Origin of the sequence: Streptomyces sp. NPDC091416, assembly GCF_044756845.1 — a bacterium.
Lineage (GTDB): Bacteria > Actinomycetota > Actinomycetes > Streptomycetales > Streptomycetaceae > Streptomyces.
The window spans coordinates 1,227,728-1,338,358 of record NZ_JBIVTU010000001.1; the positions used below are offsets into that span (position 1 = coordinate 1,227,728).

At 71.9% G+C, this 110,631-nt stretch carries 104 protein-coding genes and 2 pseudogenes (2 of these 106 only partly in view); 54 read left to right on the plus strand and 52 right to left on the minus strand.

Annotated features, from left to right (window positions below):
- Positions 1-3,963 carry the 3' portion of a CHAT domain-containing protein gene (locus ACIQMX_RS05485; RefSeq protein WP_402475126.1) on the plus strand. The gene continues 810 nt to the left of window position 1, outside the view, so the window shows 3,963 of its 4,773 coding nt (coding positions 811-4,773); the start codon falls outside the window, past its left edge; its stop codon occupies positions 3,961-3,963.
- A gap of 15 nt (positions 3,964-3,978) precedes the next feature.
- Here the strand turns inward: ACIQMX_RS05485 and ACIQMX_RS05490 are convergent, their stop codons facing one another.
- The 3 genes from ACIQMX_RS05490 to ACIQMX_RS05500 all read right to left on the minus strand — a co-directional run bounded on the left by ACIQMX_RS05490 (position 3,979) and on the right by ACIQMX_RS05500 (position 5,920).
- A complete protein-coding gene (locus tag ACIQMX_RS05490) occupies positions 3,979-4,146 on the minus strand; it encodes a hypothetical protein (RefSeq protein WP_363071063.1) in 168 nt (55 codons plus the stop codon).
- Complete coding sequence (locus ACIQMX_RS05495) at positions 4,121-4,783, minus strand: DUF6338 family protein (protein ID WP_402475128.1); 663 nt, start codon at positions 4,781-4,783, stop codon at positions 4,121-4,123. Before ACIQMX_RS05495 ends, ACIQMX_RS05490 begins: the two co-directional genes overlap by 26 nt.
- Before the next feature lie 135 nt (positions 4,784-4,918).
- On the minus strand, positions 4,919-5,920 hold the full coding sequence (locus ACIQMX_RS05500) for a WD40 repeat domain-containing protein (RefSeq protein ID WP_363071067.1): 1,002 nt from the start codon (positions 5,918-5,920) through the stop codon (positions 4,919-4,921).
- 58 nt (positions 5,921-5,978) lie between these two features.
- Between ACIQMX_RS05500 and ACIQMX_RS05505 the strand changes: the two genes are divergently transcribed.
- Positions 5,979-6,734, plus strand: a complete 756-nt coding sequence (locus ACIQMX_RS05505) for a GDSL-type esterase/lipase family protein (RefSeq protein ID WP_402475129.1) — start codon at positions 5,979-5,981, stop codon at positions 6,732-6,734.
- On the opposite strand, the gene ACIQMX_RS05510 is transcribed toward ACIQMX_RS05505, so the two are convergent.
- The 4 genes from ACIQMX_RS05510 to ACIQMX_RS05525 form a co-directional block, all read right to left on the minus strand.
- Positions 6,670-7,263: a helix-turn-helix domain-containing protein gene (locus ACIQMX_RS05510; RefSeq protein ID WP_148016838.1), complete on the minus strand. Its 594-nt coding sequence runs from the start codon at positions 7,261-7,263 to the stop codon at positions 6,670-6,672. The genes ACIQMX_RS05505 and ACIQMX_RS05510 overlap by 65 nt on opposite strands.
- Before the next feature lie 68 nt (positions 7,264-7,331).
- Positions 7,332-7,994, minus strand: coding sequence for a TetR/AcrR family transcriptional regulator (locus ACIQMX_RS05515; protein WP_363071071.1), 663 nt, complete (start codon positions 7,992-7,994; stop codon positions 7,332-7,334).
- A 96-nt stretch (positions 7,995-8,090) separates the two neighbouring features.
- Positions 8,091-9,185, minus strand: a complete 1,095-nt coding sequence (locus tag ACIQMX_RS05520) for a hypothetical protein (RefSeq protein ID WP_402475131.1) — start codon at positions 9,183-9,185, stop codon at positions 8,091-8,093.
- 110 nt (positions 9,186-9,295) lie between these two features.
- Positions 9,296-9,721, minus strand: a complete 426-nt coding sequence (locus ACIQMX_RS05525) for a hypothetical protein (protein ID WP_363071075.1) — start codon at positions 9,719-9,721, stop codon at positions 9,296-9,298.
- Between the two features lie 81 nt (positions 9,722-9,802).
- Between ACIQMX_RS05525 and ACIQMX_RS05530 the strand changes: the two genes are divergently transcribed.
- From ACIQMX_RS05530 to ACIQMX_RS05545, 4 genes are all read left to right on the plus strand, one after another.
- Entirely contained in the window at positions 9,803-10,615 is an 813-nt protein-coding gene (locus ACIQMX_RS05530) for a Scr1 family TA system antitoxin-like transcriptional regulator (protein WP_402475133.1), read from the plus strand.
- Complete coding sequence (locus ACIQMX_RS05535; protein ID WP_402475135.1) at positions 10,612-10,791, plus strand: DUF397 domain-containing protein; 180 nt, start codon at positions 10,612-10,614, stop codon at positions 10,789-10,791. Before ACIQMX_RS05530 ends, ACIQMX_RS05535 begins: the two co-directional genes overlap by 4 nt.
- A gap of 4 nt (positions 10,792-10,795) precedes the next feature.
- Positions 10,796-11,410: a hypothetical protein gene (locus ACIQMX_RS05540; protein ID WP_363071079.1), complete on the plus strand. Its 615-nt coding sequence runs from the start codon at positions 10,796-10,798 to the stop codon at positions 11,408-11,410.
- Positions 11,411-11,571: 161 nt separating this feature from the next.
- Positions 11,572-12,837, plus strand: coding sequence for a DUF6357 family protein (locus tag ACIQMX_RS05545; RefSeq protein ID WP_363071081.1), 1,266 nt, complete (start codon positions 11,572-11,574; stop codon positions 12,835-12,837).
- A gap of 167 nt (positions 12,838-13,004) precedes the next feature.
- Here the strand turns inward: ACIQMX_RS05545 and ACIQMX_RS05550 are convergent, their stop codons facing one another.
- Positions 13,005-13,745, minus strand: coding sequence for a class I SAM-dependent methyltransferase (locus ACIQMX_RS05550; RefSeq protein ID WP_402475137.1), 741 nt, complete (start codon positions 13,743-13,745; stop codon positions 13,005-13,007).
- Positions 13,746-13,865: 120 nt separating this feature from the next.
- On the opposite strand from ACIQMX_RS05550, the gene ACIQMX_RS05555 reads away from it, so the two are divergent.
- The 4 genes from ACIQMX_RS05555 (at position 13,866) to ACIQMX_RS05570 (ending at position 17,989) form a co-directional block, all read left to right on the plus strand.
- Positions 13,866-14,369 carry a DinB family protein gene (locus tag ACIQMX_RS05555; RefSeq protein ID WP_363071085.1) on the plus strand — a complete coding sequence of 168 codons (504 nt, stop codon included), beginning with the start codon at positions 13,866-13,868 and terminating at the stop codon, positions 14,367-14,369.
- 595 nt (positions 14,370-14,964) lie between these two features.
- Positions 14,965-16,758 (plus strand): FG-GAP repeat domain-containing protein, encoded by a 1,794-nt coding sequence (locus ACIQMX_RS05560; protein WP_402475140.1) that lies wholly within the window; start codon positions 14,965-14,967, stop codon positions 16,756-16,758.
- Positions 16,759-17,014: 256 nt separating this feature from the next.
- A complete protein-coding gene (locus ACIQMX_RS05565) occupies positions 17,015-17,227 on the plus strand; it encodes a hypothetical protein (RefSeq protein WP_363071089.1) in 213 nt (70 codons plus the stop codon).
- Positions 17,228-17,440: 213 nt separating this feature from the next.
- Positions 17,441-17,989: a DUF1062 domain-containing protein gene (locus ACIQMX_RS05570; RefSeq protein ID WP_402475144.1), complete on the plus strand. Its 549-nt coding sequence runs from the start codon at positions 17,441-17,443 to the stop codon at positions 17,987-17,989.
- A 107-nt stretch (positions 17,990-18,096) separates the two neighbouring features.
- Here ACIQMX_RS05570 and ACIQMX_RS05575 read toward each other — a convergent pair whose 3' ends face one another.
- Complete coding sequence (locus ACIQMX_RS05575) at positions 18,097-18,480, minus strand: hypothetical protein (protein ID WP_363071093.1); 384 nt, start codon at positions 18,478-18,480, stop codon at positions 18,097-18,099.
- Between the two features lie 102 nt (positions 18,481-18,582).
- Here ACIQMX_RS05575 and sigJ point away from each other — a divergent pair, with 102 nt between their 5' ends.
- Entirely contained in the window at positions 18,583-19,524 is a 942-nt protein-coding gene (sigJ, locus tag ACIQMX_RS05580) for an RNA polymerase sigma factor SigJ (RefSeq protein ID WP_402475147.1), read from the plus strand.
- Positions 19,525-19,531: 7 nt separating this feature from the next.
- Here the strand turns inward: sigJ and ACIQMX_RS05585 are convergent, their stop codons facing one another.
- The 4 genes from ACIQMX_RS05585 to ACIQMX_RS05600 all read right to left on the minus strand — a co-directional run bounded on the left by ACIQMX_RS05585 (position 19,532) and on the right by ACIQMX_RS05600 (position 22,367).
- Positions 19,532-20,029: a hypothetical protein gene (locus tag ACIQMX_RS05585; RefSeq protein ID WP_363071097.1), complete on the minus strand. Its 498-nt coding sequence runs from the start codon at positions 20,027-20,029 to the stop codon at positions 19,532-19,534.
- Positions 20,030-20,100: 71 nt separating this feature from the next.
- Entirely contained in the window at positions 20,101-20,688 is a 588-nt protein-coding gene (locus tag ACIQMX_RS05590) for a hypothetical protein (protein ID WP_363071099.1), read from the minus strand.
- 50 nt (positions 20,689-20,738) lie between these two features.
- Complete coding sequence (locus tag ACIQMX_RS05595) at positions 20,739-21,317, minus strand: dihydrofolate reductase family protein (protein WP_402475151.1); 579 nt, start codon at positions 21,315-21,317, stop codon at positions 20,739-20,741.
- Between the two features lie 426 nt (positions 21,318-21,743).
- Positions 21,744-22,367 (minus strand): TetR/AcrR family transcriptional regulator C-terminal ligand-binding domain-containing protein, encoded by a 624-nt coding sequence (locus ACIQMX_RS05600; RefSeq protein ID WP_363071103.1) that lies wholly within the window; start codon positions 22,365-22,367, stop codon positions 21,744-21,746.
- A 93-nt stretch (positions 22,368-22,460) separates the two neighbouring features.
- On the opposite strand from ACIQMX_RS05600, the gene ACIQMX_RS05605 reads away from it, so the two are divergent.
- Both ACIQMX_RS05605 and ACIQMX_RS05610 read left to right on the plus strand, forming a co-directional pair.
- Positions 22,461-23,225, plus strand: a complete 765-nt coding sequence (locus tag ACIQMX_RS05605; protein WP_363071105.1) for an SDR family oxidoreductase — start codon at positions 22,461-22,463, stop codon at positions 23,223-23,225.
- 112 nt (positions 23,226-23,337) lie between these two features.
- Positions 23,338-24,030 (plus strand): GNAT family N-acetyltransferase, encoded by a 693-nt coding sequence (locus ACIQMX_RS05610; protein ID WP_402475155.1) that lies wholly within the window; start codon positions 23,338-23,340, stop codon positions 24,028-24,030.
- A gap of 8 nt (positions 24,031-24,038) precedes the next feature.
- Here the strand turns inward: ACIQMX_RS05610 and ACIQMX_RS05615 are convergent, their stop codons facing one another.
- The 4 genes from ACIQMX_RS05615 to ACIQMX_RS05630 all read right to left on the minus strand — a co-directional run bounded on the left by ACIQMX_RS05615 (position 24,039) and on the right by ACIQMX_RS05630 (position 27,255).
- Positions 24,039-25,040 carry an endonuclease/exonuclease/phosphatase family protein gene (locus tag ACIQMX_RS05615; RefSeq protein ID WP_402475158.1) on the minus strand — a complete coding sequence of 334 codons (1,002 nt, stop codon included), beginning with the start codon at positions 25,038-25,040 and terminating at the stop codon, positions 24,039-24,041.
- 198 nt (positions 25,041-25,238) lie between these two features.
- Positions 25,239-25,871, minus strand: a complete 633-nt coding sequence (locus ACIQMX_RS05620; protein WP_402475160.1) for a TetR family transcriptional regulator — start codon at positions 25,869-25,871, stop codon at positions 25,239-25,241.
- On the minus strand, positions 25,868-26,548 hold the full coding sequence (locus ACIQMX_RS05625; protein ID WP_402475162.1) for a DUF4166 domain-containing protein: 681 nt from the start codon (positions 26,546-26,548) through the stop codon (positions 25,868-25,870). Before ACIQMX_RS05625 ends, ACIQMX_RS05620 begins: the two co-directional genes overlap by 4 nt.
- Entirely contained in the window at positions 26,545-27,255 is a 711-nt protein-coding gene (locus tag ACIQMX_RS05630) for a hypothetical protein (protein ID WP_402475165.1), read from the minus strand. The genes ACIQMX_RS05625 and ACIQMX_RS05630 overlap by 4 nt, the downstream gene beginning before the upstream one ends.
- Positions 27,256-27,569: 314 nt before the next feature.
- On the opposite strand from ACIQMX_RS05630, the gene ACIQMX_RS05635 reads away from it, so the two are divergent.
- Positions 27,570-29,543, plus strand: coding sequence for a protein kinase (locus tag ACIQMX_RS05635; protein WP_402475168.1), 1,974 nt, complete (start codon positions 27,570-27,572; stop codon positions 29,541-29,543).
- 121 nt (positions 29,544-29,664) lie between these two features.
- Entirely contained in the window at positions 29,665-31,071 is a 1,407-nt protein-coding gene (locus ACIQMX_RS05640; RefSeq protein WP_402475171.1) for a collagen-binding domain-containing protein, read from the plus strand.
- Between the two features lie 12 nt (positions 31,072-31,083).
- Here the strand turns inward: ACIQMX_RS05640 and ACIQMX_RS05645 are convergent, their stop codons facing one another.
- Positions 31,084-31,584, minus strand: coding sequence for a hypothetical protein (locus ACIQMX_RS05645; protein ID WP_363071117.1), 501 nt, complete (start codon positions 31,582-31,584; stop codon positions 31,084-31,086).
- Positions 31,585-31,763: 179 nt separating this feature from the next.
- On the opposite strand from ACIQMX_RS05645, the gene pip reads away from it, so the two are divergent.
- Positions 31,764-32,738: a prolyl aminopeptidase gene (gene pip, locus ACIQMX_RS05650; protein WP_402475172.1), complete on the plus strand. Its 975-nt coding sequence runs from the start codon at positions 31,764-31,766 to the stop codon at positions 32,736-32,738.
- A gap of 145 nt (positions 32,739-32,883) precedes the next feature.
- A complete protein-coding gene (locus tag ACIQMX_RS05655; RefSeq protein WP_402475174.1) occupies positions 32,884-34,545 on the plus strand; it encodes a protein kinase in 1,662 nt (553 codons plus the stop codon).
- A gap of 37 nt (positions 34,546-34,582) precedes the next feature.
- Here the strand turns inward: ACIQMX_RS05655 and ACIQMX_RS05660 are convergent, their stop codons facing one another.
- Positions 34,583-35,578: an aldo/keto reductase gene (locus ACIQMX_RS05660; RefSeq protein WP_402475178.1), complete on the minus strand. Its 996-nt coding sequence runs from the start codon at positions 35,576-35,578 to the stop codon at positions 34,583-34,585.
- Between the two features lie 66 nt (positions 35,579-35,644).
- A complete protein-coding gene (locus tag ACIQMX_RS05665) occupies positions 35,645-36,169 on the minus strand; it encodes a PadR family transcriptional regulator (protein WP_402475611.1) in 525 nt (174 codons plus the stop codon).
- A gap of 97 nt (positions 36,170-36,266) precedes the next feature.
- Between ACIQMX_RS05665 and ACIQMX_RS05670 the strand changes: the two genes are divergently transcribed.
- Positions 36,267-37,043 carry an alpha/beta fold hydrolase gene (locus ACIQMX_RS05670; RefSeq protein ID WP_402475180.1) on the plus strand — a complete coding sequence of 259 codons (777 nt, stop codon included), beginning with the start codon at positions 36,267-36,269 and terminating at the stop codon, positions 37,041-37,043.
- A 121-nt stretch (positions 37,044-37,164) separates the two neighbouring features.
- On the opposite strand, the gene thpR is transcribed toward ACIQMX_RS05670, so the two are convergent.
- From thpR to ACIQMX_RS05685, 3 genes are all read right to left on the minus strand, one after another.
- Positions 37,165-37,728 (minus strand): RNA 2',3'-cyclic phosphodiesterase, encoded by a 564-nt coding sequence (thpR, locus tag ACIQMX_RS05675; RefSeq protein WP_402475182.1) that lies wholly within the window; start codon positions 37,726-37,728, stop codon positions 37,165-37,167.
- 94 nt (positions 37,729-37,822) lie between these two features.
- The gene (locus ACIQMX_RS05680) at positions 37,823-39,157 is read right to left on the minus strand and encodes an MFS transporter (protein ID WP_363071129.1); all 1,335 of its coding nucleotides are present in this window, start codon (positions 39,155-39,157) and stop codon (positions 37,823-37,825) included.
- Between the two features lie 94 nt (positions 39,158-39,251).
- Positions 39,252-39,692 carry a MarR family winged helix-turn-helix transcriptional regulator gene (locus ACIQMX_RS05685; RefSeq protein WP_219573152.1) on the minus strand — a complete coding sequence of 147 codons (441 nt, stop codon included), beginning with the start codon at positions 39,690-39,692 and terminating at the stop codon, positions 39,252-39,254.
- Positions 39,693-39,836: 144 nt separating this feature from the next.
- Between ACIQMX_RS05685 and ACIQMX_RS05690 the strand changes: the two genes are divergently transcribed.
- The gene (locus ACIQMX_RS05690; protein ID WP_326737854.1) at positions 39,837-40,043 is read left to right on the plus strand and encodes a ribbon-helix-helix protein, CopG family; all 207 of its coding nucleotides are present in this window, start codon (positions 39,837-39,839) and stop codon (positions 40,041-40,043) included.
- A 45-nt stretch (positions 40,044-40,088) separates the two neighbouring features.
- Here the strand turns inward: ACIQMX_RS05690 and ACIQMX_RS05695 are convergent, their stop codons facing one another.
- The gene (locus ACIQMX_RS05695; RefSeq protein ID WP_402475186.1) at positions 40,089-41,543 is read right to left on the minus strand and encodes an NCS2 family permease; all 1,455 of its coding nucleotides are present in this window, start codon (positions 41,541-41,543) and stop codon (positions 40,089-40,091) included.
- A 187-nt stretch (positions 41,544-41,730) separates the two neighbouring features.
- On the opposite strand from ACIQMX_RS05695, the gene ACIQMX_RS05700 reads away from it, so the two are divergent.
- Together ACIQMX_RS05700 and ACIQMX_RS05705 are read left to right on the plus strand one after the other, a co-directional pair.
- On the plus strand, positions 41,731-42,015 hold the full coding sequence (locus tag ACIQMX_RS05700; RefSeq protein ID WP_363071133.1) for a DUF2530 domain-containing protein: 285 nt from the start codon (positions 41,731-41,733) through the stop codon (positions 42,013-42,015).
- Positions 42,016-42,130: 115 nt separating this feature from the next.
- The gene (locus tag ACIQMX_RS05705; RefSeq protein ID WP_363071135.1) at positions 42,131-44,662 is read left to right on the plus strand and encodes an HAD-IC family P-type ATPase; all 2,532 of its coding nucleotides are present in this window, start codon (positions 42,131-42,133) and stop codon (positions 44,660-44,662) included.
- Between the two features lie 75 nt (positions 44,663-44,737).
- Here ACIQMX_RS05705 and ACIQMX_RS05710 read toward each other — a convergent pair whose 3' ends face one another.
- Positions 44,738-47,944 (minus strand): sacsin N-terminal ATP-binding-like domain-containing protein, encoded by a 3,207-nt coding sequence (locus ACIQMX_RS05710; protein WP_363071215.1) that lies wholly within the window; start codon positions 47,942-47,944, stop codon positions 44,738-44,740.
- Positions 47,945-48,382: 438 nt separating this feature from the next.
- Positions 48,383-49,318, minus strand: a complete 936-nt coding sequence (locus tag ACIQMX_RS05715; RefSeq protein ID WP_363071137.1) for a DUF3027 domain-containing protein — start codon at positions 49,316-49,318, stop codon at positions 48,383-48,385.
- A 420-nt stretch (positions 49,319-49,738) separates the two neighbouring features.
- Between ACIQMX_RS05715 and ACIQMX_RS05720 the strand changes: the two genes are divergently transcribed.
- The 4 genes from ACIQMX_RS05720 to ACIQMX_RS05735 are packed head-to-tail and all read left to right on the plus strand — an operon-like array spanning position 49,739 to position 53,254.
- On the plus strand, positions 49,739-51,175 hold the full coding sequence (locus tag ACIQMX_RS05720; protein WP_402475189.1) for an MFS transporter: 1,437 nt from the start codon (positions 49,739-49,741) through the stop codon (positions 51,173-51,175).
- 27 nt (positions 51,176-51,202) lie between these two features.
- Positions 51,203-51,682 carry a DUF2771 domain-containing protein gene (locus ACIQMX_RS05725; protein WP_363071141.1) on the plus strand — a complete coding sequence of 160 codons (480 nt, stop codon included), beginning with the start codon at positions 51,203-51,205 and terminating at the stop codon, positions 51,680-51,682.
- Between the two features lie 29 nt (positions 51,683-51,711).
- On the plus strand, positions 51,712-52,416 hold the full coding sequence (locus ACIQMX_RS05730) for a futalosine hydrolase (RefSeq protein WP_402475192.1): 705 nt from the start codon (positions 51,712-51,714) through the stop codon (positions 52,414-52,416).
- Positions 52,397-53,254: a 1,4-dihydroxy-6-naphthoate synthase gene (locus tag ACIQMX_RS05735; RefSeq protein WP_363071145.1), complete on the plus strand. Its 858-nt coding sequence runs from the start codon at positions 52,397-52,399 to the stop codon at positions 53,252-53,254. The genes ACIQMX_RS05730 and ACIQMX_RS05735 overlap by 20 nt, the downstream gene beginning before the upstream one ends.
- A gap of 27 nt (positions 53,255-53,281) precedes the next feature.
- On the opposite strand, the gene ACIQMX_RS05740 is transcribed toward ACIQMX_RS05735, so the two are convergent.
- Positions 53,282-53,665: a cold-shock protein gene (locus ACIQMX_RS05740; protein ID WP_136328972.1), complete on the minus strand. Its 384-nt coding sequence runs from the start codon at positions 53,663-53,665 to the stop codon at positions 53,282-53,284.
- 200 nt (positions 53,666-53,865) lie between these two features.
- Between ACIQMX_RS05740 and ACIQMX_RS05745 the strand changes: the two genes are divergently transcribed.
- A complete protein-coding gene (locus tag ACIQMX_RS05745; RefSeq protein WP_363071147.1) occupies positions 53,866-54,090 on the plus strand; it encodes a hypothetical protein in 225 nt (74 codons plus the stop codon).
- A 53-nt stretch (positions 54,091-54,143) separates the two neighbouring features.
- Here ACIQMX_RS05745 and ACIQMX_RS05750 read toward each other — a convergent pair whose 3' ends face one another.
- Entirely contained in the window at positions 54,144-54,758 is a 615-nt protein-coding gene (locus tag ACIQMX_RS05750; RefSeq protein ID WP_402475196.1) for an HAD family hydrolase, read from the minus strand.
- Between the two features lie 132 nt (positions 54,759-54,890).
- Between ACIQMX_RS05750 and ACIQMX_RS05755 the strand changes: the two genes are divergently transcribed.
- From ACIQMX_RS05755 to ACIQMX_RS05770, 4 genes are read left to right on the plus strand one after another with little or no spacing between them, the layout of a single operon-like run.
- Positions 54,891-55,901: an iron ABC transporter permease gene (locus ACIQMX_RS05755; protein WP_148019352.1), complete on the plus strand. Its 1,011-nt coding sequence runs from the start codon at positions 54,891-54,893 to the stop codon at positions 55,899-55,901.
- Positions 55,898-56,968 carry a FecCD family ABC transporter permease gene (locus ACIQMX_RS05760; protein WP_402475199.1) on the plus strand — a complete coding sequence of 357 codons (1,071 nt, stop codon included), beginning with the start codon at positions 55,898-55,900 and terminating at the stop codon, positions 56,966-56,968. Before ACIQMX_RS05755 ends, ACIQMX_RS05760 begins: the two co-directional genes overlap by 4 nt.
- Positions 56,965-57,810 carry an ABC transporter ATP-binding protein gene (locus tag ACIQMX_RS05765; RefSeq protein WP_363071155.1) on the plus strand — a complete coding sequence of 282 codons (846 nt, stop codon included), beginning with the start codon at positions 56,965-56,967 and terminating at the stop codon, positions 57,808-57,810. Before ACIQMX_RS05760 ends, ACIQMX_RS05765 begins: the two co-directional genes overlap by 4 nt.
- 29 nt (positions 57,811-57,839) lie before the next feature.
- Positions 57,840-58,811: an iron-siderophore ABC transporter substrate-binding protein gene (locus ACIQMX_RS05770; RefSeq protein ID WP_363071157.1), complete on the plus strand. Its 972-nt coding sequence runs from the start codon at positions 57,840-57,842 to the stop codon at positions 58,809-58,811.
- Positions 58,812-59,387: 576 nt separating this feature from the next.
- On the opposite strand, the gene ACIQMX_RS05775 is transcribed toward ACIQMX_RS05770, so the two are convergent.
- Positions 59,388-60,482 (minus strand): hypothetical protein, encoded by a 1,095-nt coding sequence (locus tag ACIQMX_RS05775; protein ID WP_402475202.1) that lies wholly within the window; start codon positions 60,480-60,482, stop codon positions 59,388-59,390.
- 76 nt (positions 60,483-60,558) lie between these two features.
- Here ACIQMX_RS05775 and ACIQMX_RS05780 point away from each other — a divergent pair, with 76 nt between their 5' ends.
- Together ACIQMX_RS05780 and ACIQMX_RS05785 are read left to right on the plus strand one after the other, a co-directional pair.
- Entirely contained in the window at positions 60,559-63,018 is a 2,460-nt protein-coding gene (locus tag ACIQMX_RS05780) for a helicase C-terminal domain-containing protein (RefSeq protein ID WP_402475204.1), read from the plus strand.
- Positions 63,019-63,199: 181 nt separating this feature from the next.
- Positions 63,200-64,843 (plus strand): DNA repair helicase XPB, encoded by a 1,644-nt coding sequence (locus ACIQMX_RS05785; RefSeq protein ID WP_363071163.1) that lies wholly within the window; start codon positions 63,200-63,202, stop codon positions 64,841-64,843.
- A gap of 172 nt (positions 64,844-65,015) precedes the next feature.
- Here ACIQMX_RS05785 and ACIQMX_RS05790 read toward each other — a convergent pair whose 3' ends face one another.
- Positions 65,016-65,204 (minus strand): hypothetical protein, encoded by a 189-nt coding sequence (locus tag ACIQMX_RS05790; protein ID WP_402475207.1) that lies wholly within the window; start codon positions 65,202-65,204, stop codon positions 65,016-65,018.
- A gap of 348 nt (positions 65,205-65,552) precedes the next feature.
- Here ACIQMX_RS05790 and ACIQMX_RS05795 point away from each other — a divergent pair, with 348 nt between their 5' ends.
- Positions 65,553-67,631, plus strand: coding sequence for a HelD family protein (locus ACIQMX_RS05795; protein ID WP_402475209.1), 2,079 nt, complete (start codon positions 65,553-65,555; stop codon positions 67,629-67,631).
- A 45-nt stretch (positions 67,632-67,676) separates the two neighbouring features.
- Here the strand turns inward: ACIQMX_RS05795 and ACIQMX_RS05800 are convergent, their stop codons facing one another.
- Positions 67,677-70,328: a glycoside hydrolase family 9 protein gene (locus ACIQMX_RS05800; protein WP_402475212.1), complete on the minus strand. Its 2,652-nt coding sequence runs from the start codon at positions 70,326-70,328 to the stop codon at positions 67,677-67,679.
- Between the two features lie 345 nt (positions 70,329-70,673).
- Positions 70,674-71,363, minus strand: coding sequence for a copper homeostasis protein CutC (locus tag ACIQMX_RS05805; RefSeq protein ID WP_363071171.1), 690 nt, complete (start codon positions 71,361-71,363; stop codon positions 70,674-70,676).
- Between the two features lie 222 nt (positions 71,364-71,585).
- On the opposite strand from ACIQMX_RS05805, the gene ACIQMX_RS05810 reads away from it, so the two are divergent.
- Positions 71,586-73,913: a heavy metal translocating P-type ATPase gene (locus tag ACIQMX_RS05810; RefSeq protein WP_402475215.1), complete on the plus strand. Its 2,328-nt coding sequence runs from the start codon at positions 71,586-71,588 to the stop codon at positions 73,911-73,913.
- A gap of 111 nt (positions 73,914-74,024) precedes the next feature.
- On the opposite strand, the gene ACIQMX_RS05815 is transcribed toward ACIQMX_RS05810, so the two are convergent.
- A complete protein-coding gene (locus ACIQMX_RS05815; RefSeq protein WP_402475218.1) occupies positions 74,025-74,651 on the minus strand; it encodes a GNAT family N-acetyltransferase in 627 nt (208 codons plus the stop codon).
- Positions 74,652-74,800: 149 nt separating this feature from the next.
- Here ACIQMX_RS05815 and ACIQMX_RS05820 point away from each other — a divergent pair, with 149 nt between their 5' ends.
- Positions 74,801-75,952, plus strand: a complete 1,152-nt coding sequence (locus ACIQMX_RS05820; RefSeq protein WP_402475221.1) for a hypothetical protein — start codon at positions 74,801-74,803, stop codon at positions 75,950-75,952.
- Positions 75,953-75,962: 10 nt separating this feature from the next.
- Here the strand turns inward: ACIQMX_RS05820 and ACIQMX_RS05825 are convergent, their stop codons facing one another.
- From ACIQMX_RS05825 to ACIQMX_RS05840, 4 genes are all read right to left on the minus strand, one after another.
- Positions 75,963-76,844: a biotin-dependent carboxyltransferase family protein gene (locus tag ACIQMX_RS05825; protein WP_402475223.1), complete on the minus strand. Its 882-nt coding sequence runs from the start codon at positions 76,842-76,844 to the stop codon at positions 75,963-75,965.
- Positions 76,841-77,497 (minus strand): allophanate hydrolase subunit 1, encoded by a 657-nt coding sequence (locus tag ACIQMX_RS05830; protein ID WP_402475225.1) that lies wholly within the window; start codon positions 77,495-77,497, stop codon positions 76,841-76,843. The genes ACIQMX_RS05825 and ACIQMX_RS05830 overlap by 4 nt, the downstream gene beginning before the upstream one ends.
- Positions 77,494-78,243 (minus strand): LamB/YcsF family protein, encoded by a 750-nt coding sequence (locus tag ACIQMX_RS05835; protein WP_402475613.1) that lies wholly within the window; start codon positions 78,241-78,243, stop codon positions 77,494-77,496. The genes ACIQMX_RS05830 and ACIQMX_RS05835 overlap by 4 nt, the downstream gene beginning before the upstream one ends.
- A gap of 160 nt (positions 78,244-78,403) precedes the next feature.
- Positions 78,404-79,060, minus strand: a complete 657-nt coding sequence (locus ACIQMX_RS05840; protein WP_402475228.1) for a maleylpyruvate isomerase family mycothiol-dependent enzyme — start codon at positions 79,058-79,060, stop codon at positions 78,404-78,406.
- Between the two features lie 116 nt (positions 79,061-79,176).
- On the opposite strand from ACIQMX_RS05840, the gene ACIQMX_RS05845 reads away from it, so the two are divergent.
- From ACIQMX_RS05845 to ACIQMX_RS05865, 5 genes are all read left to right on the plus strand, one after another.
- Positions 79,177-79,614 (plus strand): hypothetical protein, encoded by a 438-nt coding sequence (locus ACIQMX_RS05845; RefSeq protein ID WP_402475230.1) that lies wholly within the window; start codon positions 79,177-79,179, stop codon positions 79,612-79,614.
- The gene (locus tag ACIQMX_RS05850; RefSeq protein WP_402475233.1) at positions 79,611-80,390 is read left to right on the plus strand and encodes a hypothetical protein; all 780 of its coding nucleotides are present in this window, start codon (positions 79,611-79,613) and stop codon (positions 80,388-80,390) included. Before ACIQMX_RS05845 ends, ACIQMX_RS05850 begins: the two co-directional genes overlap by 4 nt.
- 29 nt (positions 80,391-80,419) lie before the next feature.
- On the plus strand, positions 80,420-81,313 hold the full coding sequence (locus ACIQMX_RS05855) for a transporter substrate-binding domain-containing protein (protein WP_363071185.1): 894 nt from the start codon (positions 80,420-80,422) through the stop codon (positions 81,311-81,313).
- A gap of 37 nt (positions 81,314-81,350) precedes the next feature.
- Positions 81,351-81,998, plus strand: coding sequence for a hypothetical protein (locus tag ACIQMX_RS05860; RefSeq protein ID WP_402475238.1), 648 nt, complete (start codon positions 81,351-81,353; stop codon positions 81,996-81,998).
- A gap of 270 nt (positions 81,999-82,268) precedes the next feature.
- A complete protein-coding gene (locus ACIQMX_RS05865; RefSeq protein ID WP_363071223.1) occupies positions 82,269-83,513 on the plus strand; it encodes a Cmx/CmrA family chloramphenicol efflux MFS transporter in 1,245 nt (414 codons plus the stop codon).
- A gap of 22 nt (positions 83,514-83,535) precedes the next feature.
- On the opposite strand, the gene ACIQMX_RS05870 is transcribed toward ACIQMX_RS05865, so the two are convergent.
- Both ACIQMX_RS05870 and ACIQMX_RS05875 read right to left on the minus strand, forming a co-directional pair.
- On the minus strand, positions 83,536-83,808 hold the full coding sequence (locus ACIQMX_RS05870; RefSeq protein WP_363071189.1) for a DUF4031 domain-containing protein: 273 nt from the start codon (positions 83,806-83,808) through the stop codon (positions 83,536-83,538).
- A complete protein-coding gene (locus tag ACIQMX_RS05875) occupies positions 83,805-84,173 on the minus strand; it encodes a hypothetical protein (protein WP_148016619.1) in 369 nt (122 codons plus the stop codon). Before ACIQMX_RS05875 ends, ACIQMX_RS05870 begins: the two co-directional genes overlap by 4 nt.
- Before the next feature lie 93 nt (positions 84,174-84,266).
- On the opposite strand from ACIQMX_RS05875, the gene ACIQMX_RS05880 reads away from it, so the two are divergent.
- The 3 genes from ACIQMX_RS05880 to ACIQMX_RS05890 all read left to right on the plus strand — a co-directional run bounded on the left by ACIQMX_RS05880 (position 84,267) and on the right by ACIQMX_RS05890 (position 87,787).
- Positions 84,267-85,184, plus strand: a complete 918-nt coding sequence (locus tag ACIQMX_RS05880; protein WP_363071191.1) for a MurR/RpiR family transcriptional regulator — start codon at positions 84,267-84,269, stop codon at positions 85,182-85,184.
- A gap of 61 nt (positions 85,185-85,245) precedes the next feature.
- Positions 85,246-86,208 carry an N-acetylmuramic acid 6-phosphate etherase gene (gene murQ, locus ACIQMX_RS05885; RefSeq protein WP_363071193.1) on the plus strand — a complete coding sequence of 321 codons (963 nt, stop codon included), beginning with the start codon at positions 85,246-85,248 and terminating at the stop codon, positions 86,206-86,208.
- Positions 86,209-86,257: 49 nt separating this feature from the next.
- On the plus strand, positions 86,258-87,787 hold the full coding sequence (locus tag ACIQMX_RS05890; protein ID WP_363071195.1) for a PTS transporter subunit EIIC: 1,530 nt from the start codon (positions 86,258-86,260) through the stop codon (positions 87,785-87,787).
- A 69-nt stretch (positions 87,788-87,856) separates the two neighbouring features.
- On the opposite strand, the gene ACIQMX_RS05895 is transcribed toward ACIQMX_RS05890, so the two are convergent.
- The 3 genes and pseudogenes from ACIQMX_RS05895 to ACIQMX_RS05905 form a co-directional block, all read right to left on the minus strand.
- Complete coding sequence (locus tag ACIQMX_RS05895; protein WP_363078932.1) at positions 87,857-88,462, minus strand: Uma2 family endonuclease; 606 nt, start codon at positions 88,460-88,462, stop codon at positions 87,857-87,859.
- A 119-nt stretch (positions 88,463-88,581) separates the two neighbouring features.
- Positions 88,582-89,463 carry an EamA family transporter gene (locus ACIQMX_RS05900; RefSeq protein WP_402475244.1) on the minus strand — a complete coding sequence of 294 codons (882 nt, stop codon included), beginning with the start codon at positions 89,461-89,463 and terminating at the stop codon, positions 88,582-88,584.
- 35 nt (positions 89,464-89,498) lie between these two features.
- Positions 89,499-90,305: pseudogene (locus ACIQMX_RS05905) on the minus strand (inositol monophosphatase family protein).
- A gap of 100 nt (positions 90,306-90,405) precedes the next feature.
- Between ACIQMX_RS05905 and ACIQMX_RS05910 the strand changes: the two are divergent.
- Both ACIQMX_RS05910 and ACIQMX_RS05915 read left to right on the plus strand, forming a co-directional pair.
- Positions 90,406-90,702 (plus strand): type II toxin-antitoxin system RelE/ParE family toxin, encoded by a 297-nt coding sequence (locus ACIQMX_RS05910; RefSeq protein WP_402475247.1) that lies wholly within the window; start codon positions 90,406-90,408, stop codon positions 90,700-90,702.
- Complete coding sequence (locus ACIQMX_RS05915; RefSeq protein WP_363078928.1) at positions 90,699-91,034, plus strand: helix-turn-helix domain-containing protein; 336 nt, start codon at positions 90,699-90,701, stop codon at positions 91,032-91,034. The genes ACIQMX_RS05910 and ACIQMX_RS05915 overlap by 4 nt, the downstream gene beginning before the upstream one ends.
- A 54-nt stretch (positions 91,035-91,088) precedes the next feature.
- On the opposite strand, the gene ACIQMX_RS05920 is transcribed toward ACIQMX_RS05915, so the two are convergent.
- A complete protein-coding gene (locus ACIQMX_RS05920; RefSeq protein ID WP_363078933.1) occupies positions 91,089-91,331 on the minus strand; it encodes a hypothetical protein in 243 nt (80 codons plus the stop codon).
- A 275-nt stretch (positions 91,332-91,606) separates the two neighbouring features.
- Positions 91,607-93,862 (minus strand): LPXTG cell wall anchor domain-containing protein, encoded by a 2,256-nt coding sequence (locus ACIQMX_RS05925; protein ID WP_402475249.1) that lies wholly within the window; start codon positions 93,860-93,862, stop codon positions 91,607-91,609.
- 234 nt (positions 93,863-94,096) lie between these two features.
- Here ACIQMX_RS05925 and ACIQMX_RS05930 point away from each other — a divergent pair, with 234 nt between their 5' ends.
- Complete coding sequence (locus ACIQMX_RS05930) at positions 94,097-94,825, plus strand: DUF6333 family protein (protein ID WP_402475250.1); 729 nt, start codon at positions 94,097-94,099, stop codon at positions 94,823-94,825.
- 150 nt (positions 94,826-94,975) lie between these two features.
- Here ACIQMX_RS05930 and ACIQMX_RS05935 read toward each other — a convergent pair whose 3' ends face one another.
- From ACIQMX_RS05935 to ACIQMX_RS05945, 3 genes are all read right to left on the minus strand, one after another.
- Positions 94,976-97,369, minus strand: coding sequence for an ATP-binding cassette domain-containing protein (locus ACIQMX_RS05935; protein ID WP_402475252.1), 2,394 nt, complete (start codon positions 97,367-97,369; stop codon positions 94,976-94,978).
- A 79-nt stretch (positions 97,370-97,448) separates the two neighbouring features.
- Positions 97,449-97,859, minus strand: coding sequence for a VOC family protein (locus ACIQMX_RS05940; protein WP_363076976.1), 411 nt, complete (start codon positions 97,857-97,859; stop codon positions 97,449-97,451).
- Between the two features lie 10 nt (positions 97,860-97,869).
- The gene (locus tag ACIQMX_RS05945) at positions 97,870-98,313 is read right to left on the minus strand and encodes a helix-turn-helix transcriptional regulator (RefSeq protein WP_363076978.1); all 444 of its coding nucleotides are present in this window, start codon (positions 98,311-98,313) and stop codon (positions 97,870-97,872) included.
- 75 nt (positions 98,314-98,388) lie between these two features.
- Between ACIQMX_RS05945 and ACIQMX_RS05950 the strand changes: the two are divergent.
- Positions 98,389-98,601: pseudogene (locus ACIQMX_RS05950) on the plus strand (VapC toxin family PIN domain ribonuclease); the annotation flags it as partial.
- A 65-nt stretch (positions 98,602-98,666) separates the two neighbouring features.
- Here the strand turns inward: ACIQMX_RS05950 and ACIQMX_RS05955 are convergent.
- The 3 genes from ACIQMX_RS05955 to ACIQMX_RS05965 form a co-directional block, all read right to left on the minus strand.
- Positions 98,667-100,727 carry a glycosyl hydrolase family 28-related protein gene (locus ACIQMX_RS05955; RefSeq protein ID WP_402475256.1) on the minus strand — a complete coding sequence of 687 codons (2,061 nt, stop codon included), beginning with the start codon at positions 100,725-100,727 and terminating at the stop codon, positions 98,667-98,669.
- A gap of 193 nt (positions 100,728-100,920) precedes the next feature.
- Positions 100,921-101,163 (minus strand): hypothetical protein, encoded by a 243-nt coding sequence (locus tag ACIQMX_RS05960; protein ID WP_402475259.1) that lies wholly within the window; start codon positions 101,161-101,163, stop codon positions 100,921-100,923.
- Entirely contained in the window at positions 101,153-101,395 is a 243-nt protein-coding gene (locus ACIQMX_RS05965) for a hypothetical protein (RefSeq protein ID WP_402475262.1), read from the minus strand. Before ACIQMX_RS05965 ends, ACIQMX_RS05960 begins: the two co-directional genes overlap by 11 nt.
- Before the next feature lie 113 nt (positions 101,396-101,508).
- Between ACIQMX_RS05965 and ACIQMX_RS05970 the strand changes: the two genes are divergently transcribed.
- From ACIQMX_RS05970 to ACIQMX_RS05985, 4 genes are all read left to right on the plus strand, one after another.
- Positions 101,509-102,351 carry a Scr1 family TA system antitoxin-like transcriptional regulator gene (locus tag ACIQMX_RS05970; RefSeq protein WP_402475265.1) on the plus strand — a complete coding sequence of 281 codons (843 nt, stop codon included), beginning with the start codon at positions 101,509-101,511 and terminating at the stop codon, positions 102,349-102,351.
- The gene (locus ACIQMX_RS05975; RefSeq protein ID WP_402475268.1) at positions 102,332-102,598 is read left to right on the plus strand and encodes a DUF397 domain-containing protein; all 267 of its coding nucleotides are present in this window, start codon (positions 102,332-102,334) and stop codon (positions 102,596-102,598) included. Before ACIQMX_RS05970 ends, ACIQMX_RS05975 begins: the two co-directional genes overlap by 20 nt.
- 763 nt (positions 102,599-103,361) lie before the next feature.
- Positions 103,362-103,940 carry an RNA polymerase sigma factor gene (locus ACIQMX_RS05980; protein WP_363076988.1) on the plus strand — a complete coding sequence of 193 codons (579 nt, stop codon included), beginning with the start codon at positions 103,362-103,364 and terminating at the stop codon, positions 103,938-103,940.
- On the plus strand, positions 103,937-104,998 hold the full coding sequence (locus ACIQMX_RS05985; RefSeq protein WP_402475271.1) for a CU044_5270 family protein: 1,062 nt from the start codon (positions 103,937-103,939) through the stop codon (positions 104,996-104,998). Before ACIQMX_RS05980 ends, ACIQMX_RS05985 begins: the two co-directional genes overlap by 4 nt.
- Before the next feature lie 101 nt (positions 104,999-105,099).
- On the opposite strand, the gene ACIQMX_RS05990 is transcribed toward ACIQMX_RS05985, so the two are convergent.
- Positions 105,100-106,074, minus strand: coding sequence for a hypothetical protein (locus ACIQMX_RS05990; RefSeq protein WP_402475274.1), 975 nt, complete (start codon positions 106,072-106,074; stop codon positions 105,100-105,102).
- Between the two features lie 59 nt (positions 106,075-106,133).
- On the opposite strand from ACIQMX_RS05990, the gene ACIQMX_RS05995 reads away from it, so the two are divergent.
- Complete coding sequence (locus tag ACIQMX_RS05995) at positions 106,134-106,643, plus strand: hypothetical protein (RefSeq protein WP_402475277.1); 510 nt, start codon at positions 106,134-106,136, stop codon at positions 106,641-106,643.
- 26 nt (positions 106,644-106,669) lie between these two features.
- Here the strand turns inward: ACIQMX_RS05995 and ACIQMX_RS06000 are convergent, their stop codons facing one another.
- Complete coding sequence (locus ACIQMX_RS06000; protein WP_402475281.1) at positions 106,670-107,935, minus strand: HEAT repeat domain-containing protein; 1,266 nt, start codon at positions 107,933-107,935, stop codon at positions 106,670-106,672.
- A gap of 793 nt (positions 107,936-108,728) precedes the next feature.
- Here ACIQMX_RS06000 and ACIQMX_RS06005 point away from each other — a divergent pair.
- The gene (locus ACIQMX_RS06005) at positions 108,729-109,772 is read left to right on the plus strand and encodes an SGNH/GDSL hydrolase family protein (RefSeq protein ID WP_402475284.1); all 1,044 of its coding nucleotides are present in this window, start codon (positions 108,729-108,731) and stop codon (positions 109,770-109,772) included.
- Positions 109,773-110,117: 345 nt separating this feature from the next.
- Positions 110,118-110,631, plus strand: the 5' portion of a protein-coding gene (locus tag ACIQMX_RS06010; RefSeq protein WP_402475287.1) for a hypothetical protein. Its footprint extends 302 nt past the window's final position; 514 of the gene's 816 nt are visible here — the first part of the coding sequence; its start codon is at positions 110,118-110,120; its stop codon lies beyond the right edge, outside the window.

The following is a 110,631-nucleotide window of genomic DNA, read 5'->3' on the forward strand; positions in this document are numbered from 1 at the left end:
GATCCCGCGCTGCGCGCCGAGGGCATCGCCCTGCTGCGCGACGCCCTTGCGGAGCCGGACGCCGCACTGACCAGCCGGGCCGCGTTCCTCTCCGACCTGGGTGTCGCGCTCGTCCTGGGGTCCCTGGAGGACGGAGGCGGCGCGCAGCCGTACACGGAGGGCATCGCCCTGTGCCGCGAGGCAGCCGACACGGCCCCCAACGCGGTCGAGCGGACCGTGTACCTCACCAACCTCGGCCTGCTGCTGGCCGGTCATGCCTCGGAGAGCGACGACCGCGGCGCCCTGGACGACGCCCATCAGGTCGCCCGGGACGCCCTCGACGGCGCACCGGCCGGGCATCCGGTGTACGCCCAGACGCACTGGACGCTCTCGAAGGTGCTGAACGCCCGGCACATGAAGGGAGGCAGGCCGGAAGACCTGGAGGAGGCCCTGGTCCACGCCCGGCGGGGAACGGAGTGCGTCCTGGCCGACGACCTCACCCGACGGGTTCTCCACGCCACCGGATGGGCCGACCTGCTGGTCAAGCGCGCCACCCTGCGCGGTGGGGCCACCGGGTCCGGGGAGCTCCACGACGCGACCGGCGTGCTCCGGGTCCTCGCCGGAGACCTTCCGGCCCGCTCGGCCGGGCGCGGGCGGGTCCTGCTGGCGCTCGGGCGCTGCCTCCTCGTGTCGGGCGACGACGACAGCGACGACGAGGCCGTCGACACGTTCCGCAAATGCCTCGCCCTGCCTTCCCCGGCCGACGGCTTCGAGGCCACCGCACGCTTCGCCCTCGGGGCGGCGCTGGCCGGCCGTGCCGGTGCGGACGCCGACGCCTGGCAGCAGGGCGCCGAGGAGATGCGCCGGGCGCTCGGCCTCTTCCCGGCCGGTGATCCCGGGTACTGGGAATGCCACGCGGAGTACGCGAAGGCCCTCCTGGAACGGGGCGACGCGACGAGCGGCGTCGAGCTGTACGAGGAAGCGGTCCGCCTCATGCGCGAGGAGGTGGAGAGCGCCCCGTTCTCGCGCACCCAACGCGCCTTGTCCTGGTCGAACATCGGCCTCGGGCTGAGGGGCATCGCCCTGCACACCGGCCGCTCCGAGCTCTTCACCGACGTGGTGGCGGCCCATCGCGAAGCCGTCGCCCTTTCACCGGCGGAGGACTTCCTCCATGTGCACGTACTCATGTGCCTGGGTGAAGCCCTGCTGTCCCTCGCCGAGTTCCGCTCGGACTCCGAGGCCATGGGCGAGGGCATCGAGGTGCTGCGCGCGGCCGTGGCCGCCTCGGACGAGGACACCTACGACGGGGCCTCCTGCCGGTCGGCCCTCGGAGAAGCCCTGCGCAACCTCGCCCGTCTCGCCTCCGACCCCCTCCCGCTGGAGGAGTCCGTCCGGTGGCACCGGGAGGCACTCGTGATGACGCCGGGACCCCCCGCGGCCATGGGGCTGCTCGGGCTCGCGAACAGCCTGGCGGCCCTCTACCGCTACACCCGCGACGAACGGCACAGCGCCGAAGCGATCCATCACTTCCGTGCCGCCCTGACCGCCTCGCCGCCCGCAACCGCCGAGGTACGGGCCGGCATCCTCACCAGCCTGGGCCACATCCAGTGGAGCGTGGCCCGCAACACCGGCGACGAACCTCTCATGGACACCGCCGTCGACACGCTGCGCACGGCCGTTTCCCAAGCCTCCCGGACGCGCGTCAGCATGGCGCTCACCAACCTGGGCAGCGCGCTCATGGACCGCAGCCGGCGCACCGGCAACCGGTCCTGGATGGCCGAGGCCGTGACCGTGCTGCGCCGCGCGGTCCAGGACAGCCTGCCGTCGGCCATGGACCGTCCCCTGCACCTGAACAACCTCGCCGAAGCGCTCCGCCACTCGGCCGCGCTCATCGGCGACACATCGGCCACCGACGAGGCGATCGCGCTCCTGCGGGCGGCGATGGCCGGCGGCCACGGCGACGTCGTGGGCGCCGAACTGGCCGCGATCAACCTGGGAGACCTGCTGCTCGACCGCGCACGGGCCAACGAGGACCGCCACATGGCCGATGAGGCCCGGCGCATCCTCGAGGAGGCGGTGGGCCGGCTCGGGAAGGAGCACCCCACGCGCCCCTTCGCCCTGCAGAAGCTGACGCTGGCCTGTCACCTGGTCTCCCACCTGGCCGAGGAGACCTCGGTGGAGACGTCCCGGCAGGCCCTGCACCGCGCGGCTGCCACCGCCCGGGAATCCCTCGCCTGCACGCCCGCAGGGGACCCCGATTACGCGACGTCCCAACTCATGCTGGCCGCGGCACAGCTGGACCGGGCGGCCCTGGGAGACGAGGTCGACCTGGCGGAAGTGGTCCGCCTCGCCCGCGGCTGCGCACGGAGTCCGGCCGGCCACAGTACGTCCCGGCTCCAGGCCTCCCGCGTCTGGGGGCTGGCGTCGATGAAGGCGGGTGACCGCGCGGAGGCCCTGGAAGGGTACGCGTACGGCGTCGGCCTGCTGCCCGGGATCGCCCCGCGCGGCCTGGGCCGGGCCGACCAGGAAGCGCGGCTGAGCGGCAGCGACGGCATGGCGAGCGACGCCGCCGCCCTGGCCCTCGAAGCGGGTGACGCGGACCGCGCCCTCGCCCTCCTCGAACAGGGGCGGGGCGTGCTGCTGGGCCAGGGCCTGGAGAACCGGGCCGACGTGTCGCGGCTGCGTGACCTCGACCCCGCCCGCGCGGCCGAGTTCGAGCGGATCCGCGACGAGCTGAGCGCGCCGCCCCCGCTCTCCCGCGCCCACGACGCCGCACAGGACGCGAGCCTGCTCGCCGAGACCCGGCACGCCCTGGCCCTCCGCTGGGACGGCCTCATCGCGGAGGTACGGGAGCTGCCCGGCCTGGAGAACTTCCTGCGCCCGCCCTCCGTACCGGAACTGGTCGCAGCCGCCGCGGAGGGACCCGTCGTGGTCGTCAACGTCAGCCTCTACCGCTGCGACGCCCTGGTCGTGACGGCCGGCGCCGGGATCGCCGTGGTCCCGCTGCCCGGCCTCACCCTGGACGCGACCGTGACGCGGGCGGCGGAGTTCGTCAACGGCATGGAGACGGCGTACGGCGGGAACGGAGTCGACGAGGCCGTCGCCATGATGCGCACGCTGTCCGGAACCCTCGGCTGGCTCTGGGACACGATCGCCGCGCCGGTCCTCGGCCACCTCGGACTGGACACCGAACCGGGTGACGGGGAGCCCTGGCCCCGGCTGTGGTGGTGCCCGACCGGCTGGCTGTCCTTCCTGCCGCTGCACGCGGCCGGGCGCGGCACGCCGGACTCCGGCACCTGGGTCATGGACCGGGCCGTCTCCTCGTACACCCCGACCCTGCGCGCCCTGGTCCGGGCCCGCGCCGGCCTCCTCACGGCCGCCCCCGCCGCCCCGCCGGCGCCCCTGGTCGTCGCGCTCGCCGACACGCCGGGGGCTGCGCCCCTGCCCGGCGTCGCCCGGGAGGCGAAGCTGCTCGCGGAACTGTTCCCCGGGGCGCGGCTGATGGCCGGGCCCGACGCCACGGTGGACGCGGTCGGCGGCGTACTCGACGCCCACCCGTGGGTCCACTTCAGCTGCCACGGCGTCAGCGAGCTGCTCGACCCGTCGCAGAGCGGCCTCGTCCTGTACGACGGCCGGCTCACCGTGTCCGACGTCGCCACCCGGCGCCCGCGGAACCCGGAACTCGCCATGCTGTCCGCCTGCTCCGCGTCCCAGGGCGGCGCCGAGCTGTCGGACGAGGCGGTCCAGCTGTCCTCGTCCTTCCAACTGGCCGGATACCCGCATGTGATCGGGACCCTGTGGCCCATCGCCGACAAGCTGGCGACGCACCTCACCGAGGAGTTCTACACCGCGCTCGCCGAGGACATCGCCCGGGGCGGCCGCATCGATCCGGCCGCCGCCCTGCACCGCCCGGTCAGGGCCCTGCGCGACCGCTACACCCAGGCCCCGCACCTGTGGGCGGCGCACATCCACACGGGCCCGTGAGACGGTCCGGACCGCTCAGGGCGCCTCCGGCTCCGCGCTCTCCCCCATCGCCGTGCCGGACGGCCCCTGCGGCAGCTCGTCCGGTTCGGCCATGCCATCGGCGGGCCGATAGGTCCTGCGTGAGGAGAACTCCTCCACCAGGGCCGCCAGTCCGGCCTCACTGTCCTTCTCCTGATCGCCCATCACCCTCCGTCCTCCGGGCCGCCGCCCCCGCGGACGGCGGCAGCAGCACCTCCAGCACTTCTATGTCGCCCGCCCGCACGTACACACCCGCGGTGCCGGGCACCCTCCCGAGGAAACTGCCGTCGGGACCCACCCGGTACTGGGCCTGCAGATAGAGATCGCCGCTCTGCGGATACGCCGAGACGGCCGACGCCGACCCCAGCCAACCGCCCACCCACAGACCGCTCTTGAGGCGTACGCGGACGAAACAGGACGCCCGCCCCCGGAAGAGCGCGTCCCACGCGGTGGGCATCGGCTCGTACCGCGCCCGCGCGTGCCGCCGTCGCCACACCGCCTCCGCCCAGGCCAGCGCGGACGGCACGGCGACGATCAGGAGCAGCGCGGCAAGTCCGGCCCCGCGCGGATCCCGCAGCACCCCGGCGAACGGCCCGTCCCCGTCACCGGCCAGCAGCCCCACCAGCCACGGCCCCGCGACCACCGCGTACACGGCGTCCAGCAGGGCCCCGGCGGCGATGGCGCGCACGAGGCGGTTCTGCGGCTCCTGCTCGGTGGCGAGAGGCCCGCGCAGCCGTTCCCGCACGGCCTGGTAGAAGACGCCGGGCAGCACGAGGATCAGCAGGATCGTCAGCTGCTGCACTGTCCCCGGAACCATCGTGGTGCCGCACCCCCGTGCTCTGCTCCGTGCGTCCGCCCTGCCCCTGCCGCCTCAGGATGACGCAGCGGAAGGCCCCGCGTCCCGGCCTGTGGAAAACCCGCCCGCCCGGACGGACCCTCACCCCTGCCGGCGCCGCCTCCCCAGGAACAGCAGCAGCCCGATCCCGGCCAGCACGGCGATCCCGGTCAGCGTCGTGCCCTTGACGGGCACCCCGGCCCCGTCCGCCGTGCTGCCCGCCCCGGCGGACGACGGCGACGTGCCGCCGGCCCGGGCGGGCCCGTCGCCCCCGCCGCTCTTCAGGTCCACCCGCACCACATCGCTCCGCTCGCCCTCGGAGCCGTACATCAGCGCCGATCCGTCCGCCGTGTACGTCACCGACTCCGACTGCCCGAGCAGCGGGGACTCGACCGGGTAGTCCTTGCCGAGCCGGCCGTTCGCGAAGGCGTAACCGCGCGCGCTGAAGTACGAGCGCAGCACCAGTTCCCTGCCGTCCGGCGAGAACGCCCCGTCCGTCACCCACGGCACCTCCCCGACCCGCCGGAACACGTTGTCCCCGCCGGTCGTGAGCTTCGCGGGCCCTTCGTACAGCCCGCCGCCGTCCTCGTTCTTCGACGCGATGTAGACCCGGCCCGTCTTCGGGTGGACCATCAGCGCCTCGGCGTTGCGCGCGCCGTCGGCGTACTTCACGTCGAACTGCGTGGCCCTGACCACCTGGTCCCGGAGCTCCTTCGGCTCGGGGAAGCGGTAGATCCAGACGTGGTCCCAGCTGCCGTTCAGGTTGTCGCCGATGTCACCGACGTACAGGTTCCCGTCGGGACCCAGCGAGATCGCCTCCACGTCCCGGGGCGCGCCCACGCCCTTCATGGTGATCCGGGCGACGGTCCTGCCGGTGCGGGAGTCGACGGCGAAGACGTACGGCCCGTCGTCGCTGTCGTTGTGCGTCCAGTAGATCCCCGGGTGGGCGCGGCTGGCGGCCAGGCCGCTGGACTCGGTGATCCGCGGGTCCTCGATCGTGAAGCTCCGGTCGGCATCCCCGTCCTCGGCCACGGCAGGAGCCGTCGCGGCGAGGCACAACAGCGCGGCGGCGGCAGCGGAAACGGTCAGTCGGTACGAACGCATGGCACAAGTGTCCATCGTCACGTCGCAGGCCGGAGTCATGATCGGCCATGATGGCGCCATGCGTTTCATGTGTGTCGGCGATTCCATGACCATCGGGCGCGCCGGTGACTTCACATGGCGCTACCGCATGTGGCAGCACCTCGAAGCGGCTTTCGACGGCCCGTACGCGCTCGTCGGCCCGCGCACCGAGCTGTACGACACCGACGCGGGCACGGCCGCCTCGACCGCGTACGCCGTCCCCGGCTTCCCCGCCGACGCCCGCCGCCACCTGGCCGGCTGGGGCGAGGGCTGGCTGCACATGGCCCCGGTGATCGCGGACGCGGTCGCCGAGCACCGGGTGGACGTCCTGCTCGTCTCGCTCGGCCTGATAGACCTCGGCTTCTACACGGACAGCGACCAGACCGCGCTGAACGCCCGCGCCTTCCTCACCGCCGCCCGCACGGCGAACCCGCACATCAAGTGCGTACTGCTCCCCGTCATACCGAACATCCGGGCGGAGTCCGACGCGCCCTTCGCCGCCGAGTGCGCCCGCTTCAACGAGCTCCTCGCCAAGGCGGTGGCCGACCTCGACACCGCGGCGTCCCCGCTCCTGCTGGCCTCGCGCCCGCCCGGCTACGACATCCACACGGACACGTACGACGGCACCCATCCCGGCCCGTCCGGCGAACACAGACTCGCGGCGGCCTACGCCGACGCGATGCACCAGGCGTGGGGACTGGGCGGGCCGTACCGCGCCGCGAGCGAGCCCCTCATCCCTTCCCCGTCGGCTTCGCCCGTACGTGCATCCGCTCCCCTTGCGGTCCGAACAGGCTGAGGAACTCCACCGGCTCCGGCCCTGCCGCGCCCCACCAGTGCGGAGTGTGGGTGTCGAACTCGGCCACCTCCCCCGCCGTGAGCACCAGGTCGTGATCCCCCAGCACGAGCCGCAGCCGCCCCGAGAGCACGTACAGCCACTCGTATCCCTCGTGCACCCGCTGCTCGACCGGGCCCTCGTTCCCCGTCGCGCCGGGCATGACCTGCTTGTACGCGTTCACGCCGCTGAGGTGCCGGGTCAGCGGCACGAACGTCATGCCGTGCCGCTTGAACGGGCGGAAGGTGACCCGCGGGTCCCCCGTCTCGGGAGCCCCGACCAGCTCGTCCAGCTGCACCCCGTACGCCTTCGCCAGCGGGAGCAGCAGCTCCAGCGTGGGCTTGCGGCCGCCGGACTCCAGCCGGGACAGCGTGCTGAGCGAGATCCCGGTCGTCTCGCTCAGCTGCGCCAGCGTCGTCCCGCGCTCGGTGCGCAGGGCGCGCAGCCGCGGCCCGACGCCGGTCAGGACGGACGACAGCTCGTCGTCGCCCATCGTGCCGCCCTCTGCTCCAGCCCTGTTCTCTGCCATGCTTCCATTTGCCGACCCGGCAAGCGGTGTTGTCAACCGGAGGATTCCACGGGCCCGACCCCCGCCGGTCCGATCATGGCCATGGACAGCCGGGTGAACTCACTGGTCAGCCACGCAGGCGGCACCTGGCGCGGTCGGCGGCCGTGGTGCGCGAGAAGCTCGTCGACGGACCGCGTCAGCACCTTCACCACCACGGCGAGGTCGCCGTCGACCCCGTGACCGCGCCGCCGCGCCCGCTCGGACTCCTGAGTCAGGAACTCCACCCACACCGAGCGCCACATCGTGAGGTGCTCCTCCATCGCCCTGCTCACCCCGAGCACCTCGACGAACGCCACCCTCGCCTCCCGCGGGTCCCGCGTGACGGCCCGCACATAGGCGTCGAAGAGGCGGTTGACCCGCTCCTCGGTCGGGCAGGTCTCCATGCCCTCGGCGGACAGCTCCGCCTCGGCCGCCCGCATGCCCCGCCCCGCCACCTCGTCGTACAGATCGACGAGCAGCGCCTCGCGCGACTCGAACTCGCGGTAGAAGTCGCGCTCTTCCACATGGGCGGCGGCGCACAGATCCGCGACGCCGGTATGGGCGTAGCCGTACATGGCGAACAAGGTCCGCCCGGCCTCCATCAGTTGCCCGCGCACCCACGCGGGTTCCCTCGCCGCCCGCGCTCCGCTCCACATCTCCATCACGGCATCCGTCATCGGTCCTCCTCGGTCCGCCGTCCAGGCCCCCGGGCCCACTGTCCTCGCTCCACCGTGCGGACGGCATCACCGCCACACGGCGAACAGCCGTACGCCTCACTCCGTGGCGGCCGCCTCCGTCGCCTGGATAGCGGCGATCCGCTCCCGCCAGGGCAGCGGCTCGGGCTCCTCCCAGTCGTCACCCTGGGGCCGTCGGCCCCACTTGAACGTGTGCGCCTCCCAGGCCGCTTCCTGCCTGCACGGCCGGCACACGGTCTCCTCCCCTCCCGGCCGGAACACATGGCCGTCGCCCTCCCGCTGCGCCTCGCACGCGATGATCGGCCTGAGAGCGGGAGGCGCAGGCACAGCGGGCTCCACGGGCAGGGGCTCCGGCATCAGGACTTCCAGCCGCTTCCCCAGGAACCCGGGTGCGTACCGGACCCCCTCCTCGGGCAGCTCCCTGCTGAGCGCGAGCCGCAGCTCCGCCGCGTTGACCCCGCGCCGCAGCCACTCGGCGGCCGTCCCGGCCAGACTGCGGGCCTCACGGACACCGAGACGCAGTTGGAGGTCGGCAGACCGGAGGGAGAGCAGCACGCGCTCGGCCTGGATGACGTGCGGGTCCGTGGGGTCAGCCGCGGGCTCGGACTCGGGCTCGGACTCGGGTCCGGACTCGGGTCCGGACTCGGGTCCGGACTCGGGTCCGGACTCGGGTCCGGCCTGGGCCTTCGTGGATTCGTCCGCGAACTCGGGCGCTTCGGTGGGTGGGTGGGAGGAGTTCTTCTCCCGTTCTTCACCTTCAGGTAGGTGACCACCGACCGACCGAGTCCTCGGTTGACCGACCGTCGGATAGTGATCACTCGGTCCCACCTGCGACGATGCGGCACTTTTGTCATGGATGCGCCGAGCCTCGCGGTCCGTGAGCGGCACATTGGACATGAGCTGATCGGTCACCCAGAGCCCGCCGCCGTCCTGGCGCCGCCACTCGTGGACGTACCCGTTCTCCTTGAGCAGCCCTTTCGCCTTCTGGTAAGCGCGGCCCTTCATGCCCAGCCGCTTGGCGTGCTCGCCGAGAGGCTTGTCGGCCCACTTCTCGGGGAGGCCCTGCACATAGGCGATCAGGATCTTCGCGTCGCTGTTGAGCTTCGGATGGCGGACGACGTCGTGCGACGCCTTCACGTAGCCGCGGGGCGGCGAGATAGCATGGCAGAGCATTCTCGGTGGACCTCAGATCCATCGTGGGGTGAAGGCCCTCGGCATACGGTGCTGGTAACACCGCCGGGGGCCGCCCCATGCGCGGATGCGCACGGAGCGTAATAACGCGATCACCGTACAGCACGAATCTCGTCGTCGACCACCTCCCGCAGGAGCTCGAACAGCAGTTCCGCGTCCACGAACGGGACTTGAGCGCTCGGCAGCGAACGCCAGTCCAGCGGGTACGTCAGCCCGTGCACGGCGGGCACCCCGACGAAGGCCGCACCCTCCCGTACCAACGCCTCGGCCCCGACGGGCCATTGGTAGGCGCGGGCACTGCCGGGCGGCAGCAGGAAGTACATGCTGCGCTCGCCGATGCTCGACCGGACGATGGGCCCGGCCTCGAAGTCCGTGAACTGCATGACCTCGTACGCCACTTGCTCACCCAGGACGCCGATGATCCGTACGGCGTCGAAGTGGATCCCGGCGTGGCGGAGGGCGTGGCCCGTCGCGGGGATCCAGGAGGGCATCAGGTCCGGTGAATTTTTCGGTTCCATGCGGAAAGCTTCGGTACCCGCACGTACCGTGACCAGGGACACAAGGCGTCTGTGCACTGTTGTGCACGTGGGGGGTGGGCTGTGCACACCAGTAATCACGGGGGCGGCAACGCCGAGATGTTCGGGGCGTTGTTGCGGCACTACCGCGAACGGGCCGGGCTCTCCCAGGAGGGGTTAGGGCTGAAGATCGGTTTCTCCAAGTCGCAGGTGGCGATGGTGGAGCGGGGGGACCGCCCCCCGAAGGGGGTCTTCACCCCACAGGCTGATGCCGCGCTCGGCGCCGGCGGTGCTCTGATCGCCGCAGCTGAGAAGTTGACGTCCAGCCGCGTGGCTTCCTGGTTCGGCCCGTTCGCCGAGGAGGAAGCCACAGCCAGGGCACGGTACGAGTACGAGTCCCACGTCGTGCCCGGGTTGCTGCAAACCGAGGCGCACGCACGTGCCCAGTTCAGCGGCGCCTGCCCGCCCCTTGATGACGACGAGATCGAGGGACTGGTCTTGGGCCGTCTCGCACGCCAGCACATGCTGACCCGCAAACCGTTGCCGGACATCAGCTTCGTCCTGGAGCTCAGCCCACTCACTCGCCCGATCGGCGGGCGGGACGTACACCGAGCGCAGCTCCACCACATTCTTGAGGTCAGTCGACTGCGGCACGTGCACATTCAGGTCATGTCACCTCAGCGGGAGACACACGGCGGACTGAGCGGGCCCTTCGTCCTACTGGAGACCGACGACCGACGACGGTTGGCCTACCTGGAGGTCCACACCCAGAGCATTCTTACCAGCGAACAGCAAACGCTGGGACGCCTGTTCGCCAGATATGGCACTCTGCGAACCCAGGCTCTCGGGCCAGAAGAGTCACGGAAGATGATTGAACAGGTAGCAGAAGGACTATGAGCACTGACCTCCGGTGGATGAAGAGCAGCCACAGCACCCCAGAGGGCGGCAACTGCGTAGAGGTGGCAACCCAGCCCCACGCCATCCACGTCCGCGACTCCAAAGACCTCACCGTCCCCTCCCTCACCCTGTCCCCCGCCGCCTGGGCGGCCTTCCTCAAGCACACGGTGGTATAGCTCGATGACGACCTGGTTCGACGAACTGCCCGAGGTCCTGACCAGGGCCGATTTCGGAGCCCTGGTGGGACGCCCGCCGCGCAGCATCGAGCTGATGGGGTACCGGGGCCTGGTCGCCGATCCCGCGTTCCGCAATCGCAACAAGCTCGTGTGGAACGAGGAGGCCGCGCTCGGCTGGTTCCGCTCGCTGCACAACCACGCGGTGATCGTGCCGGCGACCGAGCAGGCCCTGCTGGACCTCGCCGCGCACCGCGCGTACATCTGCCCGCTCGACAGCAAGCACGTGGCCCTGGCCCGTCCCCGGATGCTCGTGATGTACGAACGGGGCGGGAGCGGGACGGTGTTCGGGGTCGACGCGGTGGAGACCGTCAACCAGGAGATCGACGGAACCCGCAGCGCCGGCGCGCAGACGCGGCAGATCCTGCGTGACGGGCAGCCCCTGGACACGTACGCGCACCGCTGGACCGTGTTCCACCTCAGTGAGGCCGGCACGGTCGGCAGGATCACGCCCGCGATCCAGCAGGGGCGCTACCTGAGGGTGGATGACGTCCTGGACGCGATGACGTCCGACCATCTTTCGGTCCCCACGCTCGACGAGGCCTTTCCTTCCAGGAAATAGGTCCGGTCGGAGCGCAGGTCGGCGTCCGGACATCACGATCGCCGCGCCCGCCGTATCAGCACCGTTGCGCGATCACGGCCCTCACACACGGCTGCCGCACGCAGGCCGGAACGGTACGAGGCCGTGGTCGCCGGTCCGGTCCGATGGGGAAGACTGAGGCCATGAGCGACGTCGTTTTCACGCGCAGGAGCGGCTGGATCCCGAACGTGATCCGCGAGGGCGGTGAGCTGAAGCTGATGCTCGGCGCCGGGGCCGACGCCAACCATGAACCGCGCACGTTCACGTTCCCGATCGGGGAAGCCCATCGTGCGGTGATCGAGGAGGACCTGGCCCGACACCTGCTGCTGTGGAGCGCGGTCCTTCCGCTGTGCGACGCCGCCGGAACCCGGGGCTCGTTCGACGAGAACGCCGCCGTCGCGCTCCTGGACCCGGTCCTCCTTGCTTCGCCCTCGGACGTCGACGCGTTCTTCCGCCGGATCCCGTGGGCCAGGGGGCAGCTCATCGCCCATGGAGCCGACATCGGTCTGCTGGAGCGCGGCCAGGTCTGCGCGGCGATGCGCACGGCGACCGTGACGGCCGACGGGAAGCGGGCCCAGGAGCACCACGCGAACCGCCGCCGGGCCGAGCGCGGGCAGGTACTCGGCCCACTCGACGCCGCGATCCTGAAGTACACGGGCCAGTACCTGCACGGCGCGACGATTCCGAGGCGCACGCCCGACGCCGTCGATCCCGCGCTGCTGCCCGAGGTCATGCGCGTGATCGCCACCGCGGAGCAGGCGAGCGCCGGTATGCGGATCGGCCGCGACCCGCGCCGCGGAAAGCGCGGCACGGACAAACGCGACTGGGAGCGGATGGAGACGGCGGTCGGCGCGGCCGTGCGCCGCGCGCACCCCGGGCTCGTCGACGACGCGGTACGTACCGTGAGCTTCCTGATGTGCTCCGAGGCCGCCGCCCGCACCAGGAACACGCCCATCGACGATGACGACGATGCTGCCGCAGACCGCGCCGGCTCCGACGAGAGCGCGAGCAAGACGAGCCTGTCGTTCACCGACGACAAGGACACCGAGAAGAAGTGGCTCCGGAGCCATCCCCGCACGGCCACCGCCGAGTTCTGGGAGTTCGTCGGCGATCGCTATGCCGGGGACAACGAGGTGTTCACCATCGAGGACGAGGCGATGGGCGAGGGCATCCAGCTCCACTTCTACGCGGACTCCATGGCCCGGATCACGACCGCGCGCAAGGGCGTGGGCGGGGCGGAACCGGAGTACCGGGTCGAGTACAGCCTGGTCGACGGGATGGGCGGGTACCGGAAGCTGGTGAGCGCCTTCGTCCGGGGCGGCTGCGCGGCGCTCGACGGGCACGGCTCCTGGATGTCGGATGCCGCCGATCTCGAACGTGCGCGACGGCGGCGCGACGCCGCGAAGTAGACCCGGGTCCCGGCAGGACGGGCACGGGTCGTCCCCGCGCCGCAGCGCTCAGCAGATCGGGCCCGGCCCGGCCGCCGCGGCCCGCAACACCATGCCCCGGGCGTGGGCGACCCGAGCTCCACCGGTCCGGCTCGCACGCCCACGTCCGACTCCCGTTGCGGCGGTGCTCACGGTTTGTGGGTGACCCAGAGCATTTCCGCCGGCCAGCGGTGTGCCCAGTCGGGCGGGTCGGTCTGGTTGTAGCCGTTGGCTGTTCCGGGCTCGGGCCGTGGCTCGATGAGGTCGTCGATGACGAGACCGGCACCGCGCAGGACCTTGATCCAGCCGCCGTAGGTGAGCTGGTAGCTGACCGCGCCCTGGCCTTCGGCGATGGCGTCCAGCCCGAAGTAGTCCTGGTGCAGCGTCGTGGTCGCGCGGCCGGCCTCTTCGTCGTAGCAGGCCTCGAACCATGGGCTGGCGACGTTGAACACCAGCCGCCCACCGCGGCGCAGGATGCGTGCGGCCTGCGGGACGGCCAGTTGCGGCGGCGCCCAGCTGAGCCCGCCGTAGTCACAGAACACCAGGTCGAAGCTGTCGGAGGCGAACGGGAGCTGCTCGGCGGCGCCTTGCACCAGCGGGTAGCGGGCCGTTCCCATCGCGCGGGCTGCCGCGGCGAGCTGGGCCTCGGACAGGTCGATGCCGACGACGTCGGCGCCCTCGGCGGCGAGCGCCCTGGACCACTGGCCGGCACCGCAGCCGAGTTCGAGGACGCGCTTGCCGGTGACGTCGCCCAGGGCGTGCAGCTGCGCGTCGGGGATCGCGTACGTGCCCCACAGCCGGGGCGATGCGCCGATCTGCGGGTCGTGCTTGTCCTGGTAGGCGCTGCTGAACTGGTTCCAGAACCGCCGGTTGGCAGAAGTGCTGTCCACGCGCCGACTCAAGCACTGCCTTCCGGGGCGGTCAACACGATGGGGGCGGCGACCGGGAGGACCGGCGGACGACCGGCCCCTCCTCGGCGACGGCCCGGACCGACCAACTACGTTTTCGGCATGACGACTTCGACGCCACGCCCCGATCTTCGGCCACCCAGCCTGAACACCGACGAGAAGACCACCCTGCTGACCTTCCTGGACTACCTGCGTGAGTCCGTCCTCGCGAAGGCGGACGGCGTCCCGGAGCCGGCGGTGCGCACGGCCGGTGTGCCTTCCGGGACCAGCCTCCTCCAGCTGCTCAAGCACTTGACGGCCACCGAGCTCAACTGGCTGGTCTGGGCCTACACCGGCGCCGGGCACGAGCCCTGGAACGACGAGGGTGTGGTGTCCGCCGATGACACCGTGTCGGACGTGGCGGATGCCTATCGCGCGGCGATCGCCCGGGCCAACGAGGCCGTCCTCGCCTGCACCGACCTGGACCGCCCCGGGGCCCGCTCGCTCCGCGAGACCCCGCCGCCGTCGATGCGCTGGATCCTGGTCCACATGATCGAGGAGACCGCCCGGCACGCCGGACACGCGGACATCCTGCGCGAGCAGATCGACGGCTCGGTCGGGCGATGACGCCCGCGCGGTGAAGGCCTGGCGAGGCGCCTGTTCACCGAGTCGGAGCGGGCGCTCCATGGCATCAGCCCGCCGGATGCTCGCCCTGGCGCTGCGCGGCCCGGGCGGGTTCACCGGCGTCAGGAGTCGTGGTGACAGGGCCCGTTCGCCGGCCCGCCCGAGGGACCGGCGGATCACCCCGTGCCGGCGACCGCGTCCGCCGACTCCTCGCGTGCGACCCGCGCCCGGCACTCCGCCGTGGCCCCGAGGTCCGGCGGGCGGGCGGCCGGATCAGTCAGCTTCTCCACGCCGCCGTCCTGCCCCGCCGATGGACACCGGACCGTGCGCGTCGGGGCGCGTGGGTCGGACCGGCATTGCCCCGGACACGGCCCTCCCACCCGGTGTCCCCCGCGATTCCGTTCATAGGGAAGGCAGTTAGACTCACGGCGTTCGAATCGGACGTACGAGCGACTCGGGCCGGTCGGACCTGCGCGGTTCGAGCCGATCCTGCCGGGGCGCACCTGTACAGACAGGCCGCCGGTCCCGTCGCCGCCGTCGTCGGCTCGGCACCCGGTCGCCGCGTCCCATCGCGGCAGTCGCACCCATGGGGGGTCGCATGTCTTCCACCTTGAAGAGCACGCACAGCCACCGTCGCACCCGCCTGCTGACGGTCTGCACCTTCACCGCTCTGTCCATGAGCGCGTTCGTCCTCGGCCCTGCCGCCCTGGCGCAGGCCGACAGCGGCGTGCCTCATCGCAACCTTTCCATCCAGCAGCTCGACCCCGAGCAGCCCTCGGTGCCCACGCCACCGCAGTCCGCCGGGAAGCCCGCCGCCGGAAAGCTCTCCGGCGCCGCGAGGGCCGCCGCGGCGGCGGGCCCCGACTCACCGCTCTACGACGCCGACGGCGACGGCAACGCCGATGTCCTCATGCAGAGCCCGACCGGGAAGATCATGGAGTGGTCCAGCAACTACGCCATCCCGTCGAGCAAGGACAACTCCACCGAATACCTCGACGTCCTCACGCCCGGCGAGGAGAACACCTCCGCCTCCGGCCCCGAGGTACTGTCCCTCACGGCCTCGGGCCGGCTGTCGCTCTGGGGCAACGAGTCGTTCCCGCAAGGCAGCCCGCTCTGGAGCGGCAGCGGCTGGCAGACGTACAACAAGGTCGTCGCCGTGGGCGACGTCACCGGCGACGGCCTGGGCGACCTGCTCGCCCGTACGCACACCGGTGACCTGTACTTCTACCGGGGCACCGGCAGCTCCGCCGAGCCCTTCACCGCCCGCGTCAAGGTCGGCACGGGCTTCCAGATCTTCGACCAGATGACCGGTGCCGGCGACATCGCCGGCACCGGCCACGGCTCGCTCGTCGCCCGCGACCTCGACGGCAGGCTCTGGTACTACGCGCTCGACGGCAACGCCGCCACGCCGGTGGCCAAGCGGGTCCAGATCGGCACGGGCTGGAACGCCTACAACCAGATCATCGGCTTCCCCGGCGCCCACCCGGGCGCACACGGCGGCCTCCTCGGCCGGACCACGGCCGGTGGCGCGTACTACTACGAGGGTGACCCCAAGGGCTCCGGCCTCACCCAGCTCGGCGCCCGCCAGGACACCACCGGGACGGCCCTGCCTCCCGGCTACTGGCTCGATCACTACCTGGTGGCGGGCATGGGCGGCAACCCGGCCTGGGGCAAGGGAAATCTCCTGGGGCTGACGTCGGCGGGCGATCTGTACGCCTACTTCTCGAACGCCGACGGCACCCTGTCCGACCGCAGCTCGATCGGAAGCGACTTGCAGGGCGCCAGGATCGTCAACTCCGTGTCCCTGGAGGACTCGGGCGATCCGGTCGTGATGGAGATCTACAACGGAACCCTCTACGACGACACCGTGGCCGGCGGCGCCAACGCGCTGGCCACCGGGTTCGGCGACTACAACCTGGTGCTCGGCCCCGGCGACCTGAGCGGCGACGGACGCAGCGACCTGCTCGCCCGCGACAGCGCCGGAGTGCTGTGGCTGTACCCCGGCAAGGGCGACGGCACGTTCAACGCCCGGGTGAAGGTGGGCGGAGGCTGGAGTCAGTTCAACCAGCTCGTCGGGGCCGGCGACTTCTCCGGCGACGGATACGCCGATGTCGTCGCCCGCGACAGCAGCGGCACCCTGTACCTCTACCAGGGCACCGGAACCGCCTCCGCCCCCTTCAAGGCCAAGGCGGCGATCGGCCCCGGCTGGAACACGTACAACAAGCTCGCCGCCCCCGGTGACCTCGACGGTGACGGCAAGGCGGACCTCGTCGGCGTCAACACCGCCGGAGAGCTCTACCGCTACAGCGCCACCGGGAGCGCGGGGACCACCTTCAAGGCACCGGCGAAGATCGGCAACGGCGGCTGGAACGCGTACTCCTGGCTGCAGTGACCCTGCTCCAACCTGGCGGGCGATCACGCCCACTGAGCTGACGGCACGGAGAAGCCTCTGGCAGACGGGATATCGACAAGAGAACCCGTCTGCCAGAGGCTTCCCGTGCTGGTCCGCGGCTCCGGCACCGACCTGTCCGGCTCCACCTGGCGGTTCGGGTTCCTGGCCGGCCGGCTGCACGTCCGCCGGCGGCGGCGGGCCGGGCCGGGTGAACCGTTCATGCTCTCTACGGCGTGTTCCGCCTCATCGACACGGCGTGTTCCGCCTCATCGACGGCCCTGCGCGGAGCCCGGCACCCGCCTTCGTCGCCTGCCTCCTCATCGCCGTGAACCTTGATCTGATCCCGGTCGCCGGCCTCGCCCGCAGGGCCGGCCTCGCTCTCACGGCCACCTTCGCCCTCACGACCGGCCTCGCGCCTCTGGTCCGTACGAGCACCGGCAGCCCGCGCGCATCCGCGAGCGCTTCCTGACCGGTCCGGCGGGCGAGGACGCGGAGCGCGAAAACCGGTGGAACACCGTTGCCGCGCTCGCCTACCGTGCTGCCGAGCCACCACACCGTCTAGGCAAGGGCGTTCCGTTGTACACCGCGTGAGACCTCCCCACTGCTGAATCTGTCGCGCGTCGCGCCTGTGCGCCGCGCTGTCTTCTGCTGCGGACTTCTCACCCGAAACCGGTGTACCCCTGTGCTCAACAACTGGTTCGTCATGCCCACGTGCCTGCCTCTCGTCATCCGTCGCTGCCATTCGTGCGCGTCCGAACGCTTCCGGCCGAACGGAAAGTTCCGCGTCAACGCGAACCACAAGCTGCTCGACGCGTGGCTCCTCGCTCTCTGTGCCGCATGTGGCGCGACCACCAAGCTCACAGTCTTCGAACGGTCGCATGTGCGCTCCGTACGACCCCAGCTGCTGGACCGCATGCACGCCAACGACCCGCTGCTGGCGGCGGAGTTGCTTCAGGACGCCGCCGTGCGTCATCGCAATCACGTCGCCCTCGACTGGCGCGGCGCCTGGCGTCTCGACACCGGCGGAACGGATCATCTGGACCGCGAGGTCATCGATGTCGCGGTCCGCTTCGGAGCCCGGATCCCGGTCAGTCCGGCAGCGCTGATCGCTGAAGGATGCGGGCTTTCGCGGGGCGAGGCCGAGAGACTGATCGCGGCGGGGAAGATCGTGTCGGCAGCCCGGCTGAGCGGCAAGCTCTCCGGTGACTTCACGTTCACGCTGAAACGCTGAGGCTCTGGGACGCTGAGGCGCTGAAGCGCTGACCCGTCTCCGGGCCCAGGGCCTGTCCGGCACGATCCGCCGGACAGGCCCGCCCACCCGGACCCCCGTACCGGGCGTCAGCGCCGTACCAGCGCCAGCAGGCTCAGTCCGAACATCAGCACACCCAGGGGCAGATGGACCGACGGCACGTGCGCGATGCCCAGCACGACCTGGACCGAGGCGAGGACCAGGAAGCCCGAGGCGTACCAGATGGGCCGGGCCGGGCCGCCGCCCGGCTTCCAGGCCAGGACCGCCGCGAGTACGTACAGCATCGAGGCCCCGTACATGACGCGTGCGCCGGCGCTGTGCAGCGTCTCTCCGTAGGACGAGGTCAGGAGCAGTCCGGCCGAGATCGCCTGGAGGAAGATGGTCAGGGTCTGCAGCGCGATCGCGACCTGCAGGAACGAGAGGTGCCGCCGTGCCGCCGTCGTCGCCGGACCTGCGTCTGCGTGGGTGGTCATGGTGCGGTCCCCTTTTCCGCCCGGTGGGCAGTAGATCGATAGGGTCTTCACCAGCCCGACGACGCGGGCCGGCGAAAGGTAAGGCGAGGGGGCGTTCGGAACGTGGGGACAGCGGGAACGGCCATCGACGGCATAGCCGGTGAGCGGCGCCAACTGCTCAATGTCGCCTATCGTTTGCTCGGCTCATTGGCCGAGGCGGAGGACGCCGTGCAGGAGGCGTACGCGCGCTGGTACGCGCTGCCACGAGCCCGGCGGGAGGACATCGTCTCGCCCGGTGCCTGGCTGTCGACGGTGACCGCTCGTATCTGCCTGGACGTCCTCGGCTCGGCGCGGGCACGACGCGAACGGTACGTCGGCGCGTGGCTGCCCGAGCCGTTGCCGGACCGCACCGAGTGGGACCGCGGCCGGGGCGCCGACCACACCGATCCCGCCGACCGGATGGTCCTGGACGAATCGGTGACCATGGCCTTCCTCGTCGTCCTGGAGTCGATGACGCCCGCCGAGCGGGTCGCGTTCGTCCTGCACGACGTCTTCCGTTACCCCTTCGCCGAGATCGCCGACGTCCTGGGCCGGACCTCCGCCGCCTGCAAGCAGCTCGCCGCCTCCGCCCGGCGGCGGGTACGCGCCGCCGGGGCTCCGGTGGCGGGGACGGGGCAGGCGGAGGCGGTGCGGCACGTCAAGGAGGCGTGGGAGACCAAGAACGTCGCGGCGCTCGTCGGCCTTCTGGACCCGGCCGCCGTGATGACCGCCGACGGCGGCGGCCTGGTCGGCGCCGCGTTGCGCCCGATCGAGGGCGGTGCGCTCATCGCCCAGTACATGGTCGCCATCGCGGACAGGGCCCCGGGCCTCGAACTCCTGGAACGGTCGGTCAACGGCACGCCGGGACTGGTGGCCCGGCGGGACGGCACGGTCATGACCGTGGCCTCGTTCGAGATCGCCGACGGCCGCGTCACCCGGATCTGGGTGGTCCGCAATCCGGAAAAGCTGCGGCCGTGGCTGGGGGACGATGACGCGCGGGACGATGACGCGCCGACGTTCGGGTGAGCGCGGTTCAGCGCCCCGCAGTCGGTGCGGAACAGTCGTGCCCGTCGCCCGGCAGACCCACGCCGTGCAGCACAGGTTCCCCACCTTCGGGGATCCCGAAGGTGAGACTCGCTCCCGTCGACGTCACCACGAGCGTGCGCTGGTCGCCGAAGGTGAGTGACGGACAGGGCTCCCAGTCACAGCCGGCCCGGTCCAAGGCGGAAACCACGTCCGCGTACGTGAGCCCGGAGGGGAAGGTGTCCGTCCCCGCGGCAACGGACGGCGGGAGTTCCACCACGTCACGCCAGGTCTGGACGCAGATGATGGACACCTTGCGGCAGCGGCAGACGCTCAGCTCAAGATCCCCGTACCCGAAGAGCCGCGGCCACTTTCGCCTTCGGCTCGTTGTTCCGATCTCCCATGGCTCGCCGAAGGCCTCGGTCACCTCGTGCCAGTCGGCTCCGGCGAATGCCGGTCCCAGTCGGCCCGTCTTCGCCATGGTGGCCAGAACATCGAGAATCTCCACCAACAGAGCCTGACACGCGTCCTGACCAGCAGTCCAACGAATATGGGGGACGCCGCCCCGGTCGGCTCGGCTCAGCAGTAGGCGATCGGGCAGCCCCGCCGCACCGAGTGCTCGGCGGCGCGCAGGAACAGTGCGACGTAGAACGCCGCATCCAGGTCGGCGCTCCACGGCCCCGGTCGGGCAGCGGCCAGTTCCTTCGCCGCTCCTTCCCGGAACCACATGGTCAGCTCGAGGTTGTCGCACATGGCCGGGGTCTCGTCCGGCAACTCAATTGCCTTCGCCAGCCGTTGGGCGATCGCCAGGACCTGGGGAGCACCGGCGACCATGGTCGACGACTCGCTGTAGGCGGAGCCGATCGGCAGCCGGATCTCCTCGTCGAGCGAGAACGGCACCAGCACCGACCAGTTGGAAAGGGTCTCGGTCTCCTCCTGCGAGAGGTGCGCCTCACACAGGGCGTCGAACCCGTTCATCGAGGAGCTCAGCTTCTCCTCGAAGGCCTGCCCGGAGCCGCTGACGAAGTCCGGCTCCTGCGGCACCGACTCGTAGGGCGGCAGGCCCCGTTGCCGCAGGTCGTCGTTGAGTGCCGCAGCGATCTCGCCCCACCCTTCCTGCTCACCGAACCACTCCTCCGCGCCGACACTGACCAGGTATACGCCCATGACCGCAACGTACGTCCCGCCACTGACAACGCCGGCCCGGTCGGCCCGTCTCAGGCGTGCAGGGTGGGCCGGTAGGTGAGTTCCTGGATGTCGCCGTCGAGCGTCCGGTGCTCGATCAGCTCCAGGTCGAAGTCGGCCGCGCCCTTGAAGACCGGGTCCCGCCCGGTCCGGCCTGTGATCACCGGGAACAGTGTCACCTGGACGCGGTCCACCAGGCCGGCCGCCATCAGCGCCCGGTTCATCGACAGGCTGCCGTGCGAGCGCAACGGGACGTCGGACTCCTTCTTGAGGCGCGCGACGACGTCGACGGCGTCGCCGTGGGCGACGGTGGCGTCCGGCCAGTCCAGGGGGCCTTCGAGCGTGGTCGACACCACCGTCGTCGGCAGGGCCCTCATGCGCGTCACCCAGGGGTCGCGCACGTCGGAGTTCTCGGTGCTTTCCGCCAGCATCTGCGCGAACAGCCGGTACGTGTGAGCCCCGAAGACCATCCGCTGCTCGTCCCGGTACAGGCCGAGGCGGTGGTCGAGGAGTTCAGGGCCCTGTTTGCCCCAGTAGCCGGTCCAGTCGCCTCCGGCGCCGCCGAATCCGTCGAGGCTGGAGAAGACGTCGAATGTGTAGGTGGCGGTCATGGTGAGCTCCTCACGTGCGAGAGGCAGCGGATTGTTGCCGCTGCCCTTACTGACTGGCGTCGACGGCGATACTCATCGCCCGCGGGCTGCCGGAATCGCCCGCCATGCCCGCAGGCGTGCCGACGGCCTCGCACCCGCACCCGCCGAAAGGCCGTCCGATCGGCGATTCCGCGGGCACCCGGTCCTTCTGATGGGTGCCACGTTTCCGGCGGTCAGCCATGCATCCGTTGGAGTGGCGTACGGAATCGGCCTCCGGAGCGGAAATATCCGGCGCCCTGGTGTGCGGGGACACCGCACACCTTCCGGATCGTTCCACCGCCGATTTCGGCGGCCAAGGAGCTGCATCGCCCGGTGACCGAACCGGGGTTCACAATCAACTGCGAAATGGCACGGTGGTCGGGAACCGGCCCGCCGGTGACGTCCTCATCAGGAGCCGGCGCGCACCCCGATGCCGCGCAGAAGGTTGTCGACCAGCGCGTCCGCGAAGGCGGAGTCGAGCGGCTCGTCCGGCATCATGAGCCGGTGGTAGCAGGCGCCCCAGAGCTGGTCCACGACCACCTGGGGATCCACCTCGGCACGGATCTGACCCGCACGCTGCGCGCGGGTGAGCCGCTCGGCCGCGAGCCGGCGGCGCGGGTGGATGTAGTGCTTCGCGAGGGCACCGGCGAGAGCGGGGTCGGTCTGCGCCGCGCCGACGAACTGGGCGATCACCGGCCCGGCGGGCCGTCCGGTGAGCAGGCCGACGAAGGAGTGGAGCTGGGCTCTGAGGTCGCGCTCGATGTCGCCGGTGTCCGCGAACGCGAGCGTGTCCTCGACGGCCGTGAAGTACGCCTCGAAGGCGAGCGCGCCCGGCGACGGCCACCACTTGTACAGCGTCATCTTGCTCGCCCCGGCGCGATGGGCCACCTTCTCGAAGGTGATCCCGGGCAGTCCCGCCTCGAACAGCATCGCACCGGCGCTCTCCAGCACCGACTGCCGCACTTCCGCCGCGGGGCGGCGGCCGCGGCCGCGTCTCTCCGGACCCTGCGGCGGCTCGTGCGGCTCGTCCACGTCTCGTCACCCTTTCGGGGCTTGCCGTATATGGACGATCAGTCTACATTTAATTTATGGACGGATCGTCCATAAATTCGAGGGAGGCGCCACATGAACCCCGTGAACCCCGTGAACCCCACCGCAGCATCCGTACCCCGCGTGGCGATCGTCACCGGCGCCTCCGGCGGCATCGGCCGCGCCGTCGCCGAGCGCCTGGGCTCCGACGGCCTCGCCGTCGTCGTGCACTACGGCAGGGACAAGGCCCGCGCCGACGAGGTCGTGGCCGCCGTCACCGCAGCCGGCGGGGTCGCGACCGCGGTGGGTGGCGATGTGGCCGACGAGGACGCGATGGCCACGCTCTTCGCGACGGCCGAGCAGCTGTACGGCGGTGTCGACGTGGTCGTCAACACCGCCGGAATCATGCTCCTGTCACCGATCGCCGAGCTCGACCTCGCCGACTTCGACCGCATGCACCGCACCAACGTCCGCGGCACGTTCGTCGTCTCGCAGCTCGCCGCCCGTACGCTCAGAACCGGCGGCGCGCTGATCAACTTCTCGACCTCGGTGACCCGGCTCCAGCAGCCGACGTACGGGGCCTATGCCGCCACGAAGGGCGCCGTCGAAGCCATGACGCTGATCCTCGCCCGCGAGCTGCAGGGCCGCGACGTGACCGTGAACGCCGTCGCCCCCGGCCCGACGGCCACACCGCTCTTCCTGGACGGAAAGCCGAAGGAAGTCATCGACGCGATCGCCTCCCGCACCCCGCTCGACCGCCTCGGCACGCCGGACGACATCGCCGAGGCCGTCGCGTTCCTCGCGGGCCCCGGACGCTGGGTGAACGGACAGGTCCTGTACGCGAACGGCGGGATCGCCTGACCCGGCGACGGGGACCGGCAGGAGGCGGTGGCGTGCGGCGTCGAGTGTGAGAGAGATTGGGGGCGGCACGGGGCGACCGCCTCGCCCGCCCGCCCTCCCCCGAAAGGCGCCCGTGAACGACCGACCGCAGCCGACCGCAGAGTTCGGGATTCGCGCCGCCCGCACGGACGACCCGGCGGAGACCGACCGGCTCTACGACATCTGCCTGCGCACCGCCGCATCGGGCAAGGACGCGACGGATTCCTACGAGGACCCGCGCCTTCCCGGCGACATCTTCCTCGCTCCCTACCTCCGGTACGCCCCCGATCTCGCCTGGGCCCTCGACCGCCCCGACCGGCCCGACCTGCCCGCCTCCGGGTACGTCCTCGGAGTCGCCGACACCGCCTCGTTCGAGCAGACGCTGGAGCGGGAGTGGTGGCCCGCGCTCCGCGCCCGGCGCGAGGGTGTGCCGTTCCGTGAGGGTTCCGCCGACGCCTTCGCCCGGAAGTGGATCGACCATCCCCCCACCGCTCGGGCCGAAGTGACTGCGGCGTACCCCGCCCATCTGCACATCGACCTCCTGCCGGAGGCGCAGGGCGGCGGGAACGGGTCCCGTCTGATCCACACCCTGCTCGGGGCGTTGCGCAGCCGCGGCGTCCGTGGCGTCCACCTCGGTGTGGGCAAGGCGAACGCCGGTGCGGTCGGCTTCTACCGGTACCTCGGGTTCGAGGTGCTCGTGGAGGAACCGAGCTCGTTCGTCCTGGGCATGGAGCTCCGGCGGACCGGCCGTGCCTCATCACACGGCCGGGATGAGGCCGGCTGTTGACCGATCCCTCAGCGCAGCGTGACCCGGGCGGTTATCGGCAGATGGTCGCTGCCGGTCGCGGGCAGGGTGCGGATACGGCCGACCGTCGCCGAGCGGGCCAGGACCTGGTCGATCCGGGCCAGCGGGAAGGAGGCGGGGAAGCTGAAGGCGAAGCCGCGTTCCGATGCGTTCAGCTGCGAGGTGAGCGGGGACAGGCCACGGTCGTCGACCGTGCTGTTCAGGTCGCCCAGCACGATCACCTTGCTCACCGTCTCGGCGGCGACGGCCCGGCCCAGCAGATGGGCGCTCTCGTCCCGCCATGCGGAGGCGAATCCGCTCGCTCCGACGCGGATCGACGGCAAGTGGGCCACGTAGGCGGCGACTTCGCCCTGGGGGGTGTGGACCACGGTACGCAACCCGCGGCTCCAGCCCGCTTCGACCTCCTTCGGCTTGATGTCCACCACGCGGGTGTCGGTGAGCGGGTGCTTCGACCAGATCCCGACCGTCCCCCGGACCTCGTGGAACCGGAAGTCCGGGGCAAGGGCCTTCTCGTACGCGGGCAGGGCGGCCGGGACCAGTTCCTCCAGCGCGATCAGATCGGGTCCGGCCTCGGCGAGGGTACGGGCCGTGCCCGCCGGGTCCGTGTTCACATCGCTCACGTTGTGCTGCACCACGACGAGGTCGCGTTCACCGGGCTCCGGTGCGGCGAGGAACAGGCCGCCGAACGCGTAGGCCCAGGCCGCCACCGGCAGGAGCAGGGACAGGAGCGCCGTGACCGAGCGGCGCAGCAGGGCGCAGACCAGCAGGGCGACGATCACGAGGCCGAGCCAGGGCAGGAACGCCTCCAGCAGGCTTCCCAGGTGGCCGGGCCGATTGGGCAGCACGCCGGGGAACGCGAGCAGGAGTGCCGTCAGGAAGGCGAGTCCTGCGATCACCCGGCCCCGCGTCCACCGTCCCGGACGCTCCCACGCCCACCGGGAGACGCCGGCCCTCGCCGCCGGAGCCGCATCGCTGTCCGTCCGTTCCACCATGATGTGCCGCTTGCCCCGTCCGCCTGCTGACCTGTTGTCGACCTTGCTTTCCAGGACGGTCTGCCGGGCCGGACAGTTCCCCGGGAGGGGCGGGCCGGACCCCTCCCGGTGTTCCGGGCCGGACAGTTCCCGGGGATACGGGGCCGGACTCGGGGGCTGTCCGGCCACGGACCCGGCGCGGCCTGTCGGCCGCCCGGGTCAGGCGGTGGCCGAGCGGCGCAGCCGGGAGCGTACGGCGCGCTGCGCGACCGGGCCGAGGCCCTCCAGCGCGGCGACCAGACCGGCGAGCTGGTCCAGTGCGGCCAGGGCCTGCTCGGCGCCGGACGCGTCGACGCCTTCGTACAGCTCCAGGCCGACGAACGCGGCGGAGGCCGCCTTGGCCAGCCCGGCGACGTCCACGAACTCGGCGAGCGGCGTGCCGGCCAGGACCCGGCCCAGGACCTGCTCGATCTCCTCGGTCCACAACGCGAGTCCGGCGGCGGTGGCGGCGGCGAGCCGTGGCTGGGTCTGTGCTCCTGCCAGCAGTTGGCCCAGCACGACGACCTGGCCTCCGGCGCGTTCGGTGGCGTGCAACTCGCGTGCTGCCTGAAGCAGTTCGGAGAGCGTACGGACCTGGTCGAGGCGTTCGCGGTGGTGGGCGACCCGCTGTTCGGCGGCGTGCCGGCAGGCTGCCGCGAGCAGTTCGTCGACGGTGCCGAAGTGGTAGAAGACCAGCGCCTGGTTGACTCCGGCCGCCGCCGCGACGGCGCGTGCAGAGGTCTTGGCGATGCCCTGCTCGGTGAGGGTGGTCAGGGCGCCCGCGAGCAGCTTCGTGCGCGTGTCCTCGCTCATGCGCGTGCCTCCTCGCGGACCGGACGCAGGTCCGCACGTACGCCGTGAGCGGGCGCGTCGGCGTACGAGGCGGTGAAGGAGCCTTCGTACCCGAAGAGCGGTCCGAAGCGCCGGTTGGTGACGGAGACCTGGATGCGGAAGCGCCCCGCCTCCTCGTCGAACGACTCCCGCACATGGGCGTCGCCGCCGATCAGGTCCGGCACCCGGGCGTCCACCGGCCCCTCGCGGAAGCGGTGTTCGCCGGAGCGGATGACGAGGGCGCCGGTCCGGTCGACGGAGAGGTCCAGGTCGGTGGCGAGGTGCTGATGGGTGCCCAGGTAGTCGACGACACAGTCGCGTTCGGGGCTGAACACCATCGTGGCATCGAACCGGCGGGGCCCGTCCGGGAAGGCGAACGTCCTGACGAAGGTGACGGTCTCGCGGCCGAAGGAGTCCGTGAAGGGGACGTTCTCGATGGTGAACGGTATGTCGCGGCCGGTCCGCGGCACGAGGATGTGGCGGGTGCCGCCCAGCGCGAGGAACGGACGCACCCAGCCGCCGCCGTGCCAGACCCGGTCCATGACGCCGCGGCCCGTGCACGCCTCACCGCTGTCGAGGCCGACGGAGAAGCGGCGCTGGATACGGGGGTGGAGCCGCTCGAAGTCGGCGCCGAGGGCACGTTGGAAGATCGAGGTCACGGACGCTCCAGTCGGTCGAGGAGGGCGGGCGGGGTGGCGGCTGCGCGCCCGGGCGGGCGGCGCAGGCAGCGCCGGGCCGCCGGGGTGCCGGGAAGCGGCGGCAGGAGGACGGCGGCCAGGGCCACCGGCAGGGCGGCGAGCGGTGACATCACGAAGACCGCCGCGACGACGGCCGGACGGACCGCCGCTTCGGCGAGGGCGTGCAGGAGCGAGCGTGCGGGGGTGATGCCGCGCTCGCACCACAGGCGCAGCCGGTCGAACGACCAGGCGGTGGCCCAGCCCATGAGCGGGCGGAAGGCGTAGCGGTCCAGGAACCGGCCGGGCCGGCCCCAGCGCGGCTCGTAGTCGTAGCCGGTGAGGAAGCGGATGCCGGCCTCGCCGTTCCCGTCCGGTACGTAACGCCAGTACCCCCGGCCCCGCGCGATGGGCGAGAGCGGATGCGCGGAGGCGAAGCGCAGCGCCGAGGTCCTGGTTCCGTCCGGCCGGTGCCGTTCACCGGCGGCGGTGCCCGTGCCCGAGACGAGGAGTCCCGGCAGCACCCGCACCCCGTACGTGAAGCGCTGCGGCTGCCCCTCGACGGCCGGCAGGTAGTCGATCCGGGTGAACCGCAGGTCCCAGCGGCTGTGCTGCGCCGGATCCTGGGTGCGCTCCCAGAGGACGTCCAGGCCGGTCCGTATCCGCGCCTCGATGTACAGGCCCCCGCCCATGCGCGCCCCTCCCCGCTTCCCGTGTGGGCTCACGACCGTCTTGAGCGGTCGCTCAAATCGGAGAGTAGAGCAGTTTGAGCGATCGCTCAAGATGAGGCGTCCTCGCAGCGGAGGCCGATGAGCCCCGCAGCCCGGGGCGGACGGGCGGGGCACATCCCTCGGACCGGGTCCGACTCACCGTCGCCGGGGCGCCCGACGGACCGTGGGCGCCGGCACTGCGCGCCTCCAACGCCGGACGATGCGTCAGAAGACCGGCCCGCACACGCGTTTGGGGGGCAGCCCGGCCCCGCGCGTGCCTCCGCTAGCCTGTGGCCATGCACGGGGGAACTGAAGACGAATCCGGTCTGAGCGGCAGCGGAGCCAGGCCGCTGGAGGAGCGGGATCCACGGCGTATCGGCTCGTTCCGGCTGCTCGGGGTGCTCGGCTCCGGAGGCATGGGCCGGGTCTATCTCGGCGTCACGCCGGAGGACTCGAAGGGGGCGGAGCGGGGTGCGGGGCACTACGCCGCCGTGAAGCAGGTGCTCCCCGCACTGGCCGAGGACACCGCCTTCCTGGGCCACTTCGGACACGAACTCGACAACCTCGGCAAGCTGCCCGACGGTACGAGTGCGCGGCTGCTGGCGAGCGACCGGACCCACCGGCCGCCGTGGTTCGCCACCGCCTACATCCCCGGCATCACGCTCAGCGACGCCATGCGGCTGCACAACGACCCGCTGCCCGCCGACTCCCTGTGGCGGCTGCTGCGCGACGCCGCGGCCGGGCTGCGCGCGGTGCATGCCGCCGGCATCGTGCACCGCGACCTCAAGCCGTCCAACGTCATGCTGACGCTCGACGGCGTCACCCTGATCGACTTCGGCGTGGCACGGGCCGCCGACCAGAGCCGGCTCACCAAGACCGGCATGGTCGTCGGCACCCCCGCCTACATGGCGCCCGAACAGGCCATCGCCAACCAGAAACTGACCGGCGCCGCCGACGTCTTCGCGCTCGGCAGCCTGCTGCTGTACGCGGCCAACGGGCGGCCGCCGTTCGGGGACGGTTCCGGACTCGACCTGCTCTACCGCATCGTCCACGAGGAGCCCGACTTCGGACGGCTGCCGGAGAGCGATCCGGAGCTGGCCGGCATCCTGCGGTCCTGCCTGGCCAAGGAGGCCGCGGACCGGCCCACGACCGACGAGCTCTTCGCCCTGGCCGCCGGGCGCGTCCCCGCCGCGGCCTCCTCGCCGTGGCCGCCGGCCGTCACGGACCGGATCACCGAGCGCGAGGCGTTCGCCGCGAAGCCGCCCCCGCCCGGGGTGCCCGAGGCCGACGCGCCCGGCCGCGCCGGCGACGCGGGAAGTACGGCAGGCGCCGGTACGGACGCGGAACCGTCCCCCGTACGGATCGTGAAGCCGGGCACCGGACCGGACGGGAAGCCGGGCAGGGATCCGGACGGCGCACCGCGCGAGCGGCCCGCCCGTCGGCGGCGGGTGCTGCTGATCGCGCTGCCCGTCGTCGTGGTGGTGGGCGGCGGCCTGACGTTCAAGCTCGCCCCCTTCGAGATCCTCGACGCGGACGCGCGCCCCGGGGCGTCGGCCCCGCGTACCCCCGGCGCACCGTCCGCGGGCTCGTCCGCGTCGGCAACGGGCGGTGGGGCGTCGAAGTCCGCGAAGCCGTCGGCCGAGCCCTCGGCCTCCGGAAAGGCGCCGAGCGCCGCGGCCTCCAAGGAGGCGGAGGGCGGCGCCGCCGCTGGCGGAGCGGTCGGTGAGGACGCGGCCGGAAGCGGCGGTTCGGGCGGTGCCGCCGCTCCGGCGGGGACGGCCGGCGGGGCGGGCGGCTCCGGCGCGGCGGGCGGCTCCGACGGGGGCGCGCAGACGCCCGCGAAGCCCGCGCCCTCCGGGACGTACTGGATCGAGAACGCGGGCAACGGGCGGTGCCTGACCGCGTCCATCAACCCGTACTCGGGCGGCGCGAGCGTGACGACCGCACCGTGCGGCAACGTGCCGAGCAACGGAACCACGATGGACTTCGCGTGGACGTACGCGTCCGGGTCGGGCGGCACGTTCGCGCTCCGCAACAAGAAGACCGGGAAGTGCCTGGAGCCACAGCAGTTCCAGGGGTACGCGATCAAGGACTGCACCGGGTCCTCCAACCAGACGTGGAAGATCGGCGCCACGTCCGGCAAGGGCCGCACCTTCACCAACCTCCGCCTGGGCGCGTGCCTGTCCGTGACCCCCTACAGCGCCCTGACGACCGTCACCTGCAACGCGCAGGACAGCTCCCAGCTCTGGTCCGACATCGCTCCGTCCTGAACCCCGGCGGTCACTGCCTCGCGCGGACCGGCCGCCAGTCGTGGGAGTGCGGCGAGCATGCGGGTGACCATGCGGCCTCGTCGATCCGTCCGGTCCGGCCCGGAGACCTACGGTCCCCGGCATGAAACGCACCAAGATCGCCACGGCGGCAGCCGCCACCACAGCCACCGTCACCACGGTCTGCGCCCTGTGTCTGAGCTCCGCCTCACCCGCCGCGGCCGACTACTCGGGCAATCCGCTGGCCGGGGACAACGGCTTCGGCGTACTCGTCCAGGACGACGCCACCCTGGGCAGCACGGAGACCGAGGGCTCGGTGGCCATCGGCGGGAACCTCACGTACGGCCCCGGCTACAACGTGGCGCTGCACACCCCCGGCACCTTCACCGCACCCGGTGACGCCAACCCGACGGCCCTGCTCGTGGGCGGCCGGGCCGATCACGCGAGCAGCTCCCCCCAGGGCGTACTGCAGGTCCTCAGCGACGGCTACGTGAAGATCGGGGACGCGACGGGATCGTCCGTCCTGAACACGGACGCCAACAACGCCGAGGTCAACACCCAGGTCGTCGCGGCCGGCGCCGCGTACAACTCCACGCCGCGGATCCAGACGACCGTCCGCCAGCCCGTCGGCTCGGTCACCGACACCACGGGGCTGCCCGACCTCGACGCGCTCTTCTCGACCTACCGCGACCGCTCCGACGCGATCGACACCTGCGACACGAACGTCGTCCTGCGCGACGCCGCCGGAGACCCGCTGCCCGACCAGACCGGGTTCCCGGCCGGGACGAACGCCTACGTCACCCTCACCGAGGGCGAGACGAACGTGCTCCGGCTGACCGGCGAGCAGCTGAACAACCTCTCCCAGATCACCTTCAACACACCCCCGACGGCGACGACCCCGTTCGTCGTCGACGTCGACACCACCGGGACGGGCGGCACGTATGTCTGGCACATGCCGAACCTCGCCGGGGTCTCCGGCGAACAGGCCCCGTACATGCTGTGGAACTTCCCCGACGCCACCGACATCACCATGGCGGACGGGGACTCGCTGGAAGGCACCGTCTTCGCACCCCGCGCCCACCTCACGGACCTCGACGCGTCCAACATCGAGGGCACGGTCGTGGTGCGGGAACTGACGGCCGGGCCGCTGACGGAGGACGGCTCCTCGTCCGTCGACGCGGGCGAGATCCACCAGTTCCCGTTCGCAGCCGAGATCGACTGCGCCGGAGACGAGTCCCCGTCCCCGTCCCCGTCGCCGACCGGCGTGACACCGTCCCCGTCACCCACCGAGCCGACCCCGACCCCCACCCCGACCCCGACCGAGCCGACCCCCACCGAACCGACGCCGACCCCCACGCGCACGCACGGACGGCCGACCTTGCCGCCGGACCACGGCGGCCACCCCCACAAGCCGGGCGGCGGGCTCGCCGACACCGGGGCGTCCACGACCCTCTTCGCGGCGAGCGGAAGCCTCCTCCTCGTCGCCGCCGGCATCTTCCTCCTGGGACGCCGCCGTCGGCCGCGGCACTGACCCGGCCCCGGGTCAGCGGCCCGGGAAGCGTTCCCCGCACTCGCCGCAGAACTTCGGTGCGGACTCCTGCGACATGCGGCCGCACTCGGGGCAGACCCGGTCCAGGGCACAGGGCGCCTCGCCTCCCTCGTACGTCACCGCGGGAGCCGGGGCGCTCTTGATCGCGAGGCCCGGGCGGCGGCGGTGCACCGTGAGGTAGGCGAGGCCGTCCGGGCCCGCGGTCAGGGAGCGGCGGGAGGTACGCGGGAGCCACATGACCGTGGTGGGGCCGAGAGCGAGGGGCTCGCCGCCGTCGCCCGGGGTGAGACGGCCGTGGCCCTCGACGACCACGAGCAGCACGTCAAGGACGTCCTCCTGATGCTCCCCCACCTCGGCGCCCGCCGGCAGACGGATCAGGTTGGCATCCAACTCCCGTCCCTGCCGGTCGAGTTGCCAGAGCGCACCACGGTCGTCGGGATCTGCGGCGGCCAGCAGGCCGCCGAGTACGGTCAGTACCTCGGGAGTGGCGTTCACGGCTCCCAGGCTACGCCGCGGGCCGGAACGCGGCGATCTTCGCGGCGACCGCGACACCCAGCGCCTCCGGGTCCCCGCGCCGCTCCGCCCCCGGCCGCCCGCCTCCCGGCTCGCCCCTCGCCGTAGGGTGGTGCGCTTCCGCGTCCCCGTCGCGGCCAGGAGACAAGGAGAGCCGGCGCATGGAACGTCAGCCCGACGACAAGTACCCGCCGATCGAACCGTACGAGCACGGCCTGCTCGATGTGGGCGACGGCAACCACGTGTACTGGGAGGCGTGCGGCAACCCGGCCGGCAAGCCCGCCCTGGTCGTGCACGGGGGCCCCGGGTCCGGCTGCAAGCAGTGGCCCCGCCGGTACTTCGACCCGGACCGCTACCGCGTCATCCTCTTCGACCAGCGCAACTGCGGCCGCTCCACCCCGCACGCGAGCGACCCCGCCACCGACCTGCGGCACAACACGACGGACCACCTGATCGCCGACATGGAGCGCCTGCGCGTCCACCTCGGCGTCGACAGCTGGCTGCTGCACGGCTGGTCCTGGGGCTCGACCCTGGCCCTGGCCTACGCCGAGCGGTACCCGGAGCGGGTCGCCGCGATGGTGATCGACGCGGTCACCACGACCCGCCGCTCCGAGATCGACTGGCTGTACCGCGGGGCGAGCCAGTTCTTCCCCGACGCGTGGGACGCCTTCCGGGCCGGTGTGCCGGAGGCCGCGAGCGACGCGACCTTGGACGTGCTGGCCGCGTACGCCCGGCGGACGGAGAGTCCCGATCCGGAGGTACGGGCCCGGGCCACGGCCGACTGGTGCGCCTGGGAGGACGCGGTGCTGTCCCTGGAGACGTACACCGGGCCGCCCCCGTTCAGCGGCCGCCCGGACCGGGCGCAGCAGGCGCTGGTCCGGATCTGCGCGCGCTACTTCTCCCACGGCGCCTGGCTGGAGGACGGTCAGCTGATCCGGGACGCGGGGCGGCTGGCGGGCATCCCGGGCGTGCTGGTGCACGGACGCCTCGACATGGGCGGCCCGCTGACCACCGCGTGGGAGCTGGCCAAGGCGTGGCCGGAGGCGGAACTGACGGTGATCGAGGACGCGGGGCATCTGGGCGGGGCGGCGACGGCCCGGGCGGTCCTGGCGGCGCTGGACCGGTTCGCGGAGTAGGGAGCCCGCCTCGGCCGGAACGGACCGGTGAACCCGGGAAACGGGCCGCGGCCCCCGGGTTCGATACCCGCATGTGCTGGGCCTCGCCTTACCTGCCGGGCCATCATGTAGGGGGCAGGCAGGGCGAGATGGGCGGGGGCGACCGATGCGTGGCGAGATTCTCGACGGACGGTACCGACTGACGGAGCCGATGGGTTCGGGCGGTATGGGCCGGGTCTGGGTGGCCGAGGACGAACGCATCGGGCGCAAGGTCGCGGTCAAGGTCCTCTCCCGCATCGACGAGGACACCTCGGCCACCCGCTTCGCCCGTGAGGCCCGCGTCGTCGGCGGGCTGTCGAGCCCGCACATCGTCACGCTGCACGACTTCGGCGAGGCGCAGATGGCGGGGGAACGCGTGCTGTACCTGGTCATGGAGCATCTCCGGGGCCGGGACCTCGGGGCCGTGCTGGAGAGCCGGAAGCCACGACTCCCCACGCCCGAAGAGGTGTTGGGGTGGGGCGTCGAGATCTGCGCGGGGCTGGAGACGGCTCACCGGGCGGGCATCGTGCACCGCGACATCAAACCGGCCAACATTCTGCTCACCGCGGACGGCACCATCAAGATCCTCGACTTCGGGATCGCGCGCATGCTGTCGACGGCCGCCGCGATGACCCGCACCGACCTGACCGCCGTCGGTTTCGTCATCGGCACCCCGCTGTACATGTCTCCCGAGCAGATACGGGCGCCCGACGTCCTGGACAGCCGCAGCGACCTGTACTCCCTCGGCTGCCTGCTCCACACGCTGCTCACCGGCGGGCCGCCGTTCACCGGAGCCGGTACGGCCGTCCTGGCGCAGCACCTCGGCGACGTGCCCGAGCCGCCGAGCGCCCGCCGTGCGGACCTTGCGGGGTTCGGCGCACTCGACGCGATCGTGCTGCGATTACTCGCCAAGGATCCGGACGAACGGCCCGCGGACGCGGCGGAGACGGCCGCACTGCTGCGGGCCGCGATCGCTTCGGGCCCAGGTGAGGCACCCGCCCCATCCACCTCACCCGCCCCGGCCGAGAACGCCCCGGCCGTCCTTGGATCGGTCCCGCACACCGCGGCTCCCGCCGCCCCGGTCCCGCATCCGCCGGTCCCGCCCACGCTCCCCTTCCAGCCGTCGGCGCCCGCCTACCCGTTCCCGCTCCCGGGCGGCCCGCCGCCGACCGCGCCCCAGCGGCTGCGCATCGCCGGGCGGGCGTCGCGCGACGGAGTGGTCTCCACCCGGACCGTGGCGGCCGCCTGGCTCGCCGGTGCCGGTACGGCGCTGGTCGCGGCGCTCCTGGTGCAGTTCTGCTTGCCGACCGGAACGGAGGGGGTGATCGCCGGCGCCGTACTCGGCTGGCTGCTGGGCATGTCCGGCGCCCGGGGGTTCGCCAACGTGTTCGACCCGCAGGACAAGTCGCTCTTCACCCGGCTCGTCTCCGCACTCCTGCTCGCCGTGCCCCTCGGCGTGGGCGGTATGGCCATCGACTACACGGCGACGGACACGCTCTCCTGGCGCTACTTCGTGATCGCGTTCGCGGTCTGTGTCGCCGCGCTGACGGTGGGGGTACTGATCGCGGACCAGCTCATCGCCCGCCTCCGCCTGTCGCCGCGCGCGGCGCTGATCCTCGCCATGAGCGGCTGGATCAACGGCGTCGGCGCCTGGGCGGTACTCGCCCACCGCTCCCCGCTCGAAACCGTCGGAGCGGTGCCGGTCGCCTGCGGCATATGGCTCGTCACCGCCGCGCTGCTGGGCTGGATCCTGGCCCCGTCCGCGCACCGGAGCGGCCGGACGGCCTGAGCGCGCGAAGCGCCCCGGGCCGTCCGACCGGCCGGATCTACCAGGCGAAGGCCTCCGGCGACGGGCCCGGGCCCGGGAAGATCTCGTCGAGGCCGGCCAGCACCTCGTCCGAGAGTTCCAGTTCGACCGCGCGGACCGCGGACTCCAACTGCTCCAGCGTGCGCGGGCCGCTGATCGGACCCGTGACACCGGGACGGGTCAGCAGCCAGGCCAGGCCCACCTCGCCCGGCTCCAGGCCGTGCTTGTCGAGCAGGTCCTCGTACGCCTGGATCTGCGCCCGCGCCGCGGGGTCGGCGAGCACCTCGGCGGACCGGCCGGTGGTCGAGCGGGCGGAGCCGCCCGCGCTCTCCTTGCGGATCGCGCCGCCGAGCAGTCCGCCGTGCAGCGGCGACCACGGGATGACACCGAGGCCGTACTCCTGCGCGGCCGGGATGACCTCCATCTCCGCGCGGCGCTCCACGAGGTTGTAGAGGCACTGCTCGCTGACCAGGCCGTACGAACCGCGCCGACGGGCCGTCTCGTTGGTCTGGGCGATCTTCCAGCCGGCGAAGTTGGACGAGCCCGCGTAGAGGATCTTGCCCTGCTGGATCAGGACGTCGACGGCCTGCCAGATCTCGTCGACCGGGGTGTCCCGGTCGATGTGGTGGAACTGGTACAGGTCGATGTGGTCCGTCTGCAGCCGCTTGAGGCTGGCGTCGACGGCACGCCGGATGTTCAGCGCGGAGAGCTTGTGGTGGTTGGGCCAGGCGTCGCCCTCGGCGGCCATGTTCCCGTACACCTTCGTCGCCAGGACGACCTTGTCCCGGCGCGCGCCGCCCTGGGCGAACCAGGTACCGAGGATCTCCTCGGTACGGCCCTTGTTCTCGCCCCAGCCGTAGACGTTCGCGGTGTCGAAGAAGTTGACGCCCGCGTCGAGTGCGGCGTCCATGATGGTGTGGCTGTCGGACTCATTGGTCTGCGGACCGAAGTTCATCGTGCCCAGTACGAGGCGGCTGACTTCGAGTCCCGTGCGTCCCAGATGTGTGTACTTCATGGGTCCCAAGCCAACGCCTTCGAGTCCGCTCGAAGCAAGCATCCGTCCGGATCCGTACGCGGAGTGTCAGTCCTCCAGTGCGGCCAGGGTCTCGGCCAGCCAGCCCAGTTCCGCCTCACTGGTCGCGCGGGCGATCCTCAGCAGGCCCCGGCGGAAGGGGTCGTCGAACGCCTCGGCGCCGAGCGGCCGCTCCCCCTCGTAGAAGAAACTGCTGGGCTCCTCCAGGAACGTCAGCCGCCTGCGCAGTACGGCAGCCTGCTCGGCCGGGTCCGTGAGGTGGCGCAGGAAGGCGAGGACGGTGAACCAGCGGTTCTCGTCGCTGATGTCCAGGTCACGGGCCTCACGCAGTCGGCGGAGCAGTTCGCCGCGGCCCCCGTCGGTGAGGGTGAGGGTGTGCCGGGGCGCGGCTCTGGTGCCGGGTTCGGTGCGGCGGTCGAGCAGGCCGGCGCGCTCCAGCCGCTTGATCGCGGGGTAGAGGGTGCCGTCGGCGATCGGGCGCACATGGCCGGTGAGGTGGGCGACCCGGCGCTTCAGTTCGTACCCGTGCAGCGGCTGCTCGTACAGAAATCCCAGGATGGCCAGTTCCAGCATTCCCGTATCTTCCCCCATGCCGTTATACCTAGACATCGATATATAGTCCCACCGATACTCGTGGGGACAGCGGGACAGCGGGATCCGAGGAGGAGACATGCAGGACGCTCAGGTGACGGCCGGCGGCGCGCGTATCCGGTGGGTGGAGATCACGGGCCAGGACGCCGCCGCACCGCCACGGCTCTATCTGCACGGACTCGGCGCCTCCAGCAGCCCCTACTTCACGGCGAGCGCCACCCACCCGCTGCTCGCCGGCGGCCGCGCCCTGCTGATGGACCTGCTCGGCTTCGGCATCAGCGACCGGCCCACCGACTTCGGCTACACCCTGGAGGAGCACGCGGACGCCGTCGCGGACGCACTGGAGACGGCCGGGGTCCGGGACGCGGAGGTCGTCGCGCACAGCATGGGCGGCGCGGTCGCGATCGTCCTCGCGGCCCGCCACCCGCACCTGGTGGCACGGCTGGTGCTGGTGGACGCGAATCTCGACCCGGTCGTCCCGTCGCCGGTGCCGCCGGCGGGCAGCAGCGGCATCGCCGCGTACACGGAGGAGGAGTTCCTGGCCCACGGCCGGGATGAGGTCCGCGAGCGGGTGGGCGCGCACTGGTGGTCGACCATGCGGCTCGCCGGGCCCGAGGCCCTGCACCGCAGCGCGGTCCACCTGGCGCGCGGGACGACACCGACGATGCGCGCACTCCTGCTGGAACTGCCGATCCCGGTGACGTACCTGCGCCCGGAGAAGGACGGACCGCTGCCCGGCGAGGAGGCGCTCGGGGCGGGCGGGGTCCGCGTGGTCGCGGTCCCGGACTGCGGGCACAACATCATGCTCGACAACCCCGGGGCGTTCGCACAGGAGACGGCGCGGGGGTTCAGCTGAGGCGGGCCGTCATCAGCCGACCGCGGCCGCCACGGCGACGACGGCGAACATCAGCACGAGCACGGCGGCCATGATGCGGTTTCTGGTCTTCGGATCCACCCGACGAGCGTAACCGCCCGCCTCACCGTCCCAGGCCCCAGGCCCTCACCACCTCGTACCTCGGCTGCTCCCCCGGCACCCCGTCCACCGGCAGACGACTGCGTACGAGACTGAGTTCGTCCGCCTCCCAGTGCAGTCCCTCGAAACCTTCCAGCGCCGCCGTGAACGGGGTCAGGTCCGCCGGGACCCGGCTGCGGGCGAGCGTCAGGTGCGGGGTGTAGCGGCGGTGCGCCTCCATCGGCACCCCGGCCCGGCGTGCGGCGGCGTGGGCGCGCTCGGCCAGCAGCCGCAGCGTGTCGAGTCCGCCCGCGGCGCCCGCCCACAGCGCCCGCCCGTCGAACCGGCCGGCCCCGTGGACCCGCAGCGGGAACGCCTCGGTCCGGTGCGCGGCCCGCTCCAGCCGGCTGTACAGGTCCGGCAGCAGCTCCTCGTCGACCTCCCCGAGGAAGGCCAGCGTGTAGTGCCAGCCCGGGGTCCCGGTCCAGCGCAGGGTGGCCGCGCCGGGCAGCGAGCGCAGCGGGACCACGGCCCGCCGCAGCTCCTCGACCGCGGGGGCCGGCGGCAGGACGGCGGCGAAGAGTCTCATGCGGCGAGTCTGGCAGCCCCGGCGCGCCGTCCTGCACGTACGGCCCCGCCCGATTCCCCGGGCGGGGCCGTATCGCATCCGTGCCGACGGGCTCTCAGGCCGCCGTCGCCAGCTGCTCGCGCGGGACGAACCGCACGTGCGGGCGGCCCGGGCGCAGGTCGACCTTGAGGCGCAGGCCTCCGACCCGGGCCAGCATGAAGCCGACGCCGAGCGCGGCCACCAGGGAGAACACCCCGCCGACCGCCATGCCGGTGCGGACGCCGTACGCGTCGCTGATCCAGCCGACGATCGGGGCGCCCACCGGCGTACCGCCGGCGAAGACCATCATGTAGAGGCTCATCACCCGGCCGCGCATGGCCGGGTCGGACGCCATCTGGACGCTGGTGTTCGCGCTGATGTTGGTCGTCAGGCCGATCATGCCGATCGGGACGAGCAGGATCGCGAAGAACCAGACGGACGGCGCCATGGCGGCGACGATCTCCAGCACACCGAACGCCGTACCGGCGGCGACCAGCATCCGCAGCCGCGAGGAGCGGCGGCGGGCGGCGAGGAGCGCGCCGGCCAGGGAGCCGGCCGCCATCAGGATGTTGAAGAACGAGTACATCCCGGCGCCGCCGTGGAAGATCTCGTCCGCGAAGGCCGTCAGCCAGATCGGGAAGTTGAATCCGAACGTGCCGACGAAGCCGACGAGGACGATCGGCCAGATCAGCTCGGGACGCCCGGAGACGTAACGGAGCCCTTCGCGGAGCTGCCCCTTGGCGCGCGGGATGACGACGGCCTTGTGCAGTTCGCTCGTACGCATCATCAGCAGGCCGACGAGGGGCGCGAGGAACGACAGGCCGTTGAACATGAAGGCCCAGCCGCTGCCGACCGAGGTGATCAGCACACCCGCGACGGCGGGACCGATGAGCCGGGCGGACTGGAAGTTCGCCGAGTTCAGACTGACCGCGTTCCGCAGCTGGGCGGGGCCGACCATCTCGGAGACGAACGCCTGGCGGGCAGGGTTGTCCACGACCGTGACCATGCCGAGCAGGAAGGCGATCAGGTAGACGTGCCACACCTGGACCACGCCGGAGAGCGTGAGGACGGCGAGCGCGATCCCGCACAGGCCGAGTGCCGCCTGGCTGACGAGGAGGAGCTTGCGCTTCGGGAGCCGGTCGGCGATGACGCCGCCGTACAGACCGAAGAGCAGCATGGGAAGGAACTGGAGTGCCGTGGTGATACCGACGGCGGTGGCGGACCCGGTGAGGCTCAGGACGAGCCAGTCCTGCGTGATGCGGGACATCCAGGTACCGGTGTTGGAGATCACGGCGCCGGTTGCGAACAGGCGGTAGTTGCGGATCTTCAGCGACGAGAAGGTCCCGCCGGGCTTGCTCTCGTGGGTGGAAGTCGGTGCGGGGGCGGAGTCTGCTCCGGATCCCGTACTCAAAAGGGTTCGCCTCCTCGGGCGTGGACATTGCGCTGACTGACGGGGATGCGGCGGTGGGGCGGTGCGCCGGTTCCGTCCGGCGCGGCCCGCTCCGCTACAGGTGGGCGAGCTTCTCCAGCACGGGCGCCGCGTTGCGCAGCGTCTCCCACTCGTCCTCGTCCAGGCCTTCGGCGAGGGTGGTCAGCCAGGCGTTCCGCTTGGAGCGGCTCTCGGCGAGCATGGCTTCGGCCTGCTCGGTCTGGCTGACCATCTTCTGACGACGGTCATCGGGGTGCGGTTCCAGTCTGACCAGTCCCTTGGCTTCGAGCAGCGCGACGATGCGGGTCATCGACGGCGGCTGCACATGCTCCTTGCGGGCCAGCTCACCGGGGGTGGCCGAGCCGCAGCGCGCGAGTGTGCCGAGCACCGACATCTCGGTGGGGCTCAGCGACTCGTCGACGCGCTGGTGCTTGAGGCGCCGTCCGAGCAGCATGACGGCGGAACGAAGGGAGCTCACGGCGGCGGCACTGTCGCTGTCGTGGATCAGGTCAGGCATGTTCGTTAGCGTAACTCATTACCCAACCTAAAGACACTCGGTGGTACACGCGCGAGGCCCACATCACCAATCGATCACCCAAACGAGTGACTCGATTCCGGAAAGTCACGCGTGTCGGGCCCGCAGGACGTAACCCTGCTTGCCATGGGATCGACAGTGCTCAGCCTGCGGATAGACGGTGAGCTGCTCGACCGGCTCAAGCAGCACGCCGCAAAACGCGGAATGAGCGTCCAGGACTATGTGGTCCGGACGCTCATTCGCGACGATTTCGACGAGCGCTTCCAGGCGGCCGTCGACGAGACGGAGAAGTTCTACGGAGCGGAGGGGGTCGCGGCCGAGGAGGTCACCTGACGGAGACCCCCGGGCCGTGAGCCCGCGCCCGTGACCCTCCGGGGATCACGTGAGGCCGAGCGCCGGCATCGCGTAGTAGAAGACGAAGACCGCCGACACCGCATACATGGCCACCGGCACCTCACGCCCCCGTCCGACGGCCAGCCGCAGCACGCAGAACGTGATGAAGCCGATCCCGATGCCATTGGTGATCGAGTACGTGAACGGCATCATGACCATGGCCAGGAAGGCCGGGATGGCGAGCGTGTAGTCGCTCCAGTCGATGTCCCGCACCGATCCGGCGATGATCAGGAAGCCCACCGCCAGCAGGGCCGGAGTGGCCGCCTGCGAGGGGACCATGGTCGCCAGCGGTGTGAGGAACAGCGACGCCGTGAACAGCAGACCCGTGACGATGCTCGCGAAACCGGTGCGGGCTCCCTCGCCGACGCCCGCCGTGGACTCCACGAAACAGGTACCGGCAGAGGCGGAGCTCGCGCCACCCGCGGCGACCGCGATGCCGTCGACGAACAGCACCTTGTTGATGCCCGGGAAGTTGCCGTCCTTGTCGGTCAGCCTGGCCTCGTCGCCGACGCCGAGGATGGTGCCCATCGCGTCGAAGAAGCAGGACAGCAGCACGGTGAAGACGAACAGGATGCCGGTGAGGACACCGACCTTGTCGAAGCCGCCGAACAGGCTGACGTCACCGATCAGCCCGAAGTCGGGCGAGGCGACCGGGTTGCCCGGCCACTCCGGCACGGTCAGACCCCAGGCCTCGCCCGGCAGGTCGGCGACCGCGTCGATGATCAGCGCGACGACGGTCATCGTCACGATGGAGATCAGGATCGCGCCCGGCACCTTGCGGACGATCAGCGCGAGGGTGAGCAGCGCGCCGAGGATGAAGACCAGGACCGGCCAGCCGTTGAGGTGACCGTCATTGCCCAGCTGGAGCGGCACGGTGGTGTGCGCGATGTCGGGGATGCGGGAGACGAAGCCCGAGTCGACCAGGCCGATCAGCAGGATGAAGAGGCCGATACCGATCGCGATGCCCTTGCGGAGCGACTTCGGTACGGCGTTCATCACGCGTTCCCGCAGGCCGGTCGCGACGAGCAGCATGACCACGATGCCCGCGAGGACGACCATGCCCATCGCGTCGGGCCAGCTCATCCGGGGGGCGAGCTGGAGGGCGACGACGGTGTTGACACCGAGGCCGGCGGCCAGCGCGATCGGCACGTTGCCGATGACGCCCATGAGCAGGGTGGAGAACGCCGCGGTCAGCACCGTCGCGGTGACCAGCTGGCCACCGTCGAGCTGGTGACCGTACATGTCCTTCGCGCTGCCGAGGATGATCGGGTTCAGCACGATGATGTACGCCATCGCGAAGAACGTGGCGAAGCCACCGCGAATCTCACGCGCGACCGAAGACCCCCGCTCGGAGATCTTGAAGAAGCCGTCCAGGCCGCCGGTGGGACCGGACGACGGAGGCGGAGTGGGGTCGACCGGAGCGGTGGCCGAGGGGGACATGTAGGACCTCAGTCGTGCGTAGAGGGGGGTTAAATCTGGTCAGCTTTGGACTTTCGTACGAACAATTCACGACAGTCGTAAGCAGATTCAGTATGAATACATAAGGCAAAGATCGCTATCTCCGCGCGTAGACCCTTGCGCCGACTGGGCTGACGAGCTCGGCGCACGCCGCGCATACACTGGCCGCATGGCGAAGTGGACACCGAAGCACGAGGCACCCGAGCCCCTGGAGGGCCCGGTCGTCGCGACCATCACCGGCGGCACGATCCTCTGGTTCGTCCTCTTCCTGGTCCAGCTCCCGTTCTACGGCTGGTTCGACGACCACGGGCACCTGTGGTGGGTGTGGACCTGCCTGGCCGGCGCCGGCCTCGGGCTGATCGGCATCTGGTACGTACGCGGCCGCGACGCGGCACTCAAGCGGGCCGCGGCGGCGGCGGACGATCAGAGGGACTCTCCGGGCGCCACCGCCTGAGGCGGGCCGCCGGCACCGCACCCGTACGACCACGGGACCATTCCCCTCCTCCCCCGGTCTGATCTTCCGACTGCTCGGTGGGTGAACCGGACGTTCCGCCCGTACCGTCGGAACCATGACTCAGCGGGCACTCGATCCCTCCGGGGAGCAGCCGACCGGTTCCTCCGGACCTCCAGGCTCCGGATCTCCCGGCTCAGGCCCCCCGGGCTCCGGCCCGCCGGGCTCCGGCCGGCCGGTGAAGATCGACGCCGGGTCCGAGCTCGACCCGGTCCACCCGGTGGACCCGCCCGTCCCGGCCACCGCCGTCGGCGGACTGACCGCGGCCGAGGTCGCCGAGCGGATCGCCCGCGGCGAGGTCAACGACGTGCCGGTGCGCTCCTCCCGGTCCGTGACCGAGATCGTCCGCGCCAACGTCCTCACCCGGTTCAACCTGATCATCGGCGTGCTCTGGGTGATCATGCTGTTCGTCGCGCCGATCCAGGACAGCCTCTTCGGCTTCGTGATCATCGCCAACACCGGCATCGGCATCGTCCAGGAGTGGCGGGCCAAGAAGACCCTGGACAGCCTCGCCGTCATCGGCGAGGCGAAACCCACGGTGCGACGGGACGGGGTCGCCGCCGAGGTCTCCGTCTCCGAGATCGTCCTCGGCGATCTCGTCGAGCTCGGCCCCGGCGACAAGGTCATCGTGGACGGCACGGTCACCGAGGCCGACAGCCTGGAGATCGACGAGTCACTGCTCACCGGCGAGGCCGACCCGGTGCTGAAACGGGCCGGGGACCCCGTCATGTCCGGCAGCTTCGTCGTCGCCGGCGGCGGCGCCTTCACCGCGACCAAGGTCGGCCGCGAGGCCTACGCCGCGCAGCTCGCCGAGGAGGCCTCCCGCTTCACGCTCGTCCAGTCGGAGCTGCGCAGCGGCATCTCCACCATCCTCAAGTACGTCACCTGGATGATGATCCCGACCGCGATCGGCCTGATCATCAGCCAGCTCGTCGTCAAGGACAACAACTTCAAGGACTCGGTCGCCCGGACCGTCGGCGGCATCGTCCCGATGATCCCCGAGGGCCTGGTCCTGCTGACCTCGGTCGCCTTCGCGATCGGCGTCGTGCGGCTGGGCCGCAGACAGTGCCTGGTCCAGGAACTGCCCGCCATCGAGGGTCTGGCCCGGGTCGACGTCGTCTGCCTGGACAAGACCGGCACCCTCACCGAGGGCGGCATGGACGTCACCGAGGTCCGCGCACTGAACGGGACGGACGACCCGTACCTGCGCCGCGTCCTCGGAGCCTTCGGCGCCTCCGATCCGCACCCCAACGCCAGCCTCCAGGCGATCATCGACACCTACCCGGTCCCCGAGGACCCGGCGTGGACCGTCACCCGGGCGCTGCCGTTCTCCTCGGCCCGCAAGTACAGCGGCGCCGCGTTCGACGAGGGCGAGGGCCGGGCGTCGTCCTGGCTGCTCGGCGCCCCCGACGTGCTGCTGCCCGACGCGGACCCGGCGCTCGCCGAGATCGAGCAGCTCAACGAGCAGGGCCTGCGGGTGCTGCTGCTGGCCCGGGCGCGGGGCGATCTGGACGCCCCGGACCTCGCCGGCGGGGCCGTACCGAGCGCACTGGTCGTCCTGGAACAGCGGTTGCGGCCCGACGCCGGGGAGACCCTCGCCTACTTCGCCGAACAGCGGGTCGCCACGAAGGTGATCTCCGGGGACAACGCCGTCTCGGTCGGCGCGGTCGCCGCCAAGCTCGGGCTGCCGGGCGCCGAGCACACCCTGGACGCGCGCAAACTGCCGGCCGACCCCGACGCGATGGCCACCGCCATGGAGGAGAACGCGGTCTTCGGCCGGGTCACCCCGCAGCAGAAGCGCGACATGGTCGCCGCCCTCCAGTCCCGCGGCCACACCGTCGCGATGACGGGCGACGGCGTCAACGACGTCCTCGCCCTCAAGGACGCCGACATCGGCGTCTCGATGGGCTCGGGCTCGGAGGCGACCCGGGCGGTCGCCCAGATCGTGCTGCTGAACAACAGCTTCGCGACGCTGCCGTCCGTCGTCGCCGAGGGCCGCCGGGTCATCGGCAACATCACCCGTGTCGCCACGCTGTTCCTGACGAAGACCGTCTACTCCGTGCTGCTGGCCGTCCTGGTCGTCTGCTTCCAGGTCGAGTACCCGTTCCTGCCCCGCCATCTGACCCTGCTGTCGACGCTGACGATCGGCGTCCCGGCGTTCTTCCTGGCCCTGGCGCCGAACAAGGAGCGCGCCCATCCGCACTTCGTGCGCCGCGTCATGCGGTACGCGATCCCGTCGGGCACCATCGCGGCCGCCGCCACCTTCGCGATGTACCTGATCGCCCGGAACCACTACTCCGGCACGGGCGCCCTGGACGCGGAGACGAGCGCCGCCACGCTCACGCTGTTCCTGGTCTCGATGTGGGTCCTGGCGATCATCGCCCGCCCCTACACCTGGTGGCGGATCTGCCTGGTGGCGGCGATGGGCCTGGCCTTCGTGATCGTGCTCGCGGTGCCGTGGCTCCAGGACTTCTTCGCCCTGAAGCTGGTGGGCACGACGATGCCGTGGACGGCGGTGGGCATCGCCGTGGTGGCCTCGGTCGCCCTGGAGTACGCCTGGCGCCTGGTCGGCCGCCGCTTTCCGGCATAGCGGCGCCCCGGGGGCCCTCGTGCGGATCAGGCCGGGCACCGCGTGGCCCGGCCTGCTCCGCACGAGGACCCCGGCTCAGTCGAACCAGCGGTCCCGGGCCAGCTCGTCCGTGCGGGACGGGTCCTCCAGCAGGGCCGCGACCTCGAAGCGGCGCGGCCACTGGCCCGCCGCCCAGGCCAGGCCCGCCGCGACGCCCTCCAGGGTCGCGGCGTGGACGACTCCGTCCGGGGTCCGGCGCCAGTCCAGTTCGGTGCCGCCCGCCCGCAGCTCGCCGTGCTCGACGTACGTGTCCGGAGTGCCGGCGCCGAGCAGGATCCGGACCGGGTCCGGGACCCGGTGTTCCTCGCCCTCGGACGTCACCTCGGCCTCGACGCTCTCGCCGAGCCTCCGGACCTGGAACAGCTCGGCCAGCTCCGCCGCGCTCGACGGAGCGACGGGCAGCAGCGCCACGCCGCCGGTCAGCGGCAGCAGGTCCGGGGCGTCCGCGATCATGGCGTCCGCCGCGTCGACGACCCGCACCTCGCCGTCGACGACCGCCCGCAGCTCGTCCGGCAGCGTGACCTGCTCCGGGTCGAGTTCGGCGAGCGCCGTGTACAGGGAGTGCAGCTGTACGGTGCCGACCGGGCGGTCCTCGTCCGCGAGCCGGCCGAGGAGTTCGGCCGCACCGCCGGGCTCGTCCAGCAAGGCGGCGACCGAGGTCCGCACGCCGAGGGCGCGCAGCACCTGGGCGTCGTCGAAGCCGGTCGCGTCGGCGGAGTCGTACAGGCCCGCGAGCCGCGGATCCCCGCCGTGGGCGCGCAGACCGGCCGGGCGGCGGCCGTCCAGCACCGGGTGGTCGCGCAGCCACCAGGCGGTGTACGGGCGTACGGACTGCGTCGTGCCGTCCGGGAGCAGCACACGCACCGGCTGGGTCAGCGCGTCCCGCAGCGGAGGCCTGGCGAGCAGGGCGAGCGCCTGGGGCCAGGCGTCGTCGTCGACGAGGTCGAGGTCGCGGACGGCGACGATCTCGGTGGCGACCGGCGGAACGGGGGTGTCGGGGAACTGGTCGAGGATGTCCTCGCACCACACGTCGACGGCGTCCAGCAGCCCGGCGTCGTCGGGTTCCGCGTAGTCGCCGTCGCGGGGCTCCAGTTCGTCCGGGTCCAGGACCACGTCGGTGGCCCGGACGAGCGCGAACGTGGCCAGGACCCCGCAGGCGGTGAGCGGCTGCTCGCCCCAGCGGCCGGCCAGTTCCTCGTCGCACAGGGCGATTTCGCCCTCGCGCATGATCGCGGCGAACGGGCTGCCCGGCAGCACCAGTTCACCGGCCGGTGCGAGCTCGCCGTCCTCGTCGGGCAGGGCGAGCGCACCGAGCCAGGGCTCGTCGCCGGGTGCCAGATCGGCGTCCCGGACCAGGGTGAGGACGGTCTCCACGAGCTCCTCGCCGTCCAGCGCGTCCTCGTCCCAGATCTCGCCCGCGTCCAGCGAACCGGCGACGGCGGCCCGCACCTGCGGGGTCGTCAGCACGGCGCGCGGCGTGGCGGGAAGGGCGCCCAGCTTCTCCAGGAGCGGGTGCGCGGCGTCCGGGTGCGCGACCTTGAGCCCGAGCCGGCCGAGCCGCTCCAGCACGGTACCGGTCAGCGCGTCGGGCAGCGGGAGCAGGATCTGCCGCGGCCCGATCGTCGTGCGCGGGACGGCCGGGGCGTCGGGGTCCGGCCCCTGGGACTCCGTACCGGCGAGCGGCACCGGAAGGCCGGAGAGCCGGTCCGGCTCGACACCGGCCAGGCTGTCGTACAGCCGCCGCCACCAGCCCGGTTCGCGCTCCAGGCCCGCGAGCCGGTCGATCGCCTCGGTCAGCGGCACCCGGGCGACGCCGAGGGTCCGCAGTTCGACACGGCGCTCGAGTCCCGCGGGCAGCAGGCACGGCAGCACCTCGGCCAGCACGGCGACGGTCTCGGCTCCGACGCCCTCCAGCACCTCGGCCTCGATGGGCCGCAGGGCGGTGGTGGCCTTGCGGGCGCTCTCGGCCCCCGCGTCCCAGCTGTCCCACCGGTCGGGTTCGGCGGCGGGGTCGCGCGGGGCGGCCGGTTCCAGGAACGCGACCCGCGGCAGCCGCTCCAGCACGGCTCCGCGCAGCGCGCCGTCCAGTTCGCCCTTGCCGAGCGGTCCGGGCACGAGCCCGATCGTCGCGACGGTCACCGGCTGCCAGTCGGCGAGCAGTTCCGCGTACGCGTCGGCCGCGCGCTGCACCAGGAAGTCGGTGAGCGGACCGGGCGCGGGGTGCCGGCGGGTGGTGTCCAGCGGCAGCGAGGCGATGAGCAGCGCGGGAAGGCCGAGCGGTTCGTCGGTGGGTGTCGGGGCGTGCACGACGGGCGCGGTACGGGGGTGGACCGGGGCGCCCTCCGCGTCCACGGGGACGGCCCAGGTCACCGACCAGTGCGGGCGCAGCCGTTCCTCCAGCGGCCGGTCGGCGAGCAGAGCGGGCTCGACGGCGCCGTGACGGGTGACGGTCCGCCAGCGGTTCGTGCCGTGCGCGGAGTCCTCGACGTGCGTGTACGGGCCGTGCTGCGACCGGCGCAACGTCCTTACGGTGTCCGGGGTTTCGACGACGATCTCGTCCAGGCCGGCCAGGGTCAGGAGCAGGGCGTCGTCGATCGCGTCGAGCAGCCGGCCGACCAGGTCCTCGGCGACGCCGTCGCGCAGCGGCAGGACGACGACGGTGTCGTAGCCGTCGGGGGCGGTGCCCTCGGCGGGCAGCGGAAGGCGCAGCAGCGGTACGTGCCCGTCGCGGCGGCGCAGTTCGTCGCCGAGGCCGGGGCTGCCGACGGCCGCCTCGCGGGCGAGGTCCCGGGCCTCGGCGAGGGACCAGCGCACGCCCCCGTGGCGGCCGACGACGGCCGGCTCGTCGCTCACGGCGAGGACGGCGGCGAACCCGACGCCGAACCTGCCGACGGCGCCGTCGTAGCCCTCGCGCTTGGCGGAGGCCCGCAGGGTGGACAGCGACTCGACGCCGGTGGCGTCCAGGGGTGCGCCGGTGTTCGCGGCGGCGAGGACGGCGGGGGCGGTCGCGGTCGCCGGGTGCAGGGTCAGCCGGAGCCGGCCGGGCACGTGGGCGCGGGCTGCGGCGTCGGCGGCGTTCTGGGCCAGTTCGACGACGAGGCGGTCGCGGTAGCCGCCGAGCGCGAGGTCCTCCTCGGCGTTGGCATCCTCACGGAAGCGGGCGGGGCCGGCGCCCCAGGCATCGAGCACGCCGCGTCGCAGCCGCGCGGTTCCGAATGGGTCGGCCCCCTCGGTCGCCATGATGCTCACGCTGTGACTCCCTCTTCCGGCTCTTCCGCTGGCGCATGCCCGTGTCGCCAAGTGTGCGCCCGAAGCTACCGGGTCCGGACCGGTGCACGCGTCGTCCTCAAGCGCCGGACGGGCTGGGGGTACCCCTGGACGGCCCGGAATCACCGGTACCGCTCGCCACCACCCTGGTTCCGTCCGCGAACGCCGGACGGCCCGGATCCACCGGGCCGAGCCCGGTCAAGCCCGTCCACCCGCACGAACCAGCCCGTCCACCGGCACGAGAGCAGCCCGTCCGGCGCTTGAGGACAAAGCCGTACGCCGGAACAGCCCGCACCAAGGAAGCCCGTCCACCCGCACGAGAACAGCCCGTCCGGCGCTCGAGGACGGAACCGGTCCGCCGGAGCAGCCCGCACCCCACGGAGCAACCCGCACCCTCACCCCGCGGCCACCGCCTCAGGAGTGGCCGAGGTCCTCCGTCGGGCCGTCCGTCTCCACCGGCACGGAGCCGGAATCCCGCGCCGGCCGCAGCGGGTACTCGTCCACCTGCATCGTGTCCAGCGCGTGCGGCGCCGGCTTCGGCGGCTTCGGCATGACCGCGGCCTCCGAGTGCCCGCCGCATCCGTACGACAGGGACACCACGTGCCCGTCCGCCGGACCGAACTCGTTCGCGCAGACCCCGAAGGCCTGCTTCAGCGAGCCCGCCAGCGGCACCAGGAAGGCGCACGACACGCACGTCGCCGGGGCCGCCTGCGCCATCGGCGTCTTCGCGCCGAACCCCTCGTCCCAGCGGTCGGCCGCCGCATGGAGCCCGTACCGGGACAGCACCCGCGCACGCCGCATGCCGAGCTCGTCGGCGACCGACGCGATCGAGCCGCGGCGCGGCGGCTCCGGGCGCGTCGTGAGTTCCGCGTCCTCGGACTCGACGAGGTCGGCCAGCTCGCCCGAGACCGCGGCGACCGCGGAGTTCGGCGGAAGCTCGTCCTCGCCGGTGTAGCCCGGCTCCAGGCGCAGGTCGTCCGCCTCGGTGGGCAGCAGGTCGCCCGGCCCCATGTCGCCCGGCCGCAGCCGCTCGCTCCACGGCACCCACTCCGGTGCGAGCAGCGCGTCGGTGCCCGGCAGCAGGACCGTCTCGTCCAGCGTGACGTTCTTCGCGCGGGAGGCCCTGGCGACCGTCACCGCCCAGCGCCAGCCCCGGTAGGCCGGGTCCTTGCACTCGAAGTAGTGCGTGACGACGCGGTCCCCCTCGGGGACCACGGCCACATGCTCACCCACCACTCCCGGCGCGGCCGCTTCCTCGGCCGCCGCGCGGGCGAGGTCTACGGCCTCGGCGCACAGACGGTCGGGAACGGGGGTACGGGCCGTACGGCTTCTCGTCGTCGCAGCACTCACAGGTCTCGCTTCTCTCCTACGCCAGTCTCACGAGCGCGCCAGCACATCCATCGATTTCGGCCATACGGTTGCGGGCGGAGCGGACCTGGGGGCCGCGTCGACGTCCACACCCGTTTGTACCTGCCTCGGGCGCACCTTCTGCGATCCATTCTGCGGGATCGCCGAGAGGCGCGCGGCCAAGAACAACCGCCGGTGGCGCGCTAGGCACGCTACCCTCTCCGCCGCTCCCCGCCCACCTGCCCGTCCCAAACGACGTCGTATCCGACGCCGTGTCTGCGCCGAGTGAGCCTCTCCGGCTCTGCCGATCCGGCCCTCCGCACCCCCTGCGACCTGGTCGATCACTGACCCGACGGGGCGGTCCACACGGCGCCCCGCGCCGATCTCGGTTCGTGACGCCGGGGACTGGGGCACTATGACCAAGTGGCTTCTGCCAGGTCGCACGACGCATCCGGTCCGCTCCGCAGAACGGGCCGGTCGATCGGTCGTGCCCTCCACACCCCGTTCACCGGAACCGCCCGCGGCATCCGGAAGGCGACCCACGCCCACGGGGCCGGTGAGTCGGGCCTCGGCAAGCTGATCGAGCTGCACGCGGTGAACGGCGCGGGCGACGTGATGATCACCGTCGCGCTCGCGTCGACCGTGTTCTTCTCCGTACCGACGGACCAGGCCCGCGGCCGGGTCGCGCTGTACCTCGCCGTCACCATGGCGCCGTTCATCCTCCTCGCCCCGGTCATCGGCCCGCTCCTGGACCGCCTGCCGCACGGCCGCCGCGCGGCCATGGCCGGCTCCATGCTGGCCCGGGCCGCCCTGGCGCTCACCATGTCGGGCGCGGTCGCCACCGGCGGCCTGGAGCTGTATCCGGCCGCCCTGGGCGTGCTGGTGTGCTCGAAGGCGTACGGAGTGGTGCGCAGTGCTGTCGTACCGCGTCTGCTGCCACCCCGCTTCTCGCTGGTGAAGGCCAACTCGCGGGTCACCCTCGCCGGTCTCCTGGCGACCGGCGTGGCCGCGCCCATCGGGGCGGGACTCCAGACCATCGGGCCGCCGTGGCCGCTGTACGGCGCGTGCGCGATCTTCGTCGGCGGTGCCGTCCTCGCCTTCACGCTGCCGCCCAAGGTGGACTCGGCGAAGGGCGAGCGCAAGGCCCATCTGGTGCCGCCGCACGGCGAGGGTGCCGCCCGGCCCGAACCGCTCCGGAAGAACGCCACGCCCGGGAACGGCAAGAAACCGGCCAGGACCAAGGAGAGGAACGGCGAGAAGCGGCCCGGGCTGCGCTCGGTCGGCCCCTCCGTCCTGCACGGGCTCCAGGCCAACGCCTCCCACCGGGCGCTCTCCGGCTTCCTGATCTTCTTCCTGGCGTTCCTGCTGCGCGAGCACCCGCTGGCCGGCCAGAGCGCCGCGATCTCGCTCGGCATCGTCGGTGTGGCCGCGGGCGTGGGCAACGCGCTGGGCACCGCGGTCGGCTCCTGGCTCAGGGCGCGCGGTCCCGAGATCATCGTCGCCTCGGTGCTGGGCCTGGCGCTGGGCGTCGCCGTCCTGGCCGCCGTCTTCTTCAGCACGGTCATGGTCGCCGCGCTCGCGGCCATGGCGGGCTTCACCCAGGCGCTGTCGAAGCTGTCGCTGGACGCGATGATCCAGCGTGATGTGCCGGAGGAGGTGCGGACGTCCGCGTTCGCCCGGTCGGAGACGCTGCTCCAGATGGCGTGGGTGGCCGGCGGGGCCGTCGGGATCGCCCTCCCCCTCAACGGAGTACTGGGCATGTCGGTCGCCGCGGGCATCCTCGCGCTGGGTGCCGCCACGTCCGTACGGGGTCTGCTGGGCGCCGCGCGGCGCGGCTCGCCGCACCCCCGCGTGGCGTGAGCCGGAGCGACCGATAGCCTTCGGCCCATGACCGTTGCGTTCTTCTCCGGTAAGGGCCGTCGAATCGGCGTCGCTCTTGGTGCCGTGTCCGCGGGACTCCTTGTCCTCTCCGCCTGCGACAAGCCGACGCCGCTCGCCACCGTGACGGTCGGCGACAACTCGGTGAGTGCCGAGGCGTCCTGCTACAACGACGGCAAGGCCCTCAAGGAATCCGATATCCAGGGCTGCCTCAACAAGAAGGCGGAGAAGACCGTCAAGGCCGCGATGGACGACAAGGTCCGCTTCGGCGTCGACCCCGAGGTCGCGGACAACGGCTGGACCCTCTTCATCAACGGCCAGCAGGCCGAGCAGGAGCCGTACAAGAAGACCTACCGGTCCATCCCGGGCAGCGCCTTCTTCTCCAGCCAGACCGGCGAGACCACGAAGTCGACCCAGGTCAGCATCGTGGAGACCGACGGCAAGAAGCTGACCGGCATCTGGCACTTCAAGCTCGAGAAGTCCGACTGACCCCCTCCTGACCCCGGAGGGTTTCCCCCGTGCGTGTGCTCGTCGTGACCGCTGTCCCGGTGGAACGGGACGCGGTCACGCGTGCGTCCGGGCCCGGCGGCGAGATCTCCGTCCATACGGTTCCGGGCGCGGAGATCCACCGCGCGGGCCCCTACGACGTCCTCGCGGGCGGCGCGGGACCCGCGGCTGCGGCGGCCTCCGCCGCGTTCGCCCTGGCTTCGGACCGCTACGACCTGGTGATCTCGGCCGGAATCGGCGGCGGGTTCGCCGGTGTGGCCCCCGTCGGCTCCCTCGTCGTGGCCGGCCGCATCGGCGCGGCGGACCTGGGCGCCGAGACCCCGGCGGGCTTCGTGCCCGTCACCGGTCTGGGCTTCGGCCGCGTCTGGCACTTCCCGCCCCGCTCACTGGTGAAGGCGGCGCGCGCCGCGACCCGTGCCGTCACCGGGGACATCCTCACCGTCTCCACGGTCACCGGCAGCGCCGAACGCGCCGCCGCCCTCCTCGCCGCACACCCCGGCGCCGTGGCCGAGGCCATGGAGGGCTTCGGGGTCGCGGAGGCGGCCGCCCTGAGCGGCGTCCCCGTCCTGGAGATCAGGGCCGTCTCGAACGCCGTCGGCCCCCGCGACCGCGACGCCTGGCGCATCGGCGACGCGCTGGCCGCGCTCACCGAGGCGTTCGGGAAGCTCACCCCCGTACTGGAAGGCTGGATCCACCATGACCGAAACGACTCCTGACCCGCTGCGGATCGCCTTCTCGCCGTGCCCGAACGACACGTTCGTCTTCGACGCCTGGGCGCACGGAAGGGTGCCGGACGCGCCCGCGCTCGACGTCACGTTCGCGGACATCGACATCACCAACGGCATGGCCGAGCGCGGTGAGCTGGACGTGCTCAAGGTGTCGTACGCCGTGCTGCCCTGGGTCCTCGACGAGTACGCGCTCCTGCCGTGCGGCGGGGCGCTGGGGCGGGGCTGCGGGCCGCTCGTCCTCACCAAGGAGGCGGGCACGGACCTGACGGGGAAGACCGTCGCCGTGCCGAGCGAGCGCTCCACCGCGTACCTGCTCTTCCGCCTCTGGGCGGCGGAGGTCGTGCCCGGCGGGGTCGGCGAGATCGTCGTCATGCCGTTCGACGAGATCATGCCCGCGGTGCGGGACGGCAAGGTCGACGCCGGTCTCGTGATCCACGAGGCGCGCTTCACGTACCAGAACTACGGGCTGCACAACCTGGCCGACATGGGCCGGCACTGGGAGGACACGACCGGGCTGCCGATCCCGCTCGGCGCGATCATCGCCAAGCGTTCCCTGGGCGCGGACACGCTGAAGCTGCTCGCCGACTCGGTGCGCACATCGGTCCGGATGGCGTGGGACGACCCGGAGACCTCGCGTCCCTACGTCCTGGAGCACGCGCAGGAGATGGACCCGTCCGTCGCCGACCAGCACATCGGTCTGTACGTGAACGAGTTCACCGCCGACCTCGGCGAGGACGGCTACGCGGCGATCCGGGGACTGCTGACGCGCGCCGCGGCCGAGGGACTGGTTCCGCCCCTCGGCCCGGACGCGCTCTCGTTCGCCTGACCGCCCGTCCGGCCGCCCGTCGGTGCGCTACACGTCGAGCTGGTCCGCGACCGCCCGCAGCAGGCCGGCGATCTTGGCGCCGGACGCCTTGTCGGGGTACCGGCCGCGCTCCAGCATCGGCGTGATGTTCTCCAGCACGGTCGTCAGATCCTGCACGATCGACGCCAGTTCGTCGGGCTTGCGGCGCTGGGCGGCCGCCACGGACGGGGTGGGGTCGAGGATCGCCACGGAAAGCGCCTGGTCACCGCGTTGTCCGGCGACCACGCCGAACTCGACGCGCTGGCCGGGCTTGAGTGCGTCGACTCCGTCGGGAAGCACGGACGAGTGCACGAAGACATCGCTGCCGTCGTCGCGGGAGAGGAAGCCGAAGCCCTTCTCACTGTTGAACCACTTGACCTTGCCAGTCGGCAAAGCACGCACCCCATCTCAACCCGTATGCCGGAACAAAGCCCTCAGCAGGTCAGGTCGTCCTGTGGTCGCGCTTCCCCTGCTGGCAGCAGCCTTCACAGAGGAAGTACCCCTCGTCAAGCCTGGTCATCCGGACTCTGTCCGGAAACGGCACCTGCCCCGCCCGGGACTGGTCCACCGCCGCCGGGAACTACCCTGACGGGGTGAGTACTCCAACTTCCGGCGCAGGCGACCGGCTGGTCCGCATCGGCGCGATCGTCTTCCTCCTCGGCGCCCTGGCGACCCTCGCCACGATGGCCCCGCTGTTCCTCGGCACCGATCCGCTTCCGTCCGTCTTCTGGTCCCTGTGCATGCTGATGGGCGTCGGCTTCCTGATCGCCGCGGCCGGCGTGGTCCGGTCGGCGCGGGCGGGGTCGGCCCGGCGGTAGTCGCCCGGTTCCCGGCGCGGGGCCGCCGTCCCGTCGCCGGACGGAACCCCCGGCTACGCGGTGTACGTCTCCAGCCACGCCGGGAACTCCGTCAGCGACGTGAGGACGACGTCCGCGCCCGCCGCGCGCAGCTCCGCCTCGTCGCACGGGCCCGTCGTCACGCCCACCGAGACCGCGTTCGCCGCCTGCGCGCCGCGTACGTCGCCCGTGTGGTCGCCCACGTAGACGCCCGCCCCGTGCTCACGCAGCGCCTCCGCCTTCGCCTCGGCCCACAGACCGCCCACGATCACGTCGGGTTCGATGCCGAGGTGGGTGAGGTGGAGCTTGGCGTTGGGTTCGTACTTCGCGGTCACGACCATCGTCCGGCCGCCGAGCGCGCGTATCGCGTCGACCGACTCCCGTGCTCCGGGCATCGCGAGCGACGGTCCGATCGCGTACGCGGGATACATCGCGCGGTAGCGGTCGGCGATCGCGGCCACATCGGCGGCCGGGAACCAGTGCGCGATCTCCTGCTCCAGCGGCGGACCGAGGCGGCTCACCACCAGATCGGTGTCGATGTGCACCCCCGTCTCGGCGGAAAGCACCTTGAAGGCGGCCGCGATGCCCGGCCGTGAGTCGATGAGCGTCATGTCCAGGTCGAAGCCGACCGTCAGCGTGTGGGGAGCCATGCCGTCCATTGTGCAGACCCCGTACCGCACCCGGTACACCGCCGGAAGGCACCGCACAGGCGCCGCTTAGACTTAGCCAAGCCTTACTTTGCTTTGCTTTGTCTCGCTTGTCTCGCCTGTCTATGGGGTTCGATGCCAACCGCCGCACCACGCCGCTCCAGACGCGCTCTCGCGACGGCGGCGGCCGTTGTGGCGCTGCTGGTCGCGGTACTGCTCAGCCTCGCCGTCGGGGCCCGCTCCATACCCCCGTCGGAGGTGTTCGACGTGCTGCTGCACGGCGGGCACTCCGACGCCGCCGAAGTCATCCGGAACATGCGGGTGCCCCGCACCCTGATCGGTCTGATGGTCGGCGCCTCGCTCGCCCTCGCCGGCACGGTGCTCCAGGGCATCACCCGTAACCCCATCGCCGACCCCGGCATCCTCGGCATCAGCCAGGGCGCCTCGGTCGGCGTCGTGCTGGCCATCGCGTACGCGGGAATCCACACGCTCACCGGATACGTCTGGTTCGCCTTCGCGGGCGCGGCCGTCGCGTCCGTCGCCGTGTACGCCATCGCTTCCAGCGGACGCGGCGGCGCCACCCCGGTGAAGCTCGCGCTCGGCGGCGCGGCGATCAACGCGCTGCTGGTGTCCGTCACCATGGCCGTGCTGACCACGAAGGCGTCCGCGCTGGACGAGTTCCGGTTCTGGCAGGTCGGCTCGATCGCCGGCCGCGAGGCCGAGGTCGCCCAGCAGATCTGGCCGTTCCTGCTGCTGGGCACCGTGCTCGTGCTCTGCGTCGCCCGCGGGCTCGACGCCCTCGCGCTCGGCGAGGACATGGCGAAGGGCCTCGGGCAGAAGATCGCGACCGTACGCGTCGTCGGCGGCATCGGCGCCACCGTGCTCACCGGAGCCGGGGTCGCGGCGGCCGGCCCGATCGCGTTCATCGGCCTCGCCGTTCCCCATATTGCCCGGGCGATCGTCGGCAGCGACCACCGCTGGGTGCTTCCGATGGCCGCCCTGATCGGACCCGTGATGCTGCTCGTCTCCGATGTCATCGGCCGGATCGTCTTCCCGCCGAGCGAGGTGCCCGCCGGGGTCATGACGGCCCTCATCGGAGTGCCGTTCCTGGTCACGCTGGTCCGCCGGAAGGCGGTGCCCGCATGAGCGCCCCCACGGCCGCGGTGCGGCCCGCCGGGTACAGCCTCGTGTCGATCGGGGCACGCGGGCGGTTCCTGCTGCACCGCCGGGCCGCGGTCGTCGCCGCCTCGCTCGTCGTGCTGCTGGCCGTCGTCTGCGTCGCGTACCTCTGCGTCGGCGAGAGCTTCGTCGCACCGGGCGAGGTCCTGAACGTGGTCCTGGGGCGGCCCTCCCCGGACGAACTCGTCGTCGGCACGCTGCGGATGCCGCGCATGGTCGTCGGGCTCCTCGTCGGCCTCGCCTTCGGGATCGCCGGCGCGCTGATCCAGACCGTGGCCCGCAACCCCCTCGCCAGCCCGGACATCATCGGCATCAGCCAGGGCGCGAGCGCGCTCACGGTCGGCGCGATGACCTTCGGCATCACCTCGTACACGGTCCTGCCGTACCTGTCGGTGATCGGCGGGGTCGCGGCCGCGGCGCTCGTCTACGTCTTCGCCTGGCGCGGCGGGCTGCACGCCACCCGCTTCGTCCTCATCGGCATCGGCTTCGCGATCGCGCTGCGCTCGGTCACCACCCTGTTCCTGACCAAGGGCGACTACCTCGTCGCCCAGCAGGCCCAGATCTGGATGACCGGCTCGCTCAACGGCCGCGGCTACGACGAGGCCGCGCCCATCGGCTGGACCCTCCTCGTCCTGCTGCCCGCCGTCCTGTGGGCCGCCCGCGCCCAGCGGTCCGTCTCCATGGACGACGACACGGCGACCGCGCTCGGGGTCCGGCTCGGGCGGGTACGCCTGGGGCTCGTCGCCCTCGGCGTGATCCTGGCGTCCGTGGCCACGGGGACGGCCGGACCGGTCGACTTCGTCGCCCTGCTCGCCCCGCAGATCGCCCGCCGCATGACCCGCACCGCACAGATCCCGCTGCTCTGCTCGGCGCTGCTCGGCGCGGTCATCGTCGTCTTCGCGGACCTGCTGGCCCGCAGGCTCTTCTCCCCCACCGAACTTCCGGTGGGCGTCCTGACGGCGGCGGTCGGCGCCCCGTACCTGATCTGGCTGATCATCCGCGGTCACGGTGGCCGCTCGGGAGGCAACGCATGACCACGACCCGGCAGCAGGACACCACGACCAGCCGTCTGACGGTGCGCGAGCTGACCCTCGCGTACGAGGACCGGACCGTCGTCCACGAGCTGGACCTCGCCGTGCCCGACGGGAAGGTCACCGTCATCGTCGGACCGAACGCCTGCGGCAAGTCGACGACGCTGCGCGCGCTCGGCCGGCTCCTCAAACCGCGTGGCGGGGCGGTGCTCCTGGACGGCACCGAGCTGTCGAAGATCCCCACGAAGAAGATCGCCCAGTCGATCGGGCTGCTCCCGCAGACCCCCGTGGCCCCCGAGGCGATCACCGTCTCCGACCTCGTCGCCCGCGGCCGCCAGCCCCACCAGCACTGGTGGCAGCAGTGGTCCCAGGAGGACGAACGGGCGGTGACCGAGGCCATGGAACGCACCGACATCACCGCGCTCGGCTCCCGTTCCGTGGACGAACTCTCCGGCGGCCAGCGCCAGCGCGTCTGGATCGCGATGGCCCTCGCCCAGGACACCGACCTGCTGCTGCTCGACGAGCCGACCACGTACCTCGACATCGCCCACCAGGTGGAGGTCCTCGACCTGGTGCGCAGGCTCGCCGCCCCGGCCGCCGACGGCACCCGCGGCCGGACCGTGGTGACGGTGCTGCACGACCTCAACCAGGCCGCCCGCTACGCCGACCACCTGGTCGCCATGAAGGCGGGCCGGATCGTCGCCGAGGGCCACCCGCGGGACGTCGTCACCGCGGAACTCGTACGCGAGGTCTTCGGCCTCGAAGCCGTGATCGTCCCGGACCCGGTGACGGGCTCCCCGCTCGTCGTCCCGGGCGCTCCCTGGCAGCCCGCACCCTCCTCCTGACTCCGCACCCCACCCACGAAAGGCTCCCCATGCCCACCGCCCTCCGCCACCGCGGAATCACGCTCGGAGCCCTCGCGCTGACCGGCGCGCTCGCGCTCACCGCCTGTTCGTCGGACTCGGACAGCGACGACGGCGGGAAGACGGACGCCGCAGCGACGCACACCGTCAAGACGGCCATGGGTGACGTGAAGGTCCCCGTGACGCCCAAGCGCGTGGTGGTCCTGGACACCGGCGAGCTGGACTCGGCGCTCACCCTGGGCGTGCAGCCGGTCGGCGCGACGCACTCCGCCACGGAGGACGGCTTCCCCGCCTACCTGCCTGCGGAGAAGACGGAGAAGCTCACGGAGGTCGGCGAGATCGCCAACCCCAACATGGAGACCGTCGCCTCCCTGAAGCCGGACCTGATCCTCACCAGCAAGGTCCGTGACGGCGACCGCTACGAGCAGCTCAGCGCCATCGCCCCCACCGTGATGACGGAGTCCACCGGCACCGCCTGGAAGGAGAACTTCCAGGTCCACGCCGAGGCGCTCGGCAAGCAGGCCGAGGCCAAGAAGGTCGTCGCGGCGTACGACGCCCATGTCGCGAAGGTGACCGAGGCGATCGGCGGCAAGGAGAAGGCGGCGGCCACGGACGTCAACTTCGTCCGCTTCGTCGAGGGCGCCGACATCCGCATCTACGGCAAGCAGAACTACATCGGCTCGATCCTCGCCGACCTCGGCATGGGCCGGCCCGCCATCACGGACAAGGCCAAGGACGGCTTCTCCTACGACGTCTCCCCCGAGAAGATCGACCTCGCGGACGCGGACGTCGTCTTCACGTCCACGTACGGCGACCCGGACAAGGCGGGGACGACCAGGACGATGAAGAGCGGCCTGTGGAAGGGCCTGACCGCCTCGAAGAACGGCAAGGTCTTCAAGGTCGACGACCGCCTGTGGATCGCCGGCATCGGCTACACGGCGGCGAACCTGATCCTCGACGAGTTCGGCACGAAGCTGTCCTAGCGGGGCCCTTGGGCGGGCGGCAGTGGGGTCCTGACCTTGCCCCGGTCCGGGGCGGGACCCTTGAGCGGGCAGCGGGGGTGCTGGCCTTGCCCCGGTCCGGGGCTGAGGGTTCCGTCCTCAAGCGCCGGACGGGCTTGAATTGCGCGGGTCGCTCCGCGGGGTGCGGCCCGCCTCTGTCCGGTGGTGGGGGTCCGGGGCCCCTCCGGGGAGATCTCCTCGGACGCCGCACGTTCCGCCGCTACGCGAAGGACCCGGGTCGATGTGCGTCGTCCTGCGGGGACTCCCCTGCACGGCCCCGGACCGGCCGTCCTGCGTCTGCGGCGGTCGTATTGCCGGTGTGCAGGCGCGCGACGGGTGGGTGGGGGCGTGCAGGGGAGTCCCCGCAGGGACTGGCGTACGACCCGGGTCAATCACGTACCCGGGTGAACACGCCAGTTCCGAGGAGATCTCCCCGGAGGGACCCCACCCCCACCCACCGGGCGTGGGCGGCCGCACCCGACGGGGAACCCGCACGAATCAAGCCCGTCCGGCGCTTGAGGACGGAACCCCCCCGCCCCGGAAAGGGGCGCGGCAACCTCACCGCCCGCCCGGCCGAGGGCCCCGCGCGCGCCGGATCAGGTAGAGCGCGGAGGCCACGGCCGCGCCCCGCAGCACCCATGGCCACGTCTCGCCGATCGCGGGGCTCATCTGCCCCTCCGCGATGGGCGCGCCCCACCGGCCGTCCATCCGGCCCCACAGCCAGACGAGGGCGCCCGCCGCGACGAGGCCGGGCAGCCCCATCGCCACCCACTTCGCCTCCGCACGAGACAACGTGCGGGAGCCGTACGCGAGCAGCCAGCCGGCCGCCAGGACCAGCAGGGCCTGCGGGGGGTTCATCACCGCGCCGGCCACCAGCAGCCCGGCGGCCAGCAGGAGCAGGGGGTGCGCGAAGCCGCGGCCCGCGGCGGCCTCGCGGTCACGGGCGCGGCGCAGCCGGGGCAACCGCCTGCGGCGCGGCGTCCCGGCCTCCGCCTCCTCCTCGCCGGACTCGTCGGACTCGTCGGAGTCGTCGGAGTCGTCGGAGTCGTCGAACTCCTCGTCCTCCTCCGCGAAGCCCTCGTCCTCCGCCGCCACCGGCGGCCTCAGCACCGCCGGGATCTCCACCCCGCCCCGGAAGCCCGGTACGTCGGTCCCCGCGCCGAACTCACCGACGTCACCGAACCGGCCCGGGGCCACGCTCCACCAGTCCGTGTCGTCCCCCGACGGGCCGAGTTCGTCCGAACCCGCCCGGTGCGGCGGCAACGGCGCCGGGCGGGGCGACGGCCCCGAAGCGCCTTCCCCGGCTTCCGACGCGCCCTTGCGCGAACCGTCTTTCCGGAGCCTCGCCCGGCGCGGGCGCGGGACCCCCGCCGGCTGCGCGCCGCCCGTGTCCGGCTCCGGCTGCGGGAACGGCGTGCCGTCGCCCGCCGAGGCCGCCGCCGCGACGAGTTCGTCGGGGGTGCCGAGCTTCCCGATGATGCGGCGCACCGCCCCCGGGGTGTCCGCGGCCTGCGCCACCCGCTGCCGGTCGATCTCGCCCCGCAACTGCGACACGAGCCTCATCCGGATGCCCGAGGACAGCTGTTGCTGCTGGGCCAGGTCGCCGACCCGGCTCAAGTAGTCGTAGACCAGCTGGTCGCTCTCGATCCCCACGCGATCGTTCCCCTCTAACCGCCCTGCACCGACGGTAGCGTCCTCGGGCCTGTCCGGAGCGACTACCGTGGGACGGATGGGGATGACCACACCACCGCGGACGCTCGCCGAGGCTCTGCGCGCCCGGGACGACGAGTCACTGGCCGGGCTGCTGCGTGCCCGGCCCGATCTCCTCACCCCCGTGCCCGGCGACATCACCCAGCTCGCGACACGCGCCGGCACCCGTGCCTCCGTCGTCCGCGCCCTGGAGCACCTCGACCGTTTCGCCCTGCAGACCGCCGAGGCCCTGGCCGTCGCGCCCGACCCGGCGCCGTACGACATCCTGCTGGGCCTGCTCACGGGCGACGGCCGGGACGACGGGGAGCACCGGGACGACGCGGGTGCCGCGATCGTGGCGGCGCTGCCCGGTGCGCTGGACACGCTGCGCGAACAGGCCCTCGTCTGGGGCGAGAACGACCGGCTTCGTCTGGTGCGCACCGCCCGTGAACTGCTGTCGCCGTCTCCGCAGCACCCCTCGCCCACCGGTCTCGGGCCGACCGTCGCCGAGGCCACCGCCGGCATGTCGCCCGGCCGGCTCCAGGAGATCCTCCGCGAGGCCGGACTGCCCGCCACCCATGACCCGGTCTCCGCGGTCGACGCCCTCTCCGCGCTGTTCACCGACCGCACCCGGATGGGCGAACTCCTCGACACCGCACCGGTGGAGGCCCTGTCGGTGCTGGACCGGCTGGTCTGGGGTCCGCCGTACGGCGAGGTCACCCCGAACCCCACGCCGCCCGTGAAGTGGCTGCGCGACCGCGGTCTCCTGCTGCCCGTGTCGACCCGCACCGTCGTGCTGCCGCGCGAGGCGGCGCTGCATCTGCGCGCGGGGCGCGCCCACCGCGTGCCCGAACCGCAGCCGCCCACCCTCGCCACCGTCGCCGAACGCGATCCACAGGCTGTGGACGGCGCCGCGGCCGGCCAGGCGTTCCTCGCGGTGTCCACCGTCGAGGAACTGATCAAGAGCTGGAACGGGGGCGGCCCCGCCATACTGCGGGCCGGCGGCCTCAGCGTCCGCGAGCTGAAGAAGACCGCCGCCACCCTGGACGTCTCGGAGCCCGTCGCCGCGTTCTGGGTCGAACTCGCCTACGCGGCCGGGCTGCTGGCCTCCGACGGCGAGGCGGACGAACGGTACGCGCCGACTCCCGCGTACGACGACTGGGCGGAGCTGTCCGCCCAGGACCGCTGGGTGGACCTCGCCTCCGCCTGGCTCGCCGCCACCCGCACCTCCGGCCTGGTCGGCGGACAGGACGCCAAGGGCCGCGCCCTGTCCGCCCTCGGACCCGAACTCGACCGCTCCGCCGCGCCGGAGGTCCGCCACCGGGTCCTGGCCCTGCTCGCCGCCCTGCCGCCGGGCACCGCCCCGGACCCCGAGTCCCTGCTCGCCCGGCTCCGCTGGGAACGGCCGCTGCGCGGCGCCTCCGCGTCCGCCGGGGACACCACCGACCTCCGGTCCCGGATCGCCCTGTGGACGCTCAACGAGTCGGAGCTCCTCGGCATCACGGGCCGCGGCGCCCTCGCCTCGCAGACCCGCGCCCTGCTTTCCGGCGGGCCCGCCGAGGCCGCCGCCCGGCTCGCCCCGCTCATCCCGGAACCCCTCGACCACGTCCTGCTCCAGGCCGACCTGACCGCCGTCGCCCCCGGCCCGCTGGAGCGCCCCCTCGCCGACATGCTCTCCGCCCTCGCGGACATCGAGTCCAAGGGCGGCGCGACGGTCTACCGCTTCACCCCGGGCTCCGTACGCCGCGCCCTGGACGCGGGGCAGTCCGCCGCCGACCTGCACGCCTTCCTCGCCGCGCACAGCCGCACGCCGGTGCCGCAGCCCCTCAGCTACCTCATCGACGACGTGTCCCGCCGCCACGGCCATCTGCGGATCGGCGCCGCCTCCTCGTACGTACGCTGCGACGACGAGGCCGTCCTCAACGAGATCCTCGCCGACAAGCGCTCCGCGCCCCTGCGCCTGCGCCGGCTCGCCCCGACGGCACTGGCCGCCCGGATCGACCCGGCGTCCCTCCTCGACGGCCTGCGCGAGATGGGGTACGCGCCGGCCGCGGAGTCCGCCGAGGGCGATGTCCTGATCACCCGCGCCGGCGCCGTCCGCACGCCGCCGCGCACGGCGCCCGTCCCCGTCCCCGAGGGCCCGCCGCTGCCCGACCCGACGCTGCTCGGGGCTGCGGTCCGGGCGATCCGGGCCGGGGACACGGCGGCGACGGTCGTCCACAAGGACACCGGCCCCACGCCGTCCGGGTCCGCGGCGGGCTCCCTGCCCCGTACGACGTCCGCCGAGACCCTGGTCACCGTCCAGGCTGCGGCGATGACGGGCTCGGCGATCTGGATCGGCTACGTCAACGCGGAGGGCGCCGCGAGCCAGCGCGTGATCGCCCCGGTCCGCGTCGAGGGCGGCTACGTCACCGCGTACGACCACACGGCGGACGAGGTCCGCACCTACCCGCTCCACCGGATCACGGGCGTGGCGGAACTGGCGGACGACCAGACGTGACCGGGGTCCTGTCCGGCGGTCGAGGACGGAACCCCGCGCCTGAGGGCTGTCCCGCAGTTCCTGGTGGATCGGCGTGCGGGACAGCCCTCGGAACAGGGACCACACCACCCCGCCCCCGCATACGGCACACTGGAGGTTTGGCCGGTACCCGGCCACCCCGCCGCAGAAAGGGCCGAAGCGCGTGACCGGACCCCTCATCGTCCAGAGCGACAAGACGCTGCTCCTGGAGGTCGACCACGAGCAGGCCGACGCCTGCCGTCGTGTGATCGCCCCCTTCGCGGAGCTGGAGCGTGCGCCCGAGCACATCCACACCTACCGGCTGACCCCGCTCGGGCTGTGGAACGCCCGTGCCGCGGGACACGACGCCGAGCAGGTCGTCGACGCGCTCGTGAAGTACTCGCGTTACCCCGTACCGCACGCGCTGCTCGTCGACATCGCCGAGACGATGGACCGGTACGGCCGCCTCACGCTCTCCAAGCACCCGGTCCACGGACTCGTGCTGACCTCCACGGACCGGCCGGTCCTGGAGGAGATCCTGCGGTCGAAGAAGGTCCAGCCGCTGGTCGGTGCCCGGATCGACCCGGACACCGTGGCCGTGCACCCGTCCGAGCGCGGGCAGGTCAAGCAGACGCTGCTGAAGCTGGGCTGGCCCGCCGAGGACCTCGCCGGATACGTGGACGGCGAGGCGCACCCGATCGACCTGGACGAGAACGGCTGGGCGCTGCGGCCCTATCAGCAGCAGGCCGTCGAGGGGTTCTGGCACGGCGGGTCCGGGGTCGTCGTGCTGCCGTGCGGCGCCGGGAAGACGCTGGTCGGGGCGGGCGCGATGGCGCAGGCCAAGGCGACCACGCTGATCCTGGTCACGAACACCGTCTCGGCCCGGCAGTGGAAGCACGAGCTGGTGAAGCGGACGTCGCTGACCGAGGACGAGATCGGCGAGTACAGCGGTACGCGCAAGGAGATCCGCCCGGTCACCATCGCCACGTACCAGGTGCTGACGACCCGTCGCAAGGGCGTCTACGCGCACCTGGAGCTGTTCGACTCCCGCGACTGGGGGCTCGTGATCTACGACGAGGTGCATCTGCTGCCCGCGCCCGTCTTCAAGTTCACCGCGGATCTCCAGGCGCGGCGCCGGCTCGGGCTCACGGCGACGCTCGTGCGGGAGGACGGCCGCGAGTCGGACGTCTTCTCGCTGATCGGGCCCAAGCGGTTCGACGCCCCGTGGAAGGAGATCGAGGCGCAGGGCTACATCGCGCCCGCCGACTGCGTCGAGGTGCGGGTCAACCTGACGGACTCGGAGCGGCTGGCGTACGCGACCGCCGAGGCCGAGGAGAAGTACCGGTTCTGCGCGACGACCGCGACGAAGCGGAAGGTCACCGAGGCGCTGGTGCGCAAGCACAAGGGCGAGCAGACGCTGGTCATCGGGCAGTACATCGACCAGCTCGACGAGCTGGGAGAGCATCTGGACGCCCCGGTGATCAAGGGCGAGACCAGCAACGCCCAGCGCGAGAAGCTCTTCGACGCCTTCCGGCAGGGCGAGATCAGCGTGCTGGTCGTGTCGAAGGTGGCGAACTTCTCGATCGACCTGCCGGAGGCCACCGTCGCCATTCAGGTGTCGGGCACGTTCGGTTCGCGTCAGGAGGAGGCCCAGCGGCTGGGCCGGGTGCTGCGGCCGAAGGCGGACGGGCACGAGGCGCGCTTCTACTCGGTGGTCGCGCGCGACACGATCGACCAGGACTTCGCGGCGCACCGCCAGCGTTTCCTGGCGGAGCAGGGCTACGCGTACCGGATCGTGGACGCGGACGAGCTGCTGTCGGACGGCTGACGGGGCGGGGCGGGGCGGGTCCAGTGCCTGCGGCGGACGCCCGCCGTGGGGTCAGTGTCTGCGGCGGATGCCCGCCGTGGGTTCAGTGCCTGCGGCGGATGCCGCCGTGGGTTCAGTGCCTGCGGCGGATGCCGCCGTGGATTCAGTGCCTGCGGCGGACGCCGCCGTGGATTCAGTGCCTGCGGCGGACGCCCGCCTCCTCCGCGTACTCGCCGAGGACGACGACGCCGAACGCGGCCCGTGCGTAGACCTTGACGGCGCGCAGCGCGTCCCCGGCGCGGTGGCTGCGGTGGTGACCGGTGGCCGCGGTCGCGCCGTGCGCGGGGCCGGTCCTTCGCGGGTTCAGGGTGACGGTGCTCATGTCTTCCATGGTGCTCCGGACGGGTGCGCCGACGCGTCGGTCCGGAGGCTGAAGCCCGCGGTCGCGCGTCTACCTCTGGGGTCGCACGCCGTCCCCTACGGGATGGACGGCGCGATATTCGTTCGCGCCGGACGGAAGCGGTCGATACAATCGCCGGTCTGCCCGCCTCCCGCACCGTGGTACCGGCCGTCCTCGGGACGTGCGCCGGCAGCCGGGGGAGCGCCGCCGACCGGACGGAAACCGGCCGACAGCCAGTGATCGATTCCCGAGCGGACCGCATCGCCCCCGCGCAGTGAGCGGGGACGGGCTGCGGTCCGCCGTCCTGCGTTGAATGCCGGAGGCAACACCGTGCCCGCGCACGCACACGAAAGCGACACCACCACCGACCCTCTCGCCCATGAGCGCGCCCATCTCTCCGCCTCGCGCGCAGCCCTGCGCGCCATGCGCGAGGACGCCCAGGCCCTGAACATCCGCGATGTCACGGCGAACTGGGTGAACGCCGCCGTACTGCAGGCCCAGATCGCCGACCGCATCAAATCGCTCGCCGACCTCTCCCACACGCCGCTGTTCTTCGGGCGGCTGGACTACCTCCATGTGGTGGGCGCCGCGCAGGCCGAGGGTGCGGAGGGCGAGCAGTTCTACATCGGGCGCCGCCACGTCCACGACGCCGACGGCGACCCGATGGTCATCGACTGGCGCGCGCCGGTCTCCCAGCCGTTCTACCGGGCATCCCGGAAGGACCCGCTCGACGTCGGTCAGCGGCGCCGCTTCGGCTACACCGGCGGCGAGCTGACCGCGTACGAGGACGAGCACCTGACCGACCCGTCCGAGGCGGCGCAGACGAGCAAGCTCCTCCAGGCGGAGATCGAGCGGCCCCGTGTCGGCCCGATGCGGGACATCGTCGCGACGATCCAGCCCGAGCAGGACGAGATCGTCCGCAGCGACCTCGGCGGCACCGTGTGTGTGCAGGGCGGGCCCGGAACCGGGAAGACGGCTGTCGGCCTGCACCGGGTCGCGTACCTGCTGTACGCGCACCGCGAGCGCCTGGCCCGTACCGGGACGCTCGTCATCGGGCCGAACAAGTCGTTCCTGCACTACATCGAGCAGGTCCTGCCGGCTCTCGGTGAGCTGGAGGTGAAGCAGGCGACGGTCGACGACCTGGTGACGGCGCAGGTCGAGGTCCGGTCCACGGACGAGGCGCGGGCTGCCGTGGTCAAGGGCGACGCCCGGATGGCGGAGGTGCTGCGGAGGGCGATCCGGTCGCACGTGACGATGCCGACGGAGCCGGTGATGGTGGTGCGCGGGTCCCGGCGCTGGCGGGTCCCGGCGTACGAGATCGAGGAGATGGTCAGGGAGCTGCTGGCCCGGGACATGCGCTACGGAGCCGCGCACGAGGCCCTTCCGCAGCGGATCGCGCACGCCGTGCTGGTGCGGATGGAGGAGGCGGGCGAGGCGCCCGACGACCGGGTGCAGAACGCGGTGGCGCGCACATCGGCCGTGAAGGCCGTGGTGAAGGCGGTCTGGCCGGCGGTCGAGCCGTCGAAGCTGGTGCTGCGGCTGCTGGCGGACCCGGAGTTCCTGGCCGCGCACGCGGACGGGCTGCTCAGCGAGGACGAGCAGAAGGCCATCCTGTGGACGAAGCCGGCCCGCAGCGTGAAGACGGCGAAGTGGTCGGCGGCGGACGCGGTGCTGATCGACGAGGCGACCGACCTGGTGGTGCGCACGCACTCGCTCGGCCATGTCGTCATCGACGAGGCCCAGGACCTCTCCCCCATGCAGTACCGGGCCGTGGGCCGGCGCTGCTCGACGGGCTCGGCGACCGTGCTCGGCGACCTGGCGCAGGGCACGACGCCGTGGTCGACCCAGAGCTGGGAACAGGCGCTGCACCATCTGGGGAAGGCGGACGCGCACGTGGAGGAGCTGACGGCCGGCTTCCGTGTGCCGCGCGAAGTGATCGCGTACGCCTCCCGGCTGCTGCCGGTGATCTCGCCCGGCCTCGCGGCGGTGGAGTCGGTGCGTGAGTCGCCCGGTTCGCTGTCGGTCCGGGAGGTGGCGGCCGCGGACACCGGGGCGCTGGACGCGGCGGTCGTCGCGGCGTGCGCGGAGTCGCTGGAGCAGGAGGGCTCGACCGGTCTGATCGCCGCCGACGCCCGCATTCCGGCGCTGGCCGAGGCGCTGACGGCGGCGGGCCACAGCTATCTCTCCCCCGGCCAGGAGACGACCGCCGAGTCCCGGCTGACGCTGGTCCCGGCATCGCTGGCCAAGGGCCTGGAGTACGACTACGTGGTGCTGGACGAACCGGCCGCGGTGGTCGACGGCGAGCCCGACGAGCGGACGGGGCTGCGCCGGCTGTACGTCGCGCTGACGCGTGCCGTGTCGGGGCTGATCGTCCTGCACGCGGCGCCGCTGCCGCAGGAGCTGGGCTGACGTGCACGGGGCGGGGGCTGCGGTCCGCCCCCGCCCCGTGTCCGGTCAGCCGGCCGTGCAGGCCCTCCCGTTCAGCTTGACCGTGCCCGGGTCGGCGGCCGCCCCGGAGACGCTGCTGTTGAACCCGAAGTCGATCTCCGCACCCGGTGCGAGGGTGCGGTTCCAGGACAGGGGTGCGGCGGTGACCGTACGCCCGTACTGGGCGAGTTCGGCGCTCCAGGTGTGGCTGAGCTTCTGGTCGCCGGGCAGCAGCCAGGTCAGGGACCAGGGGGTGAGCGCCTGGGTTCCGGTGTTCTTCACCGTGACCGTGGTGGTCGAGCCGGTGCTCCAGGGATGCGAGGAGTACGTGACGCGGCAGGCCCGGGCCGGGCCCGCCCCGTCGGCGGCGTCGTCCAGGTAGGAGGCGATGAAGGCCAGCGGCGCGTTCCAGTTGATGGCGACCTCGTTGGTGGCGTACGAGCCGATGTCGTCGAGGTAGCACATCGCCGCCGCGCAGCCCGTGAGTCTGGCCGCCGCCTCCGGATCACCGGAGGTGGGAGCGGTGAGGTTCGGTCCGCCCGCCAGGGAGCCGGCCGGCGGGTGGGGCAGGTCGGGGTCGCTCTGGTGCGCCCAGGTCCGGTGGTGCTGGTTCTGGGAGCTGCGCTCGCCGTATCCGGTGACGTAGGACTGGTTCAGCGGGTTGCGGCCGAACAGGTAGTCGGCGCCGCGCAGTACGGCGTCGCGGTACCCGGCCTTCCCGGTGAGGTCGGCCGCGGTGGCGAGCACGATCATGTTGTTGAGCACCTGGCTGTTGGAGCCCCAGGCGTAGTTCTGGCCGGCCGGGGCGTACGGGACGCCGTACAGCTGGTCCTCGGTCTGGGCGGCGTAGCGGTCGGCGGCCGTGGTCACCACGGTGCGGACCTGTGCGAGCTGGCCGGCGGTGAGGTCGTTGGGGACGGTGGCGAGGGTCAGGACGCCGAGCCCGGCGGTTCCGCCCCACCACATGCCGCCGTCGGCCGGGAAGACCTTGTCGGTGTCACCGTGCAGCGGCGAGTCGAGGAGCGCCTGGCGGTAGGTGCCGGCGCCGGTCGTGGTGAAGAGTTCGGCGGCGGCCCAGTAGAACTCGTCGGAGACGTCGTTGTCGCTGTAGGTGCCGCCGCCCGTACCGTCGTTGGGATCGGCGAGCACGTCCGGGTGGGCCTTCGCCGCGGTCCACGCCGTCTCGGCGGCCGTACGGCACCGGTCGGCGAAGTCCGCGTCGTACGGGGCGAAGAGCCGGGCGCACTGGGCTGCCGCGGCGGCCAGATTGAGGGTCGCGGCGGTGGACGGCGGGTGCAGCTCGCGCTGCTGGGGGTCCAGATGGGGCAGCAGCGGCAGGCCGGTCCACTGGGCGTCGTGCATCTTGTGGTGGACCATTCCGGCGAGCGGCTGCCCGGCCGGGACCTGCATGCGCATCATGAAGTCGAGTTCCCAGCGCGCCTCGTCGAGGATGTCCGGCACGTCGTTGCCGTGCTCGGGCACCCGCAGCGCGCCGTCGCCGAGTTCGGCGGACTCGGCACCGTCGGCCGTCAGGGTCCGCTCGTACGTGTCCATCAGCTCGGCGACCGCGATGCCGCCGTTGACGACGTACTTGCCGTGGTCACCGGCGTCGTACCAGCCGCCCCGCACGTCGAGCCGGTAGTCGCAGACGCCCGGCTGGCAGGGCACGTCCGTGTCGCCCTTGTTGGGGGCGACGCCGAGGTGTCCGGCCGGGCGCGCGTACTGCTCGCCGACGAGGTCCGCGTCGATCGCGATGCCGCTGCGGTTCTGGTAGAAGTACGCGAGCGAGTCGCCGCGCAGGGCGTCGTAGAGATCGGCGCCGATGGAGAAGGGCTCGCTGACCTGCCCGTCCGCCTCGACGGTGTAGCCGTCGCCGGCGGTCGTGACGGCGCTGAAGTCGAAGGTGTGGACGTTCTGGCGGGAGGTCGGGTCGACGCCGCCCGGGGCGGTCGTGCCGGTGGCGGCGGCCGATCCGTCGGCCGCCCTGAGCGTCCAGGGCAGGGGCTCGGTCGCCTCGGTGACCAGGGTGCCTTCCTTGGGGCCCTGCGTGAGGTAGCCGACCTGGTTGACGCGGACGCGCGAGCCGGTGTCCGGCACGTACACGGGCGGTTCGGCGCCGCCGCGCAGGGACACGTCGTCGAGGCAGAAGGTGGCCGCCTCGTCGCTGCCGCCGATCTGGAAGGCGAGCTGGGCGGCGTCGCGGTCCGCGGTCGCGGTGAAGACGTGGGTGACGGGGACCGCTTCGGTGCCGATCTGATCGGTCGAGGAGAGGTCCGTGGTCCACGGGTCGACGGCCAGCTGCACATTGGTGTGGATGGACAGCGGGGTGGTGGAGGTGGCCGTGTAGGTGAGGCTGTACGTCTCCCCCGCCACGAGCGGGATGTCGTTCTGGCCGACGATCACGTCCCACGGGTTGGCCGTTCCGGCCGGTACGTCGGTGCAGAGCCGGCCGTCCGTGACGGCGGCGGCGGTGTTGGCGGTCCACCACCAGGGCGCGGTACCGGCGGCGAAGTCGCCGTTGGTGATCTGCTCCGGGGCCGGGTCGGCGTCCTCGGCGGCGGCGCCCGGAGCGGTGAGGACACCGCCGAACAGAGCGGTGAGGGCTAACGTGCCGAGCACGCGACGTCCGCGCCGGGCGCGGGCGCGACCGGTGGGGGACGGGGGCGGAGAGGCGTTCACCGAAGGCCTTTCGGTAGGGCGAATACGGACCGAGGCACGACGGCTGAGCGGTGGGAACGCTCCCATTGGCAGATGAAGAAGCCGGGGAGGCACCGTGGGAGCGTTCCCACACCGCCGTGACGCCATTGTGAAGCCGGGGGCGTTTGTTGCGCCAGGGTCGCGACAGCACGAAGCCCGCGGACACCCCCGGAAACGGACCGGGGCGGGCTGCCGTGTCCCGGCATCCCGCCCCGCTGCCGCTGCCGCGCGAGCCTCAGGCTCTTCCGTCCGGATCGGGCCGGACCAGGGAGCGGGGTCCGGCACACGCGGGACCCCGTGAGCCCGGCATGAGCCGAACGAGAGGCCCTACGCGTCGAGCACGTCCCGCCACTCCCGTACCGCCGCCACGTCCACCGGACCCGCCCAGCCGCCCGGCCGGGCCGCTCCGCCGATGTGGAAGGCGTCGATGCCCGCGCCCAGCAGCTCCGGCAGATGCTCCAGCCGCAGGCCGCCGCCCACGAGGATCTGCGGCTCGTACCCCGGCTCGCCCTTGCGCGCCGCCTCGACGATCAGCGTGGGGATGCCGTCGTCCACCCCGGCGGGCGAGCCCGCGGTGAGGTAGGTGTCCAGGCCCGGCAGATCGGCGAGGGCCTTGCGCAGCGCGTTGCGGTCGGCGGCGCGGTCGATCGCACGGTGGAACGTCCAGCTGCAGCCGTCCAGCTCGGCGACGATCCGCTCGACCGCGACGAGGTCGGGGTGGCCGTCCGCGTCCAGGAAGCCGAGCACGAACTCGTCCGCGCCCTCCGCCCGGAGTTCGCGCGCCTTGCGGACGAGGACGCCGACGTCGCCGGCCGCGAAGCCGTCCGCCACCCTGAGCATCACCCGCAGCGGGATGTCCACCGCGGCGCGGATCGCCGCGAACGTCGCGCAGGACGGGGTGAGGCCGTCCGCCGCCATGTCGGTGACCAGCTCAAGCCGGTCCGCACCACCCGCCTGGGCCGCGACCGCGTCCTCCGCGTCGAGAGCGATCACCTCCAGGACTGCACGGTTGCTCATGGGAACCCAATCCTCCAGAAACCATCTATAGGTCTAGTCCAATGCCAGCCTACGGGGCGGTAGCCCGGGGGCGCAGCCTCACCGTGAACGTGAAGATACGCGAGGCCCGACGCGCGACAGCCGACCGGAGGCGCGCGGTCCACGGTTCCGTCGCAGATCACCCTTGCGTCTGCATAGGGGTAGGGGGTATACCTGCATCATGACCACATACCCCCCTGGGGTATGAACGACCGATCGAAGGAGGCCCTCGTGTCCGCGCAGACCGCAGCCACCACCGGCACCACTGCCCCCAGTGGCTCCACCGGTACCGGCGTCGCCGCAGAGGTCGAGCTCGCCATCGGCGGCATGACCTGTGCCTCGTGCGCGGCCCGTATCGAGAAGAAGCTCAACCGGATGGACGGGGTCGAGGCCACCGTCAACTACGCCACCGAGAAGGCCAGGGTCAGCTACCGGGGCGAGGACGTCTCCGTACGGGATCTGATCGCCACGGTCGAGAAGACCGGCTACACGGCGCACGAGCCGGCCCCGCCGGTACGCGGCGGCGACGCCTCCGACGGGACGGTTGAGGCGGACGAGCTCCGCCCGCTGCGGCAGCGGCTGATCACCGCGGTCCTCCTCGCGGTGCCGGTGATCGCGATGTCGATGATCCCGGCGCTCCAGTTCGACAACTGGCAGTGGCTCTCCCTCACCCTCACCGCCCCCGTCGTCACGTACGCCGCCTGGCCCTTCCACCGCGCCGCGTGGACCAACGCCCGGCACGGCGCGGCCACCATGGACACACTGATCTCGGTCGGCACCTCGGCCGCGTTCCTGTGGTCACTGTGGGCGCTGTTCTTCGGCACCGCCGGGATGACCGGCATGACGCACCCCTTCGAGCTGACCATCGGCCGCTCGGACGGCGCGGGGAACATCTACCTTGAAGCGGCCGCCGGGGTCACCGCGTTCATCCTGGCGGGGCGTTACTTCGAGGCCCGCTCCAAGCGGAAGGCGGGCGCCGCGCTGAAGGCGCTGCTGGAGCTCGGCGCGAAGGAGGTCACCGTCCTGCGCGACGGCCGTGAGACCACCGTGGCCACGGAGGATCTCTGGGTCGGCGACCGGTTCCTGGTCCGTCCGGGCGAGAAGATCGCGACCGACGGCACCGTGGTCGAGGGCGCGTCGGCGGTGGACGCGTCCATGCTCACCGGCGAGTCCGTGCCCGTCGAGGTCGCGGTCGGCGACACGGTGACCGGCGCGACGCTCAACGCGGGCGGCCGGCTCGTCGTCGAGGCGACCCGGGTCGGCGCCGACACCCAGCTGGCGCGGATGGCGAAGCTGGTCGAGGACGCGCAGAACGGCAAGGCCGCGGCCCAGCGGCTGGCCGACCGGATCTCGGCGGTGTTCGTCCCGGTCGTCATCGCGCTCGCGCTCGGCACGCTCGGCTTCTGGCTGGGCAGCGGTCAGGGGCTGACGGCCGCGTTCACGGCCGCCGTCGCCGTACTGATCATCGCCTGCCCGTGCGCCCTGGGCCTCGCCACCCCGACCGCCCTCATGGTCGGCACCGGACGCGGCGCCCAGCTCGGCATCCTCATCAAGGGACCCGAAGTCCTGGAGACCACCCGACGCGTCGACACCATCGTCCTCGACAAGACCGGCACCGTCACCACCGGCAGGATGACCCTCCAGACCGTCCACACCACCGACGGCACCGCCGAGACCGACGTCCTCCGCCTCGCCGGAGCCCTCGAACACGCCTCCGAACACCCCATCGCCCAAGCCGTCGCCACCGGAGCCACCGACCGCACCGGCACCCCACTGCCCACCCCCGACGACTTCACCAACATCCCCGGACTCGGCGTCCAGGGCATCGTCGAGGGCCACGCCGTCCTCGTCGGCCGCGAGGCGCTGCTGGCCGAGTGGGAGATCCGGCTGCCCGGGGAGCTGGCCCGTCGCAAGGCCGAGGCGGAGGCCGCCGGACGTACCGCGATCGCGGTCGCCTGGGACGGTGAGGCGCGTGCGGTCCTGGAGGTGGCCGACGCGGTGAAGGACACCAGCGCCGAGGCCGTCGAGCGGCTGCGCGCACTCGGCCTGACCCCGATCCTGCTGACCGGCGACAACCGGGCGGTCGCGGAATCGGTCGCGGCCGAGGTCGGCATCGACGAGGTGTACGCGGAGGTCATGCCGCAGGACAAGGTCGACGTCGTCAAGCGCCTCCAGGGCGAAGGTCGTTCGGTCGCGATGGTCGGCGACGGGGTCAACGACGCCGCCGCCCTCGCCCAGGCCGATCTGGGCCTCGCCATGGGCACGGGAACGGACGCGGCGATCGAGGCCGGCGACCTGACCCTGGTGCGCGGGGACCTGAAGGCCGCCGCGGACGCGATCCGGCTGTCGCGCCGGACGCTCGGCACCATCAGGACGAACCTGTTCTGGGCCTTCGCCTACAACGTGGCGGCCTTGCCGCTGGCCGCGATGGGCCTGCTGAACCCGATGATCGCGGGGGCCGCGATGGCGTTCTCCTCGGTGTTCGTGGTCGGCAACTCGCTGCGGCTGCGCGGGTTCCGGGCGGGGGCGTAGGGAACCTGCCGCACGCGCCTGTGGGGCCGGTCCGCCGGACCGGCCCCACAGGCGTGCGAGCGCCGTCCGATGGATCACATCCCGCAGGCGCGCGTGAGCCGATCGGCTGGATCAGACCCCACGGGCGCGTGCGATGCGCTCTTCGAGCGCTTTCCGGCGCGCGGGCCACTCGTCCGCCGTGACCGAGAAGACCGCCGAATCCCGCAGCCTCCCGTCCTCGCCCGGCGCCCACGACCGGGACCAGTTCCGCAGCACGCCCTCGAAGCTCGCGCCCGCCGCTTCGATCGCGGCGCGGGAACGGCTGTTGCGGGCATCCGTCTTCAGGTCGACGCGCGCCACGTCCCACTCCTCGAACGCGTGCCGGAACAGCAGGTACTTGGCCTCGGCGTTGATACCCGAGCCCTGGGCGGAGGCGGCGAGCCAGGTGAAGCCGACCTCGATCGCGCTCAGCGTCTCCTCGTCCAGCCAGTGCCGGGGCTCCCAGTACGCCGTGACGCCGACCGCGCGGCCGGACGCCCGGTCGATCTGCGCGTACGGGAACAGCTTCCCGGTGGCGGTGCGGGCCAGTTGGGCGTCGATGTACGCGCCGACCTCGTGCGCGCGGGGCACCCAGGTGAAGCGGTACGAGTTCCGGTCCTGCTCCGCGGCCACCGCGAGATCCTCCGCATGACGGTGCCCCAGCGGCTCCAGGCGCACGCGCGCACCCTCCAGAACCGGCCCTACCAGCACGAAAGCCATCGCTCACCCATCCAGTCGCCGTACGGAACGTCCTGGGCAGCTTTCCAGAGGCCGCGCGGCCCTGTCGTGCGATTTCGGCCGGGCCGAAGGCGCGGCAACGGGGCTCGTGGGCAGCAGCGTTGTCAGCGGCCGGACCTACGATCGATTCCATGACGACCTGGCTGCACGACACGTTCCCCGGCCACGAGGTGAACCTCGCCTTCGCCCGGGGCCTGCCCGCCGACACCTTCTTCGCGAGCCTGCGCGAGCAGAACCGCGAGCCGCTCGCCCACGGCGAGGCGGACGGCTGGGCGTGGGCCGTGCACGACATGATCGACGAGGAGGACGACGACTACGAAGAGGTCGACTACGGGCGGCTCTGCCCGCAGGGGGCGGAAGTGGTCGTCTTCGTGACCGAGCCGTGCAGCGCGAAGGCCCACGGCCCCCACTTCGCGTACTACCGCGACGGGCGCACGACGCTCTTCTTCAGCTTCGAGGACTTCCGGCAGCAGCGGGTGGGCGACAACCCGGACCATCTGTCGGCCGAGCTGTTCGCGGCCGGCGTGATAGGCCCGGCGGCGGAGTGCGAGGAGTGGAAGGACGGCGTGCACGACTGCTACGAGCACGGGGACGCCGACGAGCTCCGGCTGGTGGCGGCGATCGCCGGCGCCTTCGGCCTGCCCTCCCCGCCGCTGGCCGCCCTGCCGCTCGCCTCCCCGCCGCTCGTCGCCGCACAGCCGGTGGCCGCGGTGGCCGCGGTGGCCGCGGTGGGCGGGACGCGTCCGGTCGTCGCCCCGGGGACGTACGCCGTCCACGCCCGTGGCATCGATGTGACCGAACTGGCCGCCGCCTGCGCGGACGCCGGGTATCCGGCCCGTACGCAGGGCGGGTCGGGCGGCTGGGCCTGGGTGACGTGGGACGCGACGGCCGTGCGTGGCGGAGAGGTCTCCCAGCTGGCGGCCTTCCTCACCGGATTCCGCTACGACGAGCGCTTCGGCGGGCCGGACCGGGTCGAGACGGTGTTCCTGGCGGGCACACCCGCGTGCGCCTGTCCGAACGGGCGGCACTACAGCATTCAGCAATGCGAGGACCACCCTGTCCAGTTCCAGAACTGCCGGGGCGGATTCGAGCGGACGTACTTCAACGTCGGCCGGGGCCGGGAGACGCAGCGTCACGGAGACCTGCTGGTAGGGGAGTTGCTGGAGGCGGGAATCGTCGGCCGGGAGACCCCGGCGTACGAGGCCGATCCCGGCTTCAACGACGACGGCGCCGTCACGATGCGGATCATCGCCGACCACTTCGGGCTGCCCGCCACGACGTGACCGCCCCGCCTCATCGCCCGGCGCGCACGAACCGCACCACCGTTCCCGCCACCGCCTGGGCGGCAGCCGCCAGCGCGGGTTCGGGGACGACGCCCACCACCGGGTAACCGCCCGTCGTCGGATGGTCGTTGAGGAACACCACCGGGCGGCCGTCCGGCGGCACCTGGACGGCTCCGAGCACCATGCCCTCGCTGGGCAGTTCGCCCGTGCGGACGCGCTCCAGCGGCGGGCCCTCGGTGCGCAGGCCGATGCGGTTGCTCTGCACGCCGACGCGGTACGCCCCGGTCGTGAGCGTGACCAGGGCCTCGGACGTGAACCACGTGTGGCGGGGGCCGAAGTGCACCGGGAGCACGAGTGGGCCGGGCGCGCCCGGCCACGGCACCGCGTCGACGGACGGGGCGCCGGCCTGCGGGGGCGGGCCCAGGGGCAGGACGTCCCCGTCGCGCAGGGGTGCCGGGCCCAGCCCGGAGAGCAGGTCCGCGGATCTGCTGCCGAGCACCGGCTCCGCCGCCACGCCGCCCGCGAACGCCAGGTAGCTGCGCAGTCCGTGCGCCGCGGGCCCCGCGTCCAGCACCGCACCCGCCGGCACGTGCACCGCGGCGCCCCACGCCACCGGCCGCCCGTCCACCGTCACCCGGCACGGCGCACCGCCGACGACCGCCCGCACCGCACGGTCCGGGCGGACGGCGCAGCCGGTGGCGGTCGTCTCCAGGACGGCCGCGGCGGCCGGGTTGCCGGCGAGCCGGTTGGCGAGCGCGGCGGCGGGTGCGTCGAGGGCGCCCGCCCGTCCGACGCCCAGGTGGGCCAGCCCGGCGCGGCCCTCGTCCTGCACGGTGGTCAGGGCCCCGGCGCGGACGACCTCGACGGCCGCGGGCCGCACGGATGCCGTCACCGTGCCGCCTCCACGAACCGCACCCGCGCGCCCGGTGCCAGCAGCGCGGCCGGTTCGCGCCGCGGATCCCACAACGGGCCGGGGTCGGGCAGCCGGCCGATGAGCTGCCAGCCGCCGGGGGACGGGCGCGGGTACACCCCGGTGTACGGGCCGGCCAGCGCGACGGCGCCCGCCGGGACCCGGGTGCGCGGTGTCGCCCGGCGCGGCAGGTGAAGGTGGTCCGGCAGGCCGGTCAGGTAGCCGAAGCCGGGGGCGAACCCGCAGAAGGCGACGCGGAAGGCGGTTCCGGCGTGGATGCGGGACACCTCGGCGACGGCCACGCCCCATGCCTCGGCGACGTCGGCGAGGTCCGGGCCGTCGTAGACGACGGGGAGTTCCACCGCGTCGCCCCCGTCCCGGCGGGGCGGCGGTACGGGCCAGGTCCGCAGCTCCCGGGCGAGCGCGGCGACGCCGTGCGCGATGCCGTCGAGCAGGACCGTCCGCTCGCCGGGCACGATGTCGCGCACGTCGGGCAGTGCGCCCGCCGCACGGCGCCGCAGTACCTCCGCGTGGAAGGCCTCCGCGGCCTCCCGGCCGTCCAGCTCGACCAGCAGTGCCCGGGGCCCGGCGGGCAGCACGACGAGCGGCCGGCCGGCCCGTCCCGGCGCACTCATGCGAACGCCCGCACCGCGACGCCCGCCTCTTCCAGGGCCGCCCGCACCCGCCGGGCGAGTGCGGCGGCGCCCGGGGTGTCGCCGTGGACGCACAGGGACCGGGCGACGACGGGTATCCGGCCGCCGTCGGCCCCGGTCACACCGCGGTCGATGGCGATGCCCACGCTGCGGCGTACGACCGCGTCCGGGTCGTGCACCACCGCGCCGGGCTCGCCGCGCGGCACGAGCGTGCCCTGCGGGGTGTACGCGCGATCGGCGAAGGCCTCCTCGACGGCGCTCAGGCCCGCCTCCGCGGCCCGGGCGAGCAGACGGGAGCCGGGCAGGCCGAGGACGGCGGGATCGCCGCCCGCCAGCCGGACGCCCTCGATGACGGCAGCGGCCTGCTCGTCGTCGCGGACGGTGCGGTTGTACAGGGCGCCGTGCGGTTTCACGTACGAGACGCGGGCACCGGCCGCCTCGGCGAACACCCGCAACGCCCCGATCTGGTAGGCGACCTCGGCGGCCAGTTCGGCGGCCGGTACGTCCATGGCGCGGCGCCCGAAGCCGGCCAGGTCGCGGTACGAGACCTGCGCGCCGATCCGTACGCCCCGGGCGGCCGCCGAGTCGCAGACCCGCCGCATCACGGAGGCGTCGCCCGCGTGGAAGCCGCAGGCCACGTTGGCGCTGGTCACACAGGCGAGGAGGGCCTCGTCGTCGGTGAGTGTCCAGCGTCCGAAGCCCTCGCCCAGATCCGCGTTGAGGTCCATGACCGCGACGGGCACCCGCTGCGGGGCCTGTCCGTCGGCCGGCACCGGGGCGCCCGCCACGTCCGGCCCGTCCGTCCCGCCCGGCGGGTTCGTCAGATTCGTCACGGGCGCACCGTAGCGCCCGTGACGGCCGCCGGGCTCCGGCGTCTCGGCCGGCGGCTCAGTCGAAGAGGCCGAGCTCGCGCTCCCGTACGCCCTCAAGTGCGTACCGCGTGCCCACCAGCGGGCGGCCCGCGCACAGCCTGACCAGGGTCGCACCGTCGCCCCGGTACCGTCCGGGGGCCCGGCCCTCCTGCTCGACGCCGATGGCCACGTCCCGCCCGCTGTCCGTGAGCTCCGCGACGAACAGCGGGACCTTGCGGCGCAGGGCGCGCGGGACGAGGAGGCCGAGCGCGTGCGGGAACCCCGGGCCCTCGTAAGCCCCGGGCAGCCCCCATGCGTCGCGTACATCGCCCGCGTGCACCCACTCCCCCAGCGCCACCGCGTCCAGGATTCCGCCCGCCGCGGCGATCGCGGGGCCCGCGTCGGCCATGCCCCGCTCCAGCTCGTCCACGACCTGGGTGTGCGTCCAGTCCGCCCGTTCGGCGATGTCCCGGTCGTTGCACTCGGGGCTGAACACATCAGGTCCGAAGCGGCTCTCCACCACCCGGGTCAGCACGGATCCGCAGTGGGCGAGCACGTCCCGCACCGTCCAGCCGGGGCAGGCGGTGCGCCGTTCGAAGTCGCTGTCCGCGGCGGACCGCAGCAGCGGGAGCAGGGCGTCCCGCTCGGTGCGCAGGAGGAGACCGGGAAGCTCGGGATCACGTTCGTCAGCCATGACCCCATCTCATCATCATCCGACCGCCGTTCGAAGCCCTGCACTATTCGCGTTCATTCAACTACCCTCGGCAGTAACCGTGTTGGCAGATCCTTCCGACGACTCATGGAGCCCTCGTGTCCGTGCTGTTCGACCTCGCCGGCCAACTTGCCCCCCACTTCTCCTTCTTCGCCGGCCGCATGGTCGACGGGGTGATGGACAACGCCGTGCAACGGATCGCCGACCGCAGCGTGGACGCGGGCGAGGGCGCCTTCCGGAGCCTCGTCGGAGGTACCGGACCGGCCGCGGATGACGAGGCGGGCCCGACCGCACCCGAAGCCGCCGAACTGGACGCCCTGCTGGCCCGGTTGACCGATACGGACCGGGCACGGCTCGCGGCGGCGCTGGCCACCTGGCTGAACGGCCCGCCCGGCCGTCACGAGCTCCTGGACCTGCTGGGCGCCCCGCAACCCGCCCCCGCCGCGCCCGTCTCGGTGGTCTCCCGGGGCGATCACAACAACGTGTTCGGGGTCGTCGGCACCGTCAACCAGCATCAGAAGGACGACCGGCCGTGAGTGAGGACCCGGGCGGCGGGAGAGAGGTCTCCAGCCAGTCGTTCGGCGCCAACAACGTCGTGGTCGGAAAGGTCGGCGCCCTTCGCCAGATCTTCATCCATCGCGCCCCCTTCATGACGGGCTGGCTGTTCCTGCTCCTGGCCGTCGCCCTCGCCGGCTACGCCAGCTGGAACTGGCCCGGCGGCTCGCGCAACCAGTACGTGGTCTTCTTCGCGTTCCTGCTGCTCGCCTTCCTCACCTCGGTCATCCACATCGGGCTGCGCCGGCCCGACCGCGGCACGGCGACGGGGCGGCAGGGGCCGGGCGGCAGGGTCCGCCCGGGGCTCCGGCTTCCCGATCTGCTGCTCGTCGCCTCACTCGTCTGCGCCCTGACCAGCTGGTGGGCGTTCCACGACGTCGTGCGGACCGGTGAGGTGGCGGCGACGTTCCACGTGCACGGGACTCAGCCGCTGACCGGCGCCCCGGGCAGCGTGCTCACCCTGACGATGGCCGAGCCGGACCGCGCCGACCGGCGCGACCGGCTGCGCCTGACCCTGGAGATCGGGGAGGACGACCCGGACGCACCGGCCTGCTCCCACAAGACGAGGGTCCTGCTCACCGCGGTCACCGACAGCGTCACTCCGCGCCGGACCGAACTGCCCGCCCGCTCCACGACCGATTTCGGCCTCGGCGACCTCGCGGACTGGGCCGGCGTGACCTTCGAGCTGAGGGTGCGGACCGCCGAGGGCTGCACGCTGCGGCTGGTGGACCGGCAGGGCGTCCTGCACAACGACTGACGGACAACTCACACGGAGCGAGGTATGAGATGGCAGGAGCAGCTCGGCGCCGCTGGGCGGCCCTCACCGCGGCGGCCCTCCTGTACGTGACCGTGACCGGATGCAGCTCCGACCCCCCGTCGATCCTGGGCAACGACACGGAGGTGGCGGCCAAGAGCGACCAGCCGGGCACGAGCTTCTCGCCGCACGACGGCGAGTACAACGGCTTCGACATCGCCGTCGTCGGAACGCTCATGAACATGCTCGGCTACGACACCCCGCGGTTCAGCGGTGTGCTGTCCAAGAACCGGGCCCGTCTGCTGCACGAAGGGGACGTGCAACTGGTGGCCGCGACGTTCTCGATCACCCCGACCCGGATGGCACCCAAGAGCAAGGGCGGCGACGACCTCGACTTCGTCGGCCCGTACGCCTCCACCCACCAGGGCTTCCTCATCCGCGCGAACGACCGGAGCATCCGGACCCTGGGCGATCTCGACGGCAAGGTGGTCTGTGTCTGGGAGGGCACGACCTCCGCCAACGAGCTCAGCAAGGCGGCGTACGACAAGATCGTCAAGCGTACGGAGGACGACGCCAACTACTGCGTGAACGCGCTCAAGGAGAAGGAGGTCGACGCGGTCTCCACGGACCAGCTGATCCTCTACGGGTTCATGCAGGCCAACCCGTCCCTCAAGGTCGTGCCCGGCATCAAGTTCGGGGAGCCCAACGACTACGGCATCGCCATGGCCAAGGGGCACCGCAAGGACTGTGTCCGGCTCCGCGACAAGCTCACCCAGTACGTGCGCCAGGCGACGTCGTGGGAGCGTGACTTCCAGAACAGCCTCCCCGCCGTTCCCAAAGCCGTACGGGACGAGGCCAAGCCCACCGAGGACGAGATCGCGGCACTGTCGTGCGTGGACGAGCCGGGCGCCAGTACCGCCGACTGACCGGCACGGTCCCGGCCGGCCCCTCTACAGTCGCCCCATGACCGACAGCGCCCAGAGTCTCCGCATCCGCTGGCAGGAAGCCCTCGTCGCCGCCCGGGGCGGCGACGGGGGCCCGGACCCGTCGCCGTACGCCGACAACCTGCTGGAACGGTGGGCCGAGCCCCAGCGGCGCTACCACACCATCGCCCACCTGGCCGCGGTCCTCGGCCACATCGACACGCTCGCCGGTCATGCCGCGGACGCGGACGCGGTGCGGCTGGCCGCGTGGTTCCACGACGCGGTCTACCGGCCGGACCGTTCCGAGAACGAGGAGCGCAGCGCCGTCCTCGCCGAGCGCGCCCTGCCCGAGGCGGGGGTGCCCGCCGCGACGACCGCCGAGGTCGCCCGCCTGGTCCGGCTCACCGTCACGCACGACCCGGCCGCCAGCGACACGAACGGCGAGGCCCTGTGCGACGCGGACCTCGCGATCCTCGCGGCGCCGCCGAAGGAGTACGCGCAGTACGCGGCGCGGGTGCGCGAGGAGTACGGCTTCGTCCCCGACGAGGCGTTCCGGGAGGGCCGGGCGGCGGTGCTGCGGCAGCTTCTGGAGCTGCCGCGGCTTTTCCGTACCCCGCACGGGGCGGCGGAGTGGGAGACGCGGGCCCGGCACAATCTGGCCACGGAGCTGGAGCTGCTCACGCACTGAGCGCGGCCCGCGCCGGAGCGGGGCCGGGCTGGAGGGCGGGGCGAGCCGGAGCAGGGCTGGGCTGGACTGGGCTGGGGCGAGCCGGGCCGGAGCAGGGCGCGGCGACGGGCCGAGCCGGGCCGGAGCAGGGCGCGGCGACGGGCCGAGCCGGGCCGGAGCAGGGCGCGGCGACGGGCCGGGCTGGGCCGGTGCGGGGCGGGGCCGGGAATGCGCAGAACCGTTTCGCTGTTGGCACCTGTCATGCCCGACTCTGCCGCTCGCCGCTCCCGTATGCCCCTGGCCGTGTACATCCTCGGCCTCTCGGTCTTCGCACTCGGTACCAGTGAGTTCATGCTCTCCGGGCTGCTGCCACCCATCGCCGACGACATGAACGTGTCGATCCCGCGGGCCGGGCTCCTCATATCCGCCTTCGCGATCGGCATGGTGGTCGGCGCCCCGCTGCTCGCCGTGGCCACGCTCCGGCTGCCCCGCCGCACCACGCTCATCGCGCTGATCTCCGTCTTCGGCCTCGGCCAGGTCGCGGGCGCGCTCGCGCCGACGTACGAGGTGCTCTTCGCGTCCCGGGTGGTCAGCGCGTTCGCGTGCGCCGGGTTCTGGGCGGTCGGAGCGGCCGTCGCCATCGCGATGGTGCCGGTGAACTCCCGGGCCCGCGCGATGGCCGTGATGATCGGCGGACTGTCCATCGCGAACGTGCTGGGTGTGCCGCTGGGCGCCTTCCTGGGCGAGAACCTGGGCTGGCGGTCGGCGTTCTGGGCGGTCGGGGCGGCCTCCGCCGTGGCGCTGGCCGGAGTGGCGACGCTGATCCCCAAGATCCCGTTGCCGGACGAGAAGCCGCAGCTCAAGCGGGAGCTGACGATCTACCGCGACCGCCAGGTATGGCTCTCCATCGTGCTCACCGCGCTCGCGGCGGGCGGGGTGTTCTGCGCGTTCAGTTATCTCGCGCCGCTGCTGACGGACGTCGCCGGGCTGGACTCGGGCTGGGTGCCGACCGTGCTCGCGCTGTTCGGGATCGGTGCGCTGATCGGCACGATGATCGGCGGCCGGGTCGCGGACGCGCACCTGTTCGGGGTGCTGCTGAGCGGGATCGCGGCGTCCACGGTGTTCCTGGCGGCGCTGGCGCTGTTCGCGTCGAACCGGGCCGCCGTGATCGTGCTCGCGTTCCTGCTGGGCCTGTCGGCGTTCTATACGGCTCCGGCGCTGAACGCCCGCATGTTCAACGTCGCGGGCGCCGCACCGACCCTGGCGGGCGCGACGACCACCGCCGCGTTCAACCTGGGCAACACCGGCGGGCCCTGGCTGGGCGGCACGGTGATCGACCTGGACTTCGGTTTCGAGGCCACCGCGTGGGCGGGGGCGGCGATGACCGTGCTGGCGCTGGTGACGGTGGTCCTCTCGCTGCGGCTGCAGCGCAGCCGCAACGCCTCGTCGTCGCGGCTGGTGGCGGGCGCCCCCGCCGCGGTGCCGCGGGAGGCGTCGCAGGACGCGGCGGTGTGCGCGCCCTCGTCGACCGGCTGACCGGCCGGCCTTCCGGGAGGACTCAGCCCGGGGCGGGGCGGCCCTTGGGCCGGCGGAGCCCGGCTTCGGTGATGCGGCGGACCAGTTCCTTGGAGCCGATCTGCCGGGCCCCGGCCCGTACCGCGTCCTCGTAGTGCGCTTCCGGTACGTCGTAGTGGTCCCGCTCGAAGGCGCGGGGCGGGCAGCCGATGGACGCCGCGAAGGTGTGCAGTTCCTCGAAGGACACGTCGCTGACCAGGTGCGACCAGAAGCGCCCGTGGCCCGGCCAGTCCGGCGGGTCGATGTAGAGGGTCATGGCCGCAGTATCCCGGTCAGCGAGCCGACCGGGGCCACGGCGACGGCCGCCTTCGTGCAGACCCAGTGCGGATCGGGTCCGAGCTCCGGCTCGACGTCCAGGGCGTGCGGGTCGCCCGCGTCGCACACGGGGCACAGCGGCCAGCGGCCGTACCGCTCCAGGAGCGCGTCCTGAACGTCCTGGGCGACGAGACCGACGACGAACTCCACCCCGTCCGGCCACTGCTCGACCCACCAGCGGCGGTGCGTGACCGCGTCCTCGACCAGCGAGACGATCTGCGCCTCGGCGACGTCTCCGGCGGCGAGGTCGGCCATGACCAGTGCGCGGGCGGTGTGCAGTGCCTGCTCCAGGGGGTTCAGCTCCATGCAGCCATTGTCCACCTGCGCGCCGAAGGTCCCGCCGGAGGTCGGGACCAAAGGGGGGTTGACGGACACCGGGGTTGAAAATATCTTTCAAAGGTGACCAGTGACCTGAAGGAAAGTTTCAGCGCCGAATCGCCGCCCGCCCCGGCGGCTCTCGCGGCGAAGGTGCGGACGCTCGCGCCGTCCATGACCCGCTCGATGCAGCGGGTCGCCGAGGCCGTCGCCGGCGACCCGGCCGGCTGCGCCGCCCTCACCGTCACCGGTCTCGCCGAGCTCACCGGGACCAGCGAGGCGACCGTCGTCCGCACCGCCCGCCTCCTCGGCTACCCGGGCTACCGCGACCTGCGCCTCGCGCTGGCCGGTCTCGCCGCCCACCAGGAGTCCGGCCGGGCGCCGGCCGTCACCGCGGACATAGCGGTCGACGACCCGATCGCCGACGTGGTCGCGAAGCTCGCCTACGACGAGCAGCAGACCCTCGCCGACACCGCCGCCGGGCTCGACACCGTACAGCTCGGTGCCGCCGTGGCCGCGGCGGCCACCGCCCGCCGCATCGACATCTACGGCGTGGGCGCCTCCTCGCTCGTCGGTCAGGACCTGGCCCAGAAGCTGGCCCGTATCGGCCTGATCGCGCACGCCAACATGGACCCGCACCTCGCGGTGACCAACGCCGTGCAGCTGCGCTCCGGCGACGTGGCCATCGCGATCACCCACTCCGGTTCGACGGGCGACGTCATCGAGCCGCTGCGCGTCGCCTTCGACCGCGGCGCCACGACGATCGCGATCACCGGCCGCCCCGACGGCCCGGTCACGCAGTACGCCGACGTCGTACTGACCACGTCCACGGCCCGCGAGAGCGAGCTGCGCCCGGCCGCCATGTCGAGCCGTACGAGCCAGCTGCTGGTCGTCGACTGCCTGTTCATCGGGGTCGCGCAGCGTACGTACGAGACGGCCGCCCCCGCCCTTGCCGCGTCCTACGAGGCGCTCGCCCACCGCCACACCCCCCGCACCCGCTGACCAGCGGCACGCACCCGCACCCGCAGAACCGCACGAGTTCAAGAAAGCAGAGCCGCTCTCCATGACCTCCCTCACCGACGCCGGCGCCACCCCCGACGGATACGGCGAACTGCGCGCCCAGCTCGCCACCCTCACCACCGAGGCGTTCCGCCCCGAGCTCGCCGAGATCGACCGGCTGGCCACCGCGGAGATCGCCCGGATCATGAACGACGAGGACCGGTCCGTCCCGACCTCCGTCGCCGAGCTGCTGCCCGAGATCTCCGCGGCGATCGACGCCATCGCGGCGCGCATGGCCCGCGGCGGCCGGCTGATCTACGCGGGCGCCGGCACCGCCGGCCGGCTCGGCGTCCTGGACGCCAGCGAGTGCCCGCCCACCTTCAACACCGACCCCGCCGATGTGATCGGTCTGATCGCGGGCGGCCCGTCCGCGATGGTCACCGCCGTCGAAGGCGCGGAGGACAGCAAGGAGCTGGCCGCCGCCGACCTCGACGCACTGGACCTGACCGCCGAGGACACGGTGGTCGGCATCTCCGCCTCCGGCCGTACGCCGTACGCGATCGGGGCCGTGGAGCACGCCCGCGCCCGGGGCGCCCTGACCGTCGGCCTGTCCTGCAACGCGGACTCCGCGCTGGGCGCCGCCGCCGAGCACCCCCTGGAGGTCGTCGTCGGCCCCGAGCTGCTCACCGGCTCCACCCGGCTCAAGGCGGGCACGGCACAGAAGCTCGTCCTCAACATGCTCTCGACGATCACGATGATCCGGCTCGGCAAGACGTACGGAAACCTCATGGTCGACGTGCGTGCCTCCAACGAGAAGCTGCGTGCCCGTTCCCGCCGCATCGTCTCGCTGGCCACCGGCGCCTCGGACGCCGAGATCGAGGCCGCGCTGGCCGCCACCGACGGCGAGGTGAAGAACGCCATCCTGACCATCCTCGGCCAGGTCGACGGTCCCACCGCCGCCACCCTGCTGTCCGCGTCGGACGGCCACCTGCGCGCGGCCCTGGCCGCAGCCCCCCGCACCACCTGACCTTCCCCGCACCACCTCCGCTCCCCCGCACAGCAAGGCACCACGCACCATGGCTACAGAAGACAAGAACCGCGCCACTGCCGCCGCGATCCTTCCGCTCGTCGGTGGCGCCGCGAACGTCAGCTCCATCGCCCACTGCATGACCCGGCTCCGGCTGGGTCTGCACGATCGTTCGCTCGTCCAGGACGAGGCACTGAAGGCCGTGCCCGCCGTCATGGGCGTGGTGGAGGACGACACGTACCAGATCGTTCTCGGTCCCGGTACGGTCGCCCGCGTCACCCCTGAGTTCGAGAAGCTCGTCGAGGAGGGCAAGGCCTCGGCCCCGGCCCCCGACCCGGCCGCCGCCCCGCTCACCGCGGAGGAACTGGCCGCGCAGGGTGCCGAGATGCGCGCCGCCAGGAAGGCGAAGAACGCCACGCCGTTCAAGCTGTTCCTGCGCAAGATCGCCAACATCTTCGTCCCGCTGATCCCGGCCCTGATCGGCTGCGGCATCATCGCGGGCCTCAACGGTCTGCTGGTCAACCTGGAGTGGCTGCCCTCGGTCACCCCGGCCCTGGCGGCGATGGCGTCCGGCTTCATGGCGCTGATCGCGGTCTTCGTCGGCTACAACACGGCGAAGGAGTTCGGCGGCACGCCGATCCTCGGTGGTGCGGTCGCGGCCATCATCGTCTTCCCGGGCGTCGCGAACATCGAGGCGTTCGGCCAGAAGCTCTCCCCCGGCCAGGGCGGTGTCCTCGGCGCCCTGGGCGCGGCGGTGCTCGCGGTGTACGTGGAGAAGTGGTGCCGGCGCTGGGTGCCGGAGGCACTGGACGTCCTGGTCACCCCGACGCTGACGGTCCTGGTCTCCGGACTGGTGACGATCTTCGGCCTGATGTACGTGGCGGGCGAGGTCTCCACCGCGATCGGCACGTTCGCCGACTGGCTGCTGTCCAACGGCGGCGCGGGCGCGGGTCTCGTCCTCGGCGGCTTCTTCCTGCCGCTGGTCATGCTGGGCCTGCACCAGGCGCTGATCCCGATCCACACCACGCTGATCGAGCAGCAGGGCTACACGGTCCTGCTCCCGATCCTCGCCATGGCCGGTGCCGGCCAGGTCGGTGCGGCCATCGCGGTCTTCTTCCGCCTCCCGCGCAACGAGTCGATCCGCCGGACGATCAAGTCCGCCCTGCCCGCGGGCTTCCTGGGCGTCGGTGAGCCGCTGATCTACGGTGTCTCGCTGCCGCTGGGCCGCCCGTTCATCACGGCGTGCGTGGGCGGTGCGTTCGGCGGCGCGTTCGTCGGCTTCTTCAACCAGCTCGGCGACGCCGTGGGCTCCACCGCGATCGGCCCGTCCGGCTGGGCGCTGTTCCCGCTGCTGGACGGCAACCACGGCCTGGGCGCGACGATCGCGATCTACGCGGGCGGCCTGGTCGTCGGTTACCTGGCGGGCTTCGTCGCCACGTACTTCTTCGGCTTCAGCAAGGACCTGCTGGCGGAGTTCAACGTCTCCCAGGAACCGGCGGCCTCCACGATCGCGGCCACCGGCCCGGCCCCGGCCGGCGCGGGCTCCGGCGCCCCCGCGAAGGAACCCGCGGGGGTCTGACGGACCACGGAACCACGAGGAAGGGCGGCACCCCGCATGGGGTGCCGCCCTTCCTCGTTGCCGTCCGTCTCAGACCGGAAAGGCGTCCGTGGCCAGCGTGACGTCGAAAGGCGCCGGCAGCACGAGCGGCTTTCCGAAAGGAACTGGGTCGGAGCGCTTGTACGTGCCGTCCTCGTTGGGCTCCGTGAACAGCGTGACCATGGGCCCCCGGGTGTCGAACCGGTCGATCAGCAGATACATCGGCACCCCGGCGCGCGCGTAGGCGCGGTACTTCTTCGTGCGGTCGTCGCGGGCGTTGCCCTTCGAGGTGATCTCGACGACGAGGAGTGCCTCGGAGGCATCCATCGGATCGCTGCAATCGGGGTCGGCGGCCACGATCAACTCCCGCGGCATCACCACGAGGTCAGGAACATACAACTTGTCGAGCGGCGCTACGTGCACACCGAGCGTCTGGTAGATACCCAGCCCGTCCGGAAGCCGCCGGTACAGACATTGCTGAACCAGCTCGGCAATGCCGTTGTGATGCGCATGCGGCGGCGGTACCAAGACGATCTGCCCTTCGTCGATCTCGGCGCGCCACCCCTCGGGCACGTCCAGTTCCTGCCAGGTGCGCAGCAGGTAGTCCCACGGGCGGCCTTCAGAGTCCTGCTGGTTCTCGACCATCGCGGCGGTCATCGCGGGTCCCTTCTCCTGAAGCCTGTCCAAGGAACATAGATCGACGATTCAGCGGCGCAGGGCCGCTTTCCTCAGCGTCCCACGATCGTGTGAGCGGCGCACCGAGCACCGCGCGCTGTTCACCGTCCGGAGGAGACGGCCGCCACGGGCCTGTCCGCCCGGACGGTCACCAGCCCGATCCCCCCGCAGCACACCGCCAGCAGCAGGAGTTCGGCGGTCGACGGGGCGGGCGCGCTGCCCAGGGCCCAGTCGCCGAGGCGGACGGTGAACGGGACGGCCAGTTGCACGGCGGCCGTGAAGACCGGGCCGCGGAGCAGGATGAGCCGGTGCTGTACGAGATAGGCGGGCGCGTAGACCGCGGCGCCCAGCAGCACGATGCCACCGGTCGCCGCCGGGCTGGGCGGGTCCGCGATGAGCGCGGGCAGGGACATCGGAAGCAGCAGACAGGTGGCGGCGGCGAGCAGCACCGGCAGCACGGCCAGCGGCGGCAGCCCGGACAACCGGTCCCGGTACAGGAATCCGTACACCGCGAAGGCGACGGTCGCGGCCGCCACCAGCAGGATCCCCACCGCGTCGAGGTCCCCGGCCTCCGCCCCCAGTGCCGCGTATCCGGCGGCCGCGGCGCAGGCCAGGAGCGCCCCTGCGGCCTTGCGGGGCCCCGACCGTTCACCGAAGAACAGCGCGCCGACCGCCACCGAGGCGCACGGCATCAGCGCGACGACGAGGTTGGTGAGCGAGGTGCCGATGCGCGGGATGGCCAGGAGCGTGCCGGCCGCGTACCCGGCGAAGCCGAGCAGACCGAGCAGCCACACGGTCCCCGGTCGCGCGGCCGCCCGCCGCAGATCGGCCCGGCCGCTCGCGGACGACGCGGCGACGGCGGTCAGGACCAGACAGCACACGGCGGTACGGCCCACGGCCACGGTCAGCGGTTCCGTGCCGGCGACCAGGGCGCCGGAGAGCAGCCAGGTCCCGGCGAGCAGCAGCACGAGAACGACCGGCATCGCGGGCAGCCTTCCGGAAGAGGAGGACAAAGGAGTCATCGTCCGGCCGGGGCCTGCGCCCTCACCATCTCCAGCAGCGCCCGGTGCGTCTCCGGGTCGGCGGCCGCGATCAGTCCGCCCGCACCGGTGTTCACCGGCAGGCCGCGGAGGTCCGTCACCACGCAGCCGGCGGCCTCGCAGAGCGCGATCCCGGCGGCGAAGTGCACGCTGTCGCGCAGGTCGCCGTCGGTGACGTACGCGGCCCTGCGACCGGCGGCGACCCAGGCCACGGCGAGCGTGGTGGAGACGACACGCGGCCGGAACCGCTCGGCGAACTCCTGGGCGGCGAGGAGGCGTACGGCCCGGAAGTCCGGTGCGCTCGGGAACGGGGCGTCGAGATTGACGTCGACCAGCCGGGAGCCGGACTAGGGCGACACCTCCTCGTCCGCACCGTCCCTCCGGACACGGGCACGGGTGCCGTCCGTCCAGAACACCTCGCCGCTGAACGGGTCGGCCGACGCGGCCGCCGTGACGGTGGACCCCACCCGCAGCGCGACGTTCACCGAGACCAGCATGTTCCGCACGGCGTAGTTCAGCGTGCCGCACAGCGGATCGACCAGCCACCTGCGCTCCGCGCCCGCCGCACCGGTGTCCCCGCTCTCCTCGGCCGTCACGGCGTCCTCCGGCCGGGCCGTCCGCAGCACGTCGAGGATGGCGCGCTCGGCCGCGAGATCGGCGGCCGTCGCGAAGTCACCGCCCGACTTCTCCGTGCGCGACAGCTCGGCCCCGTACATGCCGCGAACCAACGCCGCTCCCGCCTGCGCCGCTTCGACGGCCAGTCGCGCATCGTTTGCCGTGCCCATGCTCACCATGCCCGCAGGCTATCGGCGCCCTCCACCCGCGCGGCGCCGCATCCGCACCCTTGGCTGCTCACACCCCTGGCGCCTCCTGCAAAGCCGGAAGGTGGAGGAGTACGCCGAGCTACTGGTCGCGCTCGGCACGCGGACCCCCATGCCGTTCGCCAGGCCGTTGCGAGACGACGTGTACGAGCTCCGCCCGACCTTGGCAGGCGAAGCCACCAGGATCACCTATTGGTTCGGCTCGCAGCACCGCATCGTGTTGCTCACGGTGTTCCGCAGGACCCGAATGCGCGAGACGGCGCAAGTGGCCCGTGCGGTCAAGGCCCGTATGGTGTGCGAGGCCGAGCACGGTCCGGCTCACAGTACGTACAGCCGGGGCAGGAATGGAGACGCGTCATGAACCACACCCGCTGGAAGCCGGCCCGCGAAAAGGAACTCACCGACGGCTGCGCCGAGTCCCCCGAGGTCCAGGGCGAGCGCGCCGACATCCGTCTCGCCATGGCGTTCGCCAAGGCCGTCTACGACCGGCGCAAGGAGCTCGGACTGTCCCAGGCCGAGGTCGCCGACCGCGCCGGACTCACCCAGGCCAAGGTCTCCCGCATTGAGGGCGCCGACGCCGTGCCGACCCTGCTGCTGCTGCGACGGCTCGCCCGGGCACTGGACGCATCGCTGAACATCGCACTGGACGACGAACACGAAGAGGTTGCGTTCGTCGCCCACCCCGCCGCCTGACGCGCCGAAAGCCCGCAGACGTCGGCCTGTCCACGCCCCGGCCCCCGCACCCCCTCATCGCGGCAGCTGCCCCTCGCGGTTGATCTCGGTGACCCGCGCGCGCAGCACGAGCCCCGGTGGGGCCGGACGGACGGAGTCGGGCGGGCAGCCCCACTCCGCGCCGCCTCCGGGCGGCCGCAGCTGCACATAGGAGCCGACCCACCCCATCACCCGGCCCACCCGGCCGTCCCGCTCGTCGACGGCGAACGACCCCCGCTCCGGTACCGGAACATCCGGACCCCTGCCACCGTCACTCACCACGACCGGCCGCCTTCCCACACCGCGGCCCGGGGCCGCACCTGCATCTCCATGATCCATTCTTTCCACGCTGAGTAACCAAAATGCATACTCAGCGTGCTCATTCTTCCGCAGGCCCGAAATCCACACAGGTCGCGCACGCCGCATACCGAACCGGAGTTCACCGCACCGGACCGGCCCCCGGACGCGGGAACACCACGAACGGCCCCGCCCCCCATCGGATCGGGGCGGGGCCGCTCGTCGTGTTCCGGCCGGTGGGTCCGGCGGCTACCGGGTCAGCTCTGTCCTGCCCTGCGCCGACGCATCCACCACATCAGTCCTCCTCCGGCTGCCGCGAGCACGACGGCGATGCCGATGAAGAGGCCGACGGGGGTGTCGGAGCCCGTGTGGGCCAGGTCGCCACCGGGGTCCGGGGCCGGCGGGCTCGGCCGGTCGTCGTCGCCACCCGGCGTACCGGACGGCGCCGGGGTCGACGGGGTGTCGGTCGGCTTGCCGGTGGGCTTGCCCGTGGGCGTGGGAGTCGGCGTGGGAGTCGGGTCCTCGGCGCTGCCGGGAATCTCGCCGGCGGTGTTCCCGCCGAGCATCACGAAGCCGTCCTTGTCCGCGTCGTCGGTCACCTGCCCGACCGCGAACTGCGCGGTGCGGGGCTTGTACGGGTGCTCGGCACGGAAGCGCGCCGCGTCCATGTTGCGCTTGGGCTGCTTGGAGAAGTCGACGCCGCCCACGATGTAGACCATCACGCCCTCGTCGGTGCCCACCTCGTACTCGAACTCACCGTTGAGGAAGACCTTCCGGTACTCCTGGAACAGCTCGTTCTTGTCCCAGTCCTGATGGGGCGCGCGCAGCGGCCACTTGGCCACGTCGTCGCTGTTGATGACCTTGTGGTAGTCGGTGGGCGACTTGGCGTCCTGCTGGCGGATGTACTCGGCGGCGACGCGTGCGGTGTAGACGCGGCGCAGATCCGCGTACTGCGGGGCCTCGTTGATGGTCTTCTCGACCTCGGGGACGATCATGCGGTCGATGACCCGCTGCGCCTCGTCGCGCTCGGCCTTCGTCGGGTTGCAGATCTGCTCGCCGCCCGGGTTCGTGGTGAAGTCCTGCGGGGTGGACTTCAGCTTCAGCGGGGCGTCGAGGATGTGGATGCCGCCGTCCTGCTCGCGTACCGACGCCGTCTCCGGCTCGATCCAGTTGCGGATCCCGGTGAAGCACGGCCGGCCGTTCACCTTGGGCAGGGACGCCCAGAAGCGGTTGCCGAGGTCCGTCTTGGGGTCCATCGCCTTGAAGAAGTCGTGCTTCATCTGAAGATCGGCTTCGAGGAGGACCCGCCCGGCGTCGGTCTTCCCGAACCGGGCGTCCATGACCCGGTCCGGCTCGTCCGGGTTCAGGTTCACCCAGAACTTGTCCGGGGTGAGCGCGAGCCAGGTGAAGAAGGCGTCCGAGATGAGCTGGGCCTTCTCCCGGCCGCCCCAGCCGGCCGCGTACTCGTCGTCGACCTGCTTCGCGGAGAACGCGTAGTCCAGGCCCTTGCCCTTGACGGGCTTGCCGATGAAGCGCAGGTCCAGGGTGGAGAAGTCGATCCCACCGGGGCCCTTGGGCATCCGGTTCATGGGGTCGTTCGCCCTGACGCGGTCGAGCTGTTCCTTGAGGGTCTGCGGCGTGGGCGGCGACTGCCTGATCATGGTGTTGCCGCCACCGCGCGAACCGGCGTTCTTCCCCGCGCCATTGGACAGGAACGGGTCGCTGCGCCGGAAGGGGCCGTTCTCCGCCCGCTTGGGCGCCTGCGGCTTGTGGTCGGAGTGGAAGTTGTACGACTTCGCCCGGTCACGGCCCGCCGCGTCCTTGCCGGCCGCCTCCTTCATGTCCTTCATGAACGTGCGGGCTTCGCTCTTCTGCTGCTCGCCGAAGACGAAGGTGTACTTGTACGACTTCCAGCCCGAGTGACGGGCCCACGCCTTGTCGGCCTTGATCTGGGACTTGTCCGGCTTGCCGTTGGACTTCATCTCCACGATCTCGCGGGTCTGCTTGTTGTAGGCGTCCAGGACCCGCTTGTACCGAACGGTCTTCCCGGTGGCGGGGTCGCGCTCGGTGAAGTACACCTCCTTCTGGCAGATCCAGTCGGGGCCGGTCAGGCCCATCTCCTTGACGACCTTCTTCTCGAACGCCTCGCCGCGCGGGTCGTTGCCCTGGTTCGGTATGTACTGCTTGGTCAGGTAGTCGTCGAAGTTCGTCCACGCCTTCTGGGCGTTGAAGCGGGCGTAGATGCGGCGTGGATCGGTGTGCGGGTACTGCTTGTAGTCCTTGCCCGCGTCATCGAGTTCCTTCTGTGTGGGATTGAGCCCGTCGAACTCCATACCGGGGTTCACGTAGCCGTACTGGTCCCACAGGTTCTTCGCGCGGGTGTCGTCACGCGCGGGAAGGCTCTTCGTGGGAGTGCCCTTGAGGCCGAACAACTCGTCGCAGCGCTTCCCGGGCTTGAGCGGAGCAGGCGCGGCCTCCGCGTCGCCGAGAGAAGGCAATCCAGTCATGGCCATGACAGAAGCACAGGCCAGGGCGAGAATGCCGCGGGCCCAGACACGCCGGCGCGGCACTCGTATGAGGTGGGTCATGTGTTTTTCTCCTGGAGGGGCCCAGGATGGGATGCGGCCGGGTCAGAGGCCCCCGTGGTCGTTGACACCGGCCGCCTCAGCCTAGGCCCCAACTCACAGTCGATGCACAGGGATTCCGGCGACGGCGTGTTGCCCGACCGTGCCGTTACCGTGGCGGCCATGACGGAGAACAGCTTCTGGACGTGCCCACCGCAGGCGCAGGTGAGGGGCTCGGGTCAGTACACGGTCACGCTGGTGCTGCCGCCGTTCCCGGCCGACGCGGCGGCCTTCCCGCCCAACGACCCCGAGGCCGCGCGGGAGTTCGCCGCCTCGTTCGGGACGGTCGACACGGTGCTGGAGTACGGCGGCGAGCGCAACATCAGCGACGGCTTCGCCCTGACGACCCGTGACGACCTGGAGTGGATCCAGGTCGGGGTGTGGGGCAACGTGATCGGCATCGCGGATCCCGCCCTGGCCGACGAGGGGAACTCGTGGCCGGTCCTGGAGCAGGTCGGGAACCTGGCGAAGCGCTTCCCGGGCGCGAAGATCGTCGGCGCGGCGACGGTCGACTGCGGGGAGGTCCACGAGGAGGCCGCGTGGGTGGTGCCCGGCTGCGAGCCGGTCCACTCCGAGGGCTGGCCGGACGGGGACGGGCTGCCGCCGTGGACGTTGGAGGGTGACCCGGAGGCCGTGCTGGAGGCGTGCGGGGTGACGGCACGGATGGCGCGGGACGCCGATGTCGCCTACGACCCGGAGGACCCTGCCGCCACCTACTGGGGCGGCCTCGGGGAACTGGTCCTCGGCGCCCGGCACCCCTGGCGACGGCCGCGGCTGCGGACATCGGCGTTCCGCGTCCGCCACACCCACGCCGCCACGGATCTGATGGAGGAGGTCTGGATCCCGGGCTGAGCGCGGAGGACGGCGCGCTGAGCGCTGCGGACTACTGAGCGCTGCTGACCGCGGACTGCGGACTGCGCAACGGGCGGAGGGGTGGGGGGGGGGGGGGGGGGGGCGCCCGCCCCCCCCCCCCCCACCCCTCCGCCCGTCACCGCAGTCCCGTCAGCCGCCGACGTACGCCGCCAGGTGCTCGCCCGTGAGGGTGGAGCGGGCGGCGACCAGGTCCGCGGGCGTGCCCTCGAAGACGACCTTGCCGCCGTCGTGACCGGCGCCGGGGCCGAGGTCGATGATCCAGTCGGCGTGCGCCATCACGGCCTGGTGGTGCTCGACGACGATGACGGACTTGCCCGAGTCGACGAGCCGGTCCAGCAGGCCGAGCAGCTGCTCGACATCGGCCAGGTGGAGTCCGGTGGTCGGCTCGTCGAGGACGTAGATCCCGCCCTTGTCGCCCATGTGGGTCGCCAGCTTCAGGCGCTGGCGCTCGCCGCCGGACAGCGTGGTGAGCGGCTGGCCGAGGCTGATGTAGCCGAGGCCGACGTCGGCGAGCCGGTCGAGGATGCGGTGCGCGGCCGGCAGGTGCGCCTCGCCCGCGCCGAAGAACTCCTCGGCCTCCGCGACCGACATCGCCAGGACCTCGCTGATGTCACGGCCGCCGAGCTTGTACTCCAGTACCGCCGGCTGGAACCGTTTGCCCTCGCAGTCCTCGCACGGGGTGGCGACCCCGGCCATCATCGCCAGGTCCATGTAGATGACCCCGGCGCCGTTGCAGGTCGGGCAGGCGCCCTCGGAGTTGGCGCTGAACAGCGCCGGCTTCACGCCGTTCTCCTTGGCGAACGCCTTGCGGATCGGGTCGAGCAGCCCGGTGTACGTCGCCGGGTTGCTGCGCCGCGAACCGCGGATCGGGCTCTGGTCGATCGACACCACGCCCTCTCCCGCCGGGATCGAGCCGTGCACGAGCGAGCTCTTTCCGGAACCTGCGACACCCGTGACGACGGCCAGCACCCCGAGCGGGACGTCGACATCGACCTTCCGCAGGTTGTTCGCCGTCGCCCCGCGGATCTCCAGCGCACCGGTGGCCTCGCGCACGGTCTCCTTGACGGCGGCCCGGTCGTCGAAGTGCCGGCCCGTGATCGTGTCGCTGGCCCGCAGGCCCTCGACGCCGCCCTCGAAGCAGATGGTGCCGCCGCCCGAACCCGCGCCCGGGCCGAGGTCGACGACGTGGTCGGCGATCACGATCGTCTCCGGCTTGTGCTCGACGACGAGCACCGTGTTGCCCTTGTCCCGCAGCCGCAGCAGCAGGTTGTTCATGCGCTCGATGTCGTGCGGGTGCAGACCGATCGTGGGCTCGTCGAAGACGTACGTGACATCGGTGAGCGACGACCCGAGATGGCGGATCATCTTGACGCGCTGCGCCTCGCCGCCCGACAGCGTGCCCGCGGGCCGCTCCAGCGACAGGTAACCGAGCCCGATCTCCACGAACGAGTCGAGGGTCTGCTGCAGCGCGTCGAGCAGCGGCGCCACCGACGCGTCCTTGACGCCGCGCACCCATTCGGCGAGGTCCCTGATCTCCATCGCGCACGCGTCGGCGATGGAGATCCGCTTGATCCTGGAGGAACGGGCGCCCTCGCTGAGGCGCGTACCGTCGCACTCCGGGCACGTGGTGAAGGTGACCGCGCGCTCCACGAACGCCCGGATGTGCGGCTGCATCGACTCCTTGTCCTTGGACAGGAACGACTTCTGGATCTTGGGGATCAGTCCCTCGTACGTCAGATTGACGCCGTTGACCTTGACCTTGACCGGCTCCCCGTAGAGGAAGGCCTGCAGTTCCTTCTTCGTGTACTTGGCGATCGGCTTGTCCGGGTCGACGAAGCCGGACTGGGCGTAGACCTGCACGGTCCACTGGCTGTCCGACTTCCAGCCGGGAATGGTGAACGCGCCCTCGGAGAGCGACTTGCTGTCGTCGTAGAGCTGGGTGAGGTCGATGTCGGAGACCGAGCCCCGGCCCTCGCAGCGTGTGCACATGCCGCCGGTGCGGTGGAAGGTCGCCTTCTCCGCCTTGGTCTTGTTGCCGCGCTCGACGGTGATCGCTCCGGTCGCCCGGACCGAGGCGGTGTTGAAGGAGTACGCGCTGGGCGGCCCGATGTGCGGCTTGCCGAGCCGGCTGAACAGGATGCGGAGCATCGCGTTGGCGTCGGTGGCGGTGCCGACCGTGGAGCGGGGGTCGGAGCCCATCCGCTGCTGGTCGACGCTGATCGCGGTGGTCAGTCCTTCGAGTACGTCGACCTCGGGCCGCGCCAGCGTGGGCATGAAGCCCTGCACGAAGGCGCTGTACGTCTCGTTGATGAGCCGCTGCGATTCGGCGGCGATGGTGCCGAAGACCAGGGAGCTCTTGCCGGAGCCGGAGACACCGGTGAACACCGTCAGCCGGCGCTTGGGGATCTCGACGCTGACGTCCTTGAGGTTGTTCACGCGCGCGCCGTGCACACGGATCAGATCGTGGCTGTCGCCCGCGTGCGGCGCGGCCGACGCCGAGTCCGCCCTCTTGGCCCTGGTCATCGTGTCTCCATCTGTTGGCGGGACCGCTCACGCGGTCCCGTCGGGTTCGTACGGCTTACGGTTGTGGGCGTGGGACGGCTCAGCGCCGTTCCTGGACGCGGATCAGATTGCCCGCAGGGTCGCGTACGGCGAAGTCACGCACACCGTAGGGCTGCTCGGTCGGTTCCTGGACGATCTCGGAGGTACCGGCCTGCACCTTCTCGAACGTGCCGTCGAGGTCGTCCGTGGCCAGCAGGACGCGGGCGAACGTGCCCTTGGCCATCATCCCGACGACGGTGGCGCGCTCCTCGTCGGTGACGGACGGATCGGCGTACGGCGGCTCCAGAACGATGGACGTCCCGGGCCGGCCGACGGGACCGACGGTGATCCAGCGCATCGCGCCCTGGCCGACGTCGCCCCGTACCTCGAAGCCGAGAACGTCGCGGTAGAAGGCCACCGAGGCGTCCGGGTCCTCGTGCGGAAGGAACGTGGAGTGAATGTTGATGTCCATGTCCGTCACGCTAATCCGGCTTGCGGGTGGGCGCTTCTCGATTCCTGACCGGTCGCGTGACCTGCTTCTCCACACAGGAGGGGATACCGGCCCGGCTGTCGTCGGCCTCCCGCTTGTAGACGCTGGGCGGCACCCCCACCAGCTCGGTGAACTTGCTGCTGAAGGTGCCCAGCGACGAGCAGCCGACCTCGAAGCAGATCTCGGTGACACTGAGGTCGCCGCGGCGCAGCAGGGCCATCGCCCGTTCGATGCGCCGCGTCATGAGGTAGCCGTACGGGGGCTCGCCGTAGGCCCGCCGGAACTCCCGGCTGAGATGCCCGGCCGACATGTGCACGCCACGAGCGAGCGCCTCGACGTCCAGCGGTTGCGCGTACTCCCTGTCTATGCGGTCGCGTACGCGGCGGAGGCGGGCCAGATCGCTGAGGTGCTGAGCAGGATCGGTTCTGCTGGTCACCGGGGAATCGTGTCACGCCGGGCGGCCGGATGTCCGGTGTTTAAGCGTCACCTCATACGGGTCGCCCCCGTGACGGACGGCATCGTCACCCGCGCGCCGGAGGTTCAGCGCCACGCCCTCCATGCGGGCTTCCACCGCGCGCTGTCGCTCCCGGACCTGCGAATCGCCGCGACGGCGGAGCTGAACCGGCTGACGGTCCTTCACTACGACGGCGACTTCGACATGATCGCCTCCGTCACCGGCCGGCCCTCGCAGTGGGTTGCTCCCCCGGGCGGCGCCGACCGGTGAAACGCCCGCTCCCCGTCCCCGGCCGCGGAATGCCGCGACCGGGGACGGGGACCGTCAAGGCGTGATCACCACGCCCCCGGCGCGGGCGGCGGGACGACCGGCGGGCGGTCGTCGCAGGTGATCGTGTTCGGCAGCAGCCAGGGCGCGAGCCAGCCGCCGTCGTTGCCTCCCCGGTCGGCGAGGAAGAACTCCGAACCGGTCGCGGGGAAGTTGAACGAGCCGCAGTTGTTGACGCCGACCGCGCCCACGTTGCGCGCGTCCACGTTCTCGAAGCTCGCCCCGCCCGCCGCGCGGGCGCTCAGCACCGAGGTGCCCGTGCCGTCGACCCGGATGTCCTTGAAGCGGACGCCCTCGATGTCGTACCGGTCCTTCACGGCCCAGTCGGAGACGAGCATGATCGCGTTGTACGTGCTGTCGAGGTAGTGGTCCCCGGTGACCCGGATGTCGGCGGCGTCGATGCTCCTGTCCAGGGCGAAGATCCAGAGCGCGCCGAGCCCGATCTTCCAGTTCAGCTCGTACGTGCCGGCCCGGACCGTCGTGTTGTCCGTGAGGCTCAGCTTCCCCGCGAAGGGCTCGGCGCCGAAGCGGGAGCCGATGTGCAGCGCGCTGCCCTCGCGGACCGGGTCGGCGACCAGGTTGTCCGAGACGGTGGTGTCGGTGCCGCCGTAGATCGCGATGCCGTTGGCGAGGACCGGGCTCTGGACGGTGTTGTGGTCGAAGGTGTTGCGGGCGTCGGCGGTCTTCTCGCTCCACATCGCCAGACCGTCGTCGCCGGAGTTGCGTACAAAGGTGTGCGTCACCCGTGAATCGGTCACGCCGGTGTGGAAGTTGATGGCGTCGGCGATCTGGTCGACGATGATGTTGCCGCTGATCCGCAGGTTCTTCATGGGCCCGTCGAACCACATGCCGACCTTGGTGTGGCTGATGTGCAGGCCCTCGATGGTCGAGTCGCTCATCGCGCCGCCGATGGCGTTGACCTGGTCGGTGTCGATGCGGCTGCGTACGTCGCCCTCGATGGCGAAGCCGGACAGGTGGACGTTGCGGCTGCCGCCGTCGGCCGCGTCCCTGCCGTAGAACCCGACCCCGGTATGGGTCGAGCCGTCGGCGGCGGGCTCGTCGAGCGCGACCTCGCGCCCCTTGATCTTCGTGTACCAGTTGCCGGCACCGGTGATCGTGACGTCGTCGACGACGATGTGCCGGTCGACGCGGTACGTACCCGGCGGGATGTACACGTCGAGGTGGGTGCGCCGGGCGAAGGCGATGGCCTTCTCGATCGCCCCGGCCGCGTCGCGCCGGCCGGTCGGATCGGCGCCGAAGGCGCGGACGTTGGCGGCGAGCAGCTCGACGTGCGGCCGGCCGACGAGCTCCGAGTCCAGCAGGTCGACGACCGTCCACGCGGCCCGGCTCCCGGCCGGCACGGTGAGCCGTACGGTGTCGCCCGCGCGGTACGTACGGCCGAGCAGGAGGCGCTGCTCGTCGTAGAAGTGGCTGGGCCGGAACGGCTTGTCGACGACGGGGGCCGGGGTCGTGGCGGCGGGCACGCAGGAGCATTCGGTGATCCACCAGTCGGGGTGGAGCAGCCCGGCGCCGGGGTCGTTGGAGAACGGGTACTGGTTGTACAGCCAGGAGTACTGCGAGGTCAGCGTCATCGTGGAGCGCTTCGCGCCGTTCACCGCGACGTCCAGCGGCGCCGTGATCCCGCCGCCTCCCGGCGCGTCCGGGATGCTGTAGCGCACGGTGATCGCGTTGGCCGTGGCCGGGAGCGTGAACTCGACGTGCTCGCCCGGCGTGAGCCTGACCGCCTGGCGCCCGGACGCCTCGGCCGGGAGCGTGTAGGCGGAGCGGTCCGGGCCGATGACCGTGCCGTTGGTGACCGCGTTCTCCGCCTCCTGCTCGGCGAAGGCGACCTTCGCTCCCCGTCCCGCGACGAGCGCGGGGTCGAGGGCTGCCCGGGTGACGGCGGGGGCCGCCGGGGCGCCGGGGCGCGCACCGGCCGGGACGGCGGCGAGCACGCCCGCCCCGACGGCGAGAACGGTCAGGGAGGCGACGGCCGAGGCGTACAGCCCTGTCCGGCGGGGTCTTCGGTCCGGCGGCGCGGCGGCGGCAGCGGCGGTCTTCCGTGACATGGCAGGCCCGTTTCTCTGAGGAGGGGGACGAGCAGCGACGGTAGGTCCGGCACGTCACGTCCCGCAAGAGTCTTGCGAGAAGATTCCGTCTGCTTGCCCAAATACTGCGCAGCCACATCATTTTCTTGCGCCACCACGCCGTCTGCTTGCGAATGTTGCAGCCGATTGCGCTGCCGCTGCCGCCCGCCTCTCCTCACCGGGGCAGCTGTCCCTCCCGGTTGACCTCGGTCACCCGGGCCCGCAGGACGCGCCCCGGCGAGGCCGGCCTGACGCAGTCGGGCGGACAGTCCCATTCCGCGCCGCCACCGGGAGGACGCAGCTGCACATACGGGCCGACCCGCCCCATCACACGCCCCACACGCCCGTCCCGCGCATCGACCGCGAACGCCCCGGGCTCCGGCGCATCCGACCCCGGCCCACCGCCGTCAACCACCATGACCGGCCTCCTTTCCTTCCAGCACCTCCGTCAGCCGCAACGCCGTGTCGAGGTTGCAGCGCCCCAGGTCGACGAGCGCGACCGGCTCGTCACCGGCACACGAGACCGGGTCGATCCGCAGCGAGGGCAGCACGACGCCGACCCCCGCGAATCCACCCCGCAATCGCGCCACCAACTCCTCCGCCGCCCGCACCCTGCCCGCCGCCGCTTTGCGTCGCTCCGTAGTCGTCATGATCCATTCCTTCCACTCTGAGTAGTTCCAACGCATACTCAGCGTGGTCAATCTCTCGCTAATCTGGAAGAGCGGCGATTCCAACAACCGCACGTGTGCCACAGGGGGTTGTCATGCCAGGTCCCAGAAAGCTCGACCCTTCGTCCTCCCCGCGCGCCCTGCTCGGCGCCGAACTCCGCCACCGGAGAGAGGACGCGGGCCTCTCCCAGACCGACCTCGGCGCACCGCTCTTCGTCAGCGGCTCGTTCATCGGACAGCTGGAGTCCGGGGTGCGGCGGATGCAGATGGACCAGGCGGAGAAGTTCGACGAAATCCTGGGCGCGGACGGGTTCTTCGTACGGAACTGCGCGGCGCTGCAGAAGTCGAAGTACCCGGAACACTTCGCCGAGGCCGCGGAGGCGGAAGCCCGCGCGGAGGCGATCCGGGAGTACGCACCTCAGCTCGTCCCGGGGTTGCTGCAGACGGAGGCGTATGCGCGGGCGGTGTTCCGGGCCTACCGGCCGACGGCGGCGGAGAGCGTCATCGACGGACTGGTGACGACTCGCTTGGAGCGCGCCGAGATCCTCGCCGATCCAACATCCCCGCTGTTGTGGGTGGTGCTGGACGAGGCGGTGTTACGCCGGGTCGTGGGCGGGCCCGCGGTCATGGCGGAGGCGCTTCGGCGCATCTCGTCGCTGATGCGCAGGCATCGGATCGTCGCGCAGGTACTGCCGTTCACCGAGGGCGCTCATGCCGCACTCACCGGCCCCCTCAAACTGATGTCGTTCTCGGATGCACCGCAGCTCGCGTATGTGGACGGCCTGGGTATCGGCAAGTTGGAGGACGATCCGGCCACGGTCCGTCAGTACGAACTGACTTACGATCTGGTGATGGCCGGCGCGGTATCGCCCACGACATCCCTGGCCTTGATCGAGTCGGTGGCGGAGGAATACGACCATGAAGCTCAGCGGTACTGACTGCGACCTTTCGACGGCTGTTTGGCACAAGTCCTCACACAGCGGGGGTGACGGCGGGAACTGCCTGGAGATGGGCTCCTGGCGCACATCGTCTTACAGCGGAGCGAGCGGCGGTGACTGCCTCGAAGTCCTCGACGGCGTCCCCGAGATCGTCCCCGTCCGCGACTCCAAGGTGACCGACGGCCCCGCGCTGATGTTCCGCGCGGCGGCCTGGTCGTCGTTCGTGGCCGGTCTCAAGCGCGGCTGAGCGACGTCCCCCGGGTTGATGTCGGCGTGACGCCGAGGACTACTGGCCCGCCGCCACCCCCGGCACGCTCCTGAACTGCGTCCCCCTCAACAAGCGCGCCACCCCGGTCCACCCCAACGCCGAGGAGCACGCCGACACGGCCACGGCCAATCACGCCGAGCGGGCCATCCGGATCGCCCTCCTCGAAAGCCGGCCGAACTCCTCGCCGAGCGGCTCCCCGGGCAGGGCCGGGGAGCTGCACTCGTCGAAATCGCCCGGGGCTCAAGCCCCGAGATCCGAGCGCTCTTTCAGAGGAATGGACGGCGGGATTGATTCCCACCCATCCACAGCCCCGTCGACTTCGTCGGCGCAAGGCTCCTGAAGAAGCTCCCGCCCGCGCGCGTCGCCCCCGTCCGCCACGTCGTCCTGCGCACCCTGGAATGCAGCGAGTGCCGGGCCCCCGGAAGCCCCGAGGCCATGCGCGGCGGCATCTGCGGCGCATGCCGCGGCAACCCCGCGAACGCACCCAGCGGTCCGGCGGGGGCCGTACCCGTACAAGGCGTGCGGGCCAGGATGAGCGCGGTACGGGCGGGGCTGGTGCCGCGGGCGGAGCGTCCACACCGGTGACGCACGCCTGACCTACGATCTGACATCCGGCGCAGACGTTCCGCGCGGCAGCCTGCCCGGCGTTCGTGGCAAGCCTCTGACCTGCGTGAAGTAACACTTCGGTGCCTGCCTGCCAATGACTGGGTGACAGACTGCCGATCCTCACTGGAGGTCCCGCGTGCAGATTCCCACGCACGAGCCCGGACGGAGCCGAACTCCGTTCGGCGAGGTCTATGAGGCTCATTTCGACGCCGTTCTCGGCTTCGTCACCCGCAGAACCGCAGACCGGCACCTTGCCGCCGACCTCACCGCCGACGTCTTCGTCACCGCGCTGGAGGCCTTCGAGGGCTACGACTCCAGACGCGGTACGCATCTGGTGTGGCTCTACGGCATCGCCCGCAACACGGTGGCGTCGTATGCCCGCAACGCAGCCCGCGAGCGGAAGGCGGTGGCCGCGTTGCAGGGGCACCGGCTGCTCGACGAACAGGACGTGCAGCGCTTCGAGGAGCGCATCGACGCCGAGCGGGAGGCCAGGGACCTGCTGGCCCAACACGCCGTGCTGTCCGAGCCGTTGCGCGCGGTGATCGACCTGGTCGCGGTCGACGGCCTGACCACCAAGGAGGCCGCGAAGGCGCTCCGGATCTCCCAGGCGACCGCCCGTGTCCGCCTGCACCGTGCCCGGGCCGCGCTGCGTGCCGGGCGCACCACCCCTTCCGACGCTTTCAGCGCCGCCCCACTTGCGGAGGTCTCCCGATGAACACCCCGGTCGGATTCAAGCAGCGACTCGGTACGGAACTCGCCCTCCTGGAAAAGGCGCGGGCCGAGCGGGCCGCAGAGGAGGCGTCCGGAAACGACATGCCGGTGGCCGCCCCACGGCTCCTCGCGCGTCCGGGCGTACGACGCACCGCATGGGTGAGCCTGGCCGCGGGCGTGGTCGCCGCCGCCGTCGTCGCCACCTCGGCCGGACAGGGCGCACCGACGGAGCCGGTGCGGGCCATGACGGTGGCCCAGGTGCTGAACGCGGCCGCGGTCAATGCCGCGAAGGGCTCGGACAAGGAACCCAGGCCCGACCAGTGGGTGTACACCGACACTGTGGTCTGCGGAAAGCCCTGCCGGCACGCCCCTTCCTGGGTGCGGTACGACGGGGGCAAGAGGGCAATGAAAACCCCCACGGGCGACCCCGATGCCATCTGGGTGATCACTCAGGTTCCGAAGCCGGGGAAGGTCGGGAGCAACCCCCGGGAGACCCGCGAGGTCCTGTCCCAGCTGCCCACCGACCCACGCAAGCTCCTTGAGCGGGTGAGTGCCGACCCCTTCTTCGACGACGGGCCGCAACCCCTCACTGTTTCCCTCTCCGGCAACGCGGATGAAAATCTCCACAACTTCCAGCCCGGGACGAAGCCGGCTGTCACCCCCGGAGCGCGGTTTGTCAGGATCGTCAACGTTCTGGAGAAGGCATCGAACATCCCTCCCCTGGTCAACGCCGCGCTCTATCGGGCCCTGGCACTGATCCCCGGAGCCAAGCTGGTCAGCACACCAATGCGAGACGCCGCCGGACGGTCTGGGGTCACCATTGCGTTTGATTTCCCGGAGGGGTCGCGCACCCGCCAGTATCTCTTCCTGGCCCCGCGTACCTACGCGTACCACGGCTCCCGCCGTGAAAGGCCGGGAGACCCCGACTACTTCGGCGCCTACGCCCGTGTGGCGACCGGCATCGTCGACCATCCCGGCCAGGTGCCCGGTGGCCCCGCCCTGGACCCCTCGGACATCGTGCAGCAGACGCCGAGGGCGACTCCTTCCCCGAAGACGCGCTGAATCCCGGAGCACGAGGACCGGGTACGTACCCTCGGCACGGAGCCGTCGAGGACCGGGTCCCGGTCCTCGACGGCCTCGGCCGTCCGGCGGCCGAGCGGTCCTCACCAGCGGTCGATCACGCGCACGCTCGGGGAGATCAGGGCGCGCGGTTCGGTGGGAAGAGTGCTGCGGGCACGGTTCCGGATGGCGATCAGCTCGTCGTCCCAGCGGCGCTCACGCAGTTCGGCATCGGTCATGCTCAGCCCTTCGGGATGCTGTCCGACGGCGGCAAGGTGTCCGAGGTGTCCCCAGGCCAGCCGCTCGACCGTCCAGCCCGGCCAGGCCTGCGCCATCCGTGCGACGAGCCCCGGCGAGACGGTGTCGGCGGTCCAGTAACGCAGCCGTCGGGCGGGCAGGTCGATGACCACGCCGTCGGTCACCGCTTCCTCGGCGGCCAGCGGGAAGGGTGGCTCGGCCGCCAGGGTGCCGGGAAGGGACTCGCCGTGGTGGGCCAGAAGCGGGGCGACGGGGTTGGACAGCTGCCAGTGCGTGAGGGTCGCGTCGGCGCTGATGATGCTGACCAGGGACTTCGCGCCGGCGAAGCTGTCGGCGATCAGCTCGTCGTGGCGGACGGTGATGCGGCGGGCCTCCGGTTCCCAGTCGATGAACCAGTAGTCGCGTGAGGCCGGGTACACCTCGACGGCCGGAACGTCGGCCGGTCCGGGCGGCGGCCCCGGGTGGAGCAGGCGGCGCAGTTCCTCGTCCCCGCCCCAGGCGTGGGCGACGTCCCAGTCCTCCCAGCCCGGCAGCGCCGACTGGTGCAGGGCCATGCTCTCCCGGTGGTTGGCCCCGGCGCGCGGCATGTCGAGCGCGCAGCTGTAGAAGCGGTACCGGCGTGTGGCCAGGTCCAGGGCGATCCCCCGGCAGGCCCGCGCCGCCACCGGGGCTTCGGTGATCCGCCTTCCCTGGGCGAGGACCCTCTCCACCAGGCGTACGCGCTCATCGGCCCCCGTCAGATGCCATGGGCCGTACTTGTCGTCCAACTCCCAGGCGGAGCCGTCCTCCAGGCGGATGAGGTAAGCAGTCCAACAACCCATCCGCGGGACACTACCAACCGGATACGGTGCCGCAGAGGTCAGGCATCAGGGGGATCACGTTGGAACGACGGAAGCTGTTCCGGATCGGGATCGGCATCGGCATGGGGGCGGGGACGGCGGTCCTGCCGGCCTGGTGGGCCGTGCGTCAGGTGGCGAGCGGGACCGACCCGGACTGGCACACCGACCCCGCGCCGCTGGAGCAGGCGTTCCCGCTGCTGGGCCCGCTCACCGAAGCGACGTGGGTGAGCAGCCGGGACGAGGACCGGGGCCTGCCGTCGCCGGACCTGGTGATTTCGGGCTTCGCCCGGCTGGCACCGGGGAAGCTCGACGAGCTGAAGGCGGCCCACGCCTTCGTCTCCGAGGAACCCGACGACGACTTCTCCTCGTGGTTCGAGAAGCCGCTCAAGGGCGAGGGACCGGATGCCCCGCAATGGATCCGGTCGCACGAACTCGACCGCAGCGGGGACTTCTCCACCGAGCTGTGGTTCGACCGCCGCAGCGACACGGTCCGGTTCCGGGCGCTCAACCCGTACGGCCAGGGACTCGCGTCCGGATCGCATCCGGCGTGATCCGGACGGGACTCCGCGGTCACGCCCTAGATCCGTGTCACCCCGGCGAACGCGTCGTGGCCGACGTCCGGGCTGGTGATCGCGAGCCAGGCGTGGCCGCGCATGGTGGTTCTGTCCCCGACCATGAACGGATCGACGGAGAGGGAGTGCGCCGCGAAGTCGACTTCGGTCTCCATACTGGCGTCGGGATCGTGGCCGCCCTCGGGGTCGTAGTCGGGGTCGTCGGTGAGGGGCTGCTCCCATTCCATGGGCTCGCCCCGCCACTCCGGGTCCCCGTAACGCCAGTACTGACGGTGTGACACACCGTCGATGGCGACCGACCAGATCATCGAGTCGCTGTGCTCGTCCTGGCAGAAGAACTGGGCCTGGCCGCAGACCGCGCTGAGCCGGTCGAGCAGGTCGTCCACGTCCCAGCTCATGTTCCCCAGTGGTGTGTCCGCGTAGATCAGCCGCCAGCCGTCCAGCTCCGGGGTGACGAACACCCGGTACGCCGTGCGCTTCGCGCCGTCGGGATCCGTGACCACGGCGACGTCGTTCTCCATGGCGGAAAGCCCCATGGCGATCGTGCAGGGTATGCGGTCGTGCAGTCCCATGACGTCGAAGAGGTGCTCGTACTGCGCGCCGGAGACGGCCAGCCAGCGGTGGTTGGGCAGGGAGTCCAGCCTGTCATGACCCGCCTTCATGCGGACGAGACGCTCCAGGGCCTGCCGGTCACGCAGGTCGAACTGGTCCCTGCCGCCGGTGAGGGCCAGGGCTGTCAGCGCGTGCCGTCTCAGATGGCCGGGCCCGTCACGGCGGATGGCGCGCAGGGTGGGCCCGGCGTGTGCGCCGATGGCTCGGACGGTCTTCTCGGCCTGGTACTGCAGGCGCTGATCACGGTCGTTCAGGAAGGGGATGACGTCGGTGATGGTTCCGGCGGCGGCCTCACCGAGGTTCTCCAGCCCCCACAGGGCCTGGTGCCGAAGGTCCTTCATGGGGTGGGACAGCGTCGCCGTGTACTGGGGGATGCACCGTTCGTCGAAGCTGCGCAGCACATGGCCCAGCTCCCACCAGTCGGGGACCTTCTCGGCCCGGGCGCGGGCCGCCACCGCCGCGTCGTACCCGGCGGGTCCTATCAGCCGCAGGGCGTCCCGCAGACCCCACAGGGCGAATCGGCTCACCTTGCCCAGCGCGGCCACGAGTCCGGGCGCGGCATCGGCCCCGGGTTCGGCCAGCCGGCGAACGATGTCGGAGGTCGTCTCCGCGTCCCGTCCGGCTTCTTCGAGTTCGGCGATCAGCGCGGATTGATCCATACGCCGGACGATATCCGAGGCCACCGACAACGCCCCGGGCTTCCCGCACCCCGATGCGGCGAGGACGCCCCGAAGTGAAGATCCGATGCAGGACGAGCGCCCGGGCACCACCCACACGAGTACCTGCCCGTACCCTCAACCCCCATAGTCTCGCGCCCACTTCGGACTCGGGCGCTCACGCTTCCTGGAGGACCAAGATGGCTTCCGCGCTCCCGACGATCATCGTCGTGTTCTTCCTCGTCATGCTCGTGATCTGGATCATCTCCGCGTTCACCGGGGGCCGAGGGGGCGGCGGCAACGGCCGTCGTTGAGGCCAGGATCCACCCGGGGCTCAAGCCCCGGCGCCCAAGGGCACTCTCAGCGCGTCGTCGCCCACATACCCCACCGCCCCGGGCTCGCTCGTTCATCCTCCTCGCAGCTCCCGGCAGGACGACGCCCGTGCTCCAGGTGCCCGAGGTACTGCCGGACCTGGGGCCGCGAGTGCCGGCCCAACTGGTCCCAGCGCGATTCCACGGAAGCGACACATCCGAACAGGGAGCACCCTGTCGCTCCCTGCGGCGAGCGCACACCTGCACCGGACGCGGACCGGAACGCCCGAACAGACTCCCGCGACTGGCCCCACGGCGGGGTGTTGGCAGATGACGACATGAAAGATCTGACCATTTGGGCCGATCGGGTCCGGAGCGCCCGTGTTGCGAAGAGGGCGGCCCGCCGACGTGGATGATCTTGGCCGAGGTGCCTCCGCCCGGGCACATTCCTGCCCCGGGCGCCCTTCGCCGATCCTGGAGAATCCATGCGACACCCCGTTTCCCGCCTGCGCACACGCGCCCTGGCCGTCGGTCTCGTGCTGGCCGCCGCCACGCTCGTACCCTCCGGCTCCGCCGGTGCGGCCGATCAGTACGAGTGGGCCGCGTTGGGCGACTCGTACACCGCCGGCGGCTTCGTCGGTGAGCCGCTGCCCGCGCTGGGCGACGCCTCGCGGGACGGCTGCGACCGCACCTCCGGCGCCTACCCGGGGCTCGTCGAGCGGGAGCTCGCCGAGTTCCCGCCGGGCAAGCCCGTCAACCTGACCAACGTCAGCTGCGGCAACGCCACCATCAGCGACATCGCCAAGACCAGGCAGACGCCGATCAGCCCGGTCCAGCCCCCGGCGGCCGGCTGGTCCGCCGTGGACACGCAGATCAAGCGGGCCAACCTGGGCGATCAGACCGACGTCATCACCATCGGCGTCGGCGGCAACAGCCTGCCCTTCGGCGGCATGCTCCTGACCTGCCTCACCCAGGGCGCCACCGGACAGACCTGCCGCGACCAGTACACCAACCCCTCCGAGGGCGAGGAGAGCATCGACGAGAAGCTCGCCCGGGTCCAGGACGAGTACATCGAGATGCTGGCCAACGTCCACCAGGCCGCCCCCAACGCCAAGGTGGTCACCGTCGGCTACCCGGCCGTGCTGCCGGAGAACGCCGCCGACTGCAACCGCCTGTCCCTCTCCGAGCTCGGCCCGATCGCCCACAGCGACATCAACTGGCTCCGCGACGACGTCCTCAAGCAGCTGAACAACACCATCAAGCGGGTCACGGACTTCTTCGGTGACCGCTACGTCGACGTCTACGCCTCCAGCGTCGGCCACGACGCCTGCCAGCCCGCGGACGCCAAGTGGGTCGAGGGCATCTGCGGCAACGCCGAGGACTACTGGCCCACCAGCGTCTCCGGCACGCTCCTGAACTGCGCCCCGATCAACAGGCGCGCCACCCTGGTCCACCCCAACGCCGCAGGCTACGAGAACACCGCCAACCACGTGGAGCGGGCCATCCGCATCGCTCTTCTCGAACTCTGAGCGGAAAGCCCTCCCCGAGCGGCTCTCCGGCAGGACCGGGGAGCCGCACTCGTCGAATCGTCCGGGGCTCAAGCCCCGAGATCCGAGCGCTCTTTCAGAGGAATGGATGGCGGGATTGATTCCCACCCACCCTCCCTGCCTGGCGGGTTGACTTTTCGCGACCGACTTGCGACGGAGGGTAGTCACGCTCTAGCGTCAGCCAGGACCGCGACGGCCCCCGCCGGTGAGGAAACACCGAGCAGGGGCCTGACCAGGACGATCGATCGAGGCGATCCCATGGCTGTCAGCCAGCTTAGTGCTGCCCCTGTTCCCTTGCCCGGCCCCGCGCCCACGCTCGACCATCCGATGGCGAATCCCGGATACGGCAAGCGTTCGGCCCCGGACCAACGCCCCCGCACGGGCCACGACTTCACCCATCTCCTCCCGCGTGACGCCGCCATCGCCACGTACATCGACGGGCTCTGCGACGGCGCCGACATCTCCGTGAAGATGCTCGCCAAGGTGCTGCCCTACGGACAGTGCGCGCTGCGGACCACGCTGAACCGCCTCCAGGAGGCCGGACACCTGCGCAGGGGCAGCGAATGCGTGGCGACCGAGGAGGCGCTGATCTGGGTCACGCGTACGTTCTTCTCCCGCACCGCGCGCGAGGACGAGTGGTGGGCGGCGTACACCCGGGGCGACGTACCGCCGACACCCCAACGCCGCACCCGCACAAGGTCGTTCATCCTCCTGGCCGCGCTCGGAGAGACCGCTCCCCGACTGACCCTGTCCGAACCGAACTGCGTGACGCTGGAACCGCAGGTCAGCGAGTGGTTCGAGCGGGGCGCCACCGAGGCGGAGATCATGTGCGCGCTGACCC

Excerpts from the sequence above, each read along its gene's own strand:
- ACIQMX_RS05860 (WP_402475238.1), top strand. The coding sequence starts at position 81,351 with ATGACCGACAGCGCCCAGAGTCTCCGCATCCGCTGGCAGGAAGCCCTC.
- ACIQMX_RS05615 (WP_402475158.1), bottom strand. The coding sequence starts at position 25,040 with ATGGTGGAACGGACGGACAGCGATGCGGCTCCGGCGGCGAGGGCCGGC.
- ACIQMX_RS05840 (WP_402475228.1), bottom strand. The coding sequence starts at position 79,060 with ATGGCTGACGAACGTGATCCCGAGCTTCCCGGTCTCCTCCTGCGCACC.
- ACIQMX_RS05665 (WP_402475611.1), bottom strand. The coding sequence starts at position 36,169 with ATGCTGGAACTGGCCATCCTGGGATTTCTGTACGAGCAGCCGCTGCAC.
- ACIQMX_RS05925 (WP_402475249.1), bottom strand. The coding sequence starts at position 93,862 with ATGGCCATGACTGGATTGCCTTCTCTCGGCGACGCGGAGGCCGCGCCT.
- ACIQMX_RS05815 (WP_402475218.1), bottom strand. The coding sequence starts at position 74,651 with ATGGCTTTCGTGCTGGTAGGGCCGGTTCTGGAGGGTGCGCGCGTGCGC.
- ACIQMX_RS05855 (WP_363071185.1), top strand. The coding sequence starts at position 80,420 with ATGGCAGGAGCAGCTCGGCGCCGCTGGGCGGCCCTCACCGCGGCGGCC.
- ACIQMX_RS05605 (WP_363071105.1), top strand. The coding sequence starts at position 22,461 with ATGAACCCCGTGAACCCCGTGAACCCCACCGCAGCATCCGTACCCCGC.
- ACIQMX_RS05700 (WP_363071133.1), top strand. The coding sequence starts at position 41,731 with ATGGCGAAGTGGACACCGAAGCACGAGGCACCCGAGCCCCTGGAGGGC.
- ACIQMX_RS05820 (WP_402475221.1), top strand. The coding sequence starts at position 74,801 with ATGACGACCTGGCTGCACGACACGTTCCCCGGCCACGAGGTGAACCTC.
- ACIQMX_RS05760 (WP_402475199.1), top strand. The coding sequence starts at position 55,898 with ATGAGCGCCCCCACGGCCGCGGTGCGGCCCGCCGGGTACAGCCTCGTG.
- ACIQMX_RS05935 (WP_402475252.1), bottom strand. The coding sequence starts at position 97,369 with ATGACCAGGGCCAAGAGGGCGGACTCGGCGTCGGCCGCGCCGCACGCG.
- ACIQMX_RS06000 (WP_402475281.1), bottom strand. The coding sequence starts at position 107,935 with ATGGATCAATCCGCGCTGATCGCCGAACTCGAAGAAGCCGGACGGGAC.
- ACIQMX_RS05540 (WP_363071079.1), top strand. The coding sequence starts at position 10,796 with ATGACGACCTGGTTCGACGAACTGCCCGAGGTCCTGACCAGGGCCGAT.
- ACIQMX_RS05835 (WP_402475613.1), bottom strand. The coding sequence starts at position 78,243 with ATGGACCTCAACGCGGATCTGGGCGAGGGCTTCGGACGCTGGACACTC.
- ACIQMX_RS05535 (WP_402475135.1), top strand. The coding sequence starts at position 10,612 with ATGAGCACTGACCTCCGGTGGATGAAGAGCAGCCACAGCACCCCAGAG.
- ACIQMX_RS05510 (WP_148016838.1), bottom strand. The coding sequence starts at position 7,263 with ATGGGCGACGACGAGCTGTCGTCCGTCCTGACCGGCGTCGGGCCGCGG.
- ACIQMX_RS05560 (WP_402475140.1), top strand. The coding sequence starts at position 14,965 with ATGTCTTCCACCTTGAAGAGCACGCACAGCCACCGTCGCACCCGCCTG.
- ACIQMX_RS05830 (WP_402475225.1), bottom strand. The coding sequence starts at position 77,497 with ATGAGTGCGCCGGGACGGGCCGGCCGGCCGCTCGTCGTGCTGCCCGCC.
- ACIQMX_RS05690 (WP_326737854.1), top strand. The coding sequence starts at position 39,837 with ATGGGATCGACAGTGCTCAGCCTGCGGATAGACGGTGAGCTGCTCGAC.
- ACIQMX_RS05520 (WP_402475131.1), bottom strand. The coding sequence starts at position 9,185 with ATGCTCTGCCATGCTATCTCGCCGCCCCGCGGCTACGTGAAGGCGTCG.
- ACIQMX_RS05915 (WP_363078928.1), top strand. The coding sequence starts at position 90,699 with ATGAACCACACCCGCTGGAAGCCGGCCCGCGAAAAGGAACTCACCGAC.
- ACIQMX_RS05735 (WP_363071145.1), top strand. The coding sequence starts at position 52,397 with ATGACCGAAACGACTCCTGACCCGCTGCGGATCGCCTTCTCGCCGTGC.
- ACIQMX_RS05930 (WP_402475250.1), top strand. The coding sequence starts at position 94,097 with ATGACGGAGAACAGCTTCTGGACGTGCCCACCGCAGGCGCAGGTGAGG.
- murQ (WP_363071193.1), top strand. The coding sequence starts at position 85,246 with ATGACCTCCCTCACCGACGCCGGCGCCACCCCCGACGGATACGGCGAA.
- ACIQMX_RS05655 (WP_402475174.1), top strand. The coding sequence starts at position 32,884 with ATGCGTGGCGAGATTCTCGACGGACGGTACCGACTGACGGAGCCGATG.
- ACIQMX_RS05940 (WP_363076976.1), bottom strand. The coding sequence starts at position 97,859 with ATGGACATCAACATTCACTCCACGTTCCTTCCGCACGAGGACCCGGAC.
- ACIQMX_RS05685 (WP_219573152.1), bottom strand. The coding sequence starts at position 39,692 with ATGCCTGACCTGATCCACGACAGCGACAGTGCCGCCGCCGTGAGCTCC.
- ACIQMX_RS05595 (WP_402475151.1), bottom strand. The coding sequence starts at position 21,317 with ATGACCGCCACCTACACATTCGACGTCTTCTCCAGCCTCGACGGATTC.
- ACIQMX_RS05985 (WP_402475271.1), top strand. The coding sequence starts at position 103,937 with ATGAACACCCCGGTCGGATTCAAGCAGCGACTCGGTACGGAACTCGCC.
- ACIQMX_RS05770 (WP_363071157.1), top strand. The coding sequence starts at position 57,840 with ATGCCCACCGCCCTCCGCCACCGCGGAATCACGCTCGGAGCCCTCGCG.
- ACIQMX_RS05725 (WP_363071141.1), top strand. The coding sequence starts at position 51,203 with ATGACCGTTGCGTTCTTCTCCGGTAAGGGCCGTCGAATCGGCGTCGCT.
- ACIQMX_RS05660 (WP_402475178.1), bottom strand. The coding sequence starts at position 35,578 with ATGAAGTACACACATCTGGGACGCACGGGACTCGAAGTCAGCCGCCTC.
- ACIQMX_RS05500 (WP_363071067.1), bottom strand. The coding sequence starts at position 5,920 with ATGCGTTCGTACCGACTGACCGTTTCCGCTGCCGCCGCCGCGCTGTTG.
- ACIQMX_RS05865 (WP_363071223.1), top strand. The coding sequence starts at position 82,269 with ATGCCCCTGGCCGTGTACATCCTCGGCCTCTCGGTCTTCGCACTCGGT.
- ACIQMX_RS05955 (WP_402475256.1), bottom strand. The coding sequence starts at position 100,727 with ATGTCACGGAAGACCGCCGCTGCCGCCGCCGCGCCGCCGGACCGAAGA.
- ACIQMX_RS05575 (WP_363071093.1), bottom strand. The coding sequence starts at position 18,480 with ATGACCACCCACGCAGACGCAGGTCCGGCGACGACGGCGGCACGGCGG.
- ACIQMX_RS05870 (WP_363071189.1), bottom strand. The coding sequence starts at position 83,808 with ATGACCCTCTACATCGACCCGCCGGACTGGCCGGGCCACGGGCGCTTC.
- ACIQMX_RS05630 (WP_402475165.1), bottom strand. The coding sequence starts at position 27,255 with ATGGGCGGGGGCCTGTACATCGAGGCGCGGATACGGACCGGCCTGGAC.
- ACIQMX_RS05765 (WP_363071155.1), top strand. The coding sequence starts at position 56,965 with ATGACCACGACCCGGCAGCAGGACACCACGACCAGCCGTCTGACGGTG.
- ACIQMX_RS05670 (WP_402475180.1), top strand. The coding sequence starts at position 36,267 with ATGCAGGACGCTCAGGTGACGGCCGGCGGCGCGCGTATCCGGTGGGTG.
- ACIQMX_RS06005 (WP_402475284.1), top strand. The coding sequence starts at position 108,729 with ATGCGACACCCCGTTTCCCGCCTGCGCACACGCGCCCTGGCCGTCGGT.
- ACIQMX_RS05705 (WP_363071135.1), top strand. The coding sequence starts at position 42,131 with ATGACTCAGCGGGCACTCGATCCCTCCGGGGAGCAGCCGACCGGTTCC.
- ACIQMX_RS05755 (WP_148019352.1), top strand. The coding sequence starts at position 54,891 with ATGCCAACCGCCGCACCACGCCGCTCCAGACGCGCTCTCGCGACGGCG.
- ACIQMX_RS05790 (WP_402475207.1), bottom strand. The coding sequence starts at position 65,204 with ATGAGCACCGTCACCCTGAACCCGCGAAGGACCGGCCCCGCGCACGGC.
- ACIQMX_RS05640 (WP_402475171.1), top strand. The coding sequence starts at position 29,665 with ATGAAACGCACCAAGATCGCCACGGCGGCAGCCGCCACCACAGCCACC.
- pip (WP_402475172.1), top strand. The coding sequence starts at position 31,764 with ATGGAACGTCAGCCCGACGACAAGTACCCGCCGATCGAACCGTACGAG.
- ACIQMX_RS05990 (WP_402475274.1), bottom strand. The coding sequence starts at position 106,074 with ATGGGTTGTTGGACTGCTTACCTCATCCGCCTGGAGGACGGCTCCGCC.
- ACIQMX_RS05525 (WP_363071075.1), bottom strand. The coding sequence starts at position 9,721 with ATGGAACCGAAAAATTCACCGGACCTGATGCCCTCCTGGATCCCCGCG.
- ACIQMX_RS05960 (WP_402475259.1), bottom strand. The coding sequence starts at position 101,163 with ATGGTGGTTGACGGCGGTGGGCCGGGGTCGGATGCGCCGGAGCCCGGG.
- ACIQMX_RS05890 (WP_363071195.1), top strand. The coding sequence starts at position 86,258 with ATGGCTACAGAAGACAAGAACCGCGCCACTGCCGCCGCGATCCTTCCG.
- ACIQMX_RS05545 (WP_363071081.1), top strand. The coding sequence starts at position 11,572 with ATGAGCGACGTCGTTTTCACGCGCAGGAGCGGCTGGATCCCGAACGTG.
- ACIQMX_RS05875 (WP_148016619.1), bottom strand. The coding sequence starts at position 84,173 with ATGGAGCTGAACCCCCTGGAGCAGGCACTGCACACCGCCCGCGCACTG.
- ACIQMX_RS05900 (WP_402475244.1), bottom strand. The coding sequence starts at position 89,463 with ATGCCGGTCGTTCTCGTGCTGCTGCTCGCCGGGACCTGGCTGCTCTCC.
- ACIQMX_RS05965 (WP_402475262.1), bottom strand. The coding sequence starts at position 101,395 with ATGACGACTACGGAGCGACGCAAAGCGGCGGCGGGCAGGGTGCGGGCG.
- ACIQMX_RS05490 (WP_363071063.1), bottom strand. The coding sequence starts at position 4,146 with ATGGGCGATCAGGAGAAGGACAGTGAGGCCGGACTGGCGGCCCTGGTG.
- ACIQMX_RS05515 (WP_363071071.1), bottom strand. The coding sequence starts at position 7,994 with ATGACGGATGCCGTGATGGAGATGTGGAGCGGAGCGCGGGCGGCGAGG.
- thpR (WP_402475182.1), bottom strand. The coding sequence starts at position 37,728 with ATGAGACTCTTCGCCGCCGTCCTGCCGCCGGCCCCCGCGGTCGAGGAG.
- ACIQMX_RS05695 (WP_402475186.1), bottom strand. The coding sequence starts at position 41,543 with ATGTCCCCCTCGGCCACCGCTCCGGTCGACCCCACTCCGCCTCCGTCG.
- ACIQMX_RS05810 (WP_402475215.1), top strand. The coding sequence starts at position 71,586 with ATGAACGACCGATCGAAGGAGGCCCTCGTGTCCGCGCAGACCGCAGCC.
- ACIQMX_RS05970 (WP_402475265.1), top strand. The coding sequence starts at position 101,509 with ATGCCAGGTCCCAGAAAGCTCGACCCTTCGTCCTCCCCGCGCGCCCTG.
- ACIQMX_RS05975 (WP_402475268.1), top strand. The coding sequence starts at position 102,332 with ATGAAGCTCAGCGGTACTGACTGCGACCTTTCGACGGCTGTTTGGCAC.
- ACIQMX_RS05635 (WP_402475168.1), top strand. The coding sequence starts at position 27,570 with ATGCACGGGGGAACTGAAGACGAATCCGGTCTGAGCGGCAGCGGAGCC.
- ACIQMX_RS05620 (WP_402475160.1), bottom strand. The coding sequence starts at position 25,871 with ATGAGCGAGGACACGCGCACGAAGCTGCTCGCGGGCGCCCTGACCACC.
- ACIQMX_RS05750 (WP_402475196.1), bottom strand. The coding sequence starts at position 54,758 with ATGGCTCCCCACACGCTGACGGTCGGCTTCGACCTGGACATGACGCTC.
- ACIQMX_RS05895 (WP_363078932.1), bottom strand. The coding sequence starts at position 88,462 with ATGACCGCCGCGATGGTCGAGAACCAGCAGGACTCTGAAGGCCGCCCG.
- ACIQMX_RS05590 (WP_363071099.1), bottom strand. The coding sequence starts at position 20,688 with ATGGGCGTATACCTGGTCAGTGTCGGCGCGGAGGAGTGGTTCGGTGAG.
- ACIQMX_RS05805 (WP_363071171.1), bottom strand. The coding sequence starts at position 71,363 with ATGAGCAACCGTGCAGTCCTGGAGGTGATCGCTCTCGACGCGGAGGAC.
- ACIQMX_RS05555 (WP_363071085.1), top strand. The coding sequence starts at position 13,866 with ATGACGACTTCGACGCCACGCCCCGATCTTCGGCCACCCAGCCTGAAC.
- ACIQMX_RS05780 (WP_402475204.1), top strand. The coding sequence starts at position 60,559 with ATGGGGATGACCACACCACCGCGGACGCTCGCCGAGGCTCTGCGCGCC.
- ACIQMX_RS05505 (WP_402475129.1), top strand. The coding sequence starts at position 5,979 with ATGCGTTTCATGTGTGTCGGCGATTCCATGACCATCGGGCGCGCCGGT.